Here is an 83592-nt window from a genome sequence, read left to right as displayed (position 1 = left end):
TCGCAGACAGGATCCGTCGGTGCTCACGATGATCATGGCTCGGACAATACGTTGCCCCACCGACATATGACTGAACGCGCGTCGACCAGGCTCTATACGCTTGCTACCAAATGACGCTGTCACCCGTCTCCGGCGAAGTCACCGTAACTTCGGCGCGACCACTCGATGCAGCGCTGACGCTCGGTCCGCATCAGCGCGGACCCGTCGACCCCACCCACCGACGCACTGCGGACGGCGCGATCTGGCGAACTTCCCGCCAACCTTCGGGCCCTGTGACCTATCGCATCACCCAGTCCGACCGGCACACCATCCGTGCTCAGGCATGGGGCCTCGGCGCTACGGAATTCCTCGGTAGCGTCGGCGCTCTTCTCGGGGTCGACGACGACGCGGACGACTTCGCACCCGAGCACCCCAAGCTCGTCGAGGCTCATCGCCGATTCCCTCACCTACGGATCGGCCGCACCGGCCGCGTCATGGAAGCACTCGTGCCGGCGATCCTCGAACAGCGTGTGCACGGCATCGACGCGTTTGCGGCTTGGCGCCGGTTGTCCACCAAGTTCGGCGAACTTCCACCGGGCCCAGCTCCCGACGGAATGCGGGTGCCACTCACCGCCGATCAGTGGCGCTTGATGCCGTCGTGGGAATTTCATCGCGCAAATGTGGATCCGGCACGATCCCGGACGATTGTTCAATGCGCTCGCGTCGCCAACCGTCTCGAAGAAGCATCGACATTCACGCGTGCGGAAGCAACACAGCGTTTGCGCGCCGTCCCCGGCGTCGGAATCTGGACTGCCGCCGAGGTCGCTCAACGCGCCTTCGGAGATTCCGACGCATTGTCGGTCGGCGATTACCATCTGGCGTCCGTCATCGGTCGGTCGTTGCTCGGTGAACCGATCGACGACGCACGGATGGTGGAGTACCTCGCTCCCCTACAGCCCCACCGGTATCGGGCCGTCCGTCTTCTGCAAGCGAGTGGGCAAGCCGTCAAACCGAAATTCGGTCCCCGCACCGCAATCGCCGATCACCGTTGGCACTGAAGAAAAGCCGCCGGGAGACGAATGAGGATGGACGGTTTCAATAGCAGCAGAGTCGGGTAGCCATTTCTCACGACCCGTCGCGCGCTAGACGACGGGTCCGCTTGTGCCCGAACAGAAATTTTCATACTGAAAGTTCCACACAGACAGATTGGCCGTCCCCATGAAACTGTCCCGAACTCTGACCATGACCGTGCTTGTTGTCGCGGCTGTAGGTACTGGCGCCGGAACTGCGGTTGCAGCTCCGAACGCGGCCTTCGATCCATTCAACCCGCCTGTGAGCACAAACAGTCAAGTTGCCGCGACGCTCTTTCCCGGCAACAACCCGAAGCAAGTCGCGTTCGACACCATGACAAATGAAGTCAACACCGGCTGGAACAACGGCGGGATCCAATCAACTCTCGGCGGCGCCGCTATGGGCCTCGGGATCGGATGTGTGTCGATCTTCCCCAACTTCATCGCCGGATGCATCGTCGGTGGGGCAATCGGAACGGTGGTGGGCGCCGGTCAGGGCATCATGAACGGAAATCCGAATGCAGCGCCGGCAGTGCAGCAGTTCTTCGCCACACCCTGACTCAGCTGTGTGAGTGACCCGAGTCGTCGAAGTGTGTGGCGCCGATGGAGTGAAGCAACTGGTGAACGGTGTCTTCAGCCAATTGGTAACGCATGGATCGGCCGTCTCGCGTCGCAGTCACCCACCCTTGGCTACGCAAAAGCCGAAGTGCGTGCGAGACAGCTGTTCCGCTCATTCCCAGTGCCACGGACAGGTCCGTGACACAGATCCCCGGTGCGTGGTGCAAACAGAGGAGAAGCCTCAGTCGATTGGCGTCGGACAGCAATTCGAAGCGGTTGGCCCACGTAGTTACGTCCAAAACCTCGAGCGCAGCCTGTGCGCGCCGAACGTCTTCGATGCTCAGGGCTCCGCTGGAATCTGTTCTGCTGGAATCCGTTCTGCTGGAATCCGCCGACCCTGATTCCGCCGCATTTGATTCCATTTGCCGACCGCCTCCAAAGTGCTGTTATCCCCCATCGGGAGTCTACCCAGCCAGAGGTCAGGCAGACTCCACCACAGCGGCCAGGCCCTGCCCGCCACCGATACACATCGTCAGCAGTGCTTTTCCGCCGCCACGACGGCTGAGTTCATGCAAAGCGGTGGTCGCCATTCTGGCACCCGTCGCGCCCACGGGATGTCCGAGTGAAATTCCGGATCCGTTGACGTTGAGTCGATCCAGATCCTCGAAGCCCCATTCCTTCACGACACCGAGAACCTTGCAGGCAAACGCCTCGTTCAACTCCACCAACTCGAAGTCCGCGAAACTGCCGCCACCCCGAGCAAAGAGCTTCGAGACCGCCGCGACCGGCCCGAGTCCCATCAACGACGGCTCACAACCTGCGGCGGCCCAACTGTCCAAAAATCCGATCGGTTCGAGACCCAACTCGTCCAAGCGATCCTCGGCAACAACCAACATCGCTGACGCGGCATCGTTTTGCTGACTGGCATTTCCGGCCGTGACAACACCACCCGGGGCTACGGCCCGCAACCGTGAGAGTGCCTCCATCGACGTATCGTCGCGGATACCCTCGTCGGTGCGAAATACCGTGATATTTCCCTTGCGATCGGTCAGTTCCACCGAAACGATCTCACTCTCGAAAAGGCCGGAATCCCTTGCCGAAACTGCTTTTCGGTGACTCTCTACCGCAAACTGATCAGACTGATCTCGGCTGATACCAAGGCGTTGCGCGACGTTCTCGGCGGTTTCGATCATCCCGCTGATCTTGCCGAAACGCCACTCGGGCTGAGACCGCTCGCGACCCCGATCGAGCCGGTCGAACAGTTGCAGCCCAACGGCTTTCGTTCCCCAGCGCGCGCCAGTCGTATAGTGCTCGATCCCGCTCATCGATTCCACACCACCGGCAACAACGACGTCGGCGGCACCGGTCTGCACCATCATCGCAGCGGTGACAATGGCCTGCAACCCTGTTCCGCAGCGGCGATCCGTCTGGAATCCGGCAACCGAAATCGGCAGTCCGGCATCGAGTGCGGCCCACCGACCGATGCACGGAGCTTCGGAGTTGGCATACGACTGGCCCATCGCAACATCATCGATGCGCGCCGGGTCAATTCCGCTTCGCCGCACGGTTTCCTTGATGACGGTGGACGCGAGTGTTTCCGCCGCCACATCACGCAGGCCACCACCGAAGCGACCCACTGCAGTACGGACCGGCGCAACCAGAGCTGCTCGTTTCATGGCTATCCTCGAATCATGTTCGGTAAGTGTGAAAAAGGGGGTCAAGCAACCAGCAGGCGGACGGTGTCCGCAACCAGAGCGGGCTTTGACACGCCCTCGATTTCGATCGTGTATCGAACAACAAGATTGGCACCATTTGTGGTGCGCTCGAAAGTGAGAATCTCGGCACCTGCGCGCACCGACGAGCCGACCTTGACCGGCGCGGGAAATCGAACCTTGTTGCTGCCGTAATTGACTGCCATCGAAACGCCGTCGACGCGCATCACCTGAGCACCGAGTACCGGCAACAGCGACAGTGTCAGATAACCGTGGGCAATGGTGCCGCCGTACGGACCTTGCGCCGCGCGCTCCGGATCCACGTGAATCCACTGATGATCCTCAGTTGCATCGGCGAACTTGTCGACTCGCTCCTGGGTGATCGGAAACCACTCGCTGTACCCGAGGTGCTCACCGACAGCCGACTCCACTTCGTCGATTCCGCTGAAAATGCGCATAACTCTCTCCTGAAAGATTAAGGATGGCAATGGGATATCGCACCCCACCACGACCGCTAGTGCGCGCCTCTGCGGAGCGTCACACGGTAGGTGTACTGCTCGGGCAAAAAGTAACTCGTTGACAATTCATTGGGAAGTTCGTCTGCGTTGGAGTACAGGCGATCAACTCGCAGCATCGGATGTCCCGGTTCACAATCCAGATCCTTCGCCACATCCGACGTTGCCGGAGCCACTGTAATCGACTGCGCTGCTTCAACTATCGGACTGTCAAGCAGTGGTTCCAACAGCCCGATCACGGTATAGGCACTCACTGAGCCCACCGCCATCTCGGGTGCGTCGACGATGTGCCGGGCAACCGTCTCCGGCAGATGAACTGTGGTCTGTACAAACGGAATTCCTTCGTGAAACCGCCGGAACACAACGGTGTACACCACATCGGTATCGAGGCGGAGCCTACTGGCGGCCTCGATATCCATTCGTCGTTGCAACGGCGACACCACTTCCATCGTGGTGTCACGCGAGAGATTCATGAGATCCTCGATGGATCCATGGTGGCGCAGGTAGCGACCATTGTTCTCGGAGACAAACGTTCCGCGCCCCGGAACTCGGTACACGATGCCTTCAGAAACCAAGTCATGGAAGGCGCGACGCACGGTTTGCCTGCTCACACCATGTTGCTGTGCCAGTTCGGATTCCGTCGGTAACTGAAGTCCGTCGCGGTAAGTTCCGGCGGATATCTGCGCACGAAGCTCACGGGAGAGGCGTTGGTACGCCGGCTCCGTCTCTCTTTCCTTACCGCTCATAGCGATCAGATTCTACTTGGTCACCGGGCTGTCACAGTCCACCGCGCGCGACCAGTTGCGCCACGATGACATTACGCTGAATTTCATTGGTGCCCTCACCGACAATCATGAGTGGCGCGTCGCGGAAGTATCGTTCGACGTCGTACTCCGTCGAGTAACCGTAGCCACCGTGAATGCGCACCGCCGACAACGCAATCTCCATGGCGACCTCGGAGGCATACAGCTTGGCCATTCCCGCTTCCATGTCGCAGCGTTCGCCGCTGTCGTACTTCTGGGCAGCGTGCCAGGTCAGCTGGCGAGCAGCCATCAGTTTGGTTGCCATGTCCGCGAGATAGTTGCCAACCGACTGGTGCTTCCAGATCGGCTTTCCGAAACTCTCACGCTGCTGGGCGTATGCCAGCGAATCCTCGAGGGCTGCTGTCGCAACGCCGAGCGCTCGGCACGCCACCTGGATGCGGCCGGTTTCGAGGCCCTTCATCATCTGAGCGAACCCCTTGCCTGGAGTTCCACCCAAAATTGCGGTTTCAGAGATGCGGTAGTTGTCGAAAGACAACTCACAAGTCTCGACGCCCTTGTAACCGAGCTTCGGAAGGTCTCTGGAGACAGTCAGTCCTTCGCCATGCTCGACCAGAACTATCGAGATACCGGCATGACGTGGACTCGCCGTGGGATCGGTTTTGCACAGCAGAGCAATCAGGCCCGAACGACGCGCATTGCTGATCCACGTCTTGGAGCCGTTAATGACGAGGTCTGTGCCATCACTCTTGGCGTTAGTGGTCATCGCCTGCAGATCTGATCCACCGCCCGGTTCGGTCAGGGCCATGGTTGCCCGGATCTCACCGGTTGCCATGAGCGGCAAGTACTTCTGCTTCTGCTCCTCGCTTCCGTACAGAGCGAGGAGCTTGGCTACCACTGTGTGTCCACCCATTGCACCGGCCAGCGACATCCAACCTCGGGACAGCTCCTGGGTCACCTGTGCGTAGCACGGCATCGACACGGGAGACCCACCGTATTCCTCGGGAACCGCCAAACCGTAGATCCCGATCTGCTTCATCTGTTCGATCCACTTTTCGGGATATTCGTTTGCGTGCTCGACCGCTTGGACGGACGGCTTGACCTCTCGGTCAATGAAGGTCCGCACGGTATCGATCAGGAATGTCTCTTCGTCGTTGAGCTTGAGCATGAATCCGCCTCGACTTTGTCAAAAGTTTGTACGGCCATATTTAGCCATTGTTCACTCGATGTCAATACCGCACCTTGACAGCACGCGGCAGTTCCTGCCAGCATCGAGGCACGTTAGACGAAGAATCATCCTATTTTCGGCAGTACACCGCATTCTCAACTGGCCGTACATTTCGGCCCCGATCGAGGTAGTCGACACACGTGGACAATAACGAATACCGACCTGTCCGACGCCGCACCTCCCTGGTCGCGCCCGGTTCCGACGAGCGCAAGGCACGCAAGGCTCTGTCATCGACCGCCGACGAAGTGATCCTCGATCTCGAGGATGCCGTCACTCCAGCGAACAAGAACCTGGCGCGAACCCTCGTAGCAGCATTGGTACAAGAATTCGGTACGACTCGCACAGTGTCAGTTCGAATCAACGGACTGGCAACACCGTGGGCGCGCGACGATCTGACTGCCTGCGGCGCACTCGGCGATTCCCTCACCAGCGTGATCGTCCCCAAAGTCGAGACGCCCGAAGAACTTCTCGAGGCCGAGAGCATCCTCGGGACCACCGGCGCATCCCTTCAAGCTCTGATCGAGACGCCCCGCGGAGTCCAGAATGCCGACACCATCTGCGCGGCCACGCCGCGACTGCACGCCGTCGTCATCGGATACGCGGATCTCGGTGCGGCGCTGGGACGCTCGCGTAGTGCCCTTCCGGAGCACTGGTTGGCAATTCAGGACAGGATCCTGATCGCGTGCCGTGCGGCCGGTATCGCTGCGATTGACGGCCCCTTCCTCGGCATCGCCGACAACGACGAGTTCCGGCACTCGGCGGCCTGGACCAGCGCACTGGGATTCGACGGAAAATGGGTCATCCATCCCGCTCAGATCGGTTCTGCTACTGCGGCATTCACCCCCTCTAATGATGCTGTGACCGACGCACGTCGGGTTCTCGCCGCACTGAAGGAAGCAGAAAACTTGGGCGCCGGCGCAGCCCAACTCGACGGTCAGATGCTCGACGAAGCCGTCGCTGTTGCAGCACGCCGAGTTCTCGCCCGAGCAGAAGGAGTCAGCGCATGAGCGAAACTTACGTTGGCGGACCGTACTTCGACGAGCTCACTCACGGACAGATCTTCGACGAGGCACCCGCTGTAACGCTCACCAGCGGCCTCGCTGCCACTCACCAGGCCATCCTCGGTGACCGGATGCGACTCTCGCTGGACGCACATCTCTCCGCTGCCGTTACCGGTTCGCCTGGATCAGTCGCTAATCCGGGCCTGATCACCGACATCGCGATCGGCCAGTCCACGCTGGTGACACACCACGTGAAGGCCAACCTCTTCTACCGAGGGTTGCGCTTTCATCGCTTTCCCGTCCTCGGCGACACCTTGTATACCCGCACCGAAGTTGTCGGGCTCCGCGAGAATTCGTCGAAGCCCGGCCGTGCGCCCACTGGTCTTGCAGCACTGCGCATGACGTCCGCGGATCAGAACGGCAACACCGTTCTCGACTTCTATCGCTGTGCGATGCTGCCGCTCAGCAGTAGTCCCGACAACTCGCGCGTTCGGCACAACGATGATCTCTCGGCCATCGGACCCGCTGTTGCCGCTCCTTACGACTCGCCTGACGGATGGAATCTCGATGCGTATCGAAACAAGGTTCCCGGCAGGCACTTCGAGCAAGAACTTGTCGGTACCATCTTCCGAAGCAGTGGCGACGTCGTATCCAGCGCGCCCGAACTCGCACGCCTGAGCCTCAATATCGCGGCGACGCATCATGACGAGCGCGTCAGCGCCCAGGGTCGTCTCGTCTACGGCGGTCACACCATCGGAATCGCACTTGCTCAAGCCACGCGCGCTCTCCCCAACATAGTGACCGTTCTCGGGTGGCATTCCTGCGATCACACCGGTCCGGTCCACGAAGGCGACACCCTCACCAGCGAGCTGCACGTCGAAAGCTCGACGCCACTGGAACAGGGTACTGCGCTCGAATTGCGTTCGCTTGTATTCGCCCACAATACTTCTGCCGCAGATGCTCCCGTCCTGGACTGGCGTTTCACAGTCTTGATGGCATGATCGCACACTCGCATATCGCCGAAGGATCACCGATGACCCAACCCATGGCCCCGCTGTCCGGCCTTCGCATCATCGAGGTCTCCAGCTTTGTCGCCGCTCCCCTGTGCGGACTCACGCTCTCTCAATTGGGTGCCGAGGTAATCCGCATCGATCCGATCGGAGGCGCTTCGGATTACCACCGCTGGCCCGTCACCGAGCAAGGCGAGAGTATCTACTGGACCGGACTCAACAAGGGCAAAAAGTCTCTCGCCGTGAATATGCGATCCGATGAGGGCCGGGCCTTGGTACAACAACTCGTCACCGCGCCGGGCGTCGGCAACGGCATCTTGGTGACCAACGCAGGTGGACGCGGATGGATGAGTCACGACACCCTCTCAGCACTGCGAAACGATGTCATCACGCTCGAAATTCTCGGCCGCCGCGACGGGAGTCCTGGCGTCGACTACACCGTCAATGCCGCGTTGGGATTTCCGATGATGACCGGACCTGCTGACTATGCCGGCGTCGTCAATCACGTTTTACCGGCTTGGGACATGGCCTGTGGACTGTATGCGGGGCTTGCCGTCACAGCCGCTGTGCGCAAGCGTGATTCAACCGGAGCCGGGTCGCAGATCATGCTCCCCTTGGAAGATGTTGCACTGGCTACCGCCGGTACTCTCGGCTACCTCACCGAAGTCCAGATCAACGGACAGAGTCGTGAATATGGTGGCAACGCCGTCTACGGCACGTACGGAATCGATTTTGTCACGAGCGACAACGAACGCTTCATGCTCGTCGCTCTCACCACCCGACATTTTCGCGACCTCACTGCGGTTACCGGCACAGTGGTTGCCGTCGACGCCGTCGAATCTGCGTTGGGTGCAGATTTCAGTACGGAGGCGGATCGGTACCGGCACCGCGAAGTTCTCACAGCACTGTTCTCGCGATGGTTCTGCGAGCACTCGGGATCCGAAGTTACTGCAGCGTTGGAGAAGACATCGGTGCTGTTCGAGCGCTACCGCAGTTTCGCGAACGTCGTCGAATCCGGTGAACTCGAGAACAATCCGATGTTTTCGCCACTCGAACAGCCCCGAATCGGCACCTACCTCGCTGCTGCCAATCCCGCGTCGTTCGACGGTGCCCACTTCGCTACCGGGCCTGCCTCGGAAGTCGGGGAAGATTCGACGTCGGTTCTGGCGGACATCCTCGGTACGACCGCCGATGCAGCGTCTGAATTGATCGAACGCGGCATCATCGGAGTTTCGTCGAAGTAGACTTCATTTCCGTAATGGACATCCGAAGCGCGCAGTACCTCGTTGCCGTCGTCGAACAGGGCAGTGTGACGGCCGCTGCCGATGTACTTCACATCTCGCAACCCTCACTGTCGCAGGCTATACGCAGCCTCGAGCGCACCCTCGACACCACATTGCTGGAACGTACGACGCGTGGTGTTACACCCACTCCGGCGGGACTTGCCGTCGTAGCGTCGGCCCGCAAGCTCCTTGCCGACGTCACGCGAGCCGAAGACGCCGTCGCTGCGGTTGTCGAACTCCGCAAAGGTGAACTCTCGCTGGCGGTTCAATCGGACCTGGCTATCGATCCGGTTGCCCGGTTAACCGGCCTACTTCACGCGGCATCTCCGGGAATTACGTTTACGACCACGGCAGCTCCGTCGCCGCACGAGGTACGCGCACTGGTGCGAGACGGCTCCTGCGAGTTGGGTTTCGTCGAACGGACGCCAGGTTCCGGCACGTCGGACGTGCTGCGCGAGATCATGCTCGGAGTACAGGAGACTGTTCTGTCGATTCCGGCACCGCTCGCCTCCGGACTGGCGGATCCTGTTCCCCTCGAATCGGTCAAAGACTTACCGATGATCGTGGAAACCATGACGGCCGGACATGTCTATCTGGTCGATCGCGGGGTGAAACTCGAGAATGTTGTTGTCGAGGTCGCCGATCGCCTTGCAGTCCGTGAGATGGTCGCACAGGGCGTCGGGATGGCCTTGCTACCGCGACCCATCGCGGAGCAAGATGCTCCCGCATCCGTCGCTCGATCCCTGCATCCATCCGTGACCCGCGAAACCATTCTGGTCCACCGTGACGGCGCCTTGTCTCCGGCTGCTGCGGCATTCATCGAGCGACTGACGTCACCCCGGTAGGCCCTGCACGAACAGGCGTCCCAGCGGGGAAAGCCGCTGGGGATCGAATTCGATTCCGTAAGTCAACGAGATCGGCGGTTCCACCGGATAGATATCGGTACCCGATCCAGCCAGACGTTCTGCCAGCGAACGTTCCAGCAATGCCATGCCCAAGCCCGCGAGCACAAACGCGCCGACGGTCTCGCGTTGCGCAAGTTCGGTGGACATCCTCGTTCGTGCACCCGCGCCGTGCAGTGCCGACTCGATCGCAAGGCGTGCACGCGAATGCTTCTGCACACCCACCACCGGAAGATTTGGCAGTGCTGACAGTGGTACCGGCTGTCCGGCAGCCGGTTTCACACCACCGGGCCATACACCAGAGACCTCCTGCGAAGGCACAGCAAGCCAGTACTCGTTCACTCCGATCACCTGGGTAGAGAGTGACGACAACTCGGGCGGCCAATAGCTGAACACCAATTCGCAGGCGCCGTCGGCAAGCGCATGATCCGCCGTCGCACCTCTCGGAAGGTCACTCACCCTGACCGTGATTCCCGGGCAGCGCCTGCGGAAGTCAGCCACGATACGCGCAACCGGTCCCTCCAAGCCGTGCGCAGCGGAGCAGATGTCCAGGCGCCCTTTCGGTTCCGCGTCCACTCCGATCGCGGCATTGGACGCGGCGGCACTGCTACGCATCACCTGGCGCGCGGGTCCGACCAATGCCCGCCCTGCCGATGTGAGTACCAAACCCCGACCGACCCTGTGAAAGAGTTCCACGCCCAGTTCACGTTCGAGGCCGCGAATTCCCTGCGACAACGACGGCTTGGTGACGGACAAGGACTGCGCAGCCGTCGACAAGGACTCCCCGCCGGCAACCGCGAGGAAGTACTCGATCTGACGTAGGTCCACGCCTCGACTTTACGGTTCAGTTGTAGGTACGCAACAATCCCTTGCTGATGATCTGCTTCTGAATATCGCTGGTGCCTTCGCCGATCAGCAGGAACGGCGCCTCGCGCATCAAACGCTCGATCTCGTATTCCTTCGAATACCCGTAGCCACCATGGATGCGGAAGCTGTCCTGAGTGACTTCCGAGCAGAACTCACTGGCCAGATACTTCGCCATACCGGCTGCGACGTCATTTCGTTCACCTGAGTCCTTGAGCCTGGCTGCGTTGACCATCATCAGATGTGCTGCTTCGACTTTGGTACCCATCTCGGCTATCCGGAATGCGATGGCCTGATGCTCGGCGATCGGCTTGCCGAAAGTCTCACGTTGCTTTGCATAAGTGACTGCCAACTCGAAAGCACGCTGCGCGATACCGCACGCGCGAGCGGCGACGTTGACGCGACCGACCTCGACGCCGTCCATCATGTGCCGGAATCCCAGCCCCGGTGTGCCACCGAGAACCTCGTCGGCGCCGATTTCGAAGCCGTCGAAGATCATCTCGGTAGTATCGATTCCTTTGTAGCCCATCTTCTCGAGCTTGCCCGGAATCGTCAGACCCGGAAGAACTTCGCCGAAACCGGCGGGTTTCTCGATCAACAGCGTCGTCAGATTGTTGTGCGCCTTCTCGGCACCTTCGTCGGTTTTCACGAGCACTGCAACCAGTGTGGATGAACCGCCGTTGGTGAGCCACATTTTCTGGCCGTTCACCACATATTCACCGGATTCGCCACGACGCGCTCTGGTGGTGATTGCAGCGACATCCGAGCCCAACGCCGGCTCGGACATCGAGAATGCGCCGGTGAGTTCACCGGTTGCGAGCCGCGGAAGATACTTCGCTTTCTGCTCCGGTGTTCCGTGAGCTGAAATCATGTGCGCCACTATGAAATGTGTGTTGATGACACCGGAAACGCTCATCCATCCGCGTGCCAGTTCCTCGACGCACAGGGCATACGTGAGTAGCGATTCTCCGATACCGCCGTACTCGGGATCGATCGTCAACCCGAACAGACCCATATCCTTCATCTGTTTCACGATCTCGGCGGGATAGGTGTCCGTGTGCTCGAGTTCTTGTGCTGCCGGAATCACTACACGATCGGCGAATTCCCTTACGGCACCGATGATGTCGCGCTGAGTCTCGGTCAATCCTGCGGTCTGCGCTAAACGCGTCACTGCTTCACCTGTCCGCCGAAGGAGATCTTCCGACCATGCAATCCCGGGGGGATCTTCCGACCATTCAATCCTCGAACGACTGCGCTGTCAAAGATCGATGCCCATACGATCCGTACGGGAAAAACTATGCCCGATCAGGGGTTCTTCGACAGTTGACAAGCGCCGCACAGGTGTTGAATATTCGACTCGACGCGTTCGCGTTTTCTGTGACGCAATTTCCCGTCCTTCCCTCGAGACAGGCGCATCCCATGCACGACGCAGTCATCTGTGAACCCGTTCGTACACCCGTCGGCGGATTCGGCGGTATCTTCAAAGACCTTCCCGTAGCTTCCCTCGCCGCCACTGTCATACGAGGACTGGTCGAACGCACCGGTCTGCAGTCCGCCGATATCGACGATGTCATCTTCGGACAGGGATATGCCAGTGGTGAAGCCGCGGCCATCGGCCGAATTGCTGCGCTCGATGCCGGACTTGACGTATCGGTTCCCGGCATCCAACTCGATCGCCGGTGCGGTTCCGGATTGCAGGCAGTGATCTACGCCGCCATGCAGGTACAGACCGGAATGAGCGATCTGGTGATCGCAGGCGGCGCCGAAAGTATGAGCAATGTCGAGTTCTACTCCAACGATGTACGTTGGGGCACAAAGAAACCCTCCGTCGAATTCCATGACCGACTGGCAAAGCCCCGCGTCAACTCGGGTGGCGTCAACTTTCCCGTCGAGGGCGGCATGATCGAGACAGCCGAGAATCTGCGTCGCGAGTACTCGATCACGCGTGACGAACAGGACCGGTACGCCGTCCGTTCACACGAACGAGCGATTGCTGCCCAGGACAAGGGTTTCTTCGATGACGAGATTATTCCTGTCACCGTGCCCTCTCGTCGGGGCGACGCGAAAGTTGTTACCCACGATGAACATCCGCGTCGTCACATAGCGCTGGCCGATCTCGCTGCACTTCGCCCGATCCGGAGCCGTGCCGACTCCGAAGCGACTGTGACAGCCGGCAATGCCTGCGGACAGAACGACGCCGGCGCTGCGGCAATCGTCACCACACCGGCCAACGCCGAAAGACTCGGATTGCGACCCTTCGCCAAACTGGTCAGCTGGGGCGTGGCTGGCGTCGAGCCGAACCGAATGGGTATCGGTCCCGTTCCGGCTGTCGCCAAAGCGCTCTCGCGGGTCGATCTGCAACTCTCCGACATCGATCTGATCGAGGTCAACGAAGCGTTTGCGGCACAGGTCCTGGCGTGTGCAAAAGCCTGGGACCTCAGCGAGGCAGACTTGCGAGAGCGGTTCAACGTCAACGGTTCCGGAATCTCACTCGGCCATCCCGTAGGCGCGACCGGTGGACGAATTCTCGCGAATCTACTGAGGGAACTCGATCGACGCCAAGGACGCTACGGAATCGAAACGATGTGCATCGGCGGCGGCCAGGGAATCGCCGCGGTTTTCGAGAATCTGCGGCGGTAGCAAACTATTCGGCGGTGATCTGATCGATCAGTCCCCACTCCAGGGCCCGGTCGACATTGATTGCGGTGCCGGAAACGAACAGGTGAAAGGCACGCCAGCGCCCGATCCGGCGCGGAATCGAGACTGTGCCACCGGCTCCCGGGATCAGACCCATTCCGATCTCCGGGAGCCGGAACACCGTTCCGGGGTGCGCGCAGATTGTCTGCGCAAATGCCGGCACTTCGATCCCCGCACCGACACAACTGCCGTGAACGTGCACTTCGATTCGATCGGCCAGTCGCGCCATCAAACGCGCTGCACCCGCACGGGTCCGAATCAGGTGTGCGATAGCCAGATCCGGAGTGGTCCCGAACTCGTCCAGATCGCCGCCCGCGGAGAACGACGGTCCCGCCCCGTCGAGCAGAACCTTCTCGATGCTGGCGTCCATCAGTGCAAGTTGCAGCGCTGCCACCAGTCCGTCGCGCACCTGTGCACCGTAGGCATTGCGCCGCTCCGGCCGATTGAGAGTGATGTGCAACAACGCATCACGGCGATCGATCAACACAGGTTCCTGCGGCGCCGGGGGCGGCAGCGGCCTCCGTCCGCGTCCGTCCAGCCACCGCCGAAAGTCAGGGGTGCCCAGTAGCGTTGAGTAAGCCAAGGACTCAACATCGAGGGCAACTGAAACAGACAGATTCTCACCCATCCGCAGAACCTGCGAAGCAACAACAGATGCATACGGGTTTTCGTGGAATCGTTCGAAGACAGCTGCCAGGTCGGCATCGGGATCTTCGACGCTCACGAACTCGCGGATATCTGAGTCCCGGTACAAAGCTACGGTGGTATCGAGTGCCTGAGCCAGTGTTCTGGTTGCCGCGTCAGGTGCCTTGGTGGAACGCCCGACAACAACACGGTCGCATTCGAGAACCTTGGCCGCAGCAGCCGTAGCGACTGCCTCGGACATCGGCTGATCGAGGTCGACAACTATCGCTGCGTCGTCGAGAGCGCCGCCCTCGATGGCAGACAAGTCCACTGACGCCAGCGGTCTAACCCACCGAACCGTTTCGGCGAAGTTCCGAGATCTCCGCTTCGGTACGGCCCAATTCCGTCAGAAGTGCCTCCGTCTGCTGACCGAGCGCAGGCACGTTACCCATCCGCATTTCCACGTCGGAGAACGTCATCGGCGGCAATATCGCGTCGATCGGACCACCTTCGGTTCCGACGGACCGCCATCTCGAACGCTCTTCCAACTGAGGATGTTTCAGCAGTTCACCCATGTCGTTCAACGCCGCGGCCGGTACACCCGCGGCAGCTAGACGCTTATCCAACTCGGCCGTGGAGTACACGCGACTGAGCGACGCAATCAACTCGTCGACCTCGGCGCGATTGCGGACCCGCTCGATATTGGTCGCGTATCGCGGATGATCAAACAGATCTTCTCGACCGAACACATTGACCATCAGCGCCTTCCAACCGCGATCATTCTGCACACCGATGAGAATCGCACCATCCGACGTCGGAAACGAATCATAGGGAACTATCGCGGCATGCCCGAGTCCGACGCGTGGAATCTGTTTGTCCGCATACATTTTCATGTACATCGGGTGCCCGAGCCACTCGACGGTGGAGTCGAACATGGAGACCTCGACGACGGCACCCTTGCCCGTTCGTTCCCGGCGGAAAAGCGCAGCCAGGATCGACGTCAGCGCATACATCCCCGCCGCGATATCCGACACCGGGACACCGGTTTTAGTCGCTGTCTCCGGCGTACCCGTTACGGAGATCATCCCGGTCTCGGCTTGCACCAGCATGTCGTATGCCTTGCGCTCACGACGTGGGCCTGCACTGCCGTAGCCGGACATGTTGATCACGATGAGCGCCGGGAACTCTGCTTGGAGCGGCTCCGAACCGAATCCCAACCGCTCTGCAGCGTCAGGAGCCAGATTCTGCAGAAACACATCGGCATTCGCGATCAGGTCGAGGACGATACGGCGGCCGGATTCCGATTTCACGTCGACGGCAATCGATTCCTTGGAACGGTTGAGCCACACGAAGTGTGAGGCCTGACCGTAAACCGCATCGTCGTAGTGTCGCGCGAAGTCACCCTCACCCACCCGTTCGATCTTGATCACACGGGCGCCCATGTCCGCGAGATGCCGAGTGGCGAGCGGCGCCGCCACCGCCTGTTCGAGTGCAACTACGGTGATCCCGTCAAGCGGCAGATCCGAGTTCGACTGTCCCATGTCAGAGTTCACCCTCGCATTCAATCACCCGAACAGATCGGATCAGATATGGCGGCCACCCGTGATCTCCAGAACGGTGCCGGTCATGTAACTGGACATGTCACTCGACAGAAAGAGCACTACCGAGGCAACCTCCGACGGTTCCGCAGCGCGGCCCATCGGAATCTCGGCCAGCTTCTCGTTCCAGATACGTTCCGGCATCGCCTCGGTCATCGCCGTGCGAACCAGCCCCGGCTGGATCGCATTGATCCGAACATTCTTGAAGGCAACCTCTTTCGCGGCCGCCTTTGTCAGGCCGACAATGCCGGCCTTGGCGGCGGAATAGTTGGTCTGGCCCAACAATCCGACCTTGCCGGAGATGGACGAGACGTTGACGATGGTGCCGGTTTCGCGCTCACGCATACGGGCCGCCGCAGCGCGAGTACCGTTCCATGCACCCTTGAGGTGGACGGCAACCACGTCGTCGAAGTCCTGCTCGGTCATCTTGCGCATGGTCGCGTCTCGCGTCATACCCGCGTTGTTCACCATAATGTCGATCGGCCCGAAAGCGGATTCGGCAAGGTCGATCATTGCCTCGACCTGACCGAATTCCCTCACGTCGCACGATGCGAAACGTGCTACCGAGTCGCCGCCGAGCTCGGTAACCGCTGCGGTACCGACGCTCTCGTTTATATCGCCGATCACAACGGTGGCACCTTCTTTGATGAAGGTGCGAGCAATTTCGAGTCCGATCCCCTGTGCGCCGCCGGTAACTACTGCAACTTTGCCGTCCAACAGTCCCATGTCTACTCCATTCGTCAGTTAAAGATGATCAGCGCTGTGCTTGCTTCTTCGCTTGGGACACAAGGCCACCGCCCAGAATCAGCCGTTGAATTTCGCTGGTTCCCTCGTAGAGACGCAGCAGCCGCACTTCACGATAGATTCGCTCGACGGGAACTCCCCGCATGTATCCGTTGCCGCCGTGTATTTGCACGGCGAGGTCCGCGACCTTGCCCACCATTTCGGTGCAGAAAAGCTTTGCAGCAGAAGGCCCGAGGCGTCGGTCCTCACCGCTGACATAACGAGCCGCTACTTCACGGACCATTGCCCGGCCGGCCATGACGCCCACCTGTTGGTCGGCGAGCATCGCCTGCACCAGCTGGAAGTCGCCAATTGCCGTCCCGCCCTGTTCGGTGACAGTCGCGAAGGCAACGGATTCGTCAAGCGCCCGCTGAGCTGCGCCCACCGATAGTGCTGCGATGTGGACGCGTCCGCGTGCCAAAGACGTCATGGCAGCGCGGTATCCGGTGTCCTGATCACCGCCGACCAAGGCCGAGTCGGGAACACGAACGTTGTCGAAGCTGACCTCGGATGTCCAGGCGCCTTCTTGGCCCATCTTCTTGTCTTTCGGACCAACTGTGACGCCCGGTGTGTCGGCCGGTACCAAGAAGACAGCAATACCGGGGCCGTCGGAATCAGCGGGCCTCGTGCGAGCAAACACAACAAAGAGTTGCGCCAGTGGCGCATTCGTAATGAATCGCTTGTTGCCGTCGATCACCCAGTCGGCACCGCCCCGCACTGCCTTGGTCCGCAGGCCTGCCGGGTTCGATCCCGCTCCGGACTCCGTCAGAGCGAAGGATGCAACCACGTCACCCGAAGCAATTCGTTCGAGCCACCGCGACTTCTGTTCATCGGTGCCGAACCCCACCAACACCTGTCCGGCAATTCCGTTGTTGGTGCCGAACATCGAGCGCAGAGCCAGCGACGTGTATCCGAACTCCATCGCGAGTTCGACGTCTTGGGTGAGATCTAGCCCCAGTCCACCCCATTCCTGGGGAATGGCATACCCGAACAAGCCGATCGCCGCGGCTTTCTTGCGGATGTCCTCCGGAATGGCATCGGTATCCGCAATCTCCTGCTCGCGCGGGACTACTTCCTTTCGGATGAATTCCCGTGCCGTCGCCAAGATATCGGCGAAGTCGTCCGCATCGACCTGCATACCCACCACTCACCTTGCTCGCATAAGAAGTTCGCTCCGTCTTCCGAAGTCAATACCGTCGAGCACGCGGAGTCAAAGACCTCAAAACGAACCAAGGGTAAAGCGAGACCTATAGCGGTTTTCAGACCGTGCGAAGTTCTCGCTTCAGCAGCTTCCCGCTCTGATTGCGTGGCAGCTCCGGTACGAACCGAACGTGCTTGGGCACCTTGAACGGAGCGATCTTCTCCTTCACATAGGCGATCAGCGCCGCCGGAGTCAGCGAATCCTGACCGTCCTTGAGCACGACGATCGCGGTGATCGCTTCAATCCACTTCTCGTCCGGCGTCCCGATCACCGCAACCTCGGCAACGTCAGGATGGGTGTAGATCACGTCTTCGACCTCGCGCGATGCCACCAAGATTCCGCCGGTGTTGATGACGTCCTTGATGCGGTCCACGACGGTAATGAACCCCTCCGCGTCTCGCACGACAAGATCGCCGGAGTGAAACCAGCCGTCGCGGAAGGCTTCTGCTGTCGCTTCGGGATTCTCCCAGTAGCCATTGCAGAGTTGCGGCGAACGGTAGAGAACCTCACCCGATTCGCCGTCCGGCACGTCGTTGCCGTCGGCGTCGACGACGCGGGTCTCGACGAAGAACACGGCGCGACCACATGAGGACGGGCGATCGGCGTGCTCCTCCGGCTGCAGAACCGTTGCCAGTGGACCGATTTCGGATTGCCCGAAGCAATTGTAGAAACCGATGTCCGGGTAGCGCTCACGCAGGCGATTCAGCACCGTGACCGGCATGATCGACGCCCCGTACTGCGCCTTCTTCAGAGACGAGAGGTCCCGCGCCTCCAGATCGGGATGATTGGCCAACGGCACCCATACCGTCGGCGCCAGGAAGAGTGAACCGATCTTCTCAACTTCGATGCGGCGCAGGATCTCCGGAATATCCGGTGCCGCCATCACATTGACCGTTGCCCCGACAGAGAGATACGGAAGCATGAAGACGTGCATTCCCGCAGAGTGGTACATCGGCATACAGATCAGCGGATTGTCCGCCTGGTCGAGCGCGAGCGCGATCACCGAAGACACGTACTCGTGAACAAGCGCGCCGTGAGACATCATCGCGCCCTTGGGCTTCGACGTAGTTCCCGAGGTATAGAGCAACTGCGCCAGATCAGTCGACGATGCGCGCGGCTCGAAGTCCAGAACCTCCCCGGCCGCGGCGATGGTGACCACCGACAGTTCTGCGTCACGCAACGGCAACACGTGATCGAGGTCCAGGTCTGCGCGCACCGAGTCGAGGGTCGGGGCAAGAGTTGGATCCACCAGAACCGCTCGGGCACCGGACTGCGCTACGAGGTAGCGCAATTCGTCGCCCTTGAGCGCGTAGTTGATGGGGACGTGCACCAAGCCTGCTCGGCCGCAGGCCAGGAACCCGATGACGTAAGCGTCGGAGTTGGTTCCGTACGCGGCGACACGATCACCGTGCTCGAGTCCCAAGCCCAGCAGATACGCCGCGACCCGAGTGACCGCGTCGTCGAGTTCGCGATACGTGCGAGTGCGGTCCTCGAAAACCACAGCTACGCGATCGGGGTACTTGGCTGCCGAGCGCCGCAGCACTCCGTCGACGGTATTGGTACGCGGGTCCAGGCTCATGGGCAAAGATTATAGGACGTCCAACTAATACGAAAGGGGGACCTATTTGTTCTGCCACTCCGGGGCCCGCTTCTCCACAAATGCCGCCATACCTTCCTGAGCATCACAGGTCACCGCATTAGTAGCCATTGTTTCGGCCATCGCCTCGTACGCCTGCGCCTGCGGTAGATCGATCTGACGGTAAAATGCCTGCTTGCCGATCCGAACGGTCAACGGGCTGGCCGTCGTAATCTTTGCGGCCAGGTCCCGCACCTCCCGACCGAGGTCTGCTGCGTCGACGACAAAGTTGACCAGTCCCCACTCCGCCGCAGTATCGGCGTCGATGGTCTGACCCGTCAGCAGCATCTGCATCGCTCGTTTACGGCCTACTGCCCGGCTCAGCGCCACCATCGGCGTGGAGCAGAAGAGTCCGATCTTCACGCCGGGAGTCCCGAAGACAGCCGTCGACGCAGCAACGACGAGGTCGCACGACGCCGCCAACTGGCAACCCGCCGCAATGGCCGGCCCCTGCACAGCGGCGATCACCGGTTGCGGGATCGCCTGCACCGTCTCCATCATCTCGGTACACCCGTCGAAGATTGCGCGCTCCTCGTCGAGAGTGCGGCCGATCATCTCCGCCAGATCGTGGCCGGCCGAGAACACCGGCCCTTCGGCGCGCACGATCACCACACGCACTCTTTCGTCGGCGGACAGCTCGAGAAGCGCTGTGGTGACATCACTCATGGTCACCACAGACAGCGGATTACGGCGCGCCGGCCGATCCAGCGTCAAGAATCCGAGTCCCGCTGCCTCGTCGACCGAAGTGACTACCGAATTCCCATCTACCTGCGTCTTCGACATGCATCTTCTTTACCAAGTAGATCCGTCCCGGTCAACGAGACGGACCCGACACCTGTCGCTCTGGCGTCGATAGCTTTCGATCAATACTTCGCCACTATGAGGAGTGCCCATGAGCACCGACGCCGCAGTTACCACTGACCTTGCCCAGATCCTGCACGCACAACAGACCGCAATCCGAGCGGCAGGAGCGCCGACCGCAGCGCAACGACGCGAGCGCATCCAGCGAGTGATCGACCTACTCGTGGCAAACCATAAAGATCTGACCGAAGCCATGAACGAAGACTTCGGTGGCCGACTTCCCGCTTACTCGGTCATGAATGACATTCTGGGATCAATGGTTTCACTCAAGCACGTGCGAGATTCCCTCGAAGACTGGATGATTCATTCGCCGCGAACCACCGGCGAGCTTCAGGATCAACTGGGCGCCACGTCCTACGTCCGGTACCAGCCCAAGGGCTCCATCGGCATCATCGGTACGTGGAACGCACCGCTCTTCACTCTCCTCAGCCCGCTGGCATGCGCTCTCGGCGCCGGCAACCGCGCAGTACTCAAGCCCTCCGAAATCGTTCCCCACACCGCTGCAGTGTTGGCCGAAGCCGCCGCACGCACCCTTGACCCACTCGAAATCGCCGTAGTCACAGGCGGACCCGACGTAGCCGATCAGCTCACGTCACTTCCCTTCGACCACTTGGTGTTCACCGGAAGCACCACGGTCGGAAAACTGGTAATGGCAAATGCCGCAAAGAATCTGGTGCCGGTCACCCTTGAACTGGGCGGAAAGTCGCCGAGCGTTCTGAGTAAGAGCGCCGATTTCGAGGAGGCTGCATACAGACTCGCGATCGCCAAGTCCACCAACGCCGGACAGATCTGCGTCTCCCCCGACCTCATCTACGTTCCGCGTGAGAGCACCGACCGCTTCATCACCGCGTTCACCAATTCGTTCACCGGCCTCTTCCCCACCGTCGCCGACAACACCGACATGGTGTCCATCGTCAATGATCGTCATCTTGCCCGCATCGAGGGATACATCGCGGACGCAGCCGAGCGCGGCGCCCGCATCATTACCGTTCCCGATGAAGAACTTTCAGCCGATACGCGCCGACGCCCGTTGCGCATCGTCGTTGATCCCCCGACAGACGCCCCGATCATGAAGGAAGAGATCTTCGGACCGGCCGTTGTGATCCTGTCGTACGACGAACTCGACGCCGTGGTCGACGACATCAACTCGCGCCCGAAGCCGTTGGCGCTGTACTACTTCGGCACCGATCTCGACGAGAAGGAATCGGTACTCGATCGCACCATTTCCGGCGGAGTCACGATCAACGACGCACTGGCACACCCGGGCCTCTCGGACGCACCCTTCGGCGGCGTCGGAGCTTCAGGCATGGGGCACTACCACGGGCGCGAAGGCTTCCTCGAGTTCAGCCATGCCCGGACGGTACTCGAAGCCGCAGCACATGATCCGCGCGGCGAGTGGGGAATGCTGCCGCCTTATGGCGACGGATTCGCGCAGATGATGTTGGCTCAGGTTACGCCGTAGGGGCATAGCCCCTGTGAGCCGTTTTGGTAGCTGCCACTACCAAAACGGCTCACAGGCCCAACCTGTCCTTCAGCCTCCGAACACTCATCGCACCAGGCCGTTCTTCTTGCGGAAATGAATTGAGCAGGCGGACAAGATCATCACGTCGCGTCGGATCTGCCGCGGCTTGTCGTGGTGTGAGTCCTTCGAGAGCCGGGATCGAATCGTCGAGCCACGTGCGCTCGTACTTGCGGATGTAGTCATCCATTACGGCGACTATTTCCGGGTCCTCCAGATCACTGGGAACTGAAACCTTGGTCACAGCGCTCTGAGCCTTGGTGACAGCACCGCGCATATTCCCTCCAGCGCTGCGCTCTTCCTTCAGCTTCTTCGAACCAGGCGCAATCTCGTGCACTACCTCGAGCATCGTCTCGAAGCGTCGCTCGTTCAGCGCGTCCACAACGAGTATCTTGTCTTCAATCCTGAAACTGCCGTTCACCTTCGCACTGACAGCGTCACCATCGACCGTCCAGGTCCAGTGGTCTTTGGCACCTTTGCCGTAACGTCGACTGAGCTTGCGGCGGATTCCGGTGAGGTCGTCGATCTCGAATTCCGCAGAGCACGCCACCATTTCTTCGCCGTCGCGGGTGACGATCCGTGGCGGAGCAAAACGTGCGCTCAGTCGGGCCACCAATTCGGCCGGGTCCGCGCCCGTGTCCAGCAATTCGATCAGCGTTGTACGTTCGGCAGCGGAAATCGGTTCTATTCCACCGAAGAATTGCATCTGATCGCCGACCGACACCACCCTTGCGCACACGAAGTTCCCAACACGAAACTGCTTGCTCCCCAATCGTTCGATCACCTCATGCCGGTCACCAGTCCGCACATTACGCAGCGTCAACCCCTCACCGGGTTGGACGGCTTCGACCTCGTGCACCGATCGTTCGACCATCAGCCATTGCTGGGCGAGCATCAACTCGTCCGCGGGTAGAAGCTCACCTCGTTGCGCCACGAACTCTTCGAACGCCCTACACTCGAAGAGGACAACATCGTCGACCAGCGGATCGTCGATCGCGCGAAGCAAAGACTCCATACCCTCGGGCCAGTGCTGCGCACGAACTTGAGCCAGCTCAAGCCTCAGCTCAAGCCATTCTGGTTCTGACAGAAGCACTCTCGCCTTCTCATACAACCACCGCGCACGGTCGTTGAGCGAAAAATCGGCCTTGCCGCTGTGACAGACCTTGTATTTGCGTCCCGATCCACACCAGCATTTGTCGTTGCGACCCAACCCTGGTCGATCGACCGGCTGAAAGTGTTCGAGCACGTCGTAGAGGACGTGACTCTCTCCGTTGCCAGCACGCCGAAGCAATGAAAGTCCGCGAACCGCATCACCACGATCGGAGGCATAACGAGCGAGATCCATCAGTGCCGGACCAAAGGCACTGTCAGCGACAATCGCCTGCTCGAAACGTGCTTCCGCATCGGCGATCCGGTCATCTTCCTCAGCAGAGCGACCTGCCATCCAATACGCGGCAGCTCGTACTGCGCGGGGCCCTTTCCTGATCAGCTTTTCCAGAGCTTCCTCGACGAGCGCTGGTTCATACAAACGCTCGAAGAGCATTTCTGTCAGGGCAGCATTTGCAACATAGCCGTCGGCCAGGCCGGCGAAACCATCTGCGTCCCCGGAAAATAGCACGTCGATTTCGCGACTGCCACGTTCTACTGCCTCTACGAGCCCAAGCAACATCACAACCGGGATTACGTCTTCAGGTTCGAGTTCGAGCCGCTCCATAAGTCCACCTGCCAGCGCGTCCACCTGATGCTGCGCAAAGTCGAAACCTCGAGGAGCCACCAGGTTGTGGTGTCGATCCAACCTTGCGGCCTCGATAATTTCGGTAAGCGGTGCAGTCGGTTGTGTAAAAGCCGTCGGCCGATCAACGAGCAACTGCGCTAGCGCCGAGCCCAAGTAGAAGAGTTCACCGCGTTTGGCCAGTGCGGCGAACTGAGAAACGACGGCTGCCGGAACCTTCTTTACCTTCGGCGCGGGCCGGAGCGTCAAACTGCCGTCTACGACAGCCAATGCAACAAGGTCGCCAGGCACGAACTCCGCAAAAGTTCCGGGAGGGAACACCAGTCCGGTCTGTCCGAGCCAATCCGCATCTGCAGCAACGCCTCGAGCTTCGAGGATCTCCTGGTCGAACTCCGGTAAGAGAAGCTCGAACGGGTCACTGTCTGACGCAAGCATCAGCAGCGCGTCGACGTCGTCCGCATCCATAATGTCGGCCGCGATCTCCTCCGCACGTAGTCGGTGCGTCAGAACCCGGCCGCCAAGGACCGTATCGACGGCAACAAACCGGCCGTCGGGCAACTGGTTGACGAACGGATCATCGAGATAGCCGAGAAACTCGAGAACTTCGTCAGAGTCACCGAATCCAGCATCTTCCAGTGCCGACGCGAGCGCATCCTCGCTGAGCGGACCTTCCGCGCGAAGAATCTGCAGTGCCGCCGCGGAGATGGCTTCGAAGTCATCGTCCATGCGAACATCGTAAACGCGGGAGCAGACAGCGCCTGTACTTTAGTACGCGATCGCGTACTAAAGTACAGGCGCAAATGGGCGAGACGTACCTTCTACCGCGTCGCGAACCGAGCGCTGAGAAATTCGACCAACTGCCACGGCTGCGTGTCCGACGAGTCGATCAACGCGATCAATGCGTCCTTGTCTTCGGCTGCGATCGGTTCGATACCACCAAAGGTGCGTGTGGTGGTGCCGGCGGGCAGAACCCGGGCGCACACCAGTGCACCGGCTTCGAGGTTCAGACTGCCCCACTCGTCTGCGACGTCGTGAACATCCCCGGTACGAACATCACTCAACGTCAGCGACGTACCCGGTACCGTCGAGACAACCTCGTACACCGACCGCGGCACTTCCAACCACCGCTGCGCCAGTTCCAACTCGTCGGCGGGCAGTAGTTCACCGCGACGCTCGATGAACGCTTCGAAGATGTTTCCGTCGAATAGTGCCGCGTCGACTGCCAATCCGCCTTCGAGTGCACGCGTCAGCGCGTCCTCGTCATCCCAGTGCTGCGCACGGACCTCGGCGAGGTCGAATACCTCGTCGAAGTACTCCGGCGTGCGCGAGAACAACTGAGCCTTGACGTACAGCCAGTTTGCACGGTCGTCGAAAGTCACTTCCGCCTTACCCAGGTGGCAAACCTTGTACTTACGTCCAGATCCACACCAGCACTTGTCATTACGACCCAGATCGGGGTGATCGACCGGCGCATATCGCGCAAGGACGTCGTGCAGAATTTCGGATTCGCCGCCTTCGATTCGACCGAGCAACGCCAGCGCCCTCGCCGCATCGCTGCGATCGGCAACCAGAAGTGCGAGATCGAAAATTGCTGGGACCCAATCAGGATCGCGGTCGAGCGCGCTTTCGTAGTACGCCTCGGCGACGATGATCTTGCCCAGACTGTCTGCTGCCTTACCGGCGAGCCAGTACGCGGCGGGCTTGACACGACGCGGCCCCTTGTCTGCCAGTGCTGTGGCTACCGCGTGCAATACCTCGTCGTGGTCGTCGAGTTCGGACAACAATTCGAGGGCCGCCGCCGCTGCCGGAGGCTCGGCAATACCCACATAAATCTGAGGGTTTTCCGTGATCTGCTTGCGTGCCCAATCACCGATGCCCGAGGTGTCTTCGGGAAACTCGAGATGCGCAGCCGATACCAGATCAACGAGCGCGATGACCGCTGCTGCTTCGTCGGCATGCAGATTGTCGCGAATCTCGAGCATCCGAGCGCGGTTCGCCAGGTGATAGGCCTCGAAATCGAAACCTTCGATTGCGACGTAGTCACCGTCTCGGACGTATCCGGCCGAGTCGAGCAGTTCGCCCAAGGGGGCGGCCGGCTGGCGGAACAGCGACGGATCCTCGAGCATCAACTGCCAGACAATCGCGTCGAGGGTTTCGGCACCGGTCTCGCTGAGGATGCCCCCGAGTGCATCCCCGAAGTTGGGTGCGGGGTCAAGTACTTCGGAGATCGTGCACAACGTCAATTCACGGTCCGCGACAAAAAGCCCGATCAAATCGCCGGCCGAGCACTCGGAGAGTGCGTCGGAGGCCAGCAGGAAACCTTCGTCGGCCGGAAACTTCGGGTCTTCGATTCCGCGTTCGGCAAAGATGTCGTCGTCAAGACCGCGATGTACGACGCGCATCTCCCGGTCCTCGACTCCCTCGAAGCTGTCGAGAAAGACCCGCAGGACCATTAGATCAGGATTGGCGTCGAGTACGCCTGAGCTGATCTCGACGTCGGTGAGCCTATGAGTGAGCACTCGGTGCTCGAAGAGCGTGTCGAGGGCGGCGTAACGCTCCCCGCTCAAATAGCCGAGCAGTGGATCTTCGACGTACTCCACAAACTCTGTCATGTCGTCGGCCGTGCCATGCCCGGCCTCTGCCAGCAAGTTTCCCCAGTCCGCCGCGGTCTGAGGGCCATACTGACGCAACAACTCCATCGCAGCTTCGGCGATCAAGTCATTAGGATCCATCGGTTCGGTCACCTATACAACTTTAACGGGTTGACACTTCCGGGGTCAGACAGCATCAGCCGGAAGTGAAGGATGTGCAGAACAGCGACGACCAAAGGGTCTCTAACTCAACACGGTCACCAACTCGACGGGATCGATATCATCAGCAGCCAGAACCTGGAGCACATCCGCAACCTGCTGATCAGAGGTGAGTACGACGCCACCGACGGCCTGGGTCGTCGTTCCGGCGACCAAGATTCGAGCGCTGAGAACATCGCCCGGCGCAGCTGAATCGCCCACCGTGACCGTCACGGTTTCACTCGTGCGGCGATCGACCAATATCGCTCCGTCAGAGTTCACGTCGTACACCGAGCGCCGCGTTCCCAGCCACTCGGTGGCAGTCGCGAGATCCTTCTCCGACAGCAGTTCACTGCGTCGGGCAAGGAATTCGGCAAAGATTCCACCTTCGAAGAGGGCAACGTCCAGTGCCGGACCCTCGAAGATCGTTCTGCTCCGCAGGGCATCTTCGCTCAGGTTCACGCTCGCCAGGTTGTCGAGTTCGACCAACCTGTCGGCAAATTCAGAGGCAAAGGCGAACATGCAGACCTTCTTGTACAACCAGCGGCCGTCCTCGAGAATCGACTCGTCGATCTTGCCCAGGTGACAGACCTTGTATTTACGGCCGGATCCACACCAGCACTTGTCGTTCCGTCCCAGTTCAAGGTGCTCGACTGGCAGGAATGCCTGCAGAACCTCATGGAGGACTTCTTGGGTCCCGCCGTCAATTCTACCCAGCAGCGACAATGCCCGATTCACATCTCCGCGATCGGATGCGAACTGTGCCAACTCGAAAAGTGCTGGGCCCCAATCAGCTTCCCACTCCAGCGACCTCTCGTAGTGCGCTTCGGCTTCAAGAACCCGTCCGAGTCGATCTGCAGCTTTACCGGCCAGCCAATGGGCCGCCGGCTTCAGCGCACGCGGCCCCTGCCCGGCCAATTCGAGGGCAAGAGCCTCGAGAATCATGTCGCTCACCGGGTCTTGATTGCGGAACCCCAGATCGAAGACCGCGACCGCAACCCCTGGATCAGCAAGGGATACAAACGAATCGGGTGCTGCGGCAATGTGTCTACGCGCCCAGTCCTGGATATCGAAGTTGTCGATGGCTGCGTCGGTATAGCCGCGATCAGCAAGATCCACAAATGCCACGACGGCTACTGCTTCGTCATGACCAAGGCTGTATTGCTCCGAAACCGACACTGTGCGGAGTTGTACGCCATAGGCAATAAAGTCGAAACCGCGTTCGGCAAGCAACTCTCGCTGATGCTCGTACCCTGCTGCCTCGAACAGTTCACCGAGCGGCGGGCTCGGAACCGTGAACAGTTCAGGATCTTCGATCAGAAGTTGCCAGGACGCTGAATCCAGTGCTTCCACACCATTAGCCGCAAATATCTTTCCGAGAACAGGCGCAAGATCCGGCTCGTCCTCGACCTCGGCGGCACGCAACGTCAACTGCCCGTCCTCGACGGCAAGTCCAACCAGATCACCAGCCGAGAAATCAGCGAGCGAGCCGGGCGGCAGAAGTATGACGCGGCGACTGCCCGCCGATTCAAAACCGCGCTCGTTCAGCAGCTGCGTCTCGTATTCGACTTCCACGACGCGCAATCCGTCGGTGCCGTAGGCAAAACCTAGGATCGGATCGAGATCGGGGCTGGCTTCGAGCACATCCGCGAAGATTTCGATATCAGTCAGGCGGTGCGTGAACACCAGACCTTCGAGGAGAGCATCCAGGGCGACGTACTTGTCTCCGGAGAGAAACCCCACCATGGGATCGGCGAGGAGCTCGAGAACTTCGGCAATCTCGTCGACCGATCCGAATTCTCCGAGCGCGAGCGCCCACTGTTCCAGACTCAGAGGGCCCGACTCACGCAAAGCCGCCATGGCAGCAGTTGCGAAGGCAGCATCTTCAGGGGAATCAACAGAGGGAACGGTCACCGCTCAATGGTAGGCGACCACAGCTATCGATCCACCAGCATCGACTAGCTGAGACCACTCAAACCTTCACCGAGCACGATCACCCCGAGCAGTGCCAAGATCACGGTCATCATGATTGCGTTGTTCGCGGTCATCCAGGCTTTGGCTGAGTCGAGCACCGATGCGGCGCGATCACCGAGAGCCACATTGACCACAACTGGGGCAGCGACGCCGACACTTGCAATGACAGTGAAAACAACAGCGGCAACGGCTTGCTCCGCTACGACGGAGGTTCCCGCTGCAATCGCCGCAGCACCCGAGACTGCGAGGGCAGAGTTCTTCGGGTTAGCCACTGAGAGCAAGGCAAGCCCCAGGGATTTCAGCGGACTGAGCGAACCAGCGCTCGACATCCACTTGGGCTGCGTGGGCTGAGCTCCGTCTCGAGGCCGTGATCGCCACTGCTTGAACGCAAGTCCGAACAGGACCAACCCGAGCACTATCCGAACGATACTGGCCCACCGTGAAGTCTCGGTTTCGGGCACCGCAGTGTCGACAATCGTGATGGTCAGTGCCACAACACCGCCGATGCCTACTAACCAGCCGAGAATGAAAGCTGCAACGGAAGTTCGCGCACCGGCAGTGACCATCATCAGCACCACAACGGCCATCGGTATGGAGACAACTGCCAAGCCGACTGCAATCGGTAATGATTGGCCAAGTGCACTCAGCATGAAAGTCCCTCCAGCAGATTAGCGTTCATAACCTTTCCTCATATCATCAACTATCCGAGGCCGATCGAGCGTCGACGGTTCCATCTCGCGCCGGGGGCGATCCCGCGGAAAGACCGAGGCCGACGCCAATGTCGGCTCGTCAAGGAAGCGAAGTTCCGGAGCATCAGCGGGCAGCCGAAGTTCCGGCGGAACACCGCCCACCTGAGCAAGAACGTACCCCCAGTCCCCGAAACTGGGCACGTACACGTGGTACGGCGACACTCCCAGTCCGACGGCAGAGACCGTAGACACGGTTCGCCAGTACGCATCCGGCGTCGAATAGGGACTGCCGGATTGGACGACCATCAAGCCACCGGGATTGAGTGCGGCAGCGGTAAGTCCGTAGAACTCCATCGAGTAGAGCCGGCCCAGGGCTGGTGTGTCGGGATCGGGAAGATCGATGATGACGGCATCGAAGCCGGATTCCGACTTGTCACGCAACTACCGGAAAGCGTCGTCGACAACGACGTGCACACGTGGGTCTTCGAGCGCACCACCGTTCAACGATCGCAGGCGGGTGTTGGCCAATTCGATGACGGCAGGATCCAGTTCGACCTGCACGATTTCCTGGACGCTGGGCAGTCGCAATACTTCGCGCGCGGCAAGACCGTCGCCGCCGCCGAGTATCAGTACCCGCTGCGGATTGTTCGAGAGAGCCGGATAGACCAGCGATTCGGTGTACCGATGTTCGTCGACACTGGAAAATTGCAGGTCGCCGTCGAGAAATAGTCTGGTGTCGTTGTTACACTCGGTGACGATAATTTCTTGGTACGCCGAGCGCTCGGCCGCGACAACAGGATCGGTGTACAGGCGCTGGCGGGCTGTGGTTTCGATATCGGATGCCGCGATCAACAACCATCCGATGAGGCTCGCTGCCAACAGCATTGCCACCACGGCGATCAGCCGGGCACGCAGGCTCAGTTGCCGGCGCAGCAAGATCAACGCAACAACTGCCGCGGCAACAAGATTGATCATTCCGGTGATGGCAGCGCCGCGGATCATTCCGGTCCCGGGCAGCAGAACGAACGGCCACAGTAGTCCGCCGACCAGGGCGCCCAAGTAGTCGACTCAGGTCAACGGTCACTCCGAAACGGTCGTCCGGCAGGGTCGCCGCGGGCCATACCCTACCGACCGTTCTTCGACCGACGGGGCGGGTGCCTCTCCGGCCATATACTGGTGACCGGCATTCGCAACATTTCGCCCATCAAGGCCCTCATACAAGTGGAGTCGTTCACGATGAGTCCGCTGACCATCCTTCCCGCCGGCGAACACGCACTTCTGCTGGACCTCAATTCCGAGGCCGAAGTTCTTGCGTTCATCCATGCCCTCACCCGCAATACCCCGGCCGGTGTGGAGGATTTCCTTCCCGCCGCTCGCACAGTCCTGGTGACCTGCACACCGACGGCAGATCTGACGAACGTGCGTCATGATCTGAACGAGTTGGCGCACACCATGTCCGACGCGGTCACGGACAGCGGTTCCGACGAGGCCCCGTTCGTCATCGAAGTCCGCTACGACGGCCCAGATCTCGACGATGTAGCAAAGACTCTGAAAATGAGCCGTGCAGACGTCATTTCCGCTCATACGTCGGCAGTGTGGCGCTGCGCCTTCATCGGATTTGCGCCAGGTTTTGCGTACCTGACATCACGAGACAGTCACCTCGACATCCCGCGGCGACCCCAATCGCGCACCGCAGTGCCCGCCGGTTCCGTCGCGTTGGCCGGTGGATACAGCGCTGTCTACCCACGGGCATCACCGGGCGGCTGGCAGATCATCGGCAGCACCGACGCCGTGATGTGGGACTTGAATGCCGTACCGCCCGCATCCGTGCAACCCGGCCGACGTGTGCGGTTCGTGAACGAGGAAGAACCATGAACAGTCTGGAGATTCTCAAAACCGGTCCGCTGAGCCTGATCCAGGATCTCGGCCGGACCGGCCACCTACGCTCCGGCGTCGGAGTTTCCGGCGCTGCCGACAGGCGATCCCTCCAGCTCGGCAATCGGCTCGTCGGCAACGCCGAAGACGCCGCCGGGATCGAGATCCTGATGGGCGGGCTGCGCCTGCGTGCACATCAGTTGATGACACTCGCATTCACCGGCGCCCGCGCGCAGGCTTACCGCGACGGCGTTCCTGTCGGTCATTCGAGCGTCATCGTCGTCAATCCCGGACAGGTTGTCCGGCTGGATTACGCGCCCAGCGGACTGCGGACCTACCTGACTGTTCGGGGCGGAATTGCAGTGCCCGAGATTCTCGGATCGCGCAGCACCGACACACTTTCCGGGATCGGGCCGGCGCCCCTCAAACCCAACGACGTGCTCCCTATCGGACCAATTCCGGCCGTATTTCCATTGGTAGACGTGGCACCGGTCCATCAAGTTTCGGGCGGAACACTCGGTATTCGAGTTGTATTCGGTCCTCGCGCAGACCAATTCGTCAATCCGGAAGCCTTGACTGCAGGGCGATGGGCAGTCTCGACAGACTCCGACCGTATCGGCGCGCGCCTCGATCGCGTCGGCACGGATGCACTCCTTCAACGAGCTGACGGACTCGAATTGCCGACGGAAGGTTTGGCCCTCGGGTCGATCCAGGTCCCGCCCAGCGGCCAACCTGTCGCCTTTCTGGCAGATCACCCCATCACTGGCGGATACCCCGTAGTCGCGGTAGTGACGGATGCAGATATCGACCGACTCGGCCAAGCCCGTCCCGGTCAGAAGATCCGATTCGTTGGCAACTGAATTCCTGTCGGACCATGCAGGCACACTGGTCCCGTGAGAGTTGTCCTGGTTCCCGGTAGTACGACGTCCACGGGAGCTGTGACGGCAACGGTCGTTCGCACCGATCCCGATGGGACTCCCGTCAGCGACCCCGTCGAACATCCTGATCTGGTCTCCGCGGTCCAGACCATCGAGGCTGCCGAGCATCCTCGGTGGGCCTGGCCCAGCACTTCGTCGGTGTATCCGACGTTGCTGCGGGCCGGCGTGCAGGTTCAGCGTTGCCACGACATCTCACTGACTCGCGCCATTCTGGGCATGCGGGCCGGAAATCCGTCACCGCCCGACGAAGAGTTCGACGACGACCGCCTTGGCCTTTTCGACACCACTCCCGTCCTCGATCCCCGGGGTGTTGTTGCCGAGTTCACCGCGCAACGAGCCACCATCGGCACAGACTCGCGCGTCGATCTGTTGATCGCCGCCGAATCCGCCGGAGCCCTCAGCGCCGCCGAAATGACCCATGCCGGTCTACCGTTTTCGACGCAGAAGCATCGCAAACTTCTGGAAGAGAGACTCGGCCCCAAACCGACGGGTTACGACCTCCCCGTCCGGATGCAAGAACTCGCGGCCCAGATCAGCGAGGTTTTCGGACGCACCGTCAACCCATCGTCGTCCGTCGAAATCACCGAAGCTTTCGGCCGCCAAGGCATCGAACTGCCGTCGACGCGTAAGTGGTTTCTGCAGGAAATCGACCACCCGGCGGTGCCATTGCTACTGCGTCACCGCGAACTCGCCAAGCTGTACAGCACCAACGGCTGGCAGTGGCTGGACAGTTGGGTGCGCGGTGATCGCTTCCGGCCCATCTATGTCCCCGGTGGAGTGGTGTCCGGCCGGTGGGCCAGCCGCGGCGGTGGCGCTCTGCAGATTCCCAAGACCATGCGCTCGAGCGTCGTCGCCGACCCCGGGCACACATTCGTGGTTGCCGACGCCGGACAACTCGAGCCTCGCATTCTCGCGGCAATGTCACGTGATCGCCGCATGATGGCGGCAGCCGGTGATGACGATCTGTACGCGCTAGTCGGCGCCGAGGCCTTCGGTGGCGACCGGGCCAAAGCCAAAATTGCCATCCTCGGTGTGCTGTACGGGGCCACCGCCGGTGAAGCCAAGGCACTTCTCATCCTGCTGCGGAAGCGATTCCCGATAGCGGTCGACTACGTCGAAAAAGCAGCCAAAGCCGGCGAACGCGGTGAGGTAGTCCATTCACTCCTCGGTCGAGCGTGTCCCCCACCGTCTCCCGATTTCTACTCGCACGGCGACGCTCATGCGCGTGGACGATTCACCCGAAACTTTGTCGTGCAAGCGACGGCGTCGGAGTGGGCGCTGTGCCTGCTCGCGGACCTGCGTCGCCGCCTGGCCGAGGACCCCGACGGGGAATTGGTGTTCTTTCAACACGACGAGGTGGTGGTCCACACTCGAAACCCCGAGTCCGGCACCGCACATGTGCTGGCCTCAGCGGCGTCTGCAACTCGATTATTGTTCGGCGACACAGTGGTTAGGTTTCCGATGGATGTGGGTATCCGCGAGATTTACGGCAAACCTGTTCCACCTGAGTGAGGTGGGTTCCGCTGCCCCAGCTCTCGTGTTGGTGCTGGTCGAGTGTGCTCGAGGAGAACCATGACCAAGCTGGATGCACCTGACGCAGAACAGAATGGCAGCCCGGCGGTGAAACGCCACCGCCTGCCCATATTCACGGTTATCGCACTGGCGATCTTCGCCTTTATCGCGGGCGGATTCGGTGGGTCGTTCCAGGGAAAATTGACCGAGGTTCAGAAGAACGACAATTCTTCGTATCTACCGAGTTCTGCGGAGTCGACCGTCGTCAGTGATCAGTCTGCGGAATTCCTCTCGGTCGAGACCATTCCCGGATTTGTTCTCTTTCATCGAGATTCAGCTCTGACAGATGCGGACAAGTCTGCGATCGACACTGCGCGCCAGTCTATTTCGAGTGTCCCCGGCGTCGACGCTGACGGCATGCAACCCACTCAGTTCTCTGCCGACGGCACCACCGCATCGATTTTTGTCCCGCTTGTCGCCAAGACGGACGACACCGCAGTAGCGGGAGACGTACTGGCAAGCACCGAACAGAACGTCATCGACGCAGCGGAACAAGCCGCCGGAGATATGCAAGTGCTACCCGCCGGGCCTGGCGGTCTGCTCGTTGCCCTCATCGACGCCTTTTCGGGGCTGGAGGGAGCCCTCCTGGGCGCGGCTCTGCTGGTTGTCATTCTGATTCTTCTGGTGGTCTACCGCTCACCCGTACTGTGGTTTTTCCCGCTGTTCTCGGCGCTGCTCGCAATCGGATTGTCGTCGATGGTGATCTATTACCTGGCAAAAGCTGAGATCTTGACGTTGACCGGCCAATCACAGGGCATCTTGTTCGTGCTAGTCATCGGCGCGGGTACCGACTACGCACTGTTGATCATTTCTCGATATCGCGAAGAACTGCACAACTATCCCAATCGATTCGACGCGATGATCCGTGCGTGGCGTGAATCCGTTCCGGCAATCACGGCTTCGGCTGCCACCGTCATTCTCGGTCTGCTGTGCCTGACGTTTTCCCAGCTCAACTCCAACAAGAGTCTGGGCCCGGTCGCGGCCATCGGAATTGCCTGCACCTACCTGGTGATGATGACCTTCATGCCCGTCACGCTGGCAGCGGCCGGTCGCTGGGTATTCTGGCCCCGCACACCACAAGTCGATCACGCCGCAGACCTCGCGACGCACGGCCTGTGGGGCAAGATCGCGACAACCGTCGGCAAGAGAGACCGCAGTTTGTGGATCGGTGCAAGCGTGCTGCTGATCGTTCTGTTCGCGGTCGGCATCGGAAGCCTCAAGACTGACGGACTGACCGCAGCACAGAATTTCACCAACACTCCCGACGCCGTTGTGGGGCAGGAACTCTACAATTCCCAGTTCAATCCAGGAACCGGCGCGCCGGCCGTCATCACCACCAATGCCGCCCAGTCCGACGCGGTCATCAAAGCGGCAAGCGCCACCTCGGGAATCTCACAGGATGCCGGCGCAGTATGCACGCAAGTCGATGTGGCCAAAGTCAGCGCTTTGATCAAGACCAACCCCGCTGCCGTTGCCCAGGCCGCTACAGCCGGTTGCGCCCCTGCAGGTTTCACCGTCGCTCCGATAGACGGCCGCACCATGATCAACGCAACGCTCACCGATTCCTATGATTCGCCCCAGGCACTCGAAACCATCACTCGACTCCGCACCGCGGTGCATGCAGTTCCCGGCGCTGACGCCCTGGTCGGCGGCAGTACCGCGACAACTCTCGATGTTCAAGCGGCGTCGGTGCGCGACCGCAATCTCATCATCCCCATCGTGCTGGCTGTCATCTTCCTTGTTCTCGCGGCACTGCTCCGCGCCCTGGTCATTCCCGTGATTCTGATTGCAACAGTGGTTCTTTCGTTTGCTGCGACTCTGGGTGTGAGCGGATTCTTCTTCACGCATGTCTTCGGATTTGCCGGCAGCGATCAGTCGTTCCCCCTCTATGCGTTTGTCTTCCTCGTTGCCTTGGGCATCGACTACAACATCTTCCTGATGACCCGTGTCCGCGAGGAGACGGGTGAATTCGGCACTCGTGCAGGTGTATTGCGCGGACTGGCAGTCACCGGCGGTGTCATTACGTCCGCCGGAATTGTTTTGGCTGCAACGTTTGCCGTACTCGGAGTTCTGCCACTCGTCTTTCTTGCCCAAATCGGCTTTGTCGTGGCCTTCGGCGTTCTACTCGACACGATCATCGTGCGCAGCATCCTTGTTCCGGCACTGTCCCATGACATCGGCAAACGGATCTGGTGGCCATCTGCGCTGGCGAAAGCAAACGACTGAGCAGTTACAAAAACACTTCCTTCGTCCACAGATGGAAGAGTGCGTAGGCGCGCCATGGCCGCCAGCTCTCCGCTAAGGCAGCAGCCTCCTTGCCTGACGAAACACCGAGCGCGCGCTTGAGAACCAGGTCGTCAGGAACAAATGCGTCGCGGTCACCCAAGATCCGCACGGTCAAATAGTCCGCTGTCCACGGGCCGATGCCCGGCAAGGCGAGGAGTTCGCTGCGGAACCGAACTGGTTCCGCCTCCCAGCTGAGATCGAGCCCGCCGGCAGCAGCAATCGCCAAGGTGTGCACGGCTTTTGTCCGAGCCGTGGTTAATCCAACTGCCTCCCCGATCGTCTCCGGGGATTGCGCAGCCAGCGTCTCCGGCGTGGGAAAGGCAACAAAATCCCCGTCCACAACGTCGCCGAAAGCCCTGACAATTCGTCCACCGAATGTTCGTGCTGCACCCAACGAAACCTGTTGTCCCAGGACAGTAAGGACGGCGGTTTCAAACCCGTCGACGCTGCCGAGCACACGAAGACCCGGTCGCGCCGCAATCAGTGGAGCAATGATTTCATCAGAATCGAAATACGGATCGATCATCGAGTGATCGGCATCCAGATCCAACCACCGGCGTACCACCGACTCGAGGACAACAGGATCCGTACCCGATGTGGCGTTCACCGACACATGGTCCTCGTGCCACGATACCGACACGATTGAGGGACCAGCGGGTAGCGGGATAACGCGCGCATGCACTCCGTCGCCGTGACGCTCCAATCCCGCCACACAGTGAGCACGCAGCGCCCCGACCATTGGATCCGTCGAGTACGGCGCAATGAACGGAAGCTGCAGCGCGACAGTCATGTCCGGTGACCGGATTCGAGATCTAAGAGGACGGCCTTCAGTTCCGGACCACCCGCATACTGCCCGAGGCTTCCGTCGCTACGGACCACGCGGTGGCACGGCACGACCAATGGCAGTGGATTTTTGGCACACGCCGTTCCCACAGCACGGACGGCCCGCGGACTTCCCGCGGCAGCAGCAACCACCGAATAGCTTGCGGTATGGCCATATTCGATCTCGGGAAGATGACGCAGCACCTCGCGCCGGAAACCCTTGGCGAGCTGAAAATCCAAAGGCAGATCGAATTGCGTTCGTGCTCCGGCAAAGTACTCGTCCAACTCCTGCGCCACCGCGTCGAGCCTGCGCGGAAAGTGCAGAACACGAGGGCTCACCGTATCGGCCAATCGCTCCAACACCAGATCATGACCCTCGATCGCAAAAGCAACACGAACCAGGCCCGCATCAGTTGCGGCGAGCAGCAGTTTTCCGATCGGCGAGTCGACGGTCCGGTAGGCTACATCGATCAACTGCGCAGCCGACGCCTCGTCAGCGAGCCTCGAGCGCAACCTCGCCATCGCGTCCACATCTACTGCGGGGAGTGCACCGAACAGTTCGGAATCGATACTCATGCGTGACTCCCTTCCGGAACAGTTTTGGGCACGTAGGTCTTTCGAAGAGCGACAATGCCGTCGGAGCCGGCCTTCCGGGCAGCTGTCGGTGTGTTGCCCAAAATCTCCGCGATGTCGGTGTAAGGCAACCCACCCAGAAAGTGATAGGCCACCGCGGCACGTTGCTTGAACGGCAACTGTTCGAGCGCATCCCACAGTTCGTGGTCCCAAGATCCCGGAAGCCCGATACGGGTGGGCAATTCCGGAACCTCATCGGTGGGAATCGCGACGCGGCCCCGAACGCGAACGATGTCAATAGCTTTGCGGTGCGCAATAGTCACCAGCCACGCTTCGACATTCGCGCCCTGATCGAGTTCCGGATAGGCACGCATCGCCGCGATGAATGTCTCGGACCAGGCGTCCTCGGCATCGACCGGCCCGACTACCGCACGGCATACCCGCAGCACGACAGAACCGTACTCGGTCACGACTTCTTCGAACGGTTTCAACGACACGATCAGTAGACGCTCGGGCCGATAGATATGTGAGATCGACGCATCAGAACAGCACATCCGAAACTCCGCCGGATTCACGCTCGAGAAGGTACCGCTTGCGATCAAGCCCTCCCGCAAATCCCGTGAGACTCCCGTCGCTGCCGACCACACGATGGCACGGCACGACGATGCTGATGGGATTCTTCCCGTTTGCCGCCGCGACGGCACGCACAGCAAGAGGATTGCCCAAAGTTTGCGCAAGATCTAGATAGGTCCACGTTTGCCCGTACGGAACGGTCCGGAGCGCAGCCCACACTCGGTGCTGAAACTCGGTTCCCGACGGATCCAACGGCAATGTGAACTCAGTACGCTCCCCCGAAAAATACTCCGAGAGTTGGGCCTTTGCCTCACCGAAGTTCGCTGGTGCACTGTCCCCGAAAGTCGACTCGTCAGGCTTGTGTCGATGCTCTGCCATATAGAGTCCGCACAGGCCGTTTGCGGTCGCAACCAGCGTCAACGGGCCGATCGGAGACTCGATCACGGTGTGGGTACGGGTAGCCGACATGTCTTGATCCTTCCAGGTATCGAGTGACGACGGCCAGGACGTCCGTCCGGCACCGCTCGCATCGCTCATAACTCGAAGACGTTTCGCACTGCAAGTATGTGAGATTTACCTGCACTTCCGCTAACTATCAGGCAGGATCAAGTGATGGCTCTAGTTTTGCCCGGACGCTTGAGCGTTGTCCGCTCCGTCGGCGACGTCGTGCATTGGTCCGCATCTGCAGTGATTTTTGCGGTCACGCTCCCATCGCGCCTCGACGCGCTACTGGTGAGCGTCGAACGATTGGTCGCAAGAATTGGCCAGATAGCCGAGAACGCCGATCGCGTAGTTGTCGGCGTCGCCGCAGTCACTGTCCGCGCTGAAACTCTTGTCGAAGCCGTCGAGCAAACTTCGGATATTGCTCAACAACTCCTCGAACTGTACGAACCCCTCGCTGTACAACTCGCACCGTTAGCTGCGAGGTTTGCCAACGACATCAGCGAGGCCGAAGTCAGTGCCGCCATCACACTGATCGACCAACTTCCGGAACTCACCGAGCGAGTAACGGCAGTCCTGCCGATTCTCGCGACCTTGGACTCGGTATCCCCTGAAATCCATGAACTTCTGGGAGTAGTGAAAGACCTCCGCCAGGCGATCGTCGGAGTGCCGGGATTCGGCTTCTTCCGACGACGTGGCGAAGCAAAAGACGCTCCAGCGCAATAGAATACAAATTCTGACCAGGCGAATCAATCTCTCGCCGCGAAGGTCATTTACGTTCAATCTCCGAGAATGAGCGCAAACCTCACATCGCATCCCATTTGAGTAACAATTCCGATGTGACGAACTGTTATACACAGAGCGCTTTCGTGTCGTAATCTGGCTGCGCGAGACGAGAAGTCCAGCCGCAGAAGGCCGGTCACTTTCGCTCGTTCGAAGAATCGACCAGCCAACGTACCCGTCTCGTTCGCCGACCACCGGAGGATTGATGCCTCAACCAGGTGCTATTCGCTTCCATCTCGAACGAATCGCATTGGTGGCGATGGTTCTCACTGTGGTGAGTGCGACGTTCTCGTCTACACCGGCGGTTGCCGACTCCAGCGGCGGAGACACGGCGACAGGAAGCACCAGCTCCATCGCCGGTTCGAGCGACGATGACGGTATCGACCCCAACAACTACGGCGCAGAATGCCCCGCCATCTTGATCGTCGCAGTCTCCGGTGCATCCGATTCAACTGCCGATCGCAATCCTTTGACAGACACCGCGGTGCAAGGGGGATCCAACTGGTTGACAAACGTCACGGTTCCCACCGGTGCACACTTCCAGGACGAACCTGGAACCGTCGGGTGGATGTACGTGCCATATCCGTCGACGTACGGGGTCGACCTCTTTGATCCTGTTCCCACATACCAAGATTCGATGGCCGCCGGAGTTGAGTCGACACACCGACTTCTCGAGGACAACAAGGTCAAATGCGGAGACGCGACAAAATATGTTTTGCTTGGTTACAGCGTCGGCAGCGAAGTCGTGGAACGGGTGGCGCGCGACATCGGTCATCGTGACACCACATCGCTCATCGGTCCGGATGACATCGCCGGCGTCATGCTCGTCGGCGACCCGTATCGGCCCACCGGCACGCCGTCGTTGGGTCAGTCCGGACCAGCCGGCGGAGGCTTCATGTCACAGGAACAGGCCGACTACGGTGCGCTCGCCAGCAAGGTTCAATCTGCTTGTCGGCCTTACGACATAGCGTGTGATGCACCGAAAAACATTGCGATACTGCAACTCACTCTCGGTGTGCTCGGTCAAATGCATTTCACCGGCGCCGACCTCGGCCAGACCTTCGTCGACTTCGGCAATGCCGTCAGGACCATGGCCGCCAAATCCATCGTCTACATCAGCACACACCCCGGATGGTTCGACTCCGACGAGTCGTTCCTCGACGTCGCACTGAAAACCTCCGATCAAACCTTCGACCCCGACGGACCGAACAGTGACATCCAGTTGAGCAACGCCGAAATCGTCGACACGTTCAAGTGGGCCATGGGGCCGGGGTCCGATGTGGTTCAAGCGAAACTCCAGGCTGAAGGACCCGGCTTCATCGAAGACAACAGCGGACTTTTCGAACTGGTGACCAAGCCGTACATCTTCCTCGGATTCATCCAGCACATCCTCTACTGGAACAACAACCCGAACGACCCGTGGTACTGGGAGAGTGAACGGATCGTCGATTGGATCACCACGCTAGCGAGAACTCAGCGCGTCCTCGATACTGCCGGACACTGAACGCTCACGCTCGATATCCATCGGCCCCGGCGCGGGTCATCACAACCTTCGGAACAACAGCGCGAGAAGACAACCGGAGCAGTCCGTCCACCAATTCGACGATGTCGTCAACCTTGATCATCGTGTCCGGAGGGATCCGATCCTGTGTCCACGCGGACATGTCGGTGTCGACGTACCCTGGAGCAATCGCAGTGGCGCTGACGCCGTTTCCGGATTCCTCGGCGTTAAGTGCTTCGACTACCGAAAGCAACGCCGCCTTGGTCGCCCCATACACCGCAAGTCCGCCTTCGGCGTACACACCGGCCATCGATGACAGTGCAATAACTTTTGCTCCGCCGTCGGGATCGGCATCAGCTGCCGCCCGTAACAGCGGCAACGACTCTTGGAGGAGCACGAACGGCGTACGGAGATTCACCGCGACGGTTTTATCGAAGCGCCGCATGGGGTAGTCCGCAATGCTCCCGCTGGTTCCCACACCCGCGTTGAGAATCAATGCCCGCATGGAACCGAATCGGTCACCGTGGACCGCAACCAGTTCCGTCGCGAAATCCTCGTCCGCCATATCTCCGGCAACTACGACGACGTCGGGAGACCCCGCGCTACGCAGTCCCTCGGCAACGGCTTCGAGCTTCTCGCTATCCCGAGCCGTGATCGTCAATCCGTATCCGAGCGTCGCAAGACGCGTCGCGATTCCCAGCCCGATACCTTTGGATGCACCTGTAACCAGCGCAGACCTGTTCATTCAAATTTTCCGTTCAATGCACTCAATCCTGCTGAGATAAGTTCCGGCACAGAAGATCCTGCCGAATCGAACCCTCCACCGACTGTCGCTCCGGCACGGAACCGATGGTCGATCCCTTGCGCGATCACGGCCAGCTTGAAGAACCCGAGAGCCATGTAGAAGTTCCAGTCGGTGAGCTCGCGGCCCGAGACCGTCGAATACCGCTGGGCCAGATCGACAACGGACGGCAACGACGGACTGGTCCACGCTGCCGGCTCGCCCAGGACCAGATCCAATGCGGGATGTCGGTAGACGCACATCATTGCAATGTCGGACAACGGATCGCCGAGAGTGGCGAGTTCCCAATCCACAACAGCTGCAACCTTTGTGACGTCGCCAGCGGCAAGAATTGTGTTGTCGATCCGGAAGTCACCGTGCACGATCGACGATTCCGATTGCGCCGGAATCAGTTCCGGCAACTTCGAAGCCAACCTGTCGACGTCGGCGGAATCTTCGGTCTTCACCCGACCCCACTGACCAGCCCACAACTTCACCTGACGTGCAACGTAACCCTGCGGACGGCCCAATTCGCCGAGGCCGACGGCGTTGTAGTCGACGTCGTGCAGAGCAGCCAGTACTCGTACCAATTCGTCGGCGCACTGCGCGATCTGAACTGCGGGAACGGCATCGAGCTCGGACTTGGTTCGAATCACCTGCCCCTTGATGAACTCGACAACAGTGAACGACGCCCCCATTACCGATGAATCCTCACACAGAGCCACCGTGGGAGCCACGGGCACTGCGGTGCCCTGCAGAGCGGAGGTAATCCGAAACTCGCGCGCAACGTCGTGCGCGGACGGCGTCAATCCTGCGGTAGGCGGGCGACGAACGATCCAACTCGAAGCGTCGTCGTAAATTCCGTACGTCAGGTTGGATTTTCCTCCGGAGATCAACTCCGCACGCAGATCGCCGACCACGGCGACATCCGAGTCGAGTAGATACTTCCGTAGCGCGGGCAGGTCGAGGCCGTGGAATTCACTCACCGCACACCGTCGCGCGCTGCTCGACGTGCGGCGCCCACAACACGTTTCGCAATTGCCCAGCGGTGAACTTCGGACGGTCCATCGTAGACACGGAACGGACGCACTTCGCGAGAGAGTCGAGCCAGCGGCAAATCCTCCGAAACACCCAGGCCTCCGCACATCTGGATCGAATTGTCGACGATGCGGAAGATTGCCTCGGCTGCATATGTTTTCGCGATCGAAGTGGAGTTGCTCGCATGCCCGCCCTGATCGAGTTCCCAACAAGCCTGGACCAGCAAAGCCCGGCTGGCCGCGATGTCGATCTCGTTGTCCGCGATCATCTTCTGGATCATTCCGAGATCACCAAGCTTGGAACCGAAACCTTCGCGTTCCGCCACCTGTGCGACAGCAATGTCGTGCCCACGACGGGCCGCACCGAGCCAGCGCATCACGTGCGTCATACGTGCGGGGCCGAGGCGCACCTGCGCGTAAGCGAACCCCTGGTCGACCTCGCCGAGAACCGCCTCGTCAGGAACAAAAAGGTCCTCGAAAGTGACCTCACAATGGCCACCGATCATGGACTTGTCGAGCGTGCCGATATGACGGCCCACGATCAATCCCGGAGAGCCTGCGGGTGCGAGAAACATTGTGGCACCACCACGTTGACCGGGTTCACCCGAAGTCCGGGCCATGATGATGAAGAAGCCTGCACCGTCGGCGCCGGTGATGAACCACTTCTTGCCGTTGATCTTCCAACCGCCCGGAGCCTTCTCTGCTCGGGTATTCAAAGCAGCGGGGTCCGAACCTGCACCGGGCGCAGGTTCTGTCATCGCGAAAGCGGAACGCATGTCGCCGCGAGCCAAGGGAGCGAGGAACTGTTCTTTCTGAGCTGCACTCGCCACGTGAGCGAGCATGTGGACATTGCCCTCGTCCGGTGCCGCGATGTTCAGAGCAGTCGGGCCGAACAGCGAGTAGCCGGCCTCTTCGAAAACGGGTGCCCGATCACTCATGTTGAGCCCGTGTCCGCCGTACTCGATCGGCGCGTGGGGAGCAAAGACTCCGGCGGCCTTGGCCGCTGCCTGCATCTCGATCCGCGTCGCGTCGCCACCGGCAACCGCGATGTCGCCACCGTGCTTGTCTTCGATCGGGAGAACTACGTCGCGCGTGAAGGCGCGCGTCTTCTCGATCAGCGCCGTCACCTCCGGTGCATACGTCAGATCGATTGCCACCATCCACCTCCAAGAAAGACCGACCGAACGATCGCTCGGTCTATGCACTGTGGCATACCGGCACCTCAGCGGTCAACCACTCAGATCCGCTCCGCACCCACCGTGCATCTGGAAATCCCCAAATACCGCTCCACCAACTCATCCGGCGACAACTCACCGTCCGGCCGGTACCACTGCGCCACGGCCACACACATCGTCACGACAGCCCGACTCGCATCCTCGGGATACTCAGCGGCGAACACGCCGGACTCCACCCCGTCCCGCACGATCCGATCCACCTGCTTCTGTTGCGCATCACGTTGAGCGATGTAATTGGCCCGACCCTCCGGTTCCATACTCCGAAGTTCCGACGACGCCACAAACGACTGCTCACGCCGAAACATGTGGAAGCGCAACAAGGATTCGATGACAGCGTCAAAACGATCCGAAGGATCCGGCCCAGCTTCCATCTCCGCAACACCGGTCCGTTCCAGCAACTCCCCCATGACAACCGTCGTCAAGCCGATCAACAATGCCTGCTTCGACGGGTAATGGTGGTAGAGACCGGGCACGGAAAGCCCGGCTCGTGCAGCGATGTCGCGAATCGATGCACCGTGGTACCCCTGTTCGACAAACGCTTCCAATGCTGCCGCGAGGGGCTTGGGCAGACCCAGGTCTTCGTATTGCCGCCAGGATCCGCGCGCCGCGGGTTCGTTCGTCATACCCGATACCGTAGATCCACTTGCGCTGACAACGAATATGTCGGAGCAGTTAGCTACAGTCGGTGTCCATCGATAGACAGGGACCAACCATGATCCACGTTCGCCATTCCGCGGTTGCTGCCGTACCGGTCGATGTTGCCTTCGCCTACATCGACGATTACCGCAATGTACCAACGTGGATGTTCGGCGTTTCCGAGTTCACGCCCAGCGGCGAGTTCGATCAGGGACTCGGCGCGTCATTCGACGCTGCGATGCAGATCGGCCCCAGCACGTTGCGCTCCAATCTCGAGGTCACGGAGTGGGAGAAGAATCGCATCATCACCCTCTCTTCGCTCGGCGGTGTCTCCAACTCGTCGACCTGGGAGTTCACTGCTGTCGACGACTCCAAGACCGAACTGTCGGTGGATTTTGCCTACAAGATTTCCGACGGACTTGCCGGCAAAGCCTTGGGCATGTTGATCGGGCCGTTTATCGAAAACGCGGTCCGCAACAGTGAAGAAACGTTGCGTCGGCGCCTCGAGGCGGAGTTCGCCGCCCACGGGAAAAGCTGATTGGTTACGGCTGTTCGGACACCTTCAACGCGTTCGCCCAAATCCGGGTTGCGGTCTGAACCACGTCCTCGAACGGCACGGACTTTCCGTCCGCGCCAGGCTCCTCGGATACAAACACGCTGTACGCGAGGCGACTCACCATGGATGACAGTGCCCGCGACGCCAGAAGCGGATCCAGGGAACGATCTGCCTTTCCGTCGCTTTGCAACCGCTCGATGGCGCGGGCATTGCGGGAGATGAAGGTCGCGCCACGATCGCGTCGTAGCTTCGCGAATGCCGGGTCGATGTGCGAAACCTGCTCGAGCAATCCCATCAACTTGGCGTTGCGACGGAATGCCGTCAGATACGCGCGATTGCTGGATTCGAGAACGGCGTAAGGGTTGTCCGTATCGCGCACTCGTCCCACACCGGGATGGAGCATGTCTTCCTGCGCGACCGCGAGAACCGCAGCAAAGATCTGCTCTTTGTTGTCGAAATAGGTATAGAAGGAACCGGTCGAGCAGTTCGCTTCCTTGGTGATATCCGTCAATCGCGCATCGAGATAGCCTGCTCGCTCGAACACTGTGCGCGCAGCAACCACCAGAGATGCCCGGGTGCGAACGCCTCGCGCGGTCACCGGGAGATCACGTAGGAGCTCCGTCGCAGCCATCGACGGCGGCGGGCGGTCTTCCCAGTTCTCCTGATTATCAGCGCGAGAGGTCACCCGCTACTTATACGGCAAAGCAGGCGCCCGCCCGTCATCGACGTCAGGTGATCGTGATCCCACCGTCGACGGCAATAGTCTGTCCGGTGACGTACCCACCGGCTTCGGAAGCCAGCCACACCATGGTTGCAGCGAGTTCTTCGGGATCGCCCATGCGACCGAGAATCAGCCGCGGAGCCATCGCGTCGAGGTAGCCGTCGTTGTATTGGTCGGTCATTTCCGACTTGAAGAATCCGGGTGCGATGGCGTTGACCCGGATCCCCTTGCGTGTGCCCCACTGCTGAGCCAGATCCCGGGTCAGTCCCACGATCCCCGCTTTACTCGCGGCATAGGCTGCTTGGGGAAGTCCGGCAGTGGTGAGTCCTAGGATGCTCGAGATGTTCACGATCGAACTGCCCGGCAGCATCACGCGGCCACACGCCTGCGCAGCCCAGTAAGAGCCGTTGAGGTTGATGTCGATGACGGCCCGGAACTGGTCAGGTGTCTCGCGGGTCGCCGGAACTGCAGTACCCACGCCGGCGTTGTTGACGAGCACGTCCACGCGGCCGAACTTCTCCATCGCGGCGTCGACCATATTCTGAGCCTGGGCGGGATCGACGATGTCGGTGGCTACACACAGTGCCTCACGGCCGGCGTCACGAACCAACGTGGCGGTGTTTTCGAGCTTGTCGATACGACGCGCGGCCAGCACGACGTCGGCGCCGGCTTCTGCGGCTGCTTTCGCAAACGCCACACCGAGACCCGACGATGCACCGGTCACGATGACCACTCGATCTGTCAGAGAAAACTTGTCGAGAACAGACATGCGCGGTGGTGCTCCTTTGATCGTCGGGCTCGGAGAGACTTTCGAACGAAACTACAGGCCGAGGTCGCGGCCGATGAGTTCCTTCATGATTTCGTTGGAACCTGCCCAGATCTTGGTGACGCGGGCGTCCATCCACGCGCGGGCAGCGCGGTACTCGGTCATGTATCCGTAGCCACCGTGCAGCTGGACGCAGTGATCGAGAACCTCGTTCTGAACCTGCGCGGTCCACCATTTGGCCTTGGCTGCGTCGATTGCGGTCAACTCTCCGGCAGCATGAGCAGCGACGCAGTTGTCGACGTAAGCCTGGGTGACCTCGACGCGCGTAACCAGATCCGCGAGCAGGAACTTATTCCACTGCAGCGACCCGATGGGCTGTCCGAAAGCCTTGCGGTCCTTGGCATATTGGATTGTTTCTTCGAGAATCGGCGCAGCGTGCGCAATGTTGGAGACAGCAGCGCCGACGCGTTCCTGCGGCAGCATTTCCATCATGTGAATGAAGCCGCGGTCGATCTCACCGATGATGTTGTTCGAGGGAACTCGCACGTTCTCGAAGAACAGTTCGGCAGTGTCGGACTCGTGCTGGCCGACCTTGTCGAGCTTGCGTCCGCGATCGAAACCTTCCATACCGGTTTCGACAGCAAAGAGCGTGATGCCCTTCGACTTCTTCTCCGGACTGGTGCGGGCTGCGACGATCACGAGGTCGGCGTTGTAACCGTTCGTGATGAAGGTCTTGGAGCCGTTGATGACCCAGTCGTCACCGTCCTTGACTGCCGTGGTCTTCAGACCTGCGAGGTCGGATCCACCGGAAGGCTCGGTCATGCCGATTGCGGTCAGCATTTCGCCGGTGCAGAACTTGGGCAGCCAACGCTGCTTCTGCTCTTCGGTTGTGAGTTGAACAAGGTAGGGAGCGACGACGTCGGCGTGAATGCCGAAGCTTGATGCCACAGCAGCACTGGCACGCGAGAGCTCTTCTCCCAGAACCGCATTGAAACGGTAGTCACCGGCTTCACTTCCGCCGTACGCCTCCGGAACTTCGAGGCCGAGGAAGCCGTTGCGACCGGCTTCGAGCCAAATTTCACGATCGATGAAGCGCTGGTCGATCAGCTTCTCTGCGACCGGCAGGATGTTCCGGTTGACGAATTCACGAACGGATTCGCGAAATGCCTCGTGATCGGGTCCGTACAGAGTGCGACGCATGACCGTTGCTTCCCTTCATCGCAGCACATGCTGCGTCTCGACGCCGCCTAAGCGGATGCTTAGAATCTAAGCACCCGCTTATAGTGTGTCGAAGGCGCGATATTGTCAACATTCGATCCGCAACACCTGGAGGAACCCTTGAGCGATTCACCTGATGCGGTGATCAGCACCTCCAAAGCAGCAGCACGTATCCGCGCGGCCGGCGTCGCCGCCTTCGCCGACGCCGGATACGGCGGAACGACTACACGAGACATCGCTGCCCGCCTCGACATGAGTCCGGCTGCGATGTACCCGCACTATCGCTCGAAAGAAGAGCTTCTTTTTGCCATCAGCTACGAAGGCCACACCGAAGCCTTGAAAGTGGTTGAGGACGCTGATCTTCCCGACGGGGCCCCGTCCGTACGACTTCGAGAACTGATCCGCGTCTTCGCCAGTTGGCAGGCATCCCACCATTCACTGGCCCGCGTCGTCCAATACGAATTGACCGCACTCACGCCGGAGCACTACCGAACCGTAGTTGCCTTGCGCCGCAATGTGACCCAGGTAGTCAGGAATGCAGTCGACGCGGGTGTCACATCCGGCGAGTTCACCATCCCCGACGCCGAAGGCGTGACCCTGGCACTGATGTCACTGTGCGTCGACGTGTGCCGCTGGTTCCCGGCCGGCAACTACACCGACCCGAAAGACATCGGAGAACTGTACGGAGACTTGGCTTTGCGGATGGTTGGGGCAAACTGAACTAATGACGGACCCCAACGTGCCCACCGAGCGACACGGCAATTTCGAGCAGGCCGACTGGGACTTGAGATTCCTGTCCGCCCTGACCCGGATGCTGACATCGAGGCACTGGGACACCGGCGAGTACGAAATCGAACGCCTGGAGTGGGCCAATTCGATCATGACGTTGGTCGTACGGGTCTGGGGACGCGAACAGTCGCGACTCGTGGGATGGCGGGAGCATCTACCCACGATCCGATCCGGCTTCACGCCCGATGATCCGGAATCCGTTGCAGACGTCTGGCATACAGGCGAGTTCTATCCTTGCTACCTACCCGAACCCCACGTACCCGATGCTGACGGCATTCATTGGATCGGACAAGGTCAGCCGTCGTACCGGCGGTTATCCGCAGATTGAAGCTCCCTGTCCGGGATGCCCATCCATCGCACGCTTTCGTCCCTAAGCCGCGACGTCATCGCACTCGGTCCCCAGCCGCCGCAGCAGTGCTCGGAGGAGACATCCGCGTGCTCGGGCGCACCATCGACGACATTCTTACAAGGGCACACAACAGAGTCGATGTGCAGATCAGTCGCGGTGCGATGCTTGCCGACGAAGCAGGAATGGCGGCGACGAAGGACCTCGACACTCTCGTACAGATCGCCGCGCAGCACGGCGCCGTCGTACGACTCATCGGCGACCCGGCTCAGCTTTTCGGAGCATTCGGCGCGAAGTTCACCACGTCAGGACCACTTTTGCTCATCTGACTCAACGGTCCTGTGCGTTCCTGGCCAGCCCACTCGTATACGTCGGCGAACAGGGCTTTATGGGTGGCTTTGAGGTGGTCGTAATCGAACTTGCCTGGGATCGGATGGAGATTTGCGTCGACCAGTCGGACGGACACGACACGTTCTTCGAACTGGCGGAGCTTGTCGGAGTCGGTGGTCCTGTACGGCTGCGCAGCGCTGACCAGCTTGTTCCGTAAAACATTCGTTCCTGGGATGAAGTAGTCATCCCAGGAACGACTGTGAAGTTTTCGCAGGCACGGACGATTAGAGCCCGAGTTCCTGGCGGGACGCCGCCAACTCTTGCTCCGCCGTGCTCACTCCGGTGAGCACTCGTCGGGTCGCAGCTTTGTCGGCTTCGGTAACCGTCCCGCCGGCGAGGCGAACACCTGCGGTCGCGAACTGAACCGACTCTTCGACACCACGTGATGCGGTGCGTGTGGTGACCTTGCGTGCAGTGGTCATACGGCCCACCCCTCCCCATGCGATACGTTCGATCGCTTCCACTATCTTGCAGTAAATCGCAGTATAAATGCAGCTCGCAGGCCATTTCTAAGCACCGGACTGTGAATTGCATGCAGCAATGTTCTCGTCCACCCACTGACCCCGCCTGCCGAGGTCCTCGACTATTTCCGTCGCTGTGGAGCCGCAGGTCTGTCACCTTGGTCGTATCCGAGGTGCGTGGACAGTTCGGTGTGGAGTCCATTTCCTGTAGAAAGCCTCCGTCGATCTCGGCCGTCACCTCTTCGAGCACCGCCTTCGATCCTCTCAAGGCTTCGAAGTCATGAGCTTGGCACACGATTCAGCGCTATTGGGTGCATGATGTTTTGAACATGACTGTTGTCAACAGGCATAGGTCCCGATGATGCACCATTCCCGTCAGATAGCTCGAACACGAACCATCTGACACTCTCCACCTTCGAAGGAGGACACCACCATCGCCACCGTCGAACGACCCCACCCGCATTCGTGGTGGCCTCGGACCATCGCCGACACGATCGAGGTCGGCGCGTTTCCGTCAGGGGTGGCGATCACCCCTGACGGTGCTCGCGCATACGTCACCAATTATTACGGCAACTCGGTGTCGGTGATCGACACCACCACCACCACCAACACCGTCACTGACATCATCGCGGTCGGTGCGAATCCGTACGGGGTGGCAATCACCCCCGACGGTGCCCGCGCCTACGTCACCAACCAGAACAGCCGCTCGGTGTCGGTGATCGACACCGCCACCAATACCGTCGTGGACGTCATCGCGGTCGGTGCGTCTCCGTCCGGGGTGGCGATCAGCCCTGACGGTGCCCGCGCCTACGTCACCAACCAATTCGGCAACTCGGTGTCGATGATCGACACCATCACCAACACCGCCGTCCTCACCACGATCGTGGCCGGAGAGAATCCGCTCGGGGTGGCGATTAGCCCTGACGGTGCCTGCGCCTACGTCACCAACCAGAACAGCCGCTCGGTGTCGGTGATCGACACCATCACCAACGACATCGTTGCCATCATCGCGGTCGGTGCGTCTCCGTCCGGGGTGGCGATCAGCCCCGACGGTACCCACGCCTACGTCACCAACCAGAACAACGGCTCGGTGTCGGTGATCGACACCATCACCAACACCGCCCTCCCCACCACGATTGTGGTCGGTGCAAATCCTTTCGGGGTGGCGTTCACCCCTGATGGTGTTCGCGCCTACGTCACCAACTATTACGGCAACTCACTGTCGGTGATCACCACGGCCAACAACACCGTCACCACCACAGCCATCGTGGTCGGCGCGTATCCGTTCGGGGTTGCGATCACCCCCGACGGCGCCCGCGCCTACGTCACCAATTGGGGCAGCAATGTGGTGTCGGTGATCGCGATCGAACAGGCACTCACTCTCACCTAGACCCCGACTGCCGGTGTTCTCGGTCAGTCCTACCGTTTCGCCTTCACCGTCACCGGCGGTGCACTACCGACGAGACTGAATCTCGGTACGACTGATGCCCTGTCCGAAACGTTCACTCTTAACAAGGGGTGAACAGCCACATTTCCTGCGTTCGGGCAGATAGATCGGTGGCGGGCAGCGATGTCGTTGCTGATCCACTCTCCCAAACCGTCCAGGTCATCGATGATTTCCGGCGGCGTGAACCCGCATTTCTGGTCGGTGCAGCGTTTGCACCCCGCACGCTCCGCAAGATCACGCAACGCCGGCCAGAGCCACCCTGTTTAGCCTCGAATGCTATTCAACCTCCGCCACCATCTCAGCAAGTCTTCGCTCCAAGAACGTCCGTTCCGGTTCGCTGCCAACCACATTCAGAGCCTGTCGATATGCAGAAGCTGCTGCATCGGTTCTACCCAACCGAGCCAACAGTTCGCCGCGCGCGAGATGGTAGGGGTGGTAGTCGGCAAGCTTCCGCTCCTCGGACAAGGCGTCCAAAGCTGCCAAACCCACTGCAGCACCATCGCGCATCGCCAGTGCCACTGCGCGATTCACTGCAACAACAGGAGAGGGTGTCAGCGTCAGCAGCACACCATACAACGCACAAATCTGGGGCCAATCCGTGCTCTCGATATCAGCTGCCTCGTCGTGCAGCGCCGCGATCGCGGCCTGCACGCCGTACGGCCCCGGTGCTCCCCCGGTCAATGCAACAACAACCAGATCGCTACCCTCCTCGATCATCGACTGATCCCAGCACTTACGGTCCTGGTCTTCGAGCAACACGATTCCGCCACTCGAATCCGTTCGCGTATCCCGTCTCGCATGCACCAGCAGCATGAGCGCGAGAAGCCCGGCAATCTCGCGCTCATCGGGGAGCAATCTGCGCAAGATTCGCGCCAACCTGATGGCCTCCACCGCCAGGTCGACGCGCTGCAAGTCCGGACCGGAACTGGCGGCATATCCCTCCGTGAACACTGAATAAATCACCTGAAGAACACCCGGTAGACGCTCCGGTAGTTCTTCGACGCCCGGAGTTCGGAACGGGATCCGGGCTTGGCGGATCTTCTTCTTCGCCCGCACGATCCGCTGCGCCATCGTCGCCGACGGCACGAGGAACGCCCGCGCCACTTCGGGCGTCGTCAACCCGCCGAGGCAGCGCAAGGTGAGTGCAATGCGGTCGTCTTCGGCGAGCGCCGGGTGCGAGCAGGTGAAAAACAGTTGCAACCGCTCGTCCGGTAACTCGCCGTCGGCCTGCGGTGGCATCGGGTCGGCTCGATCCGCATCCACCTGCATGACTGCCAACCGAGCCGCGTACGCCTGATCGCGACGCAAACGATCAACAGCCTTGCGGCGAGCCGTCGTCAGCAGCCACGCACCCGGTTTGGCGGGCACGCCGTCCACCGGCCAGTGGACCAATGCAGCTTCGATGGCGTCCGAGGTGACTTCCTCAGCCAGATCAAGGTCCCCGAAACGGCGGACGAGCGAGGCCAGCAGCCGTCCGCGTTCCTCCCGGAACACGGACTCGACCGAGTTCTCGGCCTGCTCGTCCACAGCGAATCAGTCCCCGAATCCGGCCAGCGGACGCACTTCGACGCTTCCGCCGTCGCGGGCCCCGGGGCAACGCGCAGCCCAGGCCAGCGCCGCATCCAGATCAGGTACATCGATGACGTCGTAGCCGCCGAGGATTTCGCGGGTCTCGGCAAAGGGCCCGTCGGTGACGGTTCGTTCCCCGCTCGGCGATACCCGAACCGTCGTCGTGGTGCTCAGATCGGCAAGAGCGTCACCGGACACCCAGATGCCGGCGTCCTTCATCTCTTTGTCGTAGAGCTGCCAGTCCTCGAACGTGCACTGGGGTTCGGTGTCTCCGCCGGGTGCGGTGTAAATCAACAACATGTACTTCATGGCTAGCTCCTTGGTCTGTTGGTTTTCTTGCCTTACAACATGACGACGAACGGATCTGTCCCGAATCGACAGCAGACCCGAAAGAACTTTTGGAGCGTCTCTACCGGCCGCGGGCGATAGGGTGAAGTTTATGTCCGAACGGGACCGGGACGACACCGGAAAACCTCTCAATGCGCGACCACGCGACGGTCTGGGCCGCCCATTGCCGCGCGACTCGGCGGACGGCGTTCCGCAGATTCCCGACGACCTGAGGTTGCCACCGGACGAGGCGATCACCGAGGCGCAGCGACTCCTCGACCACGGGATGCCGTTTCACGCACATGAGATCCTCGAAGGAGCGTGGAAGAACGCACCCGACGAGGAGCGCAACCTGTGGCAGGGATTGGCTCAATTGGCCGTCGGCCTGACGCATCTGCTGCGCGGGAACTCCAAAGGTGCGGCTTCCCTCTTGGCTCAAGGACACAATCGCATCAGGCTCTACGAGGTCGAAAGCCCCCACGGACTGGACATCCCCGGCCTCTTGGTCTGGTCCGAGCATTTGCTCGCAGAAATCGATCGCCCCGGCGATTTTCCCGCCCCTCCGATCCCGAGGTTGAGAATCCCCTGATGCCCATATTTCCCATGTTCCCGCTCGGCACCGCAATGCTGCCGGGAGAGGTGTTGCCCCTCAACATCTTCGAACCGCGCTACCGGGCGCTGGTAGAAAACGTGCTCGAGGCTGCCGACGGCCCACTGTTCGGAGTTGTGCTCATCGCACGGGGACACGAGGTGGGCGGCGGCGAATCACGTCACGACGTCGGCACTCTCGCGCGTATCGAATCCCACGTCGCGATGGGCGCGGGGCGGTACCAGTTGTTCTGCCGCACCGAGGATCGCATTCGGATCAATCGCTGGCTGCCGGACGATCCGTATCCGCAGGCCGAGATAGAGCTGTGGCCGGACGAGAACAACGGAACCCCGGTCACCGCCTACGAATACGACTCACTACTCGAGCGGATCGACTTCATGTACGGAATGCTGGGCAAGGTCGCATTGCGGGCCGGAGAACCATCTCCCCGAATGCCTGTCCCACCTTCACCTTTGGATCCACTGGGATCTCGGCTCTACGCCTTGGCCCGGAGCATTCCGATGGGCGACGCCGATCGCCTGGCGATGTTGACCTCGCCAGGCGCCGACGAACGCATTCGTGCATTGTCCGAAGCAGTCGAGAACGCCATCGAGGTGGCGCAGTTCAACTTGCTCTGAAGCTCAAGCCATCGTCTGACCCATATCGATGACGATCTTTGTTCCGGTGACGGCGCGCGAGAGATCCGTCGCGAGGTACATCACGGCGTTCGAGATGTCTTCGACGTTGGTGCGCCTCACGGAGGTGAGCGGCCAGGAGTAGGCGCTCATGTACTCGGGGTGCTCGGTGAGGATCTTTCCGACGTTGGGGTCGTTGCCCATCTCGGTTTCCACAGCGCCGGGGTGGATGCTGTTGACGCGAATGTCGTAGGCACCCAACTCTGTTGCCGCAGTGCGGGCCAGACCGACCAGACCGTGCTTGGCAGCGGAGTAATGCGCGCAACCCGGTGCTGCCGCGACGCCCGCAGCGCTGCTGACGATCACGATGGACCCGCCGTTCCCGGCCTCGATCATTGCGGGAACCGCCGCCGTCATGGTGCGCCACACACCATTGAGGTTGATATCAACCAGCGTCGACCACTGCTCTTCGGGCATCTCCCAGAAGCGGCCCCACGTCGCGATGCCCGCATTCGCGATTACGACGTCGAGGCGACCGAACTTTTCGACGCCGGCTGCCACGGCGACGCGCAGCGCCTCGAGGTCACGCACATCCGCCACGGCGGTGAAGATCTCGCCTCCTTCTGCTCGTACGAGTCGGGCGGTTTCTTCGAGGTCCGCTTCCGTCGATGCCGCGTATCCGACGTCCGCGGACACAGGAGCGCACACGTCGACGGCGATGACGTTCGCGCCCTCACGTGCCACCCGCACTGCGTGGTGGCGGCCCTGACCCCGCGCTGCGCCGGTGATGAAAACGACCTTGCCTGCCAAAAGTTGTGTCATATCCGGCACGATAGCGGCGCGTCGACAACGCCGGTGACCTGTTCCCGCCCAACGGAAAGTGCGTCAGCGAGAGCGAGCGTCCTTGGCTGCAAGAAATCCGAACACCATACTGGCGCCGATCGGATTTCCGCCACCGGGATAGACGGTGCCGCTGACAGCGGCCATCGAATTGCCGGCGGCATACAGTCCGGAAATCACCCGAGAATCGGCGTCGAGGACACGAGCGTTCGGGTCCGTCCGCAGCCCACCTTTGGTCCCGAGGTCGGACAAGCCGAATGCCGCAGCATGGAACGGACTCTTGGTGATCGGAGCCATCGGCGACTTCCCACCGGTGAACGCGCGATCGTAAGGTTCGCTTCCGCGGCCGAAGTCTTCGTCTACTCCGGAGTCGGCAAACATGTTGAACCGCTTGACCGTAGCTTCGAGAGTGTCTGCGTCGACGCCGATCTTCTGCGCAAGTTCCGCCAAAGTATCTGCGGTGTGCCACAACCCGGCGTCGACATACGCATCGGGTTCGACCATCGGCTGGGTGGATGCCTTCACCGGAGGAACAAGTCCTTCACGATCGTCGTAGATCATCCAGAACGGCAGCGTCACCGTCCCGTCGTCCATTGCCGTGATGACTTCGCGGCCGAGCCTGTCGTAGGGCGCCGACTCGTTGACGAATCGGCGACCGGCTACGTCCACGAACACACCGCCGGTGAAACACAGGGAGAACGCCGATCTGCCGTCGGGATGTGTCAGTCCCGGTGACCACCACGCCTCACCCATCAGATCGACGTCGGCACCGATGTCGATGCCCGCACGGATCGGTAGTCCGGTGTTGGCAGGAGCGCCCATCGAGCTTTCGACGACTCCGGGAACACCGAATCGAGTGCGCATCTCGGCGCTCTGCTCAAAACCACCGGCAGCGATGATCACTCCGCGTGTGGCACGGATGGTTCGGGTGTCCCCCTCCACCGACACCACCACGCCCACCACCGCGCCGTCTTCGACCAGGTAGTCCCGAAACTCGGTGTTGGCGCGCAACGTGACGCCGGCAGCCTGCGCCGCCAGCAGGAATCGGCCGATCAGCGCCTGGCCGCCGGTTATCTGCGATGGAAGTGGAAGGCCCAACCGATCGGTGCCGAGGGGCGGGCGCAGAATCAACCGCAGATCACCCAATGCCTCGGCGTCGAGTGGTGCCGGAATAATGTGGCGCCCGCCCGCACGCGCTTTCGGTGCGTCTCCGAAGTAGTCGGGCCACGGGAGCACTTCGAAGGCAAAGGCGTCGTCGATTTCGAGGTAGTCGATCAAGGTCGAACCCGTACAAAGGTAGCTCTCCTGCAGGTCTTTCGGAGTTCTGTCACCGACCACGGCCTGGAAGTAGGTTCGTGCGTCGTCAAGGGTGTCGTCGTCACCTGCCCGTCGCAACACCGCGTTGGTGGGAAACCACATGCCGCCGCCTGAATACGCCGTCGTTCCGCCGAACACACTCGTCGACTCGATCAGTAGGGTACGCAGCCCTTCTCGGGCAGCGGTGTAGGCGGCACACAATCCTCCGCCTCCCGAACCGACAACCACCACGTCATACTGCTCATCTGCCATCGGTCCACAACCTTCCGCCGATCGTCTCCGGTATCCATATTTGTCGTGGAGATCGGGCCCGCATCGGGTTTTCCCGATAGTCGAGATAGCAACCGACCGTTCCGCACAGTAGGACTGTCGTTGAAGTGTGCTCCACGTCACCGACACACTGTCAGTCAATGGCGGGCAGTACCCGCCTCCGACCCAGGTAGGGAGTCCCGACGTGAAGCTTGCCGCCACACCCACTCGAGAGTCGATGCTCGCCCGAGTGACGGCGGTAGTAGACGCCTACGGAACGCCGCATGAACGTCTCGGCCTCGAAGAACTGGCCCTTCGGACGGGAATTCCTCGATCGACTACCCATCGAATCCTCGTGGAGATGGTGGACCTCGATTGGTTGGTGCGTCAGGGGCGCGAGTACCGCCTCGGCCCGCGTGCGTTGGGCACCATCGGCCCGGACGCCACGTACGCCCATGCCCGGATGGCAGCAGCCGACATCATTCTCGAGCTGTACCTTCGTACCGGGATGGTGATCCATCTCGGTGCTCTACAAGGCGGGCACGAATACTTTTTGGACAAAATCGGTGGGCCGTTCGCTCGGATACTGCGCTCCCGCGTCGGAATGCGCGTCCCTGCCCATCGAGGTGCCGGCGGCCGCTCGATGCTCGCGTTACTCGAACCCGAGGAAGTCGATCCGTTGGTCGGCAAGAACCTCACTCCCGCCGGCGACGCCCAAGAACTGGATGCTCTACACACCGAATTGGCCCGCATCCGCACCGCACACGGAATCGCCTACGATTCCCCGACCAGAATTGCAGGCCCGGGATCAGGGACCGTCGTCAGTTTAGGGTGTGCGATAAGAGTTCTCGACGGAACTGTTCTCTCATTGTGCCTTGCCGGTGAGACGGAGAAGGTCAGTCTCGAGCGAGTTGCTCCACTTGTCCGAAAAGCCGCCGACGACCTTGCTGCCGCAATATGATCGCGTTCATCTCGATAGTCGAGATGAACGGTCAACTGCCCCGAGTGCTTTGGCTCACTTGAACGAACTCTATCCACCGAACGCAGATCCGATTTTCCTTGACCCGATATGGAGAAAACCATGACGACTTCGACCACCGATCAGGACGAGATCCGCGAGATCGTCGCTGAGGACTCGCCCACTCGCTTTGCCCGAGGCTGGCATTGTTTGGGTCTTTCTCGTGAGTTCAAAGATGGAAAACCCCACTCGATCAACGCTTTCGGTACAAAGCTCGTCGTTTTCGCGGGAGAAAGTGGCGAGCTGAAAATCCTGGACGCGTACTGCCGCCACATGGGTGGCGATTTGTCGCAGGGCGAGATCAAAGGCGATTCGGTGGCATGCCCGTTCCATGACTGGCGTTGGGGCGGCAACGGCAAATGTACGGGCATCCCCTACGCCCGCCGTGTACCGCCACTAGCGAAAACCCGCGCCTGGCCGACTCTCGACCAGGACGGAATGTTGTTCGTCTACAACGATCCCGAGGGCAACCCGCCGCCGCCCGAGGTTGCGCCGCCGCGCATTCTCGGCGCTCTGTCCGACGAGTGGACGGACTGGAAGGGCTTCAAGCAGATCATCGTCAACAGCAACTGCCGTGAACTGATCGACAACAACGTCGACATGGCCCATTTCTTCTACATCCACAAATCCTTTCCCCTGTACTTCAAGAACGTATTCGAAGGCCACGTAGCCGCGCAGTACATGAACGGACAGGGCCGCGAGGATGTGCGTCGGCCACCTGCGGCCGGTGAACCGAAGCTGTCCGGAAACAGTTCGTCAGCAGCATATTACGGCCCGTCATTCATGATCGACGAGTTGACATACCACTACGAGAACTTCGATATCGAGTCCATTCTGCTCAACTGCCACTACCCGATCGACGCAAACTCCTTCGTGCTGACGTACGGCGTCATCGTCAAGAACTCCGAACATCTCGACAAGGAAGCGGCAGTGACGATGGCCGAGAGCATGAGCGGATTCATCAGCACCGGTTTCGAGCAGGATGTCGAAATCTGGAAGAACAAGGCCCGCATCGACAATCCGCTTCTGTGTGACGAAGACGGGCCGGTGTACCAGCTACGACGGTGGTATGAACAGTTCTACGTCGACGTCGCCGACATCACCCCGGATATGGTCGACCGCTTCGAATTCGAACTCGACACCACTCGCCCGGTTGAGGCCTGGCGCCAAGAGGTTGCCGACAACATCGCGGCACAGCAGTGACCAGCACCGCCCAGATCGCCTGCAGGACTTGCTCGGGCAGCGTTACTGTCGAAAAGCTCAGTTGGCAGCACACGACCGTGCAGTGGGACGCGACGTCGCTCGCCCGCTGTACCGAACTGAGCGGCCCCGATACCGCAGTCCACAACATCGCCGGAATGCGGGACTGCCCCAGACTCCGCGAAAACATCAGGCGCGCAGTGGTCGACGGAGCATTCGGCGACTTGAACTGAGCTAGCCGACGATCACGACGTGCAGATTACGCGGGCCGTGGACACCTTCGACTCGTTCCAACTCGATGTCGGAGGTGGCCGACGGCCCGCTGATCATGGTGGTGGGCCGCTCAGGTGTCAGCTTTGCCATCGCCTCCGGCACACCGACTTCCACACTCTCCCGGAAGACGACGCAGATGTGCGTGTCCGGCACGAGTGTCAACGCACGACGTCCCTGATCCGGGCCGGCATCAAGAAAGATGGTGCCGGTTTCGGCGCAGGACACTGCCGATCCGGTAATCACAGCGTCCAGCTTCTCGAGTTCGGGTGCCGGCACATCGGAACTGTCCACGACCAGTTCGTCGTAGAAGTCTGCAACCCACGAGCGGTCCAGGCCGGCCGGGATTCCGACGACCTTCAATGCGTTGGCAGCAAGAATGTCGGCAATCGTTTCCGCGATAGCTGTTGCGGCGCAACGGTGGACGTATGCTTTGTAATCCACCAATCGATCGACGAACAGTTCGACACGTTCGTCATCGGGAAGCGTTCTGCCAGTGCGATAGTTCCGCGGAATTTCCGTCTCGACTGCCACTCCCGGGATTCCGGTTGTCGGTGGAGCCAAGGTGATGGCATCCCGAATGCGTCCGAGCACCAGATCGCGTGAATTCACTTCTCTGCCTTCCCGCCGCTGTCTGAATGCCCTTCGGGACGCGCCTGATCCAGTGCCGCACGGCCTTCGTCGGAATCCCACCAGGATCGAAATGTTTGTTTGGGCGGTGCCGGAATATCCCGGGCTGCGGTCCAACCGTTCAACGGCGGTGGGAGCGTCGAGATCTTCCCCTTCTTACCGGCCACGATGCGGCCCAGCCCTGCAGCCTTCTGCGCGGCCGTCCACCGCGTCGACGACGACATCGCGTACGACGCGGCCTTCATCGCCAAAGCCTCTGCGGTGACATCGGATTGCTCAACCTTCTGATGACGCAGTTCCACCAGCAGTGACGGGATGTCAATCTTGACAGGGCATGCATCGAAGCAGGCACCGCACAGCGTCGACGCGAACGGAAGCGTCGAGTTCGGATCGTCCTTGCCGTGCATGCCCGCCAATTGCGGCGTCAACACGGCACCGATCGGACCCGGGTAGGTAGATCCGTACGCATGCCCACCGGTGCGCTCGTAGACCGGGCACACGTTCAGGCATGCCGAGCAGCGGATGCAGTTGAGTGCTTCGCGGCCGATCTTGTCAGCCAGGGCTGCGGTGCGCCCGTTGTCGAGGAGCACGAGGTGAAACTCTTGCGGCCCGTCGCCGGGCGTGACGCCGGTCCACATCGAGGTGTACGGATTCATCCGCTCACCGGTCGAGGACCGCGGCAGAAGCTGGAGGAAGACTTCGAGATCCTGATACGTCGGCAGGATCTTCTCGATCCCCATCACCGTGATCAGGGTCTGCGGCAGTGTGAGGCACATTCGGCCGTTGCCTTCGGATTCGACGACCGTGAGCGTTCCGGTGTCGGCGATCCCGAAGTTGGCACCCGAAATCGCGACCGGCGTAGTCATGAATTTGTGGCGCAAGAACTTTCGGGCAGCCGCAGCAAGTTCCGCCGGGTTGTCGCCGAGTTCCGGATCCACGTCGGGCATTTCGCGGAGGAAGATTTCCCGGATCTCCGAGCGGTTGCGGTGGATTGCCGGCACCAGGATGTGCGACGGTTTGTCGTGTCCGAGTTGGACGATCAGTTCGGCGAGGTCCGTTTCGTAGGCCGTGATGCCCTGCGTCTCGAGGTGCTCGTTGAGTCCGATCTCCTGCGTTGCCATCGATTTGACCTTGATGACTTCATCGGAGCCTGTCGCCCTGACCAGTTCGGTCACAATTGCATTGGCCTCGTTGGCATCTGCCGCCCAGTGAACCGTGCCTCCGCGTGCGATGACTGCAGCTTCGAACTGTTCGAGCAGTTCCGGCAGTCGCGCCATGACGTCGGTCTTTATCGCAGATCCGGCGTCGCGCAACTCTTCCCAGTCCGGTAGCTCGCCGGTCACGTGAATCCGCTTGGCTCTGATGGTGTGTGTGGCTTTGCCGATGTTGCGCCGCAGTTGAGCATTGGCCAACTCGTGATGCGCAGCGGCGGGAAACTTTTCGGTGCCGCGGAGGAATCCCGCCCCTTCGGGCGAACGCGGCGGGAAGCTGGGCAATCCCAGAGTCACAGCGCTCATGCGTGCACCCGGCTTTCCACCGAAGCCAGGATCTCCGCCAGGTGAATAGTCTTGGTGCCCATCTGCAGCCGCGACAGTCCGCCGCCGATATGCAACAGACACGAGGAGTCTCCCGCGCTGCAAAACTCCGCTCCGGTGTCGGCAACGTGGCGAATCTTGTCTGCCAACATGGCCGTCGAAGTTTCGGCATTCTTGATCGCGAAGGTACCGCCGAATCCGCAGCAGGAATCCGCTTCGGGGAGTTCCACCAGATCGATGTCACGCACATTGCGCAGCAACTGCAACGGCTTGTCCCCCACTCTCAACATGCGTAGCGAGTGACATGTCGGGTGATAGGTGACGCGATGGGGGAAGTACGCACCGACGTCGGTGACGCCGAGGACATCCACCAGGAATTCGGAGAGCTCGTACGTCTTCGCTTTCACCGTCTGCACCTGCCCGCACAGAGATGCAGTTCCGTATCGCTCGGCAACGATCTCGTGCTGATGACGGACCGAACCAACACACGATCCGGACGGCGCTACGACCGCATCGATCGAGGCGTCTCCGAACGTGTCGGCGTAGTTCGCCACCAGCGGCAACGCTTCCGGCTGATAGCCGGTGTTGACATGCATCTGCCCGCAGCATGTCTGCCCGGACGGAAACACGACGTCGTGCCCGAGCCTGGTGAGCAGGAGGGCCGTGGCCTTGGCCGCGTCGGGGAACATCGTGTCCCCGATACAGGTGGCGAACAGTGCGACGCGCATGTGATCTCCGCAATCTGTCGATGTGGTCAGACCACAGTAAAGCACGGTCAGGGGCCTAGGTAACCGGAATACCCCGAAAATAGAAAAATTCGCATAATGCTCGATTGTGAGCCTGGTCATGGTGTAGGTTCCTGTGGTCCGACCACACAGACCGTCATTGCAACCGCTGACCTCGGCGGTGCCGTCGTCAGGAGATACTTGTGGCTACCGAATTACTCGCGGTGAGTTTCACACCGTCCACCACCGCGATCGGCGGGTCCTTGACCGCGTCGGCACTCGTTGGACTTCTGCCCTTGGCGACGTTTTTCGCCCTCCTCGCCGGCTTCAAGCTCAAAGCTTGGTACTCCGGACTGGGCGCACTCGCCGTCGCAGCAGTCGTCGCGGTCGTCGGCTTCGACATGCCTACGTCCCTGACCGCACTATCGGCACTCCAAGGCATCACCTTCGGACTCTTCCCGGTGATGTGGATCGTGGTCACCGCAATCTGGTTCTACGAATTAACAGTTGTCAGTGGACGTTTCGAGGATCTACGGCGCGTATTCAATACCGTCGGACGCGGCGACATGCGAGTGCAGGCCATGCTCATCGCGTTCTGTTTCGGCGGAATGCTGGAAGCCCTAGCCGGTTTCGGCGCACCGGTAGCCATCACCGGCGCGATGCTCATTGCGCTCGGCATGCCGCCGATTCGTGCCGCTGTGACCGTCCTGGTTGCCAATACTGCACCAGTTGCCTTCGGCGCCATGGCAATTCCGATCACCACTGCGGGAAACCTGACCGGCATTCCGGCCACCGAGATCGCCGCCGTTGTCGGACGACAAACCCCCATCCTCGCGCTGTTCGTCCCCCTCCTGCTCCTGTTCCTGGTCGACGGTAAGCGCGGCCTGAAGCAGGTCTGGCCCATCGCCCTGGTCACCGGCGCAGTATTCGCCTTCGCCCAGTTCTGGTGCTCCAGCCATTTCTCGTACGAACTCACGGACGTGGTCGCTTCACTTGCCGGCCTCGCAGCAGCCGTCGTCATGCTTCGCTTCTGGCACCCCAAGACCCCTGACGATCAGCGATCCAAGGTCGAACCCGAGCACCTCGGCGCACCGCGAACCTTCATGGCTCTGTTCCCGTACCTCCTGGTTGTCGTGGTGTTCGGCGTCGCCAAGCTCTGGACCGCAGGGTTCGACCTCGCCGGCTGGTTGAGCAAGACCGACCGCAAGATCGAATGGCCGGGACTGTACGGAAACTTGCTGACGGGCACCGGCGATCCCTCGTCGAGCGCGGTCTACACGTTCTCCTGGCTCTCGAATCCCGGCACACTGCTGTTGATCTGCGGCGTCATCGTCACCACTGTGTACGCGCTCTGGACACACGACGGCCGGTTCCCGCTGACTCCGAGACAGTCGGTGGCGACCTTCGGAGCCACCGTCGTCAAGATGCGCCTTGCCATTGCCACCGTCGCCACGGTGCTCGGCCTGAGTTACGTCATGAACCAGTCCGGACAGACAGTGTCGATCGGCACCTGGCTGGCCGGCACCGGCGCGGCCTTCGCGTTCTTCTCCCCAATTCTGGGCTGGTTGGGCACCGCAGTGACCGGTTCGGATACGTCCGCGAATGCACTGTTCGCCAAACTGCAGCAGGTCGCCGGCCAAACGGCAGGTATCGACCCGACCCTGTTGGTGGCTGCCAATACCTCCGGCGGCGTCGTCGGCAAACTCGTGAGCCCCCAGAACCTCACGATCGCCGCCACAGCCGTCGGCCAAATTGGCAGCGAACCCCTCCTGCTGCGCAAGGTCATCGGATACAGCGTCGCCATGCTCCTCATCCTGTGCACGCTGGTGTATCTACAGTCCACACCCGTCCTGTCGTGGATGCTGCCGTAATCGAGCCCTGGGTCCCCAACACCTAAGCTCTTGCCTCATGCCCTCCGATTCGAGTCCACGCGCGTGGGAACAAGTACTGAGTCACCTGGAGAAGAGGCTGACGTCGGGTGAGGTCCGCCCGGGTCAGCGTCTTCCGGGTGAACGCATCCTGGCAGCGGAACTCGGCGTCGGCCGTTCCTCCGTCCGCGAGGCGTTGCGCGTCATGGAAGCACTCGGACTTCTCAAGGCGCAGACGGGATCCGGCCCGACGTCGGGTGCCATGATCGTCGCCCGGCCCACCGGCGGCATGACCATGCTGATGCGCATGCAGGTTGCAGCACAAGGCTTTCCGGTTTCCGACGTCGTAAAGACGCGCTTGGTGCTGGAGATCGAGGTTATGGCGACGCTTGCCCGCTTGCAGCCCACACCGGACCTCGGTGGCGCCGTCGAACTGCTCGACTCGATGGAGAGCCTCGACCTCACCGCAGACGAGTTCCTCATCCTCGACGCCCAGTTCCATGTCGCTATGGCAGATGCCGCGGGCAACCAGGTTGTCGCAGCGATGATGGCCGGGCTGCGCGAGTCCATCGAGGCCTACGTGCTCTCCGGGGTACAGCTCGATTCCTGGCCGGCCACCTGCTCACGCCTGCGGCACGAGCACCGCGGACTGGTCCAGGCAGTCCAGGCCGGAGACGCGGACCTCGCACGTGAGCGGATTACCAGTCACATCCGTGGGTACTACGCCGAAAGCGCTCACTCGGCGAGCTGAACCGGAGGTGGTAATTGCACCTCCCGAAGTCGTGTACTGTTGGTTTTACACCGACGCGGGGTGGAGCAGCTCGGTAGCTCGCTGGGCTCATAACCCAGAGGTCGCAGGTTCAAATCCTGTCCCCGCTACAAAGATGGCCCGTAAGTTGCGATTCACTCGCAACTTACGGGCCATAGTTTTATGTCCAGGTGTTTTGTGTCGAGGGTCAGGACCCCACCAACTGAGCGACCACGATGTCATGGTTGTCAGTCGGCTTCCCATCACGGACATCACAGTTCGCGAGGATCAAGCGCCCGGCAACCGATTCGCGCAACTCATGAGCCCCCAGCAAAGTCCCCTTGTGCAGTGGACCAGCGGTCTTGACGGCGTACTCCAACACACCGGCCGGAGTACTCAGCACAACACGGTCACCTGGTTCGACCACTCGCAAAGCCCGGAACGGGGCATCTCTCGTGGAGTAGTTGTGCCCGACCACCACGCCAGTTTGTGTAGCCGAGGTGCCCGGCATTCCACTTTCGCCCCACCACACCGGAAGCTCGTCGACCGGGTTCAACTGCTGCCCGTTCGCCCCGCCCCGCATCAATTTCTCGGGGTGCATGTGGGCTGCTCAGATACGTCACTCCGCCGGGCGATCGCAGTTCGATGTGGTCAGGTTCCGCCGGTTCGACAAGTCGCAGACGCCGGTGGAGCCGCAATGTGCGACTCCAGCGGCGAACGATCCGGCGGCGACCCTGTCCCGACGCCCGAGCAGGCGGGCACCAGGATTGCCAGCGCCGCCACCGCCATCAGGTGGCGGCATTTAGGAAGCAGTGCCGCCGCGCTTACGACGAATGCCAACTGTTCCAGCAGCAGCAGCCACGCCCACAACTCCGACACCGATCAGCACGGCCGGCAGGTTCGAGCCGCCGCCACTACTCGAGGAATCACCGAGCGCAAGGTCAACCGGAGGCAGTCCGCCCGCGAGCGCCTGGTCTCCCTCAGCATCGGTGACGTAGTAGTCGACGACGTCGAACGGGCCCTTGCTGTTGTAGTAACCGACCAATTTCACACCGGTCTTGTCGACCACGGCCGTGGTGTCGTCGACCTTCGTGACACCCGAACCATCAGTCGTCTTGTCACCGATGATGACGTCGCCACCGATGCCGGTTCCGTTCTCGATATCCTTGTCGGCCTTCGCTTTCAGATCTTCGAGGGCCTTCTTCGCTGCATCCGACTCGCCCTGCGCGGCAGTTGCCGCGGCCTGAGCCGCCTTGGCTGCCCCTTCGGCGGCTTTGGCCTTCGCTTCCGCCGCCGCGATAGCTGCGGCGTCCTTGTTGCCGGCTTCTGCGTCCACTGCAACCGGCACACCGTCGGCAGCCTTGGGTGTCGCAGTCTCGGTATCTGCCGGTGTCGTTCCGGGTCCTGCATCGACGCCAGGCGCCGGTTCACTGTCGCAGGGTGTCCTCCGCACTCGGCGTGCAGGTTGCATCAGGCTCCGCCAACGCTAGGCCCGAACCACCTACCGCCAATCCGAGTGCGAGAACGGCTCCGACATTCGCACAACCGTTCAGCCCTCTTTACGAAGACGGAATTTCCGGCAGGGACAACCTTTCCTTCGCCGGGAAGCACAAAAGCATTGCGGCCGGTTGTCCGATTACTTTCAGGGAGGGCGAACACTGCTACATCAGGATCGGGGAATGCGCCCCATCAGGTAAAACTCCGGATTGGGCAACATCCCGGAAAAGCTAGCCATCCTGTTGCTGAGACCGAAGAACGCGGTGACAGCCGCAATATCCCAGGCATCCTCGTCACCGAAGCCGTGATCACGCAGTGCATCGAAATCAGAGTCGGCGATCTCGTGCGAAGCAGAGTTGACCTTGGTAGCGAAGTCGAGCATCGCACGTTGACGGTCCGAAATGTCGGCAGTTCTATAATTGACTGCAACTTGATCGGCGACCAGCGGCTTCTTCTCGTAGATTCGCAGGATCGCACCATGCGCAACAACGCAGTACGTACATTTGTTGGCCGCAGAGATCGCGGTGACGATCATTTCTCGATCACCCTTGGTGAGCGCAGAATCTTCTTTGAGCATGATCGCGTCGTGATAGGCGAAGAACGCCCGGAATTCCGCCGGACGACGCGCGAACATCAGGAAGACGTTGGGAACAAAACCTGACTTTTCTTGGATTTCAAGAATTTTCGTCGAGATGTCCTCGGGAAGGTCCGTCAGTTCGGCTTGCGGAAAACGGTCAGTCACAGTGCCTCCAGAGCATCAGCCAATGGGTTAGATTGGGGGTCAAATTAAGATAATGACAATTAACTGAGTTGTCCAGAGGTGTGACATCTAACGAAGATGCCGAGCAAAGAACGAGTCGATGCGTCTCCAGGCATCTTCAGCCGCAACAGGATCGGGTCCGACGCCGAGGATCCGCTCCAAGGGACGCAACACCTTGGGGCCGGCCTCCGCATCGTTGAGAAACGCGTGCCCAGCAGTGGGATATTCCTTGATGTCGTTCTCGACTCCGGCTTTGTTCAGCGCCGTTTCCAGTTTCAGCGCTGCGCCCCGCAAGGACGGATCGCGCCCGCCGAAACTGCCGACCACAGGACACGAATCTGCTACTGCCGCATCGAGTTTGCGCGGAAGTTGGCCGTAGTTCACAGATGCTGCATCAAAATCGCCGGCGCTGACCATCGCGAACCCGCCGCCCATGCAGAACCCGATGACACCGATCTTGCCGGTGCAGTCGGGTGACTCCACCAACCAGTTTCGTGCCACCTCGATGTCGACAAAAGCCCGGCCTTGCCCACGCAGCATCGATGTCATGGTCGGCACAAGACATCGCTTCGCACCGCCGGCGCTGTACAGATCGACGGCCAAGGTCAGAAATCCGGCAGCAGCCAACCGCTTGGCCTGCCGCTGCATCACGTCGTCGAGTCCGAAAGCCTCATGGATCATGACCACTCCCGGCCACGGACCGGGGCCCGCCGGCACCTCCAGAATTCCGCGTAGCGGCTGCGAACCGCCGACGGCTGCGGAGCGCCCGGTCAGATCCATGTCCACCATCAGCCGATGGTAGGCCGAACAGACGATTCACTACCCGAAACTACGACGTTCGCCGGACCTGATCTGACACCAATTGCCCAACCGAACGTCCCGAAAATGATCAATTTCTACCTCCTGAAGTGCCTTTTTTGCACGCCACAGTGCGCAGACTTGCGCGGCATGCAAAGATGGACTTATCGAGATCGGGACTTCGATGTGAAACCCGGATCGTTTTGTAGGGAGTATTTGTATGGCACAGGGCATCGTGAAGTGGTTCAACGGCGAAAAGGGCTTTGGTTTCATCGCTCCCGACGACGGAACACCGGACGTGTTCGTTCACTACTCTGAGATCTCGGGCAACGGCTACAAGTCGCTCGACGAGAACCAGCGTGTGGAGTTCGAGGTTGGCCAGGGCCAGAAGGGCCCCCAGGCTACCAATGTGCGCGCTGTCTAGTCAGTGACACAGAAAGAGGGTCGCATCCGCAAGGGTGCGGCCCTCTTTTGCATCTGGCCTGTACTGGCCCGCTTTTGCATCCTCCGACCTGACGGCTACTGATCTTCGGATCGAGCTTTGATCACCGCTGACACCGTGGCCTCGATATTCGATTCCGCTGCGGCCTTGTCGACGCCAAGGTTAGTGAGAACACCGGAACCGTCTTCCAACTCGAGCAATGCGAGCAGGATATGTTCGGTGCCGACGTAGTTGTGCCCCAACCTGAGTGCCTCGCGGAAGGTCAGTTCGAGAGCCTTCTTGGATCGAGCGTCAAAGGGAATGAGCTGGGGTGGCTCATCCACTCCCCCTGCTGCTAATCCACTGGTGACGGCGTCGCGCACCGCCTCGAGGCCGATCCCCTGCGCAACAATCGCCTGGGCCGCCAACGCCTCGGGTTCCGTCAGAAGCCCAAGAATCAGATGTGCCGGATGGATCTCCGCGCTACCGGTTGCCCGGGCTTCATTCTGAGCAGCCATCACCACGTTCTTGGCGCGAACCGTAAATCGACTGAATCCGTCGTTGGGGTCCATCAGCTTGCCTTCACCGGGAGCCTTCGGCACAAAGCGTTTCTGCGCGGCTTGCTTGGAGACGCCCATGCTCCGCCCGATGTCGGTCCATGACGCTCCCGATCGGCGCGCTTGGTCCACGAAGTGCCCGATCAGGTGATCGGCGACTTCACCGAGATGATCTGCGGCGACCACTGCGTCGGACAATTGGTCCAGGGCGTTGGTGTGGACTTTCTTGATCGCGTCGATGAGATCGTCGAGTCGAACTTTGTTTGTCATTTCTACCGGCTTGTCCATGCGTCAACCATAGGTTGACGATCCTGGGACCGTCAACCCCGGGTTGACGCTACTTCTTGGTGAAAACTGCGTGCATCACAGAAGGTGCCCCGACGAACTCGGAACACGTATGGCCGTCCATCGAGAATGACGGTCGACCCGTGAAGTTTCAGTTTGCCCCGAGCACCTGCCCGGACCACTCGACCAATGGAGTCAGCGCGCGCCATGACTTCTGAACCTCTTTGAGCGTTCGCGGACTGTCCAACCACGACGGACTCGGGAAACTACGACTCGCAGTCAAGGACTTGTGCCGCAGCAGTTCAATCCTCGGGTGGTCGACGGTGTAGCCGCGTGGCGCAGTCTTGAGGGTGTCGCCGCCGACGGTGAAGCCGGCCTTCTGCACGTCCACAAGGATCTTCTCGAGTTCCGGGCCACGAACGTCGTCGTCGACGGCGGCGCGATAACGCGCAATCGTTTCCGACGTACTGCCGTAAAACCCGCCGGCCACCATCAACCCCGCCGGGTCGATCTGCACGTAGTAACCGCAACTCTGTGCGAGACCCACAAAGGCACCCTGGTGCGTCTTGTACGGAATCTTGTCCTTCGAGAATCGCACGTCGCGATACGGACGGAAGAGCTTGGCCGTTCCGAACTCGTCTTCGAGTTCCGCGACCAGCGCTGTCATGGGGCGACGAACCATCTCGTCGTACGTATCTTTATGCGCGGCCCACCAGGCCTTGCTGTTGTCAGCCTCGAGATCCTCGTAGAAGTCGAGTGCGGCAACGGGGATTCCGGTGAATGCGACCATGAGACAAGCCTACTGATCGAAACCGTTGACGACGCCACCGAAACTGGCTGCAATGAACACATGTCCGTCGACAACGAATACAGGAACTGTGCGCCATGAGCCGAGCCTCCGAGTTGATGATCGACATCCCCGGCGGCACGGTCGATCTGCGCGACGACCGCAAGGGCACCACCTGGACCGCCGCCGTCCAACCGTTTCGCTTGGCCCGCTATCCAATGACTACCGAAGTGCTGCAAGGTGATTCGACTTCTACCGCCAATACTCCGGCAGTCAATGTGTCGTGGATCGACGCGGTGGCAGCCTGCAACAAACTCTCGGCGGACGACGGCGTCACTCCCGCCTACCTGGACGTCGACGGCGACTCACCGCGGTGGGATCGGCAGGCCAACGGCTACCGTCTCGCCACAGAAGCGGAATGGCAGTATGCGTGCAAAGCCGGCACCACGGGATATCGCTACGGCGATATCGACGATATCGCGTGGTACAGCGACAACTCCGATGGTCATGTCCACCCGGCCGGCCTGAAGGAACCCAATGCGTGGGGCTTGCACGACATGATCGGCAACGTCTGGGAATGGTGCTGGGATCTCTACGATCCCGAGGTCTACGGCACCTACCGCATCTTCCGAGGTGGCAGCTGGGCCGAAGAAGCACGTGGTTGTGGGGCAAGCGTCCGTCGTCGTAGCCACCCGACCTTCGCAATCGACGACTTGGGCTTCCGTATCGCCCAATCCGTGGGCACCGGGGAATAGCATGTTCAAGAATCCGCGTACCGGAACCGGTCGGGAGAGAGGGCGCAACCATGCAGCGTGAAGAGTCGTCGTTCACCGGAGTATCCGACACCAAGATCGTCTACGACGTGTGGACTCCGGATCGCGAGCCCACCGGCGTTCTCGTCCTGTGCCATGGTCTCGGCGAACATGCACGCCGGTACGACCATGTCGCTGCCCGGTTGGGCGAACTCGGCCTGATCGTGTACGCCCCGGACCACCGCGGACATGGACGGTCCGGCGGAAAGCGCGTCCATTTGAAGGAATTTTCCGATTTCACCGACGACGTCCACACCCTGTTCGGAATCGCGACGGCAGCGCATCCGGGCAAGGACAAGTTCCTGCTCGGCCACAGTATGGGCGGCGCCATCGCACTGAGTTACGCACTCGATCACCAGAGCGATCTGAAAGCGCTGGCGCTGTCCGGGCCGGCCGTGATCATCGCGACCGGTACACCCAAGATCGTCATGCAGTTGGGTAAGTTCCTCGGCAAGTATCTCCCGGATGTTCCCGTCGAGAGCCTGGAAGCTGCTGCGGTGTCGCGCGATCAGAATGTTGTCGACAAGTACAACGCTGATCCACTGATCCATCACGGCAAGGTACCGGCCGGAATTGCGCGCGGAATGATCACGGCGGCAGAAGGATTCCCGTCCAGGCTGCCGTCGCTGACCATTCCGGTTCTGCTGCAACACGGATCCGCCGACCGCCTGACAGATCCGGCCGGCAGCAAGCTGGTTGCCGACCTCGCCGGTTCCACGGACGTAACACTGAAGGTGTACGACGGCCTGTACCACGAGATCTTCAACGAGCCTGAGCAGAAAGAAGTTCTGGACGATCTTGTCGAGTGGCTACGCCCCCGCGTCACCGGCGCATAGTTCGATGACAACATGCGGGATCCTGCTCGCCGCCGGCGCAGGATCCCGCATGGGTACACCCAAAGCTCTGATGGTCGACTCCGACGGCGGATCATGGCTCTGCCGTGGAGTCTCGGTACTGCTCGACGCCGGCTGCACTCCGGTGATCGTTGTACTCGGAGCCCAAGCCTCTGCTGCCACGGCCCTCCTACCCTCCGATTCCACTAATATTCTTGTGGTGGAATCGGACTGGCAGAAGGGCATGAGCGCGTCACTTCACGCCGGCCTCGACACCGCACAAAGGCTGACTGCCGATGCCGCCGTCATCACCCTCGTTGATCTGCCGGATCTCAACGCCGAGACGGTAACTCGCACGGTCGGCCCGACGCCCGTTCAGCCGAACACCCTCCGGCGCGCAGTATTTCACGGCAGCCCTGGGCATCCCGTCGTAATCGGGCGCGACCATTGGGACGCTCTGATCAATTCCTTGACCGGTGACGCCGGCGCCGGCGCGTATCTGCGTGAGCATCGAACTGAACTCGTAGAATGTTCCGACCTGAGTACGGGTCAGGACGTCGACTATCCGCAGGCCTGAATCACGCGCTCAACTGCTGCTTCGACGCCAAGGTCCGTTCCAGGAATGAGATGGAAAGATCGACGATCGTGCGGCCCTCTCGCAGGGATTTGCCGATCACGGGGAAGGCATGGATCTGCCCGCTCCAGATGTGAGTTTCGACGGATTGGCCTACCTTGATGAGGTTTTCGGTCATGATTTCCACGTCGGGGCGCATCAGTTCGTACTCTGCGGCAACGAGGAACGACGGCGGGATCAGGCTCGCGTCGGCGTTGATCGGGGACTGTGCACCGACAATCTCGTCCGGTCCGTCGAGCCACCGATCCTTGAGTTTCTCGACCTGCGACATCGGCAGGTACGCATCGCGTTTCATGAAGTCGGGGTCATGCTCTTCGAGGTCGACGTTGAGTAGCGGCGAGTATCCGATAACTGCTGCCGGCCGGATCATTCCACGCAGCGCGGCAATTTCGGCGACCTTCATCGCCAGGTATCCACCGGCCGAATCACCCGCAACCACAATCTTGTTCGGGTCTTCGACAGTCTCGAGGAGCGCTGTGTAAGCCGCCATCGCATCCACCACCGAAGTCCCGATCGAGCCTTCGGGTAGCTGTCGGTAGCGGACGGAGATCACCGGGACACCGGCCTTCGCAGACAGCAATCCGCACAGCGCTCGGTGTGTAGCAAGGCCGCAGAAGATGAACCCGCCGCCGTGGAAGTACAGGATGGTGGCACCGGCCAGCTCGCCTGTTGCCCGGCGAGGATGTGTCACCTTCTCGCTGGGAACCCCACCGAGCATCAACGGTTCGATGTCCAGGTTCTTTGGCTTCGGCAAGCGGTCGGCCAGCGCGTCGAGGCGTTCCAGCTGCCGGATTCCGCGGTCACTGGTCGGCCAGAACGTGAACATCGGCTTCACGAACGTCCTGGTCACCGCAAAAATGAACCGCGCTCGCGGGCTCACGTTCCAGTGCCATACCGTCGAATCTCGCGTCCGCATAGCGTCCTCCCAGGTCAAAGCGTTTTGTGTATTCGAGTTACACATACTTTTCAGAGAACGATAACCGACTGTCGTCACAATGGCACGAAGGGTGCACCTTCGAAACGGGAATTACGGAACGGACAGGTACGCCGACAGCCCTCGATATCCTCCCCGCATCATGGCTGCGTGATTCCACTCGAAGACAGGCTTGGCGACGCGCGCTGCTACGCCGAGAGCTCCCGAGACCGTCACCTCCTGGCGAAAATCAGCGACACAACCGATCCCTGACGGGCGCACCGTCCACCGACTCCAGCCAGTCATCGCGCCTGACAGATTGACCTTCAAAAGCCTCGCCACCGGGTCTTCGACCTCGCGTCGACCGAAAACATCCAGGGTCAGCGGAACAACACTGCGTATCGTCATGGAACCCGAATCCGCGTCGAACATCCGTACCCGGCGTACCTGCGGCCACCACAGCGAATAGTTCTCCGCGTCGGCGAGCATGTCGTACACGCGGTCGGCAGACGCCGTCAGCACCCACTCACTACGAAAGTCGAAGTCGGTCACGACTTCCACTGTATGGGCGACCACATCGGCACGCTCAGTACCCGAGCGACTCCAACCGCCGCAGAATCTCTTCCACGATCGCGGCGGGACTGCCACCCACGTCGACGATGATTGCCTGTTCGTCCGGGTCGATCGGTTCGAGAGTAGATATCTGCGAGTCCAGAAGCGACGGTGGCATGTAGTGGTCGAGACGCGCCGTCAACCGCTGGCCGATCTGATCACGCGAGCCTGCAAGATGCACGAACACCACGTTGCCACCTCGCAGGACATCCCGATAGCTTCGTTTGAGCGCCGAGCAGGTCACGATGCCAGGCTCCCCCGCATTGGTCCGTTCGGTGATCCACCGAGCGATCTTGTCCAGCCAAGGCCAACGGTCCTCGTCGCCGAGGGGATGTCCGGCAGCCATCTTCTCGATGTTGGCCTGCGGGTGCAGATCGTCTCCCTCTTGAAGATCCCATCCCATGGCGCCGGCAATCATTCCGCCGACGGTTGATTTACCCGACCCCGAGACACCCATCACGACGAGTACCGGATTCTTCTGCGCTATTTCAGTAGTCATGTTCGCGCCCTAGATGATTGCGCTCAGTACAAGAACGCCGGCCAAGCCGGACACCGAGATGATGCATTCCATCACGGTCCACGTCTTGAGGTTCTGTACGACGCTGACACCGAGGTATTCCTTGACCAACCAGAACCCGGCATCGTTGACGTGTGAGAGAAAGAGGGATCCTGCACCGATCGCGAGCACCATCAGCGAGACATGGGTGGACGACAAATCTGCGGCAACCGGGGCAAGAATGCCCGACGCGGTCACCGTGGCAACTGTTGCCGAACCTGTTGCAACGCGGATCAATACAGCAACCAACCAGGCGAGGAAGAGTACCGGCAGGCTGCTGCCCTTGATCGCGTCGGCAATCACGTCGGCGATGCCCGTGTCGATGAGAACCTGCTTGAAGCCTCCGCCGGCGCCGACGATCAGAAGGATGCCGGCAATCGGTGGCAGTGAGCTTTCCAGCGACTTCGAGATGGCCTTGCGGTCCATTCCACCGCCGCGGCCCAGGAGCACCATGCCGGCCAGAACTGCGAGACCCAAAGCAACAACGGGTGTTCCGAGGAAATCGAGCACCGATTTGGGGAGCGCATCTGAATCAGGAGCGATGACGTCGGCAAATGCCTTGCCGAGCATGAGCACCACGGGAAGCAGGATTGCCGACAGAGTTGCTGCGAAGGACGGCCTCTGCTTCTTCTCTTCCTCCCCCAAATCTTCGCCGGTGACAAAAAGATCCGGAACCTTGACATCAACCCACCGTGCGGCGATCTTGCTGAATACCGGACCGGCGAGAACAACAGTGGGGATGGCGACCAGCACACCGAGCGCCAGAGTAAGGCCGAGGTTCGCGTCCAATGCGGAGACAGCAACGAGCGGGCCCGGATGCGGCGGGACCAGTCCGTGCATTGCAGAGAGTCCGGCGAGCGTGGGGATTGCGATACGGATCAAGGACTGACCGGAGCGCCGAGCCACCAAGATAATGACCGGCATCAGGAGCACAAGTCCGATTTCGAAGAACATCGGCAGTCCGATGACGGCACCGACCAACGCCATCGTCCAGGGCAGCGCCGCGGCACTGGAGCGACTGACCAAAGTGTCGACAACTCGATCGGCACCGCCCGAGTCGGCCAGCAGTTTGCCGAACATCGCTCCGAAGCCGATCAGGATGCCGACGCCACCCATCGTCGAACCGAATCCGGTGGCGAATGCGGCGACGGATTCCGCGGACCCGAGACCAGCAGCCAGACCGACGCCGACGGCCCCGATCGACAGAGCGAGGAAGGGATGCAGATCCAGCCAGGTGATGAGCGCGATGATCACGGCGACGCCGGCGACGGCGGCGATGATCAATTGAGCGTCGCTACCAGCGGGGACGATCTCCGCCGCCAGCAGTGCTGTGGTGTTCATAGGGACTCCAGTCCGGTGAGTGATTGAGGTCACTGTTCCTTAATTAACCTACAATTTCAAGACCAGACACTAATTTGTAGTATTTATAGAGCTTGCAGCGGGCTTATCCATACGCATGGGACGATCTATCTATGACCGCCGTCCCCTTTCAGCAACTGCACGACTCGATGCTGGAACAACTGGGCCAGGACATCGTGGGCGGCGTCCTGAAACCGGGCACCACCATCTCCGCCGACGAGGTCGCGACCCGCTACGACGTGTCCCGCACCGTCATCCGGGAAGTCGTGCGAGTCCTCGAATCACTCGGCCTGGCCGCCGTGCGTCGACGCGTCGGGATCACCATCCTCGGATCCGAACATTGGAACGCACTCGACCCCACTGTCATCCGCTGGCAATTGGCCGGACCCGACCGATTCGAACAGTTGTCGATCCTCAGCGAATTACGCTCCGGAATCGAACCGCTGGCTGCCCGCTTGGCCGCGACAAGGGCCACCCCCCGGCAATGTGGTGCGCTCACCGCAGCCGTCATCGGCATGTCAGCTACCTCCCGAGCCGCCGACACGGACGCCTACCTGGGCCACGATGCCGACTTCCACCGCACACTTCTCGCGGCGTCGGGAAACCCGATGTTGCGCGCAATGTCGCAGATCGTCGTCGAAATTCTCGAAGGTCGAACTCGGCATGCCCTGATGCCCCACGAAGCCGACGCCGAAGCGATTCACCTGCACGGCGTGGTGGCGTCGGCCATCCAATCGGGCGACGCCGACGCTGCCGAATCTGCAATGCGCTCGATCGTCGCGGAATCCGCGGGCGCCGTCGAAACCATGCGCACCAGCACACCGCCGCCGGCTCACTTGTAAGTCGAACCACAGACTCTGCGGATTTGCCCCGCAACCGCTCCGCAAGTGGAACGCTGGGCCTCATGACATCACTCGCTACCTCGAACAGCGCACTCTGATGGCCCGCGCGGTACGCGTCGTCGTTCTCGGCGCCGGATCGTGGGGAACCACCGTCGCCGGCCTCGCTGCCCGCAACACGCCCACGTTGCTGTGGGCGCGAAACGAGGACGCAGCCGACGAGATCAACACCAATCGGACCAATTCCAAATACCTCGGCGACCGAAGGCTCACCAAGGGGCTGAGAGCAACGTCCGATCTGGTCGAAGCAGCTCGCGAAGCCGACGTCCTGGTGTGTGGGGTGCCGTCACATGCCGTGCGCTCCACACTCGCCGAGATCTCCGACGAGGTACGCGCGTGGGTGCCGATCCTGTCGCTCTCCAAGGGCCTCGAACCCGGGACTCGTCTGCGCCCCACCGAAGTAATCGCCGAATGCCTGCCCGGCCACCCGGTCGGCCTTCTGGCCGGACCGAACATCGCCAAGGAAATTGCCGACGGCATGGCCGCCGCCTCCGTCGTCGCAACACAGGACGATCGCGTGGCCGCTGCCCTTCAACCGCTGTTCGCGTCCGCAGTGTTCCGCGTCTACCGGAACACCGACGTTCTCGGGTGCGAGCTTGGTGGCGTTCTCAAGAACATCGTGGCGATCGCGTCCGGCATGGCTGACGGACTGGGCGTCGGTGACAACACTCGCGCCATGGTTCTTGCCCGTGGACTCGCGGAGATGACCCGCATGGGTGAAGCAATGGGCGCTAATCCGCGAACCTTTGCCGGATTGACCGGCGTCGGCGATCTGATTGCCACATGCATGGCTCCGACGTCGCGCAACCGTCGCGTCGGCGAGGCTCTCGCCCAAGGACTCACGGTCGAGGAAGCTGTCGCCAAACTCGGCCAGGTTGCCGAGGGCGTCAAGACTGCGCCGACGGTTATGGCCCTGGCTCGGGAGTTCGGCGTGGACATGCCCATCGCGGCTGAGGTCGAGGCTGTCATCGCCGGCCGGCAGAGCGCGAACGACGCCTACCGAGGCCTCCAGAAGGTGGCGGCCGGTGGCGAGGAAGACATCGCGTGATCAATATCTACAGGTATCTAGCTAATCAGCTAGATACCTGTAGATAGATCAATCGACTGGATCAGCCACCCACCGGACGCAGGATCCACCAGCCGCCCACCACCAGAACTCCGACGTTGACCAGCAAGAACAGCGCCACCCAGACAATCGCGGGTATCGGTGAAAGCCTTGCTAGTTGATCGGCATCGGAATCCGGTGCGCCGCCACGCTGCATGCGCTGACGCTGAAGTTCCACCACCGGACGCGGCCCAGCGAAAAGCAGGAAGAGCGTCAGGAAATACGCGGCCGCCACCTGCTGTTCCGGAGTCCCCCACCACACCAGAGCAAACAGCACCGCGCCGACCACCGCCAGTGAGAACACCCCGTACAGATTGCGGATCAGCACCATCATCACCGCGATCACGAACAGCCCGATCCACAGCACCGACACAGCACGCTGCGCGCCCAACAATGCGGCAGCGCCGAGTCCGAGGATCGACGGCCCCACGTACCCGGCGAACGTCATGAGGATGACACCCAAACCCGTCGGCTTTCCCGACGAAATCGCAACACCCGACGTATCCGAGTGCAGCCGAAGGCCTTTCAGCCTACGCCCGACCAAGACCGCAACAATGAGATGCGCGCCTTCGTGTGCAATGGTCACGACATTGCGCGCAACCCGCCATAGGTGTGGTTCAAGGACGATCACGACAGCCAACAGCGCCATCAGTGGAACTACCCAAGTCTGTGGCGCGGGACTGATCGCCGCAACGCGATCCCAAGCCGTCTGCAGCGCGTTCATTCCGCCTGCCCTCGCAAGTAGCGGCCGAAATGCGGAACCGTGAATCCGATGGAACCCCGCTCGGCCGAATAGATCAGCCCCTTCTTGATCAGACCGTCACGCGCGGGTGAGAGCGACGCCGGTTTGCGGCCGAGTTCGACGGCAATCGCCGACGTCGCGACCGGACCGTCGTCACCGGAAAGATCTGCCATCGCGCGCATGTATTCACGTTCCGCCGGAGTGGCTCTCTCGTAACGTGATCCGAAGAAGCCGACTGCCAGTTCTTCTTCGGCACTCGGAGCGCCCACTCGCACATCATCTTTGGTGATCGGACTCGACGCGGCCACATCCCACGTCGCTTTTCCGTAGGCCTGAACAAAATACGGATAGCCGTCCGCCGCGTCGTACAGCGCGTCGAGCGCTTCGTCCGTGAATTTGACGTCCTCACGCTCGGCGGGCGCAATCAATGCCTGGTCTGCAGCTTCCCGTTCGAGTCGATCGATCCGGTGATAGCTGAACAGCCGCTCCGAGTAGCTTTTCGACGCCGACAACACTGCTGGCAGATGCGGAAGTCCGGCTCCCACGACGATGAGCGGTGCACCGTCTTGGCTGAGTTCATGGCACGCGCCGCAGATCGCAGATACGTCCGCAGCACTGAGGTCCTGCATCTCGTCGATGAAGATCGCGATCCCGACGCCGACATCGCGCGCCAGCGACGACGCTTCCATCAGCAATTCCACCAAGTCGATCTCGATGTCACCGCTGTCGGCTCGGCCCTTGATCGCCGGAGCATCGATGCCTGGTTGCCACCGTTCGCGCATTCCCTTGTCCGCAGTCGCGCGTAGCGCAAAGGATTTGAGGACACCCAGAAACTGTTCTACTCGCTCCGGATCGCGATGTGACACCGCAATTTCCCGCACTGCCATGTGTAGAGCGGAAGAGAGTGGGCGTCGTAAATCTTGATCGGGACGTGCCTCAATTTTGCCTGTCCCCCATCTCTTCGAGATGGCGGCCGACCGTAACTGGTTGAGCAGCACCGTCTTTCCGACACCGCGCAGCCCGGTCAGGACAACACTGCGCTCGGGCCGTCCTCGAGCAATTCGCTCGAGGACGACATCGAAGGCATCGATCTGCTTGTCGCGGCCTGCCAACTCCGGCGGCCGTTGACCGGCACCGGGGGCATATGGATTGCGCACTGGGTCCATGCCAACCGACGGTACAAGCCGACTAGCCGCATATGCCGCTCTCTAGGGCGTGTCCTAGAAAACTAGGAACCGGCGCTTCCCGTACTGCTGCTTCCGTTACTCAGACTGCCCGTGAGACTTCCCGTGAGACTTCCCAGGCTGCCACTGTTGCTGCTGCCGAGTTCACTGCTTCCCGCCTGGATTCCCGCCTGGATCCGGAGCACTTCTGCGATCACGTCGTTGAGGGTTTCGAATCCCAGGCCCTCGAGTGATCCTGAGAGGCTTCCAGCGCCACCGTCACTGCTGCCCACACTTCCGCTGCTACCCAGACTCCCGAGTGGACTACCCACGAGGACGACCTCCGGCAAGCTGATCGTCGGAATCGGAATGTTCCCACTGATGAGACCAGCGGTAAGTTCGGGGATCGATACGCAAGCGCCAACCACGCCGTAGATGCCCGGCGACACAGTCACGGTCTCGGTCAGGCTTCGCTGCGGAAGAACGCCGAACAGGTCCAAGGGGCTTTCGACCAGCGGGTATTCGAGAACACCCGGCGTCAGGATCGATGCGGGGTCGTTGATGATTCCGGGCAATTTCCCGACCGCGACGACCACCGGCGTGCAGTTGATGAAACTGAACCGCGGATTCGGGTTCGTGAGCGTGAACGTGATGTCGTTGTCTGCCACACTCACCTCCAACGGCGGTGCGAGCGGCGCTGCGAGAGCCGACGTGGTTCCGGCAAAGGTCAGTCCGATCGCTGCTGCCGAGCTGATCGCCACTCCTCCGAGCACACGCTTGAACCCACGACTATGCATTTCCGTACCTCCGGATAGCTCGGTAATTGAGACTTCCAGAACAATAGACTGATTAGTCGGAAATGTGCTACGGAATAGCGAACTGCACCGGAGCCGGAAAGGTTACCCCGAGTCCGGTGCAGCTGACAAGAATTACCGTGTGCCAATTTTCACTTCGGCAGGAAGCCCGACAGCAGTCCCTCGAGGCTTCCGCCACTCAGGCTTCCCATGTCGATGCCACCGAAGGGGTTACCGATCGTGACCAGCTGGGGCGTACCGAAAGCCGGCTTGATGGGGATGACCGTCGGGTCGATGCATGCACCGATCACGGCATACATTCCGTCAGGAACATCGGCCACCGGCATGGTCACCGTCTCTCCCGCGGGAACGCCGAACAGAGACTGAAGATCCGCAACATGGGGGTAGACAACAACAGTCGGGTCGAGCAACTTGCTCGGATCGTCGGCAATGTTTGCCGCTTCGAGCGCGTTGACGACAAGCGCCTGGCACCGCGGCGCCAAAGCCCCATTTGCGGTGCTGTTGTTGTTGACAACCGTCAACGACATATCGTTGCCGTCGACCGTGAAGGTCACTTCGGGCGCCGTAACAGCGGCTGACGCGATTGCCGGGCTGATCAGTGCTGCGCCGCCAACGGTTGCGGCAGCGACAGCCACAGCGCCTACTACGCGACGAATCGTAAACTTGCTCTCTACCTGCATTGACGACCCTCTCATTGCTGGTTCCGCGACCGGAGCCGCGATGACCTGCGAAGTTTAGAACTAGACAAGCGTCCAATGTGAAGGAATCGTACAAATCGGACCAAACGCCCAAAGCTCGGGACCAATGTCCCACAGTAGGGGCGCGTCACCAAGTGATATTCACATGCCAACCGAGTCGACACCGCAAAGAAGCCCACGCTTCTCCAGGATCGGCCGGACGCCTTCACCGAACTGGTACGTCTCCTCGAGATGTGGATAACCCGACAGAATGAAGTGATCCAAGCCGATTGCTGCGTACTCGGCGATCCGGTCGGCAACCTCCTCATGCGAACCGACCAGCGCGGTCCCGGCGCCTCCGCGCACCAACCCGACACCGGTCCACAGATTCGGCGAGATCTCCAACGACCGCGCGTGCGCACCCTGGCTGTACGCCGAGCCGCCACCGTGCAAGTCGAGCATCCGACGCTGCCCTTCCGAACCTGATCGAGCGAGATTCGCTTGCGCCAGTTCGACTGTCGCCGGATCCAAGGCGCTCAGCAGACGATCAGCCTCCGCCCACGCCTCCTCTGCTGTGTCACGACTGATGATGTGCAGACGAATTCCGTAGTCGAGGCTTCGGCCCTGAATCTCAGCCAGGTCCCTGATCCAGTCGATCTTTGAGGCAACCGCGGACGGGGTTTCACCCCAGGTGAGATACGTATCGGCAAAACGTGACGCAACGGTGCCCGCGGCCGGTGACGAGCCCCCGAAAAAGATCGGCGGAACGGGATCCGGAATCCGATGCAAGGCAGCATTTTCCACGCTGACGTACTCTCCGGAGAAATCGACGGGACCGTTCCCGGCCCACAACTGCCGAATCACGTCGAGAAATTCGCCGCATCGCGCGTATCGCTGGTTCTTGTCCAGAAAGTCTCCGAAAGTTCGCTGCTCGTAGTCTTCGCCACCGGTTACGACATTCAGGAGTAGCCGGCCGCCGGATTGCCACTGGAACGTCGCCGCCATTTGAGCCGCCAACGTCGGACTCGACAAACCTGGCCGGAGCGCAACGAGAAACTTGAGGGTTTCGGTGGTGTCCACCATCATCGCCGTCGTCAACCAGGCGTCCTCGCACCACGCTCCGGTCGGAGTGAGGACGGCTTCGAATCCGTTGGCTTCTGCTGCAGCTCCGATCTGGTTCAAGTACTTCAGCGTCGCGGGACGGTCCCCGGACATCGAACTTCCGTGCCCGCCGGCCATCAGGTTGCGGGAATCGCCGTAGGTGGGCAGATACCAGTGGAAACGCAGAGACACGCCAGTTCCTCTTTTCGACGCCAGCAAGCAGAGGTCTCCATTACAGTGCCCGGACACGCCCTGGGTCAGGGTTGAAATCACGGAGATTCTTAGATGGCGCATCCGTGAACCGGTGATTATTCATAAATCTTGGCTATCCACTAGAAATCATGAGAAATCCCTGACAAGAGAATTTTTCCAATACGTCACTGCATCGGATACATCTGTGTATCGTTTGTGAAACCCACCGAACCGGAGGTACCGATGAGCTATGTGGCTGCCTTACCGCCCAAACGCGTCACCAAACGTAGAGGTCAAACGCGCCAGCGACTCCTCGACGCAGCGGCTGAGGTCTTTGCCGCCGAAGGGTTCGGACGCGCGACGGTCGAGCAGATCTGCGAGCGGGGTGGGTACTCACGAGGGGCCTTCTACTCCAACTTCGGATCCCTGGACGAACTGTTCTTTGCCATGTGGGAGCAACGATCCGCAGCAATGCTGGCAGACCTGAAAAAGGCGAGCGCGGCAATCACTGCCGGCTCACTCGACATAACTTCCGCCGTCGCGCGGATCGTCGAGGTGGTCCCCGTCGACCCACAGTGGTATCGGATCAACGCAGAATTCACGGCTCACGCACTTCGCAACGACGCCCTCCGAACCGCGTTAGCCGACCGCGAAGACGCGATCCTGCAAACCTTGCTGCCAATCGTCGAATCTGCACTCCACGATATCGGACGAAAAGTAGTCGGTGATCCCACGGCACTCGGACGGGCCCTGGTAGCAATCCATGACGGCACCAGCGTGCAGTGCCTCGTCGACACGGACACCGGTGCCGCGTTTACGCTGCGCCGCGACATTTTCACTCGAATCCTGCTGTCCTACAGCGCATCAATCGAATCCAACCAGCCAGAAGAGGAGTTGCTGTGAGCGAACATGCTGACGTCATCGTTGTCGGGGCCGGGCTTGCGGGCCTGGTCGCCACCTACGAACTGACGCGCGCGGGACGCAAAGTGCTTGTCGTAGAACAAGAAAACGCGGCCAACCTCGGCGCTCAGGCTTTCTGGTCCCTGGGCGGACTTTTCCTCGTCGACAGCCCCGAACAACGCCGACTCGGCATCAAGGATTCTCTGGATCTGGCCATGCAGGACTGGATGGGCACGGCTGCCTTCGACCGCGACCGCGAAGACCACTGGCCCCGCCAATGGGCCAAGGCCTACGTCGAGTTTGCAGCGGGAGAAAAGCGAGAGTACCTGCACGACTTGGGACTTCGATTGATGCCGAACGTCGGCTGGGCTGAACGCGGCCGCGGCATGGCTCTCGGTCACGGCAACTCCGTTCCCCGATTCCACCTCACCTGGGGAACTGGCCCCGGCGTCGTCGACGTATTTCTCAACAAGGTGATCGCGGCGCAGAAACGTGGACTCGTCACGTTCAAGCACCGCCACCAGGTCGATCAACTCGTACTCACCGACGGTGCAGTCACCGGAGTTCGCGGCACTGTCCTCGAGCCCTCCAACGCCATTCGCGGAGTCGAAAGCTCCCGCACACCAATCGGGGAATTCGAATTCTCCGCGCAGGCCGTTGTGGTCACCTCCGGTGGCATCGGCGGCAATTACGAACTGGTGAAGAAGAATTGGCCCGAGCGACTGGGCAAGGCGCCGGAGCACATGCTGACCGGCGTACCGGCACACGTCGACGGACGCATGCTCGAGATCACCGAATCCGCCGGCGGCAACATCGTCAACCGCGACCGCATGTGGCACTACACAGAAGGAATCCAGAACTGGAATCCCATCTGGCCCAATCACGGCATCCGCATCATCCCCGGCCCGTCGTCAATGTGGT

General features: G+C 60.8%; 86 protein-coding genes, 1 tRNA gene and 1 pseudogene (1 of these 88 only partly in view). 36 read left to right on the top strand and 52 right to left on the bottom strand.

Features of this window, described 5'->3' with window-relative positions; genetic code table 11:
* Positions 1-110: 110 nt before the first annotated feature.
* Complete coding sequence (locus QM600_RS02545; protein WP_283259900.1) at positions 111-1037, top strand: DNA-3-methyladenine glycosylase family protein; 927 nt, start codon at positions 111-113, stop codon at positions 1035-1037.
* Positions 1038-1197: 160 nt separating this feature from the next.
* Positions 1198-1608, top strand: a complete 411-nt coding sequence (locus QM600_RS02540) for a hypothetical protein (protein WP_283259899.1) — start codon at positions 1198-1200, stop codon at positions 1606-1608.
* 1 nt (position 1609) lies between these two features.
* Here the strand turns inward: QM600_RS02540 and QM600_RS02535 are convergent, their stop codons facing one another.
* Genes QM600_RS02535 through QM600_RS02515 form a run of 5 tightly spaced genes read right to left on the bottom strand, consistent with a single transcriptional unit; the run spans position 1610 to position 5763 of the window.
* On the bottom strand, positions 1610-2029 hold the full coding sequence (locus tag QM600_RS02535; protein WP_283259898.1) for an ArsR/SmtB family transcription factor: 420 nt from the start codon (positions 2027-2029) through the stop codon (positions 1610-1612).
* A gap of 57 nt (positions 2030-2086) precedes the next feature.
* On the bottom strand, positions 2087-3283 hold the full coding sequence (locus QM600_RS02530; protein ID WP_283259897.1) for an acetyl-CoA C-acetyltransferase: 1197 nt from the start codon (positions 3281-3283) through the stop codon (positions 2087-2089).
* 41 nt (positions 3284-3324) lie between these two features.
* Positions 3325-3777: a MaoC family dehydratase gene (locus tag QM600_RS02525; RefSeq protein WP_283259896.1), complete on the bottom strand. Its 453-nt coding sequence runs from the start codon at positions 3775-3777 to the stop codon at positions 3325-3327.
* A 56-nt stretch (positions 3778-3833) separates the two neighbouring features.
* The gene (locus QM600_RS02520; protein ID WP_283259895.1) at positions 3834-4580 is read right to left on the bottom strand and encodes a GntR family transcriptional regulator; all 747 of its coding nucleotides are present in this window, start codon (positions 4578-4580) and stop codon (positions 3834-3836) included.
* A 31-nt stretch (positions 4581-4611) separates the two neighbouring features.
* On the bottom strand, positions 4612-5763 hold the full coding sequence (locus tag QM600_RS02515) for an acyl-CoA dehydrogenase family protein (protein WP_283259894.1): 1152 nt from the start codon (positions 5761-5763) through the stop codon (positions 4612-4614).
* 200 nt (positions 5764-5963) lie between these two features.
* Between QM600_RS02515 and QM600_RS02510 the strand changes: the two genes are divergently transcribed.
* From QM600_RS02510 to QM600_RS02495, 4 genes are read left to right on the top strand one after another with little or no spacing between them, the layout of a single operon-like run.
* Positions 5964-6830, top strand: coding sequence for an HpcH/HpaI aldolase/citrate lyase family protein (locus tag QM600_RS02510; protein ID WP_283259893.1), 867 nt, complete (start codon positions 5964-5966; stop codon positions 6828-6830).
* Positions 6827-7825, top strand: coding sequence for a MaoC family dehydratase (locus QM600_RS02505; RefSeq protein ID WP_283259892.1), 999 nt, complete (start codon positions 6827-6829; stop codon positions 7823-7825). The genes QM600_RS02510 and QM600_RS02505 overlap by 4 nt, the downstream gene beginning before the upstream one ends.
* Positions 7826-7857: 32 nt before the next feature.
* Positions 7858-9078, top strand: coding sequence for a CoA transferase (locus QM600_RS02500; protein WP_283259891.1), 1221 nt, complete (start codon positions 7858-7860; stop codon positions 9076-9078).
* A gap of 14 nt (positions 9079-9092) precedes the next feature.
* Positions 9093-9962 carry a LysR family transcriptional regulator gene (locus QM600_RS02495; protein WP_283259890.1) on the top strand — a complete coding sequence of 290 codons (870 nt, stop codon included), beginning with the start codon at positions 9093-9095 and terminating at the stop codon, positions 9960-9962.
* On the opposite strand, the gene QM600_RS02490 is transcribed toward QM600_RS02495, so the two are convergent.
* The gene (locus tag QM600_RS02490) at positions 9951-10847 is read right to left on the bottom strand and encodes a LysR family transcriptional regulator (protein WP_283259889.1); all 897 of its coding nucleotides are present in this window, start codon (positions 10845-10847) and stop codon (positions 9951-9953) included. The two genes, QM600_RS02495 and QM600_RS02490, sit on opposite strands and share 12 nt — an antisense overlap.
* A gap of 16 nt (positions 10848-10863) precedes the next feature.
* Positions 10864-12054, bottom strand: coding sequence for an acyl-CoA dehydrogenase family protein (locus QM600_RS02485; RefSeq protein ID WP_283259888.1), 1191 nt, complete (start codon positions 12052-12054; stop codon positions 10864-10866).
* Between the two features lie 248 nt (positions 12055-12302).
* On the opposite strand from QM600_RS02485, the gene QM600_RS02480 reads away from it, so the two are divergent.
* On the top strand, positions 12303-13523 hold the full coding sequence (locus tag QM600_RS02480; protein WP_283259887.1) for an acetyl-CoA C-acetyltransferase: 1221 nt from the start codon (positions 12303-12305) through the stop codon (positions 13521-13523).
* Positions 13524-13527: 4 nt separating this feature from the next.
* On the opposite strand, the gene QM600_RS02475 is transcribed toward QM600_RS02480, so the two are convergent.
* From QM600_RS02475 to QM600_RS02450, 6 genes are all read right to left on the bottom strand, one after another.
* Entirely contained in the window at positions 13528-14535 is a 1008-nt protein-coding gene (locus QM600_RS02475) for an enoyl-CoA hydratase/isomerase family protein (protein ID WP_283259886.1), read from the bottom strand.
* A 13-nt stretch (positions 14536-14548) separates the two neighbouring features.
* On the bottom strand, positions 14549-15745 hold the full coding sequence (locus QM600_RS02470) for a CaiB/BaiF CoA transferase family protein (protein ID WP_283259885.1): 1197 nt from the start codon (positions 15743-15745) through the stop codon (positions 14549-14551).
* 42 nt (positions 15746-15787) lie between these two features.
* Complete coding sequence (gene fabG, locus QM600_RS02465; protein ID WP_283259884.1) at positions 15788-16528, bottom strand: 3-oxoacyl-ACP reductase FabG; 741 nt, start codon at positions 16526-16528, stop codon at positions 15788-15790.
* 28 nt (positions 16529-16556) lie between these two features.
* Entirely contained in the window at positions 16557-17723 is a 1167-nt protein-coding gene (locus QM600_RS02460; protein ID WP_283259883.1) for an acyl-CoA dehydrogenase family protein, read from the bottom strand.
* A gap of 121 nt (positions 17724-17844) precedes the next feature.
* On the bottom strand, positions 17845-19365 hold the full coding sequence (locus QM600_RS02455) for an acyl-CoA synthetase (protein ID WP_283259882.1): 1521 nt from the start codon (positions 19363-19365) through the stop codon (positions 17845-17847).
* 42 nt (positions 19366-19407) lie between these two features.
* Positions 19408-20205, bottom strand: coding sequence for an enoyl-CoA hydratase (locus QM600_RS02450; protein WP_283259881.1), 798 nt, complete (start codon positions 20203-20205; stop codon positions 19408-19410).
* Positions 20206-20314: 109 nt separating this feature from the next.
* Here QM600_RS02450 and QM600_RS02445 point away from each other — a divergent pair, with 109 nt between their 5' ends.
* Positions 20315-21745, top strand: coding sequence for an aldehyde dehydrogenase family protein (locus QM600_RS02445; protein WP_283259880.1), 1431 nt, complete (start codon positions 20315-20317; stop codon positions 21743-21745).
* Between the two features lie 49 nt (positions 21746-21794).
* Here the strand turns inward: QM600_RS02445 and QM600_RS02440 are convergent, their stop codons facing one another.
* The 5 genes and pseudogenes from QM600_RS02440 to QM600_RS02420 form a co-directional block, all read right to left on the bottom strand.
* Positions 21795-24260, bottom strand: a complete 2466-nt coding sequence (locus QM600_RS02440) for an SEC-C metal-binding domain-containing protein (protein WP_283259879.1) — start codon at positions 24258-24260, stop codon at positions 21795-21797.
* A 92-nt stretch (positions 24261-24352) separates the two neighbouring features.
* Positions 24353-26278 (bottom strand): SEC-C metal-binding domain-containing protein, encoded by a 1926-nt coding sequence (locus QM600_RS02435; protein WP_283259878.1) that lies wholly within the window; start codon positions 26276-26278, stop codon positions 24353-24355.
* Positions 26279-26368: 90 nt separating this feature from the next.
* Positions 26369-28237 carry an SEC-C metal-binding domain-containing protein gene (locus QM600_RS02430; RefSeq protein WP_283259877.1) on the bottom strand — a complete coding sequence of 623 codons (1869 nt, stop codon included), beginning with the start codon at positions 28235-28237 and terminating at the stop codon, positions 26369-26371.
* A gap of 44 nt (positions 28238-28281) precedes the next feature.
* Positions 28282-28947: a GAP family protein gene (locus QM600_RS02425; RefSeq protein ID WP_283259876.1), complete on the bottom strand. Its 666-nt coding sequence runs from the start codon at positions 28945-28947 to the stop codon at positions 28282-28284.
* Between the two features lie 18 nt (positions 28948-28965).
* Positions 28966-30051, bottom strand: a pseudogene (locus tag QM600_RS02420) (fused MFS/spermidine synthase); the annotation flags it as partial.
* Positions 30052-30222: 171 nt separating this feature from the next.
* Between QM600_RS02420 and QM600_RS02415 the strand changes: the two are divergent.
* From QM600_RS02415 to QM600_RS02400, 4 genes are read left to right on the top strand one after another with little or no spacing between them, the layout of a single operon-like run.
* The gene (locus tag QM600_RS02415; RefSeq protein WP_283259875.1) at positions 30223-30861 is read left to right on the top strand and encodes a 5-oxoprolinase subunit B family protein; all 639 of its coding nucleotides are present in this window, start codon (positions 30223-30225) and stop codon (positions 30859-30861) included.
* Positions 30858-31721, top strand: coding sequence for a 5-oxoprolinase subunit C family protein (locus QM600_RS02410; protein ID WP_283259874.1), 864 nt, complete (start codon positions 30858-30860; stop codon positions 31719-31721). Before QM600_RS02415 ends, QM600_RS02410 begins: the two co-directional genes overlap by 4 nt.
* 33 nt (positions 31722-31754) lie before the next feature.
* Entirely contained in the window at positions 31755-33311 is a 1557-nt protein-coding gene (locus tag QM600_RS02405) for a bifunctional 3'-5' exonuclease/DNA polymerase (RefSeq protein WP_283259873.1), read from the top strand.
* A gap of 60 nt (positions 33312-33371) precedes the next feature.
* Entirely contained in the window at positions 33372-35597 is a 2226-nt protein-coding gene (locus QM600_RS02400) for an MMPL family transporter (RefSeq protein WP_283259872.1), read from the top strand.
* A gap of 4 nt (positions 35598-35601) precedes the next feature.
* On the opposite strand, the gene QM600_RS02395 is transcribed toward QM600_RS02400, so the two are convergent.
* Genes QM600_RS02395 through QM600_RS02380 form a run of 4 tightly spaced genes read right to left on the bottom strand, consistent with a single transcriptional unit; the run spans position 35602 to position 38093 of the window.
* Positions 35602-36447: a DNA-3-methyladenine glycosylase family protein gene (locus QM600_RS02395; RefSeq protein WP_283259871.1), complete on the bottom strand. Its 846-nt coding sequence runs from the start codon at positions 36445-36447 to the stop codon at positions 35602-35604.
* The gene (locus QM600_RS02390) at positions 36444-37001 is read right to left on the bottom strand and encodes a methylated-DNA--[protein]-cysteine S-methyltransferase (RefSeq protein ID WP_502942846.1); all 558 of its coding nucleotides are present in this window, start codon (positions 36999-37001) and stop codon (positions 36444-36446) included. Before QM600_RS02390 ends, QM600_RS02395 begins: the two co-directional genes overlap by 4 nt.
* Positions 37002-37051: 50 nt before the next feature.
* Entirely contained in the window at positions 37052-37606 is a 555-nt protein-coding gene (locus tag QM600_RS02385; protein WP_502942845.1) for an RNA polymerase sigma factor, read from the bottom strand.
* Complete coding sequence (locus QM600_RS02380) at positions 37593-38093, bottom strand: methylated-DNA--[protein]-cysteine S-methyltransferase (protein WP_283259914.1); 501 nt, start codon at positions 38091-38093, stop codon at positions 37593-37595. Before QM600_RS02380 ends, QM600_RS02385 begins: the two co-directional genes overlap by 14 nt.
* A 144-nt stretch (positions 38094-38237) precedes the next feature.
* Here QM600_RS02380 and QM600_RS02375 point away from each other — a divergent pair, with 144 nt between their 5' ends.
* Both QM600_RS02375 and QM600_RS02370 read left to right on the top strand, forming a co-directional pair.
* Positions 38238-38792: a ribulose 1,5-bisphosphate carboxylase large subunit gene (locus QM600_RS02375; protein WP_283259869.1), complete on the top strand. Its 555-nt coding sequence runs from the start codon at positions 38238-38240 to the stop codon at positions 38790-38792.
* A 262-nt stretch (positions 38793-39054) separates the two neighbouring features.
* Positions 39055-40353 (top strand): cutinase family protein, encoded by a 1299-nt coding sequence (locus QM600_RS02370; protein WP_283259868.1) that lies wholly within the window; start codon positions 39055-39057, stop codon positions 40351-40353.
* 4 nt (positions 40354-40357) lie between these two features.
* On the opposite strand, the gene QM600_RS02365 is transcribed toward QM600_RS02370, so the two are convergent.
* The 4 genes from QM600_RS02365 to QM600_RS02350 all read right to left on the bottom strand — a co-directional run bounded on the left by QM600_RS02365 (position 40358) and on the right by QM600_RS02350 (position 44026).
* On the bottom strand, positions 40358-41095 hold the full coding sequence (locus QM600_RS02365) for an SDR family NAD(P)-dependent oxidoreductase (protein ID WP_283259867.1): 738 nt from the start codon (positions 41093-41095) through the stop codon (positions 40358-40360).
* Positions 41092-42117, bottom strand: coding sequence for a phosphotransferase family protein (locus tag QM600_RS02360; protein ID WP_283259866.1), 1026 nt, complete (start codon positions 42115-42117; stop codon positions 41092-41094). Before QM600_RS02360 ends, QM600_RS02365 begins: the two co-directional genes overlap by 4 nt.
* A complete protein-coding gene (locus tag QM600_RS02355; protein WP_283259913.1) occupies positions 42114-43325 on the bottom strand; it encodes an acyl-CoA dehydrogenase family protein in 1212 nt (403 codons plus the stop codon). The genes QM600_RS02360 and QM600_RS02355 overlap by 4 nt, the downstream gene beginning before the upstream one ends.
* 80 nt (positions 43326-43405) lie before the next feature.
* Positions 43406-44026, bottom strand: coding sequence for a TetR/AcrR family transcriptional regulator (locus QM600_RS02350; RefSeq protein ID WP_283259865.1), 621 nt, complete (start codon positions 44024-44026; stop codon positions 43406-43408).
* Between the two features lie 89 nt (positions 44027-44115).
* Between QM600_RS02350 and QM600_RS02345 the strand changes: the two genes are divergently transcribed.
* Positions 44116-44577, top strand: a complete 462-nt coding sequence (locus tag QM600_RS02345; protein ID WP_283259864.1) for an SRPBCC family protein — start codon at positions 44116-44118, stop codon at positions 44575-44577.
* A 4-nt stretch (positions 44578-44581) separates the two neighbouring features.
* Here the strand turns inward: QM600_RS02345 and QM600_RS02340 are convergent, their stop codons facing one another.
* From QM600_RS02340 to QM600_RS02330, 3 genes are all read right to left on the bottom strand, one after another.
* Positions 44582-45226, bottom strand: coding sequence for a TetR/AcrR family transcriptional regulator (locus tag QM600_RS02340; protein WP_283259912.1), 645 nt, complete (start codon positions 45224-45226; stop codon positions 44582-44584).
* A 97-nt stretch (positions 45227-45323) separates the two neighbouring features.
* Positions 45324-46085 (bottom strand): SDR family NAD(P)-dependent oxidoreductase, encoded by a 762-nt coding sequence (locus QM600_RS02335; RefSeq protein WP_283259863.1) that lies wholly within the window; start codon positions 46083-46085, stop codon positions 45324-45326.
* 51 nt (positions 46086-46136) lie between these two features.
* Positions 46137-47282: an acyl-CoA dehydrogenase family protein gene (locus tag QM600_RS02330; RefSeq protein ID WP_283259862.1), complete on the bottom strand. Its 1146-nt coding sequence runs from the start codon at positions 47280-47282 to the stop codon at positions 46137-46139.
* A 138-nt stretch (positions 47283-47420) separates the two neighbouring features.
* On the opposite strand from QM600_RS02330, the gene QM600_RS02325 reads away from it, so the two are divergent.
* The 4 genes from QM600_RS02325 (at position 47421) to QM600_RS02310 (ending at position 48982) form a co-directional block, all read left to right on the top strand.
* The gene (locus tag QM600_RS02325) at positions 47421-48020 is read left to right on the top strand and encodes a TetR/AcrR family transcriptional regulator (RefSeq protein ID WP_283259861.1); all 600 of its coding nucleotides are present in this window, start codon (positions 47421-47423) and stop codon (positions 48018-48020) included.
* Between the two features lie 4 nt (positions 48021-48024).
* Complete coding sequence (locus tag QM600_RS02320) at positions 48025-48417, top strand: hypothetical protein (protein ID WP_283259860.1); 393 nt, start codon at positions 48025-48027, stop codon at positions 48415-48417.
* Positions 48418-48524: 107 nt separating this feature from the next.
* Positions 48525-48764 (top strand): AAA family ATPase, encoded by a 240-nt coding sequence (locus QM600_RS02315; protein ID WP_283259859.1) that lies wholly within the window; start codon positions 48525-48527, stop codon positions 48762-48764.
* A gap of 74 nt (positions 48765-48838) precedes the next feature.
* Positions 48839-48982 (top strand): hypothetical protein, encoded by a 144-nt coding sequence (locus tag QM600_RS02310; protein WP_283259858.1) that lies wholly within the window; start codon positions 48839-48841, stop codon positions 48980-48982.
* Between the two features lie 67 nt (positions 48983-49049).
* On the opposite strand, the gene QM600_RS02305 is transcribed toward QM600_RS02310, so the two are convergent.
* Positions 49050-49247, bottom strand: coding sequence for a hypothetical protein (locus QM600_RS02305; protein WP_283259857.1), 198 nt, complete (start codon positions 49245-49247; stop codon positions 49050-49052).
* A gap of 472 nt (positions 49248-49719) precedes the next feature.
* Here QM600_RS02305 and QM600_RS02300 point away from each other — a divergent pair, with 472 nt between their 5' ends.
* On the top strand, positions 49720-50676 hold the full coding sequence (locus QM600_RS02300; protein WP_349307238.1) for a beta-propeller fold lactonase family protein: 957 nt from the start codon (positions 49720-49722) through the stop codon (positions 50674-50676).
* A gap of 333 nt (positions 50677-51009) precedes the next feature.
* Here QM600_RS02300 and QM600_RS02295 read toward each other — a convergent pair whose 3' ends face one another.
* The gene (locus QM600_RS02295; protein WP_283259856.1) at positions 51010-52260 is read right to left on the bottom strand and encodes an RNA polymerase sigma factor; all 1251 of its coding nucleotides are present in this window, start codon (positions 52258-52260) and stop codon (positions 51010-51012) included.
* 6 nt (positions 52261-52266) lie between these two features.
* Positions 52267-52611, bottom strand: coding sequence for a YciI family protein (locus QM600_RS02290; RefSeq protein WP_283259855.1), 345 nt, complete (start codon positions 52609-52611; stop codon positions 52267-52269).
* Between the two features lie 130 nt (positions 52612-52741).
* On the opposite strand from QM600_RS02290, the gene QM600_RS02285 reads away from it, so the two are divergent.
* Positions 52742-53218, top strand: coding sequence for a DUF309 domain-containing protein (locus QM600_RS02285; RefSeq protein ID WP_283259854.1), 477 nt, complete (start codon positions 52742-52744; stop codon positions 53216-53218).
* Positions 53218-53856, top strand: a complete 639-nt coding sequence (locus QM600_RS02280) for an LON peptidase substrate-binding domain-containing protein (RefSeq protein WP_283259853.1) — start codon at positions 53218-53220, stop codon at positions 53854-53856. The genes QM600_RS02285 and QM600_RS02280 overlap by 1 nt, the downstream gene beginning before the upstream one ends.
* Before the next feature lie 3 nt (positions 53857-53859).
* On the opposite strand, the gene QM600_RS02275 is transcribed toward QM600_RS02280, so the two are convergent.
* A complete protein-coding gene (locus tag QM600_RS02275; protein WP_283259852.1) occupies positions 53860-54675 on the bottom strand; it encodes a mycofactocin-coupled SDR family oxidoreductase in 816 nt (271 codons plus the stop codon).
* A 63-nt stretch (positions 54676-54738) separates the two neighbouring features.
* Positions 54739-56262, bottom strand: coding sequence for an FAD-binding protein (locus tag QM600_RS02270; protein ID WP_283259851.1), 1524 nt, complete (start codon positions 56260-56262; stop codon positions 54739-54741).
* A gap of 202 nt (positions 56263-56464) precedes the next feature.
* On the opposite strand from QM600_RS02270, the gene QM600_RS02265 reads away from it, so the two are divergent.
* The 3 genes from QM600_RS02265 (at position 56465) to QM600_RS02255 (ending at position 58710) form a co-directional block, all read left to right on the top strand.
* Entirely contained in the window at positions 56465-57220 is a 756-nt protein-coding gene (locus QM600_RS02265; RefSeq protein WP_283259850.1) for an IclR family transcriptional regulator, read from the top strand.
* A gap of 120 nt (positions 57221-57340) precedes the next feature.
* Positions 57341-58480, top strand: coding sequence for a 3-ketosteroid-9-alpha-monooxygenase, oxygenase component (locus QM600_RS02260; RefSeq protein WP_283259849.1), 1140 nt, complete (start codon positions 57341-57343; stop codon positions 58478-58480).
* Positions 58477-58710 carry a hypothetical protein gene (locus QM600_RS02255; protein WP_283259848.1) on the top strand — a complete coding sequence of 78 codons (234 nt, stop codon included), beginning with the start codon at positions 58477-58479 and terminating at the stop codon, positions 58708-58710. Before QM600_RS02260 ends, QM600_RS02255 begins: the two co-directional genes overlap by 4 nt.
* 1 nt (position 58711) lies before the next feature.
* Here the strand turns inward: QM600_RS02255 and QM600_RS02250 are convergent, their stop codons facing one another.
* From QM600_RS02250 to QM600_RS02240, 3 genes are read right to left on the bottom strand one after another with little or no spacing between them, the layout of a single operon-like run.
* Positions 58712-59359 carry a LutC/YkgG family protein gene (locus tag QM600_RS02250; protein WP_283259847.1) on the bottom strand — a complete coding sequence of 216 codons (648 nt, stop codon included), beginning with the start codon at positions 59357-59359 and terminating at the stop codon, positions 58712-58714.
* Positions 59356-60894, bottom strand: coding sequence for a LutB/LldF family L-lactate oxidation iron-sulfur protein (locus QM600_RS02245; RefSeq protein WP_283259846.1), 1539 nt, complete (start codon positions 60892-60894; stop codon positions 59356-59358). The genes QM600_RS02250 and QM600_RS02245 overlap by 4 nt, the downstream gene beginning before the upstream one ends.
* Positions 60891-61640 (bottom strand): (Fe-S)-binding protein, encoded by a 750-nt coding sequence (locus QM600_RS02240; protein WP_283259845.1) that lies wholly within the window; start codon positions 61638-61640, stop codon positions 60891-60893. The genes QM600_RS02245 and QM600_RS02240 overlap by 4 nt, the downstream gene beginning before the upstream one ends.
* Before the next feature lie 200 nt (positions 61641-61840).
* Between QM600_RS02240 and QM600_RS02235 the strand changes: the two genes are divergently transcribed.
* From QM600_RS02235 to QM600_RS02225, 3 genes are all read left to right on the top strand, one after another.
* Positions 61841-63508 (top strand): L-lactate permease, encoded by a 1668-nt coding sequence (locus QM600_RS02235; protein WP_283259844.1) that lies wholly within the window; start codon positions 61841-61843, stop codon positions 63506-63508.
* 37 nt (positions 63509-63545) lie between these two features.
* Positions 63546-64256: a FadR/GntR family transcriptional regulator gene (locus QM600_RS02230; RefSeq protein ID WP_283259843.1), complete on the top strand. Its 711-nt coding sequence runs from the start codon at positions 63546-63548 to the stop codon at positions 64254-64256.
* A 54-nt stretch (positions 64257-64310) separates the two neighbouring features.
* Positions 64311-64384: transfer RNA gene (locus QM600_RS02225), tRNA-Met, on the top strand.
* A gap of 77 nt (positions 64385-64461) precedes the next feature.
* Here the strand turns inward: QM600_RS02225 and QM600_RS02220 are convergent.
* The 4 genes from QM600_RS02220 to QM600_RS02205 form a co-directional block, all read right to left on the bottom strand.
* Complete coding sequence (locus QM600_RS02220) at positions 64462-64854, bottom strand: sortase domain-containing protein (RefSeq protein ID WP_283259842.1); 393 nt, start codon at positions 64852-64854, stop codon at positions 64462-64464.
* Positions 64855-65055: 201 nt separating this feature from the next.
* Entirely contained in the window at positions 65056-65724 is a 669-nt protein-coding gene (locus tag QM600_RS02215; protein ID WP_283259841.1) for a hypothetical protein, read from the bottom strand.
* A 195-nt stretch (positions 65725-65919) separates the two neighbouring features.
* Positions 65920-66492 (bottom strand): peroxidase-related enzyme, encoded by a 573-nt coding sequence (locus tag QM600_RS02210; protein WP_283259840.1) that lies wholly within the window; start codon positions 66490-66492, stop codon positions 65920-65922.
* Between the two features lie 87 nt (positions 66493-66579).
* Entirely contained in the window at positions 66580-67299 is a 720-nt protein-coding gene (locus QM600_RS02205; RefSeq protein ID WP_283259839.1) for a dienelactone hydrolase family protein, read from the bottom strand.
* A 229-nt stretch (positions 67300-67528) separates the two neighbouring features.
* Here QM600_RS02205 and QM600_RS02200 point away from each other — a divergent pair, with 229 nt between their 5' ends.
* Positions 67529-67732: a cold-shock protein gene (locus QM600_RS02200; RefSeq protein WP_003939930.1), complete on the top strand. Its 204-nt coding sequence runs from the start codon at positions 67529-67531 to the stop codon at positions 67730-67732.
* A gap of 95 nt (positions 67733-67827) precedes the next feature.
* Here QM600_RS02200 and QM600_RS02195 read toward each other — a convergent pair whose 3' ends face one another.
* Both QM600_RS02195 and QM600_RS02190 read right to left on the bottom strand, forming a co-directional pair.
* Positions 67828-68574, bottom strand: coding sequence for a Clp protease N-terminal domain-containing protein (locus tag QM600_RS02195; protein ID WP_283259838.1), 747 nt, complete (start codon positions 68572-68574; stop codon positions 67828-67830).
* Positions 68575-68722: 148 nt separating this feature from the next.
* Positions 68723-69361, bottom strand: a complete 639-nt coding sequence (locus QM600_RS02190; RefSeq protein ID WP_283259837.1) for a DUF2461 domain-containing protein — start codon at positions 69359-69361, stop codon at positions 68723-68725.
* Positions 69362-69456: 95 nt separating this feature from the next.
* Here QM600_RS02190 and QM600_RS02185 point away from each other — a divergent pair, with 95 nt between their 5' ends.
* The 3 genes from QM600_RS02185 to QM600_RS02175 are packed head-to-tail and all read left to right on the top strand — an operon-like array spanning position 69457 to position 71580.
* Complete coding sequence (locus QM600_RS02185; protein ID WP_283259836.1) at positions 69457-70113, top strand: formylglycine-generating enzyme family protein; 657 nt, start codon at positions 69457-69459, stop codon at positions 70111-70113.
* 50 nt (positions 70114-70163) lie between these two features.
* Positions 70164-71006 carry an alpha/beta hydrolase gene (locus QM600_RS02180; protein ID WP_283259835.1) on the top strand — a complete coding sequence of 281 codons (843 nt, stop codon included), beginning with the start codon at positions 70164-70166 and terminating at the stop codon, positions 71004-71006.
* 4 nt (positions 71007-71010) lie between these two features.
* Positions 71011-71580 (top strand): nucleotidyltransferase family protein, encoded by a 570-nt coding sequence (locus QM600_RS02175; RefSeq protein WP_283259834.1) that lies wholly within the window; start codon positions 71011-71013, stop codon positions 71578-71580.
* A 1-nt stretch (position 71581) separates the two neighbouring features.
* Here QM600_RS02175 and QM600_RS02170 read toward each other — a convergent pair whose 3' ends face one another.
* From QM600_RS02170 to QM600_RS02155, 4 genes are all read right to left on the bottom strand, one after another.
* Positions 71582-72553, bottom strand: a complete 972-nt coding sequence (locus tag QM600_RS02170) for an alpha/beta hydrolase (RefSeq protein WP_283259833.1) — start codon at positions 72551-72553, stop codon at positions 71582-71584.
* A gap of 111 nt (positions 72554-72664) precedes the next feature.
* Complete coding sequence (locus QM600_RS02165) at positions 72665-73102, bottom strand: SRPBCC family protein (protein WP_283259832.1); 438 nt, start codon at positions 73100-73102, stop codon at positions 72665-72667.
* Between the two features lie 34 nt (positions 73103-73136).
* Positions 73137-73661 (bottom strand): gluconokinase, encoded by a 525-nt coding sequence (locus QM600_RS02160; protein ID WP_283259831.1) that lies wholly within the window; start codon positions 73659-73661, stop codon positions 73137-73139.
* 9 nt (positions 73662-73670) lie between these two features.
* Positions 73671-75059: a GntP family permease gene (locus tag QM600_RS02155; RefSeq protein WP_283259830.1), complete on the bottom strand. Its 1389-nt coding sequence runs from the start codon at positions 75057-75059 to the stop codon at positions 73671-73673.
* Positions 75060-75190: 131 nt separating this feature from the next.
* Between QM600_RS02155 and QM600_RS02150 the strand changes: the two genes are divergently transcribed.
* Complete coding sequence (locus tag QM600_RS02150) at positions 75191-75919, top strand: FadR/GntR family transcriptional regulator (RefSeq protein ID WP_283259829.1); 729 nt, start codon at positions 75191-75193, stop codon at positions 75917-75919.
* Positions 75920-76016: 97 nt separating this feature from the next.
* Complete coding sequence (locus QM600_RS02145) at positions 76017-77024, top strand: NAD(P)H-dependent glycerol-3-phosphate dehydrogenase (RefSeq protein ID WP_283259828.1); 1008 nt, start codon at positions 76017-76019, stop codon at positions 77022-77024.
* A gap of 61 nt (positions 77025-77085) precedes the next feature.
* Here QM600_RS02145 and QM600_RS02140 read toward each other — a convergent pair whose 3' ends face one another.
* From QM600_RS02140 to QM600_RS02120, 5 genes are all read right to left on the bottom strand, one after another.
* Entirely contained in the window at positions 77086-77805 is a 720-nt protein-coding gene (locus QM600_RS02140) for a M50 family metallopeptidase (protein WP_283259827.1), read from the bottom strand.
* Positions 77802-78989 carry an ATP-binding protein gene (locus QM600_RS02135; RefSeq protein WP_283259826.1) on the bottom strand — a complete coding sequence of 396 codons (1188 nt, stop codon included), beginning with the start codon at positions 78987-78989 and terminating at the stop codon, positions 77802-77804. The genes QM600_RS02140 and QM600_RS02135 overlap by 4 nt, the downstream gene beginning before the upstream one ends.
* A gap of 62 nt (positions 78990-79051) precedes the next feature.
* The gene (locus QM600_RS02130; RefSeq protein WP_283259825.1) at positions 79052-79783 is read right to left on the bottom strand and encodes a hypothetical protein; all 732 of its coding nucleotides are present in this window, start codon (positions 79781-79783) and stop codon (positions 79052-79054) included.
* 149 nt (positions 79784-79932) lie between these two features.
* Entirely contained in the window at positions 79933-80496 is a 564-nt protein-coding gene (locus QM600_RS02125; RefSeq protein WP_283259824.1) for a hypothetical protein, read from the bottom strand.
* A gap of 144 nt (positions 80497-80640) precedes the next feature.
* Entirely contained in the window at positions 80641-81771 is a 1131-nt protein-coding gene (locus QM600_RS02120) for an LLM class flavin-dependent oxidoreductase (protein ID WP_283259823.1), read from the bottom strand.
* Positions 81772-82014: 243 nt separating this feature from the next.
* On the opposite strand from QM600_RS02120, the gene QM600_RS02115 reads away from it, so the two are divergent.
* Together QM600_RS02115 and QM600_RS02110 are read left to right on the top strand one after the other, a co-directional pair.
* Positions 82015-82674 carry a TetR/AcrR family transcriptional regulator gene (locus QM600_RS02115; protein WP_283259822.1) on the top strand — a complete coding sequence of 220 codons (660 nt, stop codon included), beginning with the start codon at positions 82015-82017 and terminating at the stop codon, positions 82672-82674.
* A protein-coding gene (locus QM600_RS02110) for an FAD-binding dehydrogenase (RefSeq protein ID WP_283259821.1) crosses the window boundary here: on the top strand, positions 82671-83592 show its 5' portion. 734 nt of this gene lie beyond the right edge of the window; only the first 922 of its 1656 coding nucleotides appear in the window; its start codon is at positions 82671-82673; its stop codon lies beyond the right edge, outside the window. Before QM600_RS02115 ends, QM600_RS02110 begins: the two co-directional genes overlap by 4 nt.

Source organism: Rhodococcus sp. IEGM 1379 (assembly GCF_030056815.1).
In the GTDB taxonomy this organism is placed as follows: domain Bacteria; phylum Actinomycetota; class Actinomycetes; order Mycobacteriales; family Mycobacteriaceae; genus Rhodococcus_F.
This window is presented reverse-complemented; position numbering and strand designations above follow the sequence as displayed.

Excerpts from the sequence above, each read along its gene's own strand:
- QM600_RS02545 (WP_283259900.1), top strand. The coding sequence starts at position 111 with ATGACGCTGTCACCCGTCTCCGGCGAAGTCACCGTAACTTCGGCGCGA.
- QM600_RS02540 (WP_283259899.1), top strand. The coding sequence starts at position 1,198 with ATGAAACTGTCCCGAACTCTGACCATGACCGTGCTTGTTGTCGCGGCT.
- QM600_RS02535 (WP_283259898.1), bottom strand. The coding sequence starts at position 2,029 with ATGGAATCAAATGCGGCGGAATCAGGGTCGGCGGATTCCAGCAGAACG.
- QM600_RS02530 (WP_283259897.1), bottom strand. The coding sequence starts at position 3,283 with ATGAAACGAGCAGCTCTGGTTGCGCCGGTCCGTACTGCAGTGGGTCGC.
- QM600_RS02525 (WP_283259896.1), bottom strand. The coding sequence starts at position 3,777 with ATGCGCATTTTCAGCGGAATCGACGAAGTGGAGTCGGCTGTCGGTGAG.
- QM600_RS02520 (WP_283259895.1), bottom strand. The coding sequence starts at position 4,580 with ATGAGCGGTAAGGAAAGAGAGACGGAGCCGGCGTACCAACGCCTCTCC.
- QM600_RS02515 (WP_283259894.1), bottom strand. The coding sequence starts at position 5,763 with ATGCTCAAGCTCAACGACGAAGAGACATTCCTGATCGATACCGTGCGG.
- QM600_RS02505 (WP_283259892.1), top strand. The coding sequence starts at position 6,827 with ATGAGCGAAACTTACGTTGGCGGACCGTACTTCGACGAGCTCACTCAC.
- QM600_RS02500 (WP_283259891.1), top strand. The coding sequence starts at position 7,858 with ATGACCCAACCCATGGCCCCGCTGTCCGGCCTTCGCATCATCGAGGTC.
- QM600_RS02495 (WP_283259890.1), top strand. The coding sequence starts at position 9,093 with ATGGACATCCGAAGCGCGCAGTACCTCGTTGCCGTCGTCGAACAGGGC.
- QM600_RS02480 (WP_283259887.1), top strand. The coding sequence starts at position 12,303 with ATGCACGACGCAGTCATCTGTGAACCCGTTCGTACACCCGTCGGCGGA.
- QM600_RS02470 (WP_283259885.1), bottom strand. The coding sequence starts at position 15,745 with ATGGGACAGTCGAACTCGGATCTGCCGCTTGACGGGATCACCGTAGTT.
- fabG (WP_283259884.1), bottom strand. The coding sequence starts at position 16,528 with ATGGGACTGTTGGACGGCAAAGTTGCAGTAGTTACCGGCGGCGCACAG.
- QM600_RS02460 (WP_283259883.1), bottom strand. The coding sequence starts at position 17,723 with ATGCAGGTCGATGCGGACGACTTCGCCGATATCTTGGCGACGGCACGG.
- QM600_RS02455 (WP_283259882.1), bottom strand. The coding sequence starts at position 19,365 with ATGAGCCTGGACCCGCGTACCAATACCGTCGACGGAGTGCTGCGGCGC.
- QM600_RS02450 (WP_283259881.1), bottom strand. The coding sequence starts at position 20,205 with ATGTCGAAGACGCAGGTAGATGGGAATTCGGTAGTCACTTCGGTCGAC.
- QM600_RS02445 (WP_283259880.1), top strand. The coding sequence starts at position 20,315 with ATGAGCACCGACGCCGCAGTTACCACTGACCTTGCCCAGATCCTGCAC.
- QM600_RS02440 (WP_283259879.1), bottom strand. The coding sequence starts at position 24,260 with ATGGACGATGACTTCGAAGCCATCTCCGCGGCGGCACTGCAGATTCTT.
- QM600_RS02425 (WP_283259876.1), bottom strand. The coding sequence starts at position 28,947 with ATGCTGAGTGCACTTGGCCAATCATTACCGATTGCAGTCGGCTTGGCA.
- QM600_RS02415 (WP_283259875.1), top strand. The coding sequence starts at position 30,223 with ATGAGTCCGCTGACCATCCTTCCCGCCGGCGAACACGCACTTCTGCTG.
- QM600_RS02410 (WP_283259874.1), top strand. The coding sequence starts at position 30,858 with ATGAACAGTCTGGAGATTCTCAAAACCGGTCCGCTGAGCCTGATCCAG.
- QM600_RS02400 (WP_283259872.1), top strand. The coding sequence starts at position 33,372 with ATGACCAAGCTGGATGCACCTGACGCAGAACAGAATGGCAGCCCGGCG.
- QM600_RS02395 (WP_283259871.1), bottom strand. The coding sequence starts at position 36,447 with ATGACTGTCGCGCTGCAGCTTCCGTTCATTGCGCCGTACTCGACGGAT.
- QM600_RS02390 (WP_502942846.1), bottom strand. The coding sequence starts at position 37,001 with ATGGCGAGGTTGCGCTCGAGGCTCGCTGACGAGGCGTCGGCTGCGCAG.
- QM600_RS02385 (WP_502942845.1), bottom strand. The coding sequence starts at position 37,606 with ATGTGCTGTTCTGATGCGTCGATCTCACATATCTATCGGCCCGAGCGT.
- QM600_RS02380 (WP_283259914.1), bottom strand. The coding sequence starts at position 38,093 with ATGTCGGCTACCCGTACCCACACCGTGATCGAGTCTCCGATCGGCCCG.
- QM600_RS02375 (WP_283259869.1), top strand. The coding sequence starts at position 38,238 with ATGGCTCTAGTTTTGCCCGGACGCTTGAGCGTTGTCCGCTCCGTCGGC.
- QM600_RS02370 (WP_283259868.1), top strand. The coding sequence starts at position 39,055 with ATGCCTCAACCAGGTGCTATTCGCTTCCATCTCGAACGAATCGCATTG.
- QM600_RS02365 (WP_283259867.1), bottom strand. The coding sequence starts at position 41,095 with ATGAACAGGTCTGCGCTGGTTACAGGTGCATCCAAAGGTATCGGGCTG.
- QM600_RS02350 (WP_283259865.1), bottom strand. The coding sequence starts at position 44,026 with ATGACGAACGAACCCGCGGCGCGCGGATCCTGGCGGCAATACGAAGAC.
- QM600_RS02345 (WP_283259864.1), top strand. The coding sequence starts at position 44,116 with ATGATCCACGTTCGCCATTCCGCGGTTGCTGCCGTACCGGTCGATGTT.
- QM600_RS02340 (WP_283259912.1), bottom strand. The coding sequence starts at position 45,226 with ATGGCTGCGACGGAGCTCCTACGTGATCTCCCGGTGACCGCGCGAGGC.
- QM600_RS02335 (WP_283259863.1), bottom strand. The coding sequence starts at position 46,085 with ATGTCTGTTCTCGACAAGTTTTCTCTGACAGATCGAGTGGTCATCGTG.
- QM600_RS02330 (WP_283259862.1), bottom strand. The coding sequence starts at position 47,282 with ATGCGTCGCACTCTGTACGGACCCGATCACGAGGCATTTCGCGAATCC.
- QM600_RS02320 (WP_283259860.1), top strand. The coding sequence starts at position 48,025 with ATGACGGACCCCAACGTGCCCACCGAGCGACACGGCAATTTCGAGCAG.
- QM600_RS02305 (WP_283259857.1), bottom strand. The coding sequence starts at position 49,247 with ATGACCACTGCACGCAAGGTCACCACACGCACCGCATCACGTGGTGTC.
- QM600_RS02290 (WP_283259855.1), bottom strand. The coding sequence starts at position 52,611 with ATGAAGTACATGTTGTTGATTTACACCGCACCCGGCGGAGACACCGAA.
- QM600_RS02285 (WP_283259854.1), top strand. The coding sequence starts at position 52,742 with ATGTCCGAACGGGACCGGGACGACACCGGAAAACCTCTCAATGCGCGA.
- QM600_RS02280 (WP_283259853.1), top strand. The coding sequence starts at position 53,218 with ATGCCCATATTTCCCATGTTCCCGCTCGGCACCGCAATGCTGCCGGGA.
- QM600_RS02275 (WP_283259852.1), bottom strand. The coding sequence starts at position 54,675 with ATGACACAACTTTTGGCAGGCAAGGTCGTTTTCATCACCGGCGCAGCG.
- QM600_RS02270 (WP_283259851.1), bottom strand. The coding sequence starts at position 56,262 with ATGGCAGATGAGCAGTATGACGTGGTGGTTGTCGGTTCGGGAGGCGGA.
- QM600_RS02260 (WP_283259849.1), top strand. The coding sequence starts at position 57,341 with ATGACGACTTCGACCACCGATCAGGACGAGATCCGCGAGATCGTCGCT.
- QM600_RS02245 (WP_283259846.1), bottom strand. The coding sequence starts at position 60,894 with ATGAGCGCTGTGACTCTGGGATTGCCCAGCTTCCCGCCGCGTTCGCCC.
- QM600_RS02240 (WP_283259845.1), bottom strand. The coding sequence starts at position 61,640 with ATGCGCGTCGCACTGTTCGCCACCTGTATCGGGGACACGATGTTCCCC.
- QM600_RS02230 (WP_283259843.1), top strand. The coding sequence starts at position 63,546 with ATGCCCTCCGATTCGAGTCCACGCGCGTGGGAACAAGTACTGAGTCAC.
- QM600_RS02220 (WP_283259842.1), bottom strand. The coding sequence starts at position 64,854 with ATGCACCCCGAGAAATTGATGCGGGGCGGGGCGAACGGGCAGCAGTTG.
- QM600_RS02215 (WP_283259841.1), bottom strand. The coding sequence starts at position 65,724 with ATGCAACCTGCACGCCGAGTGCGGAGGACACCCTGCGACAGTGAACCG.
- QM600_RS02205 (WP_283259839.1), bottom strand. The coding sequence starts at position 67,299 with ATGGTGGACATGGATCTGACCGGGCGCTCCGCAGCCGTCGGCGGTTCG.
- QM600_RS02200 (WP_003939930.1), top strand. The coding sequence starts at position 67,529 with ATGGCACAGGGCATCGTGAAGTGGTTCAACGGCGAAAAGGGCTTTGGT.
- QM600_RS02195 (WP_283259838.1), bottom strand. The coding sequence starts at position 68,574 with ATGGACAAGCCGGTAGAAATGACAAACAAAGTTCGACTCGACGATCTC.
- QM600_RS02190 (WP_283259837.1), bottom strand. The coding sequence starts at position 69,361 with ATGGTCGCATTCACCGGAATCCCCGTTGCCGCACTCGACTTCTACGAG.
- QM600_RS02185 (WP_283259836.1), top strand. The coding sequence starts at position 69,457 with ATGAGCCGAGCCTCCGAGTTGATGATCGACATCCCCGGCGGCACGGTC.
- QM600_RS02180 (WP_283259835.1), top strand. The coding sequence starts at position 70,164 with ATGCAGCGTGAAGAGTCGTCGTTCACCGGAGTATCCGACACCAAGATC.
- QM600_RS02175 (WP_283259834.1), top strand. The coding sequence starts at position 71,011 with ATGACAACATGCGGGATCCTGCTCGCCGCCGGCGCAGGATCCCGCATG.
- QM600_RS02170 (WP_283259833.1), bottom strand. The coding sequence starts at position 72,553 with ATGCGGACGCGAGATTCGACGGTATGGCACTGGAACGTGAGCCCGCGA.
- QM600_RS02160 (WP_283259831.1), bottom strand. The coding sequence starts at position 73,661 with ATGACTACTGAAATAGCGCAGAAGAATCCGGTACTCGTCGTGATGGGT.
- QM600_RS02155 (WP_283259830.1), bottom strand. The coding sequence starts at position 75,059 with ATGAACACCACAGCACTGCTGGCGGCGGAGATCGTCCCCGCTGGTAGC.
- QM600_RS02150 (WP_283259829.1), top strand. The coding sequence starts at position 75,191 with ATGACCGCCGTCCCCTTTCAGCAACTGCACGACTCGATGCTGGAACAA.
- QM600_RS02145 (WP_283259828.1), top strand. The coding sequence starts at position 76,017 with ATGGCCCGCGCGGTACGCGTCGTCGTTCTCGGCGCCGGATCGTGGGGA.
- QM600_RS02140 (WP_283259827.1), bottom strand. The coding sequence starts at position 77,805 with ATGAACGCGCTGCAGACGGCTTGGGATCGCGTTGCGGCGATCAGTCCC.
- QM600_RS02135 (WP_283259826.1), bottom strand. The coding sequence starts at position 78,989 with ATGGACCCAGTGCGCAATCCATATGCCCCCGGTGCCGGTCAACGGCCG.
- QM600_RS02130 (WP_283259825.1), bottom strand. The coding sequence starts at position 79,783 with ATGCATAGTCGTGGGTTCAAGCGTGTGCTCGGAGGAGTGGCGATCAGC.
- QM600_RS02125 (WP_283259824.1), bottom strand. The coding sequence starts at position 80,496 with ATGAGAGGGTCGTCAATGCAGGTAGAGAGCAAGTTTACGATTCGTCGC.
- QM600_RS02115 (WP_283259822.1), top strand. The coding sequence starts at position 82,015 with ATGAGCTATGTGGCTGCCTTACCGCCCAAACGCGTCACCAAACGTAGA.